General features: G+C 65.2%; 104 protein-coding genes and 1 pseudogene (1 of these 105 running past the window's edge). 53 read left to right on the top strand and 52 right to left on the bottom strand.

Annotation, left to right across the window (positions count from 1 at the left end; genetic code table 11):
• The 3 genes and pseudogenes from CH249_RS28370 to CH249_RS10465 form a co-directional block, all read left to right on the top strand.
• Positions 1–151, top strand: a pseudogene (locus CH249_RS28370) (acyl-ACP desaturase); the annotation flags it as partial.
• Positions 152–212: 61 nt separating this feature from the next.
• A complete protein-coding gene (locus tag CH249_RS10460) occupies positions 213–917 on the top strand; it encodes a M50 family metallopeptidase (RefSeq protein WP_032396733.1) in 705 nt (234 codons plus the stop codon).
• Positions 918–937: 20 nt separating this feature from the next.
• Positions 938–1,900: an SMI1/KNR4 family protein gene (locus CH249_RS10465; RefSeq protein WP_094683382.1), complete on the top strand. Its 963-nt coding sequence runs from the start codon at positions 938–940 to the stop codon at positions 1,898–1,900.
• Positions 1,901–2,050: 150 nt separating this feature from the next.
• On the opposite strand, the gene CH249_RS10470 is transcribed toward CH249_RS10465, so the two are convergent.
• The gene (locus tag CH249_RS10470; protein WP_179273293.1) at positions 2,051–2,521 is read right to left on the bottom strand and encodes a YdeI/OmpD-associated family protein; all 471 of its coding nucleotides are present in this window, start codon (positions 2,519–2,521) and stop codon (positions 2,051–2,053) included.
• Between the two features lie 119 nt (positions 2,522–2,640).
• On the opposite strand from CH249_RS10470, the gene CH249_RS10475 reads away from it, so the two are divergent.
• Positions 2,641–3,243, top strand: a complete 603-nt coding sequence (locus CH249_RS10475) for a YdeI family protein (RefSeq protein WP_094683384.1) — start codon at positions 2,641–2,643, stop codon at positions 3,241–3,243.
• 58 nt (positions 3,244–3,301) lie between these two features.
• Here CH249_RS10475 and CH249_RS10480 read toward each other — a convergent pair whose 3' ends face one another.
• The gene (locus CH249_RS10480; RefSeq protein WP_094683385.1) at positions 3,302–4,705 is read right to left on the bottom strand and encodes a GntP family permease; all 1,404 of its coding nucleotides are present in this window, start codon (positions 4,703–4,705) and stop codon (positions 3,302–3,304) included.
• A 228-nt stretch (positions 4,706–4,933) separates the two neighbouring features.
• On the opposite strand from CH249_RS10480, the gene CH249_RS10485 reads away from it, so the two are divergent.
• From CH249_RS10485 to fabG, 5 genes are all read left to right on the top strand, one after another.
• A complete protein-coding gene (locus CH249_RS10485) occupies positions 4,934–5,800 on the top strand; it encodes a lysophospholipid acyltransferase family protein (protein WP_230596977.1) in 867 nt (288 codons plus the stop codon).
• A 96-nt stretch (positions 5,801–5,896) separates the two neighbouring features.
• Positions 5,897–6,892, top strand: a complete 996-nt coding sequence (locus CH249_RS10490; RefSeq protein ID WP_094630605.1) for an ATP-binding cassette domain-containing protein — start codon at positions 5,897–5,899, stop codon at positions 6,890–6,892.
• Positions 6,889–7,644 (top strand): ABC transporter permease, encoded by a 756-nt coding sequence (locus CH249_RS10495; RefSeq protein ID WP_094683386.1) that lies wholly within the window; start codon positions 6,889–6,891, stop codon positions 7,642–7,644. Before CH249_RS10490 ends, CH249_RS10495 begins: the two co-directional genes overlap by 4 nt.
• A 15-nt stretch (positions 7,645–7,659) precedes the next feature.
• Positions 7,660–8,397 (top strand): 1-acyl-sn-glycerol-3-phosphate acyltransferase, encoded by a 738-nt coding sequence (locus CH249_RS10500; protein WP_032396726.1) that lies wholly within the window; start codon positions 7,660–7,662, stop codon positions 8,395–8,397.
• Positions 8,398–8,464: 67 nt separating this feature from the next.
• Complete coding sequence (fabG, locus tag CH249_RS10505; protein ID WP_094683387.1) at positions 8,465–9,223, top strand: 3-oxoacyl-ACP reductase FabG; 759 nt, start codon at positions 8,465–8,467, stop codon at positions 9,221–9,223.
• Positions 9,224–9,300: 77 nt separating this feature from the next.
• Here the strand turns inward: fabG and CH249_RS10510 are convergent, their stop codons facing one another.
• The 5 genes from CH249_RS10510 to CH249_RS10530 all read right to left on the bottom strand — a co-directional run bounded on the left by CH249_RS10510 (position 9,301) and on the right by CH249_RS10530 (position 14,049).
• A complete protein-coding gene (locus tag CH249_RS10510) occupies positions 9,301–10,194 on the bottom strand; it encodes a glucose 1-dehydrogenase (RefSeq protein ID WP_094683511.1) in 894 nt (297 codons plus the stop codon).
• 137 nt (positions 10,195–10,331) lie between these two features.
• On the bottom strand, positions 10,332–11,126 hold the full coding sequence (locus CH249_RS10515) for an SDR family NAD(P)-dependent oxidoreductase (RefSeq protein WP_094683388.1): 795 nt from the start codon (positions 11,124–11,126) through the stop codon (positions 10,332–10,334).
• 115 nt (positions 11,127–11,241) lie between these two features.
• Positions 11,242–12,090, bottom strand: a complete 849-nt coding sequence (locus CH249_RS10520; RefSeq protein ID WP_306436643.1) for a 3-hydroxybutyryl-CoA dehydrogenase — start codon at positions 12,088–12,090, stop codon at positions 11,242–11,244.
• A 5-nt stretch (positions 12,091–12,095) separates the two neighbouring features.
• Entirely contained in the window at positions 12,096–13,253 is a 1,158-nt protein-coding gene (locus CH249_RS10525) for an acyl-CoA dehydrogenase (RefSeq protein WP_094683512.1), read from the bottom strand.
• Positions 13,254–13,401: 148 nt separating this feature from the next.
• The gene (locus CH249_RS10530; RefSeq protein ID WP_094683390.1) at positions 13,402–14,049 is read right to left on the bottom strand and encodes a TetR family transcriptional regulator; all 648 of its coding nucleotides are present in this window, start codon (positions 14,047–14,049) and stop codon (positions 13,402–13,404) included.
• A 116-nt stretch (positions 14,050–14,165) separates the two neighbouring features.
• On the opposite strand from CH249_RS10530, the gene CH249_RS10535 reads away from it, so the two are divergent.
• The 3 genes from CH249_RS10535 to CH249_RS10545 all read left to right on the top strand — a co-directional run bounded on the left by CH249_RS10535 (position 14,166) and on the right by CH249_RS10545 (position 17,773).
• Complete coding sequence (locus CH249_RS10535; RefSeq protein WP_032397267.1) at positions 14,166–14,510, top strand: helix-turn-helix transcriptional regulator; 345 nt, start codon at positions 14,166–14,168, stop codon at positions 14,508–14,510.
• Between the two features lie 108 nt (positions 14,511–14,618).
• The gene (locus tag CH249_RS10540) at positions 14,619–16,316 is read left to right on the top strand and encodes a SulP family inorganic anion transporter (protein ID WP_094683391.1); all 1,698 of its coding nucleotides are present in this window, start codon (positions 14,619–14,621) and stop codon (positions 16,314–16,316) included.
• 38 nt (positions 16,317–16,354) lie between these two features.
• A complete protein-coding gene (locus CH249_RS10545; RefSeq protein WP_094683513.1) occupies positions 16,355–17,773 on the top strand; it encodes a xylulokinase in 1,419 nt (472 codons plus the stop codon).
• A 62-nt stretch (positions 17,774–17,835) separates the two neighbouring features.
• On the opposite strand, the gene CH249_RS10550 is transcribed toward CH249_RS10545, so the two are convergent.
• From CH249_RS10550 to CH249_RS10580, 7 genes are read right to left on the bottom strand one after another with little or no spacing between them, the layout of a single operon-like run.
• Positions 17,836–18,909, bottom strand: a complete 1,074-nt coding sequence (locus CH249_RS10550; protein ID WP_045197380.1) for an SDR family oxidoreductase — start codon at positions 18,907–18,909, stop codon at positions 17,836–17,838.
• 49 nt (positions 18,910–18,958) lie between these two features.
• A complete protein-coding gene (locus tag CH249_RS10555) occupies positions 18,959–19,696 on the bottom strand; it encodes a sulfite exporter TauE/SafE family protein (protein WP_094683392.1) in 738 nt (245 codons plus the stop codon).
• Positions 19,696–20,691: an ABC transporter ATP-binding protein gene (locus CH249_RS10560; RefSeq protein WP_032396717.1), complete on the bottom strand. Its 996-nt coding sequence runs from the start codon at positions 20,689–20,691 to the stop codon at positions 19,696–19,698. The genes CH249_RS10555 and CH249_RS10560 overlap by 1 nt, the downstream gene beginning before the upstream one ends.
• Positions 20,684–21,703 (bottom strand): ABC transporter ATP-binding protein, encoded by a 1,020-nt coding sequence (locus CH249_RS10565; RefSeq protein WP_094683393.1) that lies wholly within the window; start codon positions 21,701–21,703, stop codon positions 20,684–20,686. Before CH249_RS10565 ends, CH249_RS10560 begins: the two co-directional genes overlap by 8 nt.
• Positions 21,700–22,686, bottom strand: coding sequence for an ABC transporter permease (locus tag CH249_RS10570; protein WP_032396715.1), 987 nt, complete (start codon positions 22,684–22,686; stop codon positions 21,700–21,702). The genes CH249_RS10565 and CH249_RS10570 overlap by 4 nt, the downstream gene beginning before the upstream one ends.
• Positions 22,687–22,695: 9 nt before the next feature.
• Positions 22,696–23,625 (bottom strand): ABC transporter permease, encoded by a 930-nt coding sequence (locus CH249_RS10575; protein ID WP_032396714.1) that lies wholly within the window; start codon positions 23,623–23,625, stop codon positions 22,696–22,698.
• Position 23,626: 1 nt separating this feature from the next.
• The gene (locus CH249_RS10580; protein WP_045200564.1) at positions 23,627–25,204 is read right to left on the bottom strand and encodes an ABC transporter substrate-binding protein; all 1,578 of its coding nucleotides are present in this window, start codon (positions 25,202–25,204) and stop codon (positions 23,627–23,629) included.
• A 339-nt stretch (positions 25,205–25,543) separates the two neighbouring features.
• Between CH249_RS10580 and CH249_RS10585 the strand changes: the two genes are divergently transcribed.
• Together CH249_RS10585 and CH249_RS10590 are read left to right on the top strand one after the other, a co-directional pair.
• Complete coding sequence (locus CH249_RS10585; protein WP_082073834.1) at positions 25,544–26,539, top strand: 2-hydroxyacid dehydrogenase; 996 nt, start codon at positions 25,544–25,546, stop codon at positions 26,537–26,539.
• Positions 26,536–26,931: a universal stress protein gene (locus tag CH249_RS10590; protein ID WP_094646094.1), complete on the top strand. Its 396-nt coding sequence runs from the start codon at positions 26,536–26,538 to the stop codon at positions 26,929–26,931. The genes CH249_RS10585 and CH249_RS10590 overlap by 4 nt, the downstream gene beginning before the upstream one ends.
• 176 nt (positions 26,932–27,107) lie before the next feature.
• On the opposite strand, the gene CH249_RS10595 is transcribed toward CH249_RS10590, so the two are convergent.
• Positions 27,108–28,001: a LysR substrate-binding domain-containing protein gene (locus tag CH249_RS10595; RefSeq protein WP_032396712.1), complete on the bottom strand. Its 894-nt coding sequence runs from the start codon at positions 27,999–28,001 to the stop codon at positions 27,108–27,110.
• Between the two features lie 172 nt (positions 28,002–28,173).
• Here CH249_RS10595 and CH249_RS10600 point away from each other — a divergent pair, with 172 nt between their 5' ends.
• Positions 28,174–29,682 (top strand): SulP family inorganic anion transporter, encoded by a 1,509-nt coding sequence (locus CH249_RS10600; protein ID WP_256981073.1) that lies wholly within the window; start codon positions 28,174–28,176, stop codon positions 29,680–29,682.
• A gap of 34 nt (positions 29,683–29,716) precedes the next feature.
• Positions 29,717–30,124 (top strand): MerR family transcriptional regulator, encoded by a 408-nt coding sequence (locus tag CH249_RS10605; protein WP_094646092.1) that lies wholly within the window; start codon positions 29,717–29,719, stop codon positions 30,122–30,124.
• 8 nt (positions 30,125–30,132) lie between these two features.
• On the opposite strand, the gene CH249_RS10610 is transcribed toward CH249_RS10605, so the two are convergent.
• Together CH249_RS10610 and CH249_RS10615 are read right to left on the bottom strand one after the other, a co-directional pair.
• Positions 30,133–31,389 (bottom strand): lipase family protein, encoded by a 1,257-nt coding sequence (locus CH249_RS10610; RefSeq protein WP_094630594.1) that lies wholly within the window; start codon positions 31,387–31,389, stop codon positions 30,133–30,135.
• 214 nt (positions 31,390–31,603) lie between these two features.
• Positions 31,604–33,313 carry a ribonuclease J gene (locus tag CH249_RS10615; protein ID WP_256988260.1) on the bottom strand — a complete coding sequence of 570 codons (1,710 nt, stop codon included), beginning with the start codon at positions 33,311–33,313 and terminating at the stop codon, positions 31,604–31,606.
• A gap of 141 nt (positions 33,314–33,454) precedes the next feature.
• Between CH249_RS10615 and CH249_RS10620 the strand changes: the two genes are divergently transcribed.
• From CH249_RS10620 to CH249_RS10635, 4 genes are all read left to right on the top strand, one after another.
• Positions 33,455–34,003, top strand: a complete 549-nt coding sequence (locus CH249_RS10620; protein WP_094646090.1) for a dihydrofolate reductase family protein — start codon at positions 33,455–33,457, stop codon at positions 34,001–34,003.
• 103 nt (positions 34,004–34,106) lie between these two features.
• Complete coding sequence (locus CH249_RS10625; RefSeq protein ID WP_094683395.1) at positions 34,107–35,597, top strand: NAD(P)/FAD-dependent oxidoreductase; 1,491 nt, start codon at positions 34,107–34,109, stop codon at positions 35,595–35,597.
• A complete protein-coding gene (locus CH249_RS10630; protein WP_094646088.1) occupies positions 35,594–36,439 on the top strand; it encodes an SDR family NAD(P)-dependent oxidoreductase in 846 nt (281 codons plus the stop codon). Before CH249_RS10625 ends, CH249_RS10630 begins: the two co-directional genes overlap by 4 nt.
• Positions 36,436–37,101, top strand: a complete 666-nt coding sequence (locus CH249_RS10635; RefSeq protein ID WP_094646087.1) for a TetR/AcrR family transcriptional regulator — start codon at positions 36,436–36,438, stop codon at positions 37,099–37,101. The genes CH249_RS10630 and CH249_RS10635 overlap by 4 nt, the downstream gene beginning before the upstream one ends.
• A 2-nt stretch (positions 37,102–37,103) precedes the next feature.
• Here the strand turns inward: CH249_RS10635 and CH249_RS10640 are convergent, their stop codons facing one another.
• Positions 37,104–38,030 (bottom strand): alpha/beta hydrolase, encoded by a 927-nt coding sequence (locus CH249_RS10640; RefSeq protein WP_094646086.1) that lies wholly within the window; start codon positions 38,028–38,030, stop codon positions 37,104–37,106.
• An 83-nt stretch (positions 38,031–38,113) separates the two neighbouring features.
• Here CH249_RS10640 and CH249_RS10645 point away from each other — a divergent pair, with 83 nt between their 5' ends.
• Positions 38,114–38,662: a TetR/AcrR family transcriptional regulator gene (locus CH249_RS10645; protein ID WP_094630589.1), complete on the top strand. Its 549-nt coding sequence runs from the start codon at positions 38,114–38,116 to the stop codon at positions 38,660–38,662.
• A gap of 1 nt (position 38,663) precedes the next feature.
• Here CH249_RS10645 and CH249_RS10650 read toward each other — a convergent pair whose 3' ends face one another.
• The 4 genes from CH249_RS10650 to CH249_RS10665 all read right to left on the bottom strand — a co-directional run bounded on the left by CH249_RS10650 (position 38,664) and on the right by CH249_RS10665 (position 43,508).
• Entirely contained in the window at positions 38,664–39,578 is a 915-nt protein-coding gene (locus CH249_RS10650) for a GGDEF domain-containing protein (protein ID WP_143544424.1), read from the bottom strand.
• Between the two features lie 104 nt (positions 39,579–39,682).
• A complete protein-coding gene (locus tag CH249_RS10655; protein WP_094646084.1) occupies positions 39,683–40,951 on the bottom strand; it encodes a glucarate dehydratase family protein in 1,269 nt (422 codons plus the stop codon).
• Positions 40,951–41,877 (bottom strand): 5-dehydro-4-deoxyglucarate dehydratase, encoded by a 927-nt coding sequence (locus CH249_RS10660; protein WP_045197355.1) that lies wholly within the window; start codon positions 41,875–41,877, stop codon positions 40,951–40,953. The genes CH249_RS10655 and CH249_RS10660 overlap by 1 nt, the downstream gene beginning before the upstream one ends.
• Before the next feature lie 32 nt (positions 41,878–41,909).
• The gene (locus CH249_RS10665) at positions 41,910–43,508 is read right to left on the bottom strand and encodes an aldehyde dehydrogenase (NADP(+)) (RefSeq protein WP_094646083.1); all 1,599 of its coding nucleotides are present in this window, start codon (positions 43,506–43,508) and stop codon (positions 41,910–41,912) included.
• 342 nt (positions 43,509–43,850) lie between these two features.
• Between CH249_RS10665 and CH249_RS10670 the strand changes: the two genes are divergently transcribed.
• From CH249_RS10670 to CH249_RS10695, 6 genes are all read left to right on the top strand, one after another.
• Positions 43,851–45,194 (top strand): MFS transporter, encoded by a 1,344-nt coding sequence (locus tag CH249_RS10670; RefSeq protein WP_094646411.1) that lies wholly within the window; start codon positions 43,851–43,853, stop codon positions 45,192–45,194.
• A gap of 32 nt (positions 45,195–45,226) precedes the next feature.
• Positions 45,227–46,573, top strand: coding sequence for an enolase C-terminal domain-like protein (locus tag CH249_RS10675; RefSeq protein ID WP_094646082.1), 1,347 nt, complete (start codon positions 45,227–45,229; stop codon positions 46,571–46,573).
• The gene (locus CH249_RS10680) at positions 46,570–47,523 is read left to right on the top strand and encodes a 2-hydroxyacid dehydrogenase (protein ID WP_094646410.1); all 954 of its coding nucleotides are present in this window, start codon (positions 46,570–46,572) and stop codon (positions 47,521–47,523) included. The genes CH249_RS10675 and CH249_RS10680 overlap by 4 nt, the downstream gene beginning before the upstream one ends.
• Positions 47,524–47,595: 72 nt before the next feature.
• Positions 47,596–48,795 carry a mandelate racemase/muconate lactonizing enzyme family protein gene (locus CH249_RS10685; RefSeq protein WP_094646081.1) on the top strand — a complete coding sequence of 400 codons (1,200 nt, stop codon included), beginning with the start codon at positions 47,596–47,598 and terminating at the stop codon, positions 48,793–48,795.
• Positions 48,796–48,945: 150 nt separating this feature from the next.
• Entirely contained in the window at positions 48,946–50,259 is a 1,314-nt protein-coding gene (locus CH249_RS10690; protein ID WP_094683396.1) for a TrkH family potassium uptake protein, read from the top strand.
• Positions 50,252–50,917, top strand: a complete 666-nt coding sequence (locus tag CH249_RS10695) for a TrkA family potassium uptake protein (protein WP_032396689.1) — start codon at positions 50,252–50,254, stop codon at positions 50,915–50,917. Before CH249_RS10690 ends, CH249_RS10695 begins: the two co-directional genes overlap by 8 nt.
• Here the strand turns inward: CH249_RS10695 and CH249_RS10700 are convergent.
• Complete coding sequence (locus CH249_RS10700) at positions 50,901–52,376, bottom strand: mannitol dehydrogenase family protein (RefSeq protein WP_094683397.1); 1,476 nt, start codon at positions 52,374–52,376, stop codon at positions 50,901–50,903. The two genes, CH249_RS10695 and CH249_RS10700, sit on opposite strands and share 17 nt — an antisense overlap.
• The gene (locus CH249_RS10705) at positions 52,373–53,395 is read right to left on the bottom strand and encodes an NAD(P)-dependent alcohol dehydrogenase (protein ID WP_045197342.1); all 1,023 of its coding nucleotides are present in this window, start codon (positions 53,393–53,395) and stop codon (positions 52,373–52,375) included. Before CH249_RS10705 ends, CH249_RS10700 begins: the two co-directional genes overlap by 4 nt.
• A gap of 117 nt (positions 53,396–53,512) precedes the next feature.
• Between CH249_RS10705 and CH249_RS10710 the strand changes: the two genes are divergently transcribed.
• From CH249_RS10710 to CH249_RS10730, 5 genes are read left to right on the top strand one after another with little or no spacing between them, the layout of a single operon-like run.
• Positions 53,513–54,544 (top strand): sugar-binding transcriptional regulator, encoded by a 1,032-nt coding sequence (locus CH249_RS10710; RefSeq protein WP_045197341.1) that lies wholly within the window; start codon positions 53,513–53,515, stop codon positions 54,542–54,544.
• 14 nt (positions 54,545–54,558) lie between these two features.
• On the top strand, positions 54,559–55,893 hold the full coding sequence (locus tag CH249_RS10715) for a sugar ABC transporter substrate-binding protein (protein WP_032396685.1): 1,335 nt from the start codon (positions 54,559–54,561) through the stop codon (positions 55,891–55,893).
• Positions 55,890–56,840 (top strand): carbohydrate ABC transporter permease, encoded by a 951-nt coding sequence (locus tag CH249_RS10720; RefSeq protein WP_045197339.1) that lies wholly within the window; start codon positions 55,890–55,892, stop codon positions 56,838–56,840. Before CH249_RS10715 ends, CH249_RS10720 begins: the two co-directional genes overlap by 4 nt.
• Positions 56,840–57,724 carry a carbohydrate ABC transporter permease gene (locus tag CH249_RS10725; protein ID WP_094630571.1) on the top strand — a complete coding sequence of 295 codons (885 nt, stop codon included), beginning with the start codon at positions 56,840–56,842 and terminating at the stop codon, positions 57,722–57,724. The genes CH249_RS10720 and CH249_RS10725 overlap by 1 nt, the downstream gene beginning before the upstream one ends.
• 11 nt (positions 57,725–57,735) lie before the next feature.
• A complete protein-coding gene (locus CH249_RS10730) occupies positions 57,736–58,842 on the top strand; it encodes an ABC transporter ATP-binding protein (RefSeq protein ID WP_032396682.1) in 1,107 nt (368 codons plus the stop codon).
• On the opposite strand, the gene CH249_RS10735 is transcribed toward CH249_RS10730, so the two are convergent.
• The gene (locus CH249_RS10735; RefSeq protein WP_218828437.1) at positions 58,839–59,339 is read right to left on the bottom strand and encodes a DUF3995 domain-containing protein; all 501 of its coding nucleotides are present in this window, start codon (positions 59,337–59,339) and stop codon (positions 58,839–58,841) included. The genes CH249_RS10730 and CH249_RS10735 overlap by 4 nt on opposite strands.
• Positions 59,340–59,389: 50 nt before the next feature.
• Between CH249_RS10735 and CH249_RS10740 the strand changes: the two genes are divergently transcribed.
• Positions 59,390–61,105: an AMP-binding protein gene (locus CH249_RS10740; RefSeq protein WP_373453552.1), complete on the top strand. Its 1,716-nt coding sequence runs from the start codon at positions 59,390–59,392 to the stop codon at positions 61,103–61,105.
• A 68-nt stretch (positions 61,106–61,173) separates the two neighbouring features.
• On the opposite strand, the gene CH249_RS10745 is transcribed toward CH249_RS10740, so the two are convergent.
• The 3 genes from CH249_RS10745 to CH249_RS10755 all read right to left on the bottom strand — a co-directional run bounded on the left by CH249_RS10745 (position 61,174) and on the right by CH249_RS10755 (position 64,350).
• Entirely contained in the window at positions 61,174–61,959 is a 786-nt protein-coding gene (locus tag CH249_RS10745) for an alpha/beta fold hydrolase (RefSeq protein WP_094683516.1), read from the bottom strand.
• Positions 61,960–62,054: 95 nt separating this feature from the next.
• Positions 62,055–63,671: an ABC-F family ATP-binding cassette domain-containing protein gene (locus CH249_RS10750; RefSeq protein ID WP_094683398.1), complete on the bottom strand. Its 1,617-nt coding sequence runs from the start codon at positions 63,669–63,671 to the stop codon at positions 62,055–62,057.
• Between the two features lie 133 nt (positions 63,672–63,804).
• A complete protein-coding gene (locus tag CH249_RS10755) occupies positions 63,805–64,350 on the bottom strand; it encodes a hypothetical protein (protein WP_094646074.1) in 546 nt (181 codons plus the stop codon).
• 90 nt (positions 64,351–64,440) lie between these two features.
• Here CH249_RS10755 and CH249_RS10760 point away from each other — a divergent pair, with 90 nt between their 5' ends.
• The 3 genes from CH249_RS10760 to CH249_RS10770 all read left to right on the top strand — a co-directional run bounded on the left by CH249_RS10760 (position 64,441) and on the right by CH249_RS10770 (position 68,818).
• Complete coding sequence (locus tag CH249_RS10760) at positions 64,441–66,270, top strand: penicillin-binding transpeptidase domain-containing protein (protein ID WP_094683399.1); 1,830 nt, start codon at positions 64,441–64,443, stop codon at positions 66,268–66,270.
• A gap of 95 nt (positions 66,271–66,365) precedes the next feature.
• Positions 66,366–68,027, top strand: coding sequence for an NTF2-like N-terminal transpeptidase domain-containing protein (locus CH249_RS10765; protein ID WP_179273297.1), 1,662 nt, complete (start codon positions 66,366–66,368; stop codon positions 68,025–68,027).
• Positions 68,028–68,071: 44 nt separating this feature from the next.
• Positions 68,072–68,818: a sulfite exporter TauE/SafE family protein gene (locus CH249_RS10770; protein ID WP_094683400.1), complete on the top strand. Its 747-nt coding sequence runs from the start codon at positions 68,072–68,074 to the stop codon at positions 68,816–68,818.
• Between the two features lie 75 nt (positions 68,819–68,893).
• Here the strand turns inward: CH249_RS10770 and CH249_RS10775 are convergent, their stop codons facing one another.
• From CH249_RS10775 to CH249_RS10835, 13 genes are all read right to left on the bottom strand, one after another.
• Positions 68,894–70,306, bottom strand: coding sequence for an FAD-dependent oxidoreductase (locus CH249_RS10775; protein WP_179273296.1), 1,413 nt, complete (start codon positions 70,304–70,306; stop codon positions 68,894–68,896).
• Entirely contained in the window at positions 70,207–71,262 is a 1,056-nt protein-coding gene (locus CH249_RS10780; protein ID WP_094683402.1) for an ArsO family NAD(P)H-dependent flavin-containing monooxygenase, read from the bottom strand. Before CH249_RS10780 ends, CH249_RS10775 begins: the two co-directional genes overlap by 100 nt.
• 5 nt (positions 71,263–71,267) lie before the next feature.
• Positions 71,268–71,684 (bottom strand): low molecular weight phosphatase family protein, encoded by a 417-nt coding sequence (locus CH249_RS10785; protein ID WP_094683403.1) that lies wholly within the window; start codon positions 71,682–71,684, stop codon positions 71,268–71,270.
• Positions 71,681–72,103 (bottom strand): arsenate reductase ArsC, encoded by a 423-nt coding sequence (locus tag CH249_RS10790; protein ID WP_094646068.1) that lies wholly within the window; start codon positions 72,101–72,103, stop codon positions 71,681–71,683. The genes CH249_RS10785 and CH249_RS10790 overlap by 4 nt, the downstream gene beginning before the upstream one ends.
• Positions 72,103–73,191, bottom strand: coding sequence for an ACR3 family arsenite efflux transporter (gene arsB / locus CH249_RS10795; RefSeq protein ID WP_094683404.1), 1,089 nt, complete (start codon positions 73,189–73,191; stop codon positions 72,103–72,105). The genes CH249_RS10790 and arsB overlap by 1 nt, the downstream gene beginning before the upstream one ends.
• Positions 73,188–73,550: a helix-turn-helix transcriptional regulator gene (locus CH249_RS10800; RefSeq protein WP_094683405.1), complete on the bottom strand. Its 363-nt coding sequence runs from the start codon at positions 73,548–73,550 to the stop codon at positions 73,188–73,190. The genes arsB and CH249_RS10800 overlap by 4 nt, the downstream gene beginning before the upstream one ends.
• Positions 73,551–73,581: 31 nt before the next feature.
• Positions 73,582–74,766 carry an APC family permease gene (locus CH249_RS10805; RefSeq protein WP_094683518.1) on the bottom strand — a complete coding sequence of 395 codons (1,185 nt, stop codon included), beginning with the start codon at positions 74,764–74,766 and terminating at the stop codon, positions 73,582–73,584.
• Positions 74,767–74,881: 115 nt separating this feature from the next.
• The gene (locus tag CH249_RS10810) at positions 74,882–75,979 is read right to left on the bottom strand and encodes a serine hydrolase (protein WP_218828436.1); all 1,098 of its coding nucleotides are present in this window, start codon (positions 75,977–75,979) and stop codon (positions 74,882–74,884) included.
• A gap of 43 nt (positions 75,980–76,022) precedes the next feature.
• The gene (gene nhaA / locus CH249_RS10815) at positions 76,023–77,339 is read right to left on the bottom strand and encodes a Na+/H+ antiporter NhaA (RefSeq protein ID WP_094683407.1); all 1,317 of its coding nucleotides are present in this window, start codon (positions 77,337–77,339) and stop codon (positions 76,023–76,025) included.
• Positions 77,340–77,489: 150 nt separating this feature from the next.
• Entirely contained in the window at positions 77,490–77,873 is a 384-nt protein-coding gene (locus tag CH249_RS10820) for a DUF3054 domain-containing protein (RefSeq protein WP_176459091.1), read from the bottom strand.
• A 147-nt stretch (positions 77,874–78,020) separates the two neighbouring features.
• Positions 78,021–78,572, bottom strand: coding sequence for a YceI family protein (locus CH249_RS10825; protein WP_045197294.1), 552 nt, complete (start codon positions 78,570–78,572; stop codon positions 78,021–78,023).
• Positions 78,573–78,678: 106 nt separating this feature from the next.
• Complete coding sequence (locus CH249_RS10830) at positions 78,679–79,809, bottom strand: YbhN family protein (RefSeq protein WP_179273292.1); 1,131 nt, start codon at positions 79,807–79,809, stop codon at positions 78,679–78,681.
• A 9-nt stretch (positions 79,810–79,818) separates the two neighbouring features.
• Entirely contained in the window at positions 79,819–81,294 is a 1,476-nt protein-coding gene (locus CH249_RS10835) for an adenylate/guanylate cyclase domain-containing protein (RefSeq protein ID WP_045200526.1), read from the bottom strand.
• Positions 81,295–81,436: 142 nt separating this feature from the next.
• Here CH249_RS10835 and CH249_RS10840 point away from each other — a divergent pair, with 142 nt between their 5' ends.
• Genes CH249_RS10840 through CH249_RS10855 form a run of 4 tightly spaced genes read left to right on the top strand, consistent with a single transcriptional unit; the run spans position 81,437 to position 84,716 of the window.
• A complete protein-coding gene (locus CH249_RS10840; protein WP_052683830.1) occupies positions 81,437–82,645 on the top strand; it encodes an AI-2E family transporter in 1,209 nt (402 codons plus the stop codon).
• Positions 82,632–83,801, top strand: coding sequence for a MacS family sensor histidine kinase (gene macS, locus CH249_RS10845; protein WP_094646063.1), 1,170 nt, complete (start codon positions 82,632–82,634; stop codon positions 83,799–83,801). The genes CH249_RS10840 and macS overlap by 14 nt, the downstream gene beginning before the upstream one ends.
• Entirely contained in the window at positions 83,798–84,457 is a 660-nt protein-coding gene (locus CH249_RS10850; RefSeq protein ID WP_094683520.1) for a response regulator transcription factor, read from the top strand. Before macS ends, CH249_RS10850 begins: the two co-directional genes overlap by 4 nt.
• Positions 84,458–84,494: 37 nt before the next feature.
• On the top strand, positions 84,495–84,716 hold the full coding sequence (locus CH249_RS10855) for a hypothetical protein (protein ID WP_032396663.1): 222 nt from the start codon (positions 84,495–84,497) through the stop codon (positions 84,714–84,716).
• Between the two features lie 2 nt (positions 84,717–84,718).
• Here CH249_RS10855 and CH249_RS10860 read toward each other — a convergent pair whose 3' ends face one another.
• On the bottom strand, positions 84,719–85,108 hold the full coding sequence (locus tag CH249_RS10860; RefSeq protein WP_032396662.1) for a hypothetical protein: 390 nt from the start codon (positions 85,106–85,108) through the stop codon (positions 84,719–84,721).
• 109 nt (positions 85,109–85,217) lie between these two features.
• Between CH249_RS10860 and CH249_RS10865 the strand changes: the two genes are divergently transcribed.
• From CH249_RS10865 to CH249_RS10875, 3 genes are all read left to right on the top strand, one after another.
• Positions 85,218–86,330: a glycosyltransferase gene (locus CH249_RS10865; RefSeq protein WP_094683408.1), complete on the top strand. Its 1,113-nt coding sequence runs from the start codon at positions 85,218–85,220 to the stop codon at positions 86,328–86,330.
• 21 nt (positions 86,331–86,351) lie between these two features.
• A complete protein-coding gene (locus CH249_RS10870) occupies positions 86,352–87,002 on the top strand; it encodes a DUF1707 domain-containing protein (protein WP_094646061.1) in 651 nt (216 codons plus the stop codon).
• Positions 87,003–87,077: 75 nt separating this feature from the next.
• Positions 87,078–88,979 carry a DUF2339 domain-containing protein gene (locus CH249_RS10875; protein WP_179273291.1) on the top strand — a complete coding sequence of 634 codons (1,902 nt, stop codon included), beginning with the start codon at positions 87,078–87,080 and terminating at the stop codon, positions 88,977–88,979.
• Positions 88,980–89,137: 158 nt separating this feature from the next.
• Here the strand turns inward: CH249_RS10875 and CH249_RS10880 are convergent, their stop codons facing one another.
• The 4 genes from CH249_RS10880 to trmB form a co-directional block, all read right to left on the bottom strand.
• A complete protein-coding gene (locus CH249_RS10880; protein ID WP_094683409.1) occupies positions 89,138–91,291 on the bottom strand; it encodes an MMPL family transporter in 2,154 nt (717 codons plus the stop codon).
• 87 nt (positions 91,292–91,378) lie between these two features.
• Positions 91,379–94,504 (bottom strand): MMPL family transporter, encoded by a 3,126-nt coding sequence (locus CH249_RS10885; protein ID WP_094683410.1) that lies wholly within the window; start codon positions 94,502–94,504, stop codon positions 91,379–91,381.
• On the bottom strand, positions 94,505–95,191 hold the full coding sequence (locus tag CH249_RS10890) for an NYN domain-containing protein (RefSeq protein ID WP_230596976.1): 687 nt from the start codon (positions 95,189–95,191) through the stop codon (positions 94,505–94,507). It abuts the gene before it with no gap.
• A 14-nt stretch (positions 95,192–95,205) separates the two neighbouring features.
• Positions 95,206–95,964, bottom strand: coding sequence for a tRNA (guanosine(46)-N7)-methyltransferase TrmB (trmB, locus tag CH249_RS10895; protein ID WP_094630552.1), 759 nt, complete (start codon positions 95,962–95,964; stop codon positions 95,206–95,208).
• A gap of 211 nt (positions 95,965–96,175) precedes the next feature.
• On the opposite strand from trmB, the gene CH249_RS10900 reads away from it, so the two are divergent.
• The 4 genes from CH249_RS10900 (at position 96,176) to CH249_RS10915 (ending at position 101,220) form a co-directional block, all read left to right on the top strand.
• A complete protein-coding gene (locus CH249_RS10900) occupies positions 96,176–97,204 on the top strand; it encodes a hypothetical protein (RefSeq protein ID WP_094730840.1) in 1,029 nt (342 codons plus the stop codon).
• Positions 97,201–98,736 (top strand): hypothetical protein, encoded by a 1,536-nt coding sequence (locus tag CH249_RS10905; RefSeq protein WP_094683412.1) that lies wholly within the window; start codon positions 97,201–97,203, stop codon positions 98,734–98,736. Before CH249_RS10900 ends, CH249_RS10905 begins: the two co-directional genes overlap by 4 nt.
• A gap of 38 nt (positions 98,737–98,774) precedes the next feature.
• Positions 98,775–99,080, top strand: a complete 306-nt coding sequence (locus tag CH249_RS10910) for a DUF6802 family protein (RefSeq protein ID WP_094683413.1) — start codon at positions 98,775–98,777, stop codon at positions 99,078–99,080.
• Between the two features lie 310 nt (positions 99,081–99,390).
• Positions 99,391–101,220 (top strand): phosphoenolpyruvate carboxykinase (GTP), encoded by a 1,830-nt coding sequence (locus tag CH249_RS10915; RefSeq protein ID WP_032396654.1) that lies wholly within the window; start codon positions 99,391–99,393, stop codon positions 101,218–101,220.
• A 66-nt stretch (positions 101,221–101,286) separates the two neighbouring features.
• Here CH249_RS10915 and CH249_RS10920 read toward each other — a convergent pair whose 3' ends face one another.
• Together CH249_RS10920 and CH249_RS10925 are read right to left on the bottom strand one after the other, a co-directional pair.
• A complete protein-coding gene (locus tag CH249_RS10920) occupies positions 101,287–102,165 on the bottom strand; it encodes an ROK family protein (RefSeq protein ID WP_094646055.1) in 879 nt (292 codons plus the stop codon).
• Between the two features lie 9 nt (positions 102,166–102,174).
• A complete protein-coding gene (locus tag CH249_RS10925; protein ID WP_230596926.1) occupies positions 102,175–102,945 on the bottom strand; it encodes a class I SAM-dependent methyltransferase in 771 nt (256 codons plus the stop codon).
• Between the two features lie 82 nt (positions 102,946–103,027).
• Here CH249_RS10925 and CH249_RS10930 point away from each other — a divergent pair, with 82 nt between their 5' ends.
• Positions 103,028–104,248 (top strand): glycosyltransferase family 4 protein, encoded by a 1,221-nt coding sequence (locus CH249_RS10930; RefSeq protein WP_094646405.1) that lies wholly within the window; start codon positions 103,028–103,030, stop codon positions 104,246–104,248.
• On the opposite strand, the gene CH249_RS10935 is transcribed toward CH249_RS10930, so the two are convergent.
• Positions 104,195–105,931 carry a hypothetical protein gene (locus tag CH249_RS10935; RefSeq protein ID WP_373453550.1) on the bottom strand — a complete coding sequence of 579 codons (1,737 nt, stop codon included), beginning with the start codon at positions 105,929–105,931 and terminating at the stop codon, positions 104,195–104,197. The two genes, CH249_RS10930 and CH249_RS10935, sit on opposite strands and share 54 nt — an antisense overlap.
• A gap of 25 nt (positions 105,932–105,956) precedes the next feature.
• Between CH249_RS10935 and CH249_RS10940 the strand changes: the two genes are divergently transcribed.
• Positions 105,957–107,171, top strand: coding sequence for a polysaccharide biosynthesis protein (locus tag CH249_RS10940; RefSeq protein ID WP_179272786.1), 1,215 nt, complete (start codon positions 105,957–105,959; stop codon positions 107,169–107,171).
• Here the strand turns inward: CH249_RS10940 and CH249_RS10945 are convergent.
• Positions 107,152–108,228 carry a substrate-binding domain-containing protein gene (locus tag CH249_RS10945; RefSeq protein ID WP_094630546.1) on the bottom strand — a complete coding sequence of 359 codons (1,077 nt, stop codon included), beginning with the start codon at positions 108,226–108,228 and terminating at the stop codon, positions 107,152–107,154. The genes CH249_RS10940 and CH249_RS10945 overlap by 20 nt on opposite strands.
• Positions 108,229–108,321: 93 nt before the next feature.
• Here CH249_RS10945 and CH249_RS10950 point away from each other — a divergent pair, with 93 nt between their 5' ends.
• The 3 genes from CH249_RS10950 to CH249_RS10960 all read left to right on the top strand — a co-directional run bounded on the left by CH249_RS10950 (position 108,322) and on the right by CH249_RS10960 (position 112,087).
• Positions 108,322–108,759, top strand: a complete 438-nt coding sequence (locus CH249_RS10950) for a MarR family winged helix-turn-helix transcriptional regulator (protein WP_094630545.1) — start codon at positions 108,322–108,324, stop codon at positions 108,757–108,759.
• A 170-nt stretch (positions 108,760–108,929) separates the two neighbouring features.
• Positions 108,930–110,372: a cytosine permease gene (locus CH249_RS10955; RefSeq protein WP_094683415.1), complete on the top strand. Its 1,443-nt coding sequence runs from the start codon at positions 108,930–108,932 to the stop codon at positions 110,370–110,372.
• The gene (locus CH249_RS10960; RefSeq protein ID WP_094630543.1) at positions 110,369–112,087 is read left to right on the top strand and encodes a nitrilase-related carbon-nitrogen hydrolase; all 1,719 of its coding nucleotides are present in this window, start codon (positions 110,369–110,371) and stop codon (positions 112,085–112,087) included. The genes CH249_RS10955 and CH249_RS10960 overlap by 4 nt, the downstream gene beginning before the upstream one ends.
• A gap of 72 nt (positions 112,088–112,159) precedes the next feature.
• Here the strand turns inward: CH249_RS10960 and CH249_RS10965 are convergent, their stop codons facing one another.
• A complete protein-coding gene (locus CH249_RS10965; RefSeq protein WP_094630542.1) occupies positions 112,160–113,284 on the bottom strand; it encodes a DUF3068 domain-containing protein in 1,125 nt (374 codons plus the stop codon).
• Between the two features lie 166 nt (positions 113,285–113,450).
• Between CH249_RS10965 and CH249_RS10970 the strand changes: the two genes are divergently transcribed.
• Positions 113,451–114,596, top strand: a complete 1,146-nt coding sequence (locus tag CH249_RS10970; RefSeq protein WP_179273290.1) for an acyltransferase — start codon at positions 113,451–113,453, stop codon at positions 114,594–114,596.
• Here the strand turns inward: CH249_RS10970 and CH249_RS10975 are convergent.
• A protein-coding gene (locus CH249_RS10975; protein ID WP_094683416.1) for an alpha-(1->3)-arabinofuranosyltransferase crosses the window boundary here: on the bottom strand, positions 114,574–115,343 show its final stretch. Its footprint extends 3,478 nt past the window's final position; 770 of the gene's 4,248 nt are visible here — the last part of the coding sequence; its start codon lies off the right edge, out of view; its stop codon occupies positions 114,574–114,576. The two genes, CH249_RS10970 and CH249_RS10975, sit on opposite strands and share 23 nt — an antisense overlap.

A 115,343-nucleotide genomic window follows, 5' to 3' on the forward strand; every position in this document is an offset into this window, starting at 1 on the left:
GCGCAACGACTTCACCGGCCGCGGCGAGAACAAGCGCGAGGAACTCGCCGCGTTCCTCGAAGACCTCGAGCGTCAGGCCACCAAGTTCGAGGAGATGCGTGATCGCTCCTTCGCCCGCGAACGTGCGAAGGCCGAGTCGCGCGCGTCCTGACCGTCCGATGTGAGCGGAACTTCGTAGTCTGCTACGAAGTTCCATTCACATAGGGTGTGGTGTGAACGAATTCTGGGACCGCATCTCCGCGGTGAGTCCTGATCCACCGGTATGGATCGTCCAAGTTGCTGCTGTGATTGCACTCGTCATCGTCGTGTTGCCGCAGACGTGGCGGATCGCGCGCAACGTGGTGACCATCGCGCACGAGGGTGCGCACCTGTTCGTTGCGCTGATCACCGGTCGTCAGCTTATGGGCCTGCGCTTGCATTCGGACACCTCGGGCGTCGCGATCTCGAAGGGCAAGCCCACCGGGCTCGGCGTCATCGCCATGACTTTCGCCGGCTATGTCGGGCCGTCGCTACTCGGTCTCGGTGCCGCGTTCGTGCTCGGGACTCAGCATGCGTCCGCGGTGCTGTGGATCGGTATCGTCTCGATCGCGTTGATGCTGTTGATGATTCGCAACATCTACGGATTGCTCTCCCTGGTCACCGTCGGGGCCGCCCTGTTCGTCGTGTCCTGGTGGGGCACCGGAGAGCAACAGGTCGCTGCGGCGTACTTCATCACGTTCTTCCTGCTGATCGCCGGTCCGCGTCCCGTGCTCGAACTGCAGAAATCGCGCAGCGCAGGACGGGCTCGGGACTCCGACGCCGATCAACTCGCCCGACTGACCTTCCTGCCCGGCATCGTGTGGGTCGGGCTGTTCCTGCTCGTCACCGTCGGATCACTGGCATTGGGCGCGTGGCGAATTCTGATGCCGGTGCAGTGATGCTCGTCTAGGTTCGAGTCGTGAACCTCACCGACATATGGACGGCGTACATGGCGACGCTCCGCGAGCACGCGCCGATCACCGCTGCGTCGATTCGCCCCCCAAGGTCTGTGAGTGAGCGCGAGGCCGCTGAACGCGCGACGACGCCGTGGACGGAGGAGTTGCGCGAGTTCTACTGGTTGCACGACGGGCAGCACGAAACCTACGGCGAGGAGTATGTGCCGGCCGGATCCGTATTGCCGGACTTCACTCTGTACTCGCTCGACCGAGCGGTGGATCGGCACAGGTTCAGTCTCGAAAATCCGCATCCGATCGACGATCTGGGTGAGGACTGGCCGGCCGAAGTCCTTGCCCAGGAGGCAGGTGAGACGGCGGAGATGTTCGTCCCGGCGTATGTTCCGTTCGCCGAAGACGGTTCGGGCGGAACACTTTACATCGACACACGCCCGGGTGCCCGGCGAGGTTGTATTCGCAGCTTCTCATACGATTCCGCTGACCAGGGTGCGCCATGGTTCGACTCGTTGGCCGAATTCATTGCAGCGTTGCACCGCAGCGTCGAGACGGGATCGGCGATCTACGACGACGTGACGCCCTCGTTCGTGGACGGCGTGCTCGAATGGGGCGACCCCGCGTTCTCGGAGGGGTCGATGGCCTACGCCACTACTCTTCCCGTCGTTCGAGTACCATTCCCGCTCATCGATTTTCGGCCATCCCAGCTGTCGGACGACGACGATCTGATCGATCTGGACTACGTGCGCCGCACCGTCATCGATGCCGCTCGGAGGCTGCACCCGAGTGCCGTGGTCGAGGACGCCCGAGCGGTCTATCGTCAGGTGCCGCGCCTGCGGGGTGCGAACATGAATTGGTGGGTGTGGATGGATGGAGCGGAAACGGTCTTCACAGCAATCGTCACCGGAGAGGGACACGACGTCATCGTCCTCGAGCTTCCGCCAGGGGGATGCGTGCTCGAGGCCGACGAGTGAACTGAACAGCACGGGCATTTGCTTGCGCGTCCTCCGCACCTGTGTAGGACGGTCAGGGTCCGCAATCGGCACGAAACGGCGGTCGCACGTGCTCGACCATCCGCCTGCTGTATCGACTGCGGTGGACCCGAATCCACAGCTGGGACCCGTCTACGAACTGTCGGTCAGCAGCTTCACAAGTCGGGCGACTCGGGCCGCTCGGGTCTGCTCGCGCGCCGCGTTGTCGATCGGCATCAACAACTGACGTCGCTCGCTCGGCCGCTTCCGCTCCCAGGCCGCTGTGCACTGCGCGTTCCTCATCGCCTCCTCGAGGTCCTTCGGAACCGGCACCAGATCGGGGTCGGCCGGCTCGAATTCGCACGAGACCAGATCACCGGGGCGAATGCCCAACCGGCGTTGAAGACCTGCACCGATGTAGACGAAGGACCCGGGCATCACATTCGAATCTGCCTTGTTGAGACCGAGATTGAGACTCGAGCCCTCGATCGAACCGTCGATCCGGCGAGTCGGCCACCGTTCCGCCGCCTCGACCAAACGAGTCGGTACACGAATGATCGTGTACGTGTTCTTACCCCACGTCATCGGCTCGAGCACTCCGTCGAACCGGATGCGGTCACTCACCGATGCCTCGCGCCGTCGACACAACACCGAAGGGAATGTCGCCCACGATCGCAGCATAATCGAGTGCAAAGTCTTCGAGCCGGTGACGGACCTTGGAGGCAGTGAGGGAAGGGGTACGCATGGCCGTCATGGACGACGCACCGAGAGTGCATGCCGAGACACGTGCGCAGTGGCGGACATGGCTGACCGAACATCACGCGACGGTGCAATCTGCGTGGCTGGTGTCGTGGAAGAAGGCCACCGGAAAGCCGGCGATCAGCTACGACGACGCCGTGTCGGAAGCCCTTGCGGTGGGGTGGGTCGACAGTCGACCCCGCAAGCTCGACGACGAGCGAACCATGTTGTATTTCTCGCCCCGGAAACCCGCGAGCGCGTGGTCCCGTCCGAACAAGATTCGCGTCGAAGCCCTCCGTGAAGCAGGTTTGATGCTCCCGGCGGGGGAGCGCGCCGTCGAGGCTGCCGTGGCCAACGGATCGTGGACCGTACTCGACGAGGTCGAGGATCTGATCGTTCCCGACGACCTTGCGGCCGCATTCTCCGAATGCGTTGATGCGGAGAACAATTGGAACCGATTCCCTCCGTCCGCGCGTCGCGGCATTCTGGAGTGGATCGCCACAGCCAAGCGGCCGGAGACCCGCGCCGCTCGAGTGCACGAGACTGCTCGGCTCGCATCGATCGGCGAGCGCGCAGCTCGTTGGCAACCCAAGCGCGATCGACAGTGACGGAGCGCGCCACCGATGACTGGGCCGAGTGTCGATCATCGGGTCACGTCTCGCCCCGCTAGAACACCACCCACAGCAGCGACGCGAGTGCGAAGATCGCCAATCCGAGCGTGGTTTCCATGACGGTCCAGGTCTTGAGGGTCGTCTTCTCGTCCATGCCGAAGAAGCGGCTGACGAGCCAGAAGCCGGAGTCGTTGACGTGAGAGAGGACGGTTGCTCCGGCGGCCAGTGCGAACACCAACAGTGCGATCTTGAAGTTGCTCAGATCCAGCTCGGCCACCTGCACCGAGATCAGCCCGGCGGTGGTGGTCAATGCCACGGTCGCCGAACCCTGCGCGACGCGTAGTGCGGTGGCGATCAGGAAGGCCTGCAGCAGAATCGGCAACCCGATGTCGGACAACGAGGCGGTGAGGGATTGCCCGATGCCACTGGCGCGCAGTACTCCACCGAACATGCCGCCGGCGCCGGTGATCAGGATGATCGAGCAGATGGGTCCGAGAGCCTGGTCCATGTACTTGGCACCGTCGGCTACGGGGAAGCGTCCCGGCGCGAGGATGAACAGGGCCAGCAGCAGGGTGATGAGCAGTGCTATCGGGGTCTGACCGATGAGCGTCAGCGCCGCGGCCCAGGTCTCGTCCCCGGTCAGTACGCCCGAAGTGGTCAGTGTGTTGACCACGGTATTGAGCGAGATCAGCACCAGCGGCGTCAGCAGGATGAACAGCACCGCACCGAACTTCGGGGCGGGGTCTCGGAGGCCGGCCATTTCCTTGTCGTGTTCGTCGGTGTCGGCTGCGCCGTCGGAGAAGAGGTCGGCGGGCAGGGTGTGGAACCGCTTACCGAGCTGCGTGCCGACGAGGTAGGAGCCGACGAACCAGGAGACGACGGCGACGGGGACGCCGACCAGCAGTACCGATCCGATGTCGCCGCCGAGAAGTTCGGTGGCTGCGACGGGACCGGGGTGCGGGGGAACGATGGCGTGCATCGCGGCGAAAGCGCCTGCCGTCGGGAGGGCGTACAGCAGCACGGATCCGCCGAACCGTCTGGCGACGGTGAAGATGATCGGCAGGAAGACGACCAGGCCGGCGTCGAAGAAGATGGGGAAGCCGAAGATCAGTGCGGCGACACCCAGGGCGAGCGGGGCGCGCTTGGCCCCGAATCGGTTGATCAGGGTGTCGGCCAATACCTGTGCGCCACCGGTGATTTCGAGCAGTCTGCCGACCATCACACCCAAGGCGACGAGCAGGGCAACAGATCCGAGTGTGGAACTGAAGCCCGAGAGCAGGGCCGACGGCACTTCCGCCAGCGGAATTCCCGCCGCGACAGCGGTGACCGCGCTGACCAGGACGAGTGAGACGAAGGCGTGCAACTTCACCTTCATGATGAGGAACAGCAAGATTGCTACAGCTGCGGCTGCGATCAGCAGCAAAACAGTCGTTCCGTATGCCGGTTCGATCGGATCCATGGGGGTTACCTCGTTCGTTCGGCTCGAATTTCGACCATATCGGACAGTCTGCAAGCCGCGTGGGGTTACGAGCTCCGGTCGTCGGTCGACTCGGTTGCTGTGGAGTACGGTGCGAGTATGAGTGATGGGGATCACGTAACGGGTGGGGACGGCGCCGGAGACTCGACGGGGGAACCGACGAAGGAACAGCTGCGCGAGCAAGCGCAGCGGTACGCCGCCGCTGCGCGGATGAAGATGAAGGAGCGACGGGCGAACTCGTCCGGTGGTCTCGGAGCCGTTGTTGCCGAACGTGCAGGCGGCTGGGACCTCGACGACCAGAACACCGTCGCGATGGACCGTCAGCAGCGGCTGTGGAACGGGGTGATGGATCGGTACTTCCGAATGGAGATCGACGGTTGGGAGACCATCCCCGAGTCGCCGGTGCTGGTCGTGGGGGTGCACTCGGGTGCGCCGTTCGTGTGGGACGCGTGGACGGTCGGCGCGCAATGGTGGCGACACTTCGGCGAGAAGCGGATTCTGCACGGCACTGCGCACGATGCACTGATGGCGTTCCCGTTGATCGGCAAAGTCTTTCGATCCATGGGCGTGCTGCCCGCGGCACCGGACTCGATGTCGACGGCGTTGGCCGAGGGCCGGGACGTCATCGTGTGGCCGGGTGGTGAGGTCGATTCGTTGCGGCCCTGGAGCAAGCGAGACGAGGCGACGCTGGGCGGCCGAACCGGCTTCATCAAGCTCGCCATCCGGACGGGTGTACCCATCGTGCCGGTGGCGACCGTGGGTGGGGCCGACGCGATGCCGGTGCTCATCCGTGGTGACAAGCTGGCGAAGGTGCTCAAGCTGGACAAGATCGCACGGTTGAAGGTGTTCCCGATCGCGATCTCTCTTCCGTGGATCATCGCGCCCGCCGCGCTGCCGCAGATTCCGTTGCCCGCGAAGATTCGTACGCGTTTCATGCCGCCGGTGGAACTGGACCACGATCCGGCTCGGTGCGAGGACGAGGCGTACGTCGACGCCAAGTACGACGAGGTACGTGCGAGCATCCAGTCCGGGATGGACGCCCTCGCCAGCAAGCGAAAGTTTCCCGTGTTCGGTTGATTTCTCGTCGGCCCGGCAACACGGACCGAACCTGACCGCGATCGTTTCTAGCGTCTCCGTCGTAGGGATTCACCGCTACGACGAGGGGCGTCACACATGATCGAAACATCGGGACTGACCAAGACTTTCCGGCAAGGCAAGAAGACCGTGGAGGCGGTGCGCGGCATCGATCTGGCGATCGGTGAGGGAGAACTGGTGGCGCTGCTCGGACCCAACGGGGCCGGCAAGTCGACCACGCTGCGCATGCTGACCACCCTGTTGTCACCGACTTCGGGCTCGGCGCGAATCGCCGGATTCGACGTGACGAAGGATCGAGATCGCGTCCGGCGCAGCCTCGGCTACGTGGGGCAGGGCAACGGCGCGGGCCACAATCAACGCGTCCGCGACGAGCTCGTCGTGCAGGGCCTGTGCTACGGCATGACACGTCCCCGATCACGCAGTCGCGCAGACGAATTGATCGAGGCGCTCGAGCTCGGCGAGCTCGCTGCCCGTACGGTCTCGACCCTCTCCGGCGGGCAGCGTCGCCGGCTCGACATCGCACTGGGGCTGGTGCATCGACCGCCCCTGTTGTTCCTCGACGAGCCGACCACCGGAATGGATCCGCAGAGCCGAGCGAACCTGTGGGACCACATTCTCCGGCTCAGACGCGAGATGGGTACCACTATCGTGCTCACCACGCACTATCTCGACGAGGCCGATTCCATGGCCGAGCGGGTGATCGTCGTCGACCGTGGCACCGTCATCGCCGATGACACCGCCACGGCGCTCAAGTCCGAACTGGCAGGCGATCTGGTGGTCCTCACCGTGTCCGACGCGTCGGCGCTGGTTGCGTTGATCGGCGGTGTGGCCGGAGTCAGAGACGTGACGGTTGCGGGTTCGCGGTTGAACATCCGAGTCGAGCGCGCCGAGGTGGTTCTGCCGCAGATAGTGCGTCTGAGCCAATCCCACGGTATCGAAGTACTGACCGCCGACATGACGCGTCCGACCCTCGACGACGTGTTCCTCGGTCTCACCGGGCGCAGCCTTCGCGAGAGCGCTGCGGCGGCCACGCCTTCACTCGAAAGCGCCGGCACGGCAGGAGAACTCCGATGAACGTACTCTCCGGAAGCACGTTGGTGATGAGCCGCGAACTGCGGCCGATGGTTCGCGATCCGTTCACCGTCATCTTCAGTCTCGTCCAACCGCTGATTCTCCTGGCATTGTTCGGCCCGCTGCTCACCGATGTTCCCGGTCTCGGGGCCGGAAGTGTGTGGGACTGGTTCGTTCCCGGTGTGCTTGCGATGATCACCATCTTCGGAACGTCCATGACGGGCTCGAATCTGTTGGCCGAATTGCAGCAGGGGTCTCACGAACGAATGTTGGTGACACCGTTGCCGCGATCGGCGCTGCTGGTCGGGCGCGCGTTCAAGGAAATGGTGCCGCTGGCCGCTCAGGCCGTGCTGATCGTTCTGGTGGCATTGCCGCTCGGCCTGTCCGTGAATCCGATCGGTGCCGCCGTCGGAATCGTGCTGCTCGGTGTGTTCGGCGTCGGACTCGGCGCACTGTCCTATGCATTGGCTTTGGCTGTGCGCGGACAGGATTGGGTGTTCTGGTCCATCCAGCAGACGCTGATGTTCCCGCTGCTCATACTGTCGGGCACGATGCTGCCGCTGACGGCCGCACCGGGGTGGATGCAGTTCCTGGTCGACATCAACCCTCTCGGATATCTCGTGGACGCCGAACGTGCTCTGTTCGCCGGCGACTTCGCGAGTTCGACGGTGCCGGCAGGTGTCGTCGCGGCCGCGGCCACTGCGGTGGTCGGACTTGCCGTCGGGATCCGGGCTATGGGTTCGAAGCGGGTGTGAGGCTAAGCTCGCGTCATGGATCGGCCTGCGGTAATTCTCGAAAACGATGTGACCGTGTACGACTTCTACCTGCGTCACCAGCAGAATCGTCAGGTCGCGAGGTTGGCCTATGCCACCCTTGCCCGACGCTTCCGCCCGCGGGTGTCGTATCCCGACGGTGCCCGTGAGGAGCTGCGTCGTCTCGTCTACGACAACACGCGTCTGCTCATCGCGGTCAATCATCTGACCGAGAACGATCCGTACACGCTCGCAGCGGCGGCATGGTCGTCGCCGCTGCGTCCGGTCATCGGCCGCACTCGGGTACTGGCCAAGGACGAGCTGTTCCAGGAACCCAAGCAGCGCAAGCGAATCGACATGATGGGTGGAATCCCTGTCTTCCGCGGCAAGAATCACGGAATGCGCGCGGTCAGCGCTGCGGGCAGCCGCATGATGGATGTCAGCGCCGAGCGCATGAAGCGGGGCGACGACCTCGCAGTGTTCCCGGAGGGGACCTGCAACCTCGAGGATCCGACGACGGTGCAGCACGTCGGCAGCGGTATCGGACACATCGCGATGCGGGCGCGCAAGCTCGGGGTCGAGCCGGTGCTGATCTGCATCGGTCTGAGCTACGGCCCCGGTGCGCCGAGAGTGAAGCGGGCGAGCGTCTACATCGATTCACCCATCACCGAACTGCCCGAGAAGCCGATCGACATCACGCGGGTGGTGGCGCAAGGAATGCAGAAGGCGCTCGACGGTGCGGTGGCTGCGTACTGACTGCGCCGGCGGGGTTGGTAGAAACAGATGACAGGTAATTCGATTCGGCGTTCGTCAGGAGATATTCGTGAGTGATCAGATCAAGACGGCCGTAGTCACCGGTAGTGCGCGTGGAATCGGCGCTGCGGTGGCGAAGCGGCTGGCCAAGGATGGTTTCGGAGTCGCCGTGGTGGACCTCGACGAGGCCGCGTGCAGCGACACCGTCGGCGCGATCCAGGCTGCCGGTGGGCAGGCAGTGGCCATCGGTGCCAATGTCGCCGACGAAGAATCGGTCCAGACTGCGGTCGATCGCATCGCGAGCGAGTTCGGTGCGCCGACCGTACTGATCAACAACGCAGGCATCACCCGCGACAACCTGCTGTTCAAGATGACGGTGCAGGACTGGGATTCCGTTCTCGGCGTACACCTGCGTGGATCGTTCCTGATGACCCGCGCGGTCCAGAAGCACATGATCGACGCCAAATGGGGTCGCATCGTCAACCTGTCGAGCACGTCCGCCCTCGGCAACCGCGGCCAGGCCAACTACTCCGCCGCCAAGGCCGGAATGCAGGGCTTCACCAAGACCCTCGCCATCGAACTCGGCAAGTTCGGTGTCACTGCCAACGCCATCGCCCCCGGGTTCATCGAGACGGAGATGACGGCGGCCACCGCAGAACGTGTCGGCATGTCGTTCGAGGACTTCAAAGCTGCTGCGGCGTCACAGATTCCGGTCAATCGCGTCGGTCACCCCGATGACATCGCGCACCTGGCATCGTTCTTCGTCAGCGAGGGCGCCGGCTTCATCTCGGGTCAGGTCGTCTACGCCGCCGGTGGGCCGAAGGACTGACCTCTCCAGATGCGTGAATGGACCATTCACGAGCCCAGACGGGTGTGAATGGTCCATTCACGCAGAACGGATGTCGACTACGGCGTCGGCATGCCACCGTTGACGTTCAATGTCTCGCCGGAGACGTAGCCCGATTCGGCCGACGACAGGTAGACGTAGGCACCGGCGATCTCGGCGGGTTGCCCGGCGCGTCCCAGCGGTGTTTCCTTGCCGAAGTCCGGCAGTGCCGAGGTCGGCTGCCCGCCGGCGGCCTGCAGCGGTGTCCAGAACGGTCCCGGAGCGACGACATTGACGCGAATTCCCTTGGGTGCCAACTGCTGCGCGAGCGCCTTGCTGATGGTGTTGATGGCCATCTTCGTGGTCGCGTAATCCACCAGACCGGGTGAGGGTGTGTACGCCTGGATCGAACTGGTGTTGACGATGGTGGAGCCGGCGGGCATGTGCGGCACCGCTTCCTGGATGATCCAGAACAGTGCGTAGACGTTGGTTTTGAACGTCTGGTCGAATTGCTCGGACGTCAGGTCGGCCAGGTCTTCGACGAACTGCTGCTTACCGGCCACGTTGATCAGCAGGTCGAGCCCACCGAGCTCGTCGACGGTGGTGCGCACGATTCCGCGCGCGGCCTGTTCGTCGGTGATGTCTGCCGGTGCCAGGACCGCGGTTCGGCCGGCGTCGCGGATCGACTGCGCAACTTCCTGCGCGTCCTTTTCCTCCGACGGCAGGTAGTTGAGCACCACGTCGGCACCCTCGCGTGCGACGGCAATCGCTGCTGCACGTCCGATTCCGGAATCGGCACCGGTGATCAGGGCCTTGCGGCCGGTCAGTCGGCCGGATCCACGGTACGTCTGCTCACCGTGGTCGGCGAGGGGCCGAAGATCTGCCGCGAGACCGGGCGGATCCTGGTGCTGTTCCGGGAAGCCGTCCTGACGGTACTGCGTGACGGGGTTGGTGAAGGTGTACTGATCGCTCACTGGGGAATCGTCCTTCGAGTGCAACGTACTGCGTGAGGAACCTCTGCTCGATTCCGTGTGCTCGACGCATGCCCCGATGCGGTCGGCCACAAACTGTGACCGACCGGACAGGATTCGGAGGGTGAGCGTGTCCGGTCTCAGGGCAGGATCGAGTCGACGTAGCCGCCGTCGACGCGCAGTGCGCCGCCTGTGGTTGCGGAAGCTTGTTCCGAGCTCAGATACACGATCATGTTGCCGATTTCCTTCGGGTCGATCAGGCGTCCGATGAGCGATTGGGGCCGGTGTTCCTTCATGAATTGCACCTGTGCCTCGTCCCAGGGCAGTTCGTCGCCGACGAGTTCGCCGACGAACTTCTCGACACCCTCGGTGTGGGTGGGTCCGACGATGACGGAATTGACCGTAACACCGGTTCCTGCAGCAGCTTTCGCGAATCCACGGGTCACCGCGAGCAGAGCGGTCTTGGTCATTCCGTAATGGATCATCTCCTCGGGAATGACGACCGCGGAATCGCTGCAGATGTTCTGAATTCGGCCCCAGCCTGCCTCGGTCATCGCAGGCAGATACGTGCGGATGAGTCGAATGGCCGAGAGCACATTGACCTCGAAATAACGTCGCCATTCGTCGTCGTCGATGTCGAGGGCGGGTTTGGCTCCGAAGATGCCGAGGTTGTTCACCAGAATGTCGACGACGGGGACCTTCTCGACCAGCGTCTCCACCCCGTCGGCCGTCGCCAGATCGGCAGGCACGACGATCACCCGCGCACCGGGCACGTCCTTCAGCAACTGTTCCTCGGCCGAATCGAGCGCCGACGCGCTGCGGCCGTTGAGGACGACGCGTGCACCCGCGCGGGCCAATTCGGTGGCAATGGCCAGACCGATGCCTTGGCTGGAGCCGGAGATCAATGCGGTCCGGCCGTCGAGATCGATGTTCATGAAGCCTCCCAGTGTCGTGGAACGACTCCAGTGTGCGCCTTTCGGAAGACGTGAATGGTCCATTCACCGGCCCTGACGGGGGTGAATGGACCATTCACGCAGACGCGGGGGCCTACTACGAATACGTGTAGAAACCCTTACCGGTTTTGCGACCCAGCATTCCGGCGTCCACCATGCGCTGCAGCAGCGGCGGCGGAGCGTAGTGCGGCTCGCGGAATTCCGCGTAGAGCGACTCGGCGACCGCGAGGGTGACGTCGAGGCCGACGGTGTCCGTCAGGCGCAACGGGCCCATGGGGTGCGCACAACCGTTGACCATGCCCTCGTCGATGTCCTCGGCACTGGCGAAGCCGGACTCGAGCATGCGGATGGCCGAGACCATGTACGGGATGAGCAACGCGTTGACGATGAATCCGGCGCGATCGCCTGCGCGAATCGTCTTCTTGCCCAGCGTGTTGCCGGCGTACTCCGTCACCGCGGACACTGTCTCTTCGCTGGTGAGCAGGCTGACGACGATCTCCACCAACGGCAGTACCGGCACCGGGTTGAAGAAGTGCACTCCGACGACCTTGTCGGGACGCTTGGTCGCGTTGGCCATCTTGATGACCGGGATCGACGAGGTGTTGGTCGCCAGGATTCCCTCGGGCTTGACGATGGAATCGAGCTTGCCGAACAGATCGAGCTTGAGCGATTCGATCTCCGGTGCCGCCTCCACCACGAGGTCGCGGTCGGCGAAGTCGTTTATGTCGAGTGTCAACGTGATTGCGGCCCGGGCCTTCTCGGCTGCGTCGGCTTCGATGCGACCGGATTTGACGGCGCGGGCGAAGGACTTGTCGAGGCGGGCTTCGGCGGCGTCGGCCGTCGCCTGGCTCGTCTCCAGAATCAGTACCGAACTGCCGGAGCGAGCGCACATCTCGGCGATGCCGGCTCCCATGGTGCCGCCGCCGATGACGCCTACGAGGTCGATGTCGCTCATTTGAGCAGCGCCCGCGACATGACGACACGCTGAATCTGGTTGGTGCCCTCGTAGATCTGGGTGATCTTGGCGTCGCGCATCATGCGCTCGACCGGGAAGTCGGTGGTGTAACCGGCGCCGCCGAAGAGCTGCACGGCGTCGGTGGTGACCTCCATGGCCACGTCCGAGGCGAAGCACTTCGCTGCCGCGGAGATGAACCCGAGGTTCTTCTCGCCGCGCTCGGCGCGGGCTGCGGAGCTGTAGACCATCAGTCGAGCCGCTTCGACCTTCATCGCCATGTCGGCGAGCATGAACTGCACTGCCTGGAAGCTCGAGATCGAGGTACCGAACTGCTTGCGGTCCTTGGTGTATGCGATGGCTGCGTCGAGGGCGCCCTGTGCCAGGCCGACGGCCTGCGCGCCGATGGTGGGCCGAGTGTGGTCGAGCGTTTCCAGCGCGGTCTTGAAGCCGGTACCTGGCTCGCCGATGATGCGATCGCCGGGAATCCTGCAGTTCTCGAAGTACAGCTCGGCGGTGGGTGAGCCCTTGATGCCGAGCTTCTTCTCCTTGGGTCCGACGACGAATCCCTCGTCGTCTTTGTGCACGATGAACGACGAGATGCCGTTGGCACCCTTGTCGGGATCGGTCACGGCCATCACGGTGTACCACTCGGACTTGCCGCCGTTGGTGATCCAACACTTGGAGCCGTTGAGGATCCAGTCGTCACCGTCGGCCTTGGCGCGGGTGCGCATGCTGGCCGCGTCGGATCCCGCTTCGCGCTCGGACAGGGCGTACGACGCCATCGCGCCGCCGGCCAGGGACGGCAGAACCTGCTTCTTGAGTTCCTCGGAGCCCTTGAGGATCAGCCCCATCGTGCCGAGCTTGTTGACCGCGGGGATCAGTGAGGACGAGCCGCAGACGCGGGCGACCTCTTCGATGACGATGCAGGCGGCGACGGAATCGGCACCCTGGCCGTCGTATTCCTCGGGAACGTGGATGGCGTTGAAGCCCGAGGCGTTCAGCGCTTTGAGTGCTTCCTCGGGGAAGCGGGAGTCCTCGTCGACCTCTTTGGCGTACGGAGCGATCTCCTTCTCCGAGAGGGCCCGAATGGCCGCGCGCAGTTCGTCGTGCTCTTCGGGCGATTGATACAGATCGAAGTCGGGATTTCCGGCCATGTCGGCCACGCTCCTCGGTGTGTCGGGGGTAGCACTGCCCGGAGGGGGCACTCAGTGCCAAGGATTGCCCCAGTGTACGTCTGAATACGGACCTGTTCAAGGCCGGGTCTTCGGCATCCGGCACTCAGTGCCATTCGGTCCGGATCGATCAGGCGCTTGTGTGATCGGCCAACGCGTCGATGACTTTGGTGACGGACGTGCCTCGGGGGAACGACGCGACGACGATCTCACCGGAGAACTGCGCGCGTACCTGCGCGAGTGCCGAACGCAGATCCTCGACCGACGTCGGCAGGCCGTCGCGAATCATCCGACGAAGGATGTAGTTGTGCGTTGCGGTCACCGTGGCCGAGAACTGCAGGATCTCCAGGTGCGGGTGATCGGGCAGAACGCGCTGCAGATATTCGACGAAGAGTCTGTCGTAGCGAAACACGGTGACGATTTCTCGGTCACGCAGAGCGGGGATCTTGTGGACCACCTGGTAACGCAGGCGCGACATGTCCCGCCACTCGGAAAACCGCTCGTACACCAACTGCGCGGCATCGCACACGGCCCGCCACGGATCGCCCTCGTTCGATTCGAGAAACGCACCGGCCTGCTCCAGCAGAATTTCGTGGTCGGCGAAGACGACGTCTTCCTTGGCGCGGAACTGGCGAAAGAATGTCCGACGCGAGATTCCGGCGGCACCGGCTATGTCGTCCACCGTCGTCGACTCGTAGCCCTTGACGGAGAACAGGTCGAGGGCCGCGGTGGCCACGGTGAGCCTGAAGTCGGTGGATTCTTCGGGTTCTCCGCTCATGGGAGAGAAGGTAGCCGAGTTTCGGGACGAGCAGGGAGAACGTTCTCTTCCGTGCGTTGGTTGCTAGTGTTCGCAAGTAGCCTGCTGCGCGGCGGCGGGTGCCACGGGAGGACTTCATGGCCACGGAATCGAGCCGGCCGCTGTACAGAATGAAAGCCGACTTCTTCAAGACATTGGCGCATCCTGCGCGCATTCGGGTACTGGAGTTGCTGAGCGAGCGCGAGCATGCCGTCTCCGAGCTGCTTCCGGAAATCGGCATCGAGCCGGCCAATCTGTCTCAGCAGTTGTCCATCCTGCGGCGCGCCGGTCTCATCGAAGGCACTCGGGAAGGCCTGTCGGTGTCCTACACGCTGACGTCGCCCAAGGTGGCCGACCTGTTGCTCGTTGCGCGGGAGATACTCACGGGAGTGGTGGCCAACCAGGCCGAGTTGCTGGAGGGCGAGTCCGGGGCACGCACCTGACCCGACGGTTTCGGATGGTTTGGCTCACGTTGCTGTTCACCTGATTCATTACTTGCTAAACTTAGCAATCAGCAGGACCAGGATCGATGAGTTCTCAGAGAGCGTCACATGTCCGAACCGACGAAATCCGACCGTAAGACCGACGCCTCCAGGGCTCTGACGGCCCTCTTGCCCAGATGGAGCGAGTGGAAACCCGCCTTCCGCGCGCCCGGTGCGGATCTGCTGGCGGGTCTGATCGTGGCCCTGGTCGCGCTGCCTTTGGCGCTCGGCTTCGGCGTCAGTACCGGGCTGGGGGCCGCGGCCGGCCTGACCACGGCGATCATCGCGGGAGTCGTCGCCGCGGTGTTCGGCGGATCCCGGTTCCAGGTGTCCGGACCGACCGGTGCCATGACGGTGGTGCTCGTCCCGATCGTCGCCGAGTACGGTCCGACCGGCGTACTCGCCGTCGGGCTGATGGCCGGGGTCATCCTGCTCGTGCTCGCCGCGGCCGGCGTCGGTCGAGCCGTCCGGTACATGCCGGCACCCGTCATCGAAGGGTTCACCGCAGGCATCGCCGTCGTCATTGCGCTGCAACAGGTTCCGTCGGCCCTCGGTATCACCGACGCCGAGGGTGAGAAGGTGTGGCAATCGGCGTTCGACGCGGTGCGCTCGTTCGTCTCGCACGCGAGCGTCCTGACACCCGCCGTGGCCGTCACCGTCGCGATCGTCATGCTCGTCGGAGGCCGACTGGCTCCGAAGATCCCGTTCTCTCTGGTCGCGGTCGCCGGAGCAACGGTCGTCACCCGATTGTTCGACCTCGACATCGCCCGCATCGGCACCATCCCGTCGTCGCTGTCCGCTCCGAACCTGAGCTTCTTCCACCTCGGTGACGTGACGGCGTTGTTGGCTCCGGCGCTGGCCGTCGCAGCGCTGGCGGCTCTGGAATCGCTGCTGTCCGCGACCGCGGCGGACTCGATGGGCGTCGGTGCCCGGCACAACCCGGACCGTGAACTGTTCGGGCAAGGCCTGGCGAATATCGCCGCGCCGTTGTTCGGCGGGATCCCGGCCACCGGTGCCATCGCCCGCACCGCCGTCAACGTCCGATCCGGAGCGCGCACCAGGCTCGCCGCGCTCACTCACGCCGTGATTCTCGCCGCGATCATGTACTCCGCCGCGGGATTGGTGGCCGACATTCCACTCGCGGCTCTGGCCGGGGTGCTCCTGGCGACGACGGTACGCATGGTCGAAACTGCCTCCATCCGAGCAATTTCCCGCGCCGGTCGTGGGGACACCGTGGTGATGGCGTCGACCTTTCTCGTCACGGTCGTCTTCGACCTGGTGACGGCCGTGGCGGTCGGCGTCGGGTTCGCTGCGGTGCTCGCACTGCGCGCGGTCGCGCGATCGGCCACGGTCGAGCAGGTGCCTCTGAATGCACTCGACGCGGTCTCGGAGGAAGAAGGCAATCTGCTTCGCGAACACATCGTCGCCTACCGAATCGACGGCGCGTTGTTCTTCGGAGCCGCGCACAGCTTTCTGCTCGAGCTCGCCGACGTGTCGGACGTGAAAGTGGTGATCCTGCGCATGTCACGAGTGACCACGATCGATGCCACAGGAGCCATCGTGCTCAAGGACACGATCACCGAACTCGAACACCGCCACATCACCGTCCTGATCTCCGCGGCCAAACCCGAACACCTGCGACCGCTGACTGCGCTGGGTGTGTTCACCACCAAGGACGACGAGGCGCGCCGTGTTTTCGAGACCACCCCGCAGGCCATCGCCTATGCACGCACCGTGGTGACCGAGGTAGCCGAACACCGCGGGTAGGGTCCAAGTCACACTTGCGTAGGAAAGGACCGCTCATCGTGGCTCTCGTTGCAGGAATCGACTCCTCCACTCAATCGTGCAAGGTATTCGTTCGTGATGCCGAATCGGGAGAGTTGGTGCGCCAGGGGCGAGCCTCCCATCCCGACGGCACCGAGATCGACCCGCAGCGCTGGAAGGATGCGCTCGACGAGGCGGTGGCGGCAGCAGGCGGACTCGACGATGTGGACGCAGTATCGGTCGGTGCGCAGCAACACGGCATGGTGTGTCTCGACGAGACGGGAACTGTGGTCCGTAACGCTCTGCTGTGGAACGACACTCGGTCGGCGCAGGCCGCAACCGACTTGGTGTCGGAGTTGGGGAAGGAGACCGGCGTCGACGGCGGGCAGGCGTGGGCCGACGCCGTCGGAGTGGTTCCGTTGGCCTCGATCACCGTCGCCAAGCTGCGATGGCTCGCCGACCACGAGCCGGAGAACGCCGATCGCACTGCGGCCGTGTGTCTTCCGCACGATTGGCTCAGCTGGCAGCTCGGCGGCGCATCCGGGCTCGATTCCGTGGCCACGGATCGGGGCGACGCCAGCGGCACCGGGTACTTCTCCGCCGCCTCGAACGAATATCGAACCGATCTGTTGCAGTTGGGTTTTCGTGGGCGCAACCCGCAGCTTCCGCGGGTCGCGGCACCGAACGAGACCATCGGCCGACTCCGCAGCGGTGCACTGATCGGACCGGGTACCGGAGACAACGCCGCCGCGGCCCTCGCCCTCGATGCCCAGCCCGGTGACGTGGTGGTCTCGGTGGGCACTTCCGGTGTCGTATCGGCCGTGACATCGATTGCGGCAGCCGATGGTTCGGGTCTGGTCGCGGGATTCGCCGACGCCACCGGCCGGCAGTTGCCGTTGGTGTGCACCCTCAACGCTGCCCGGGTGCTCGATGCGACGGCGCGTCTATTGGGCGTCGACCACGACGAACTGTCTCGGTTGGCGCTGTCGACGACCAGCGATGGCCTGGTGTTGGTGCCGTACCTCGAGGGTGAGCGCACCCCCAACCGTCCCGATGCATCCGGCGCGATTCACGGCCTGCGACTGAACAATTCGACGCCCGGCCACCTGGCGCGCGCAGCAATCGAGGGACTGCTGTGCGGTTTGGCCGACGGTATCGACCACCTGCGTGCGCAGGGTGTGGAGACGAAACGGGTGCTACTCATCGGCGGAGGCGCGAAGTCCGCAGCGTTGCGGGTATTGGCTCCGGCGATTCTCGGGGTTCCGGTGACCGTGCCCGAGCCGGGTGAATACGTCGCCGACGGTGCCGCGCGTCAGGCCGCGTGGACGTTGGCCGGCACCACTGAGCCGCCGACCTGGGCCCAGGCACCGTCGCAGACCTACGAGGCCGACCCGACCCCGGCGGTGCGGGAGCGCTACGCCGAGGTGCGGGATCTGACCGAGGGCACCACCCCCATGTGAGCGAAACTTCGTAGCCCACTACGAAGTTCCACACACGTGCGGCGGAGCCGCTCTGGCGCTCTCTAGGGAATCAGGCGCGCGTCGCGGTAGCGCTGGATCACCGAGGCGATGGCATCCGGGGTGGATCGGAAGCCCAGGAACCCTGCCTTCTTGGACTTGTTCATGTCGGTCAGGCATTCCATGTCGCGGCCGAGGTCACCGTCGGTGTGCCACCACGACGCCAACCGGGTGACGTCGCTTTCGGCCAGATCGTGCTTGTCGGCGATGCGCTTCCACGCGGCGGCCGCGTCGGACATGCGGGGTTCGAGGGGGCGCGGCTCGGTGTCGAAGCCCTCGGGCTCGACGCCGAAGTGCGCGGCGAACTGCGGCCACAGCCAGCGCCAGCGGAAGACGTCACCGTTGGCGATGTTGAACGCCTCGTTGTGTCCGTTGTCGTCGGTTGCGGCCCACACCATCTGCTCGGCGAGCAGGTCGGCATCGGTGAGGTCGGTCAGCCCGTTCCACTGTGTCTCGGAGCCGGGGAAGACGAACTTCTCGCCGAGTTCCTTGCAGATCGACGCGTACACGGACAGCGTGAGCATCATGTTCATCGCGTTGCCGACGGCGAAGCCGGAGATGGTGTGGGCGCGGTGCACACTCCAGCCGAATCCGAACTTCTCGGCACCGGCGAACAGTTCGTCCTCCTGCGCGTAGTAGAAGTTGGGGGTGTCGAGTCGATCCTCGGTCTCGTGGAACGGGGTCTCGGCCATCACGGACTCGCCGTAGGCGTCGAACGGTCCGAGGTAGTGCTTGAGTCCGGTCATCAACGCGACGTGCTTCACCGAGTCGAGGGGGCCGAGCACATTCAGCACATTGCGCAGAGTTGCCGAGTTGACCTCGATGTTCTCCTGCTCCGAGTCCTTCTTCATCCAGGCGGTGAAGAACACGACCTCGGGGCGGACGTCCTTCAGTGCCTCCTCGAGCGAGGCCGGGTCGAGCAGATCGGCCGCCACGGGGACGACGCCGTCGATGGGGACACTGCCGCTGCGGCTCAGTCCGTAGGTGGTCCAGCCTGCATCGAGTGCGGCGCGGCACAGGGCCTGCCCGGAAATACCGGTGGCACCGACGATCAGCGCGCGCGTGTTGTTCGTAGTCATTCGGACCGACTACCCAATGGAGCCTATGCGACACGTGACGCGTCGAGTCTCACAACAGGGTGAGAACTTGCTGGGCGACGAGCACGAGCGCGCCGACGGCGGAGACAGTGATCGCGATGATCCGCAGGCGTCGACGATCGAGAACTCGATTGACCACCCGCGACAGCAGAAAGCCGAGAACAGTCGCCGGGGCCAGGAACACGAACAGCGTGGCGGTGTGGGCATCCACTGCTCCGGCCACTGCCAGCACCGCCAGCGAGATGAGTGAGCCGACGAGGAAGAAGCAGCTCATGGTGCTGCGCAGTTCGGCTCCGGTGTTGCGTTGCCACACCAGCGCCATCGGCGGCCCGCCGATGGAGGTGGCCGTTCCCAGAATTCCCGACGCGGCCCCGGCCACCATCAGATTTCGTCTGTGCGGCAGGGGGACCCAGCCGAACGACGTCAGTGCGACGCCGCCCAGCACCACCAGCGCCAGCAGAATCGCCAGTCCGCGTTCGGGCAGCAGGACGAGCAGCAAAGCACCCACCGCCGAACCGGGGAGGCGACCGGCGAGCGCCCACCCGGCACCCGAGAGGTCGAGGGCAGTGCGATCGCGAACCAGAACGAGCACACTGACGACGACGGCGAGCATGATCAGGGTTGCCGGGATGAGGCCGGGGTCGACGATCGCCACGATCGGTGCGGCGAGCATGCCCATGCCGAATCCGATCGACGCCTGCATCGCCGATGCGAAGAAGATGGCCAGGGCGACGACGACGAAGCCGGTGATGCTCAGGTGTGTTGCCATCACGTCCCGGCAGCGACGAGGCCGAGGTTGCCTGCTGCGAGCGGGTAATGGCATTCGGCGATGTGATCGGCCTCGTCGGCGTCGAGCGCCACCGGGGGTGCCTCACTGGCGCACAAGTCGGTCGCCTTCCAGCAGCGCGTGCGGAATCGGCATCCCGACGGCGGGTTCAGCGGCGACGGTACCTCGCCCTTCAGCAGGATCTTCGTCCCGCGCGTCGACGCGTCGAGTGTGGGTGCGGCCGACATCAATGCCGCTGTGTACGGGTGAGCCGGACGGTCGAACACTGCTTCGGTGGCCCCGGATTCGACGATGCGGCCGAGGTACATCACCGCGACGCGGTCGGCGACGTGTCGGACAACCGACAGATCGTGCGAGATGAACACGTACGAGATGCCGAGTTGCTTCTGCAGGTCGTTGAGCAGGTTGAGCACCTGCGCCTGTACCGAGAGGTCGAGTGCGGAGACCGGCTCGTCGCAGATGATCACGTCGGGGTTCAGTGCCAGAGCGCGCGCGATGCCGAGGCGTTGGCGTTGACCGCCGGAGAATTCCTGCGGGAAGCGGTTCTCGTCGCTCGGCCGAAGACCCACCAGATGCAGCAGCTCACGTACGCGCGCGGAGCGGTCGCGTCGAGTCCTGTACAGGCTCTTGTGGGTTCGCCACGGCTCGCCGATGATGTCCCCGGCGGTCATTCGTGAGTTGAGCGAACCGTACGGGTCCTGGAAGACCATCTGTACCCGCCGACGCCACGCGAGCAGTTCCTTGCCGCGCAGCGCGAACGGATCCGTGCCGTCGAACGCGACGGTGCCCGAGTCGGGTCGTTCGAGCATCATCAGGGTGCGCGCGAGAGTGGACTTGCCGCAGCCGGATTCGCCGACGAGGCCGAGGGTTTCACCGCGTCGCAGGTCCAGGTCGATGGCGTCGAGGGCGCGGAGCTTGCCGCGGCCGACGTCGAAGGTCTTGTTCAGGCCGCGGACGGTCAACAGTTGCTCAGACATGGGTGGATACCTCGTTCGGGAAGTGGCATGCCGACATCCGGCCGCTGCCGACGGATTCGAGCGGTGGACGAGTACTGATGCAGATCTCGCGGGCCAACGGGCAGCGGGCCTGATAGACGCACCCGTCGGGAATGGAGTGCAGGTCCGGTGGGGTGCCGCCGATCGACTTCAGATCCTCACCGCGGACTGCGTGGACGGGTACCGAGTCCAGTAGGCCCTTGGTGTACGGGTGTCGCGGTGCGCCGAACACCTCGGACACCGGTCCGGTCTCGACGACGTTGCCCGCGTACATGATCGCGACTCGGTCGGCCTCCTCGGCCACCAGGGCGAGATCGTGGGTGATGAGTACGACGGCCATGTCGTGTTCGGTGCGTAGTTCCTTGAGCAACGCCATGATCTGGGCCTGCACCGTCACGTCGAGGGCGGTGGTCGGTTCGTCGGCGAGCAGTACCGACGGACTCAGGGCGACGGCCATCGCGATCAGCAGGCGTTGACGCATGCCGCCGGAGAACTGGTGGGGATAGGAGTCGGCACGGGATTCGGGCTCGGGGATACCCACGCGGGCCATCAGCGCGATGGCCTCTGCTCGTGCCTGCTTGCCGGACATACCGCGATGGATCCGAAACGGTTCGGCCAGTTGGGTTCCCACGGTGTAGACCGGATTGAGGGCGGTCAGTGCGTCCTGGAAGACGATGGCCAGTTCGGTGGCCGCGACCGTGCGTCGCACCTTGGTCTTGGCCGTCACCAGGTCGATCTCGCCCATCTCGACCGAACCGCCGGTGATGTCTGCGATCGGTTCGAGCAACCCGACGATGGCCTGTGCCGTCATGGACTTGCCGCAGCCGGATTCACCCAGCAGGGCGAGGGTTTCGCCGCGGCGGGCGGTGAAGGTGACGTCGTCCACGGCGCGGATGACGCCGGACGGGGTCCGCAGATCGACGGTCAGTCCACGCACGTCCAGGGCCACGCTGCCGGTATCGGCGCGTCGAGGTGCGGTTGCCGGTGCGCTCATGAGACGACCTTTCGTACGGGGAGCAGGCGAGATCGCTTGGAGCGGGGCACATTGAGTCGCCAGCGCTGCGCTGGATCGGTGGCGATGCGCGCCCACGCGGCGAGCACGGTGGCCGAGACGGTGGTCAGCACGATGGCCAGACCGGGGAAGAACGAGAGCCACCACGCGGTCTGCAGGTAGGTGCGGCCCTGCGAGACCATCAGGCCCCACGAGACGTCCGGCGGCTGAATGCCGATGCCGAGGAAGCTCAGTGACGACTCGGCGAGAATGACGAAGCAGAAGTCCAGGGTCGCGACGGTGAGCAGGGTCGGTAGCAGGATGGGGGCCACGTGGCGTCTGATCACCGATCCGCTCTTCGCGCCGAATGTTCGTGCGGCATCGACGAACAACCGACTCTGCAGCTCGGCCGACTCCGCGCGGGCGGTGCGTAGGTAGATCGGGATGCGGGTGACCGTCAGGACCAGAACGATGTTGGCGGCGCTGGGGGAGAAGACGTAGAGCACGACGACCGCCATCAGCAGGGACGGGAAGCTCAGGATCACGTCGGCAACGCGCATCGCCGCGGTCTCGCGCCAGCCTCGATGGAAGCCGGCCCACATACCGATGAACGAGCCGATGATCGCCGAGAGGATGACGGCCGGAACGGCAACCGAGAGTGTGGTTCTACTGGCCACGATCAACCGGGCGAGCATGCTGCGGCCCAGTGGATCGGTGCCGAGGATGTTCATCCACCCGGTGTCGAGGGTGAACGGTGGCAGGTTGGAGCGGTCGAGGTCCTGATCGGTTGCCGAGTCGCCGACCAGCATCGGGCCGAAGACCGCGGTGAGGAAGACCAGCACCAGGATCGCGGCGGCGACGGTGGCGACCCTGTCGCGTAGCAGCAGCTTCCACAGCGGGGCCGACGCCTTGCGGGCTTCCACCGGACTCTGGGGTGGAACATCCTCGGGCTCGGACGTTTTCGGTGCTTCGAAGTCGAGTGACATCAGTTTCTCCTAGACCTTCACCTTGTCGCGAACCCGGGCGTCGAGCAGTGCGTAGCAGGCGTCGATGACGATGTTGAGCACGAAGATGGACACCGCCGTCAACAGCACGGCCGCCTGGAGAACCGCGAAGTCGCGCTGCAGGATGGCGTCGATCATCAGTTTTCCGATGCCCGGCCAGCCGAAGATGGCCTCGACGACCACCGCTCCGTTGACGAGACCCACCATCAGGTCGCCTGCGACCGTGAGCGCCGGTGCGGCTGCGTTACGCAGGGCGTGGTGGGTGACGACCCGGAGATCGCCTGCCCCTTTGCTTCTCGCGAGTCGCACGTACGGTGCCGACAGTGCCGAGACCATTGCGCCGCGCACCACCTGGGTGAGGACTCCGAGGGGACGAATGAGCAGAGTCGCGATCGGCAGTATCCAGGAGAGCATTCCGTTGTCGACACCGGAGGTGGGCAGCCAGCCGAACAGGATGGCGAAGACGTAGACGCCCATGATGGCGAACCAGAAATCGGGAATGCTGGCTGCGGTCATCGACAGCAGGCTCGAGATGCGATCGGCCAGCGAGTTGGGCCGGTACGCGGCCCAGCAGCCGATGATCACGGCACCGAGGATCGCGAGGAACATCGTCGCGAACGCCAGCTGCAGTGTCGCCGGGAATGCGCGCAGTGCCATCGCCGACGCGTCCTCGCCGGTACGGAGCGACTGCCCGAAGTCGAGTTGCACGACGCCCTTGAAGTAGTCCAGCAGCTGCGTCAGCACCGGCTGATCGAATCCGTTGGTGGCGCGGAACGCCTCGCGCTGGGCCTGAGTTGCCGACTCGGGTAGGTACAGGCTGGTGGGGTCGCCGGTGAGCCGAGCGAGGAAGAACACGCCGAGCAGGACGACGAACAGCGGAACGAGGCTGGTGTAGATCCGTCTGCGGAGAAATCTGAACATGTCAGGGCCTCTCGGTATCGGCGCGAGTCATCGCGGCGAGATGCATTTCGTCGACCGTGGCCGAGTTGGGGGTGTAGTCGACCGAGGACGCCTTGGCGAGCACACCGTTCATGTGCGCGATGTAGGCCATCTGCATGATGTCCTTCGGTTCGTCGGCGAACACCTGCGCGTACGCGTCCTGCCTGTCTTCTCCGGTCAGTGCGCCCGCCGCGGCGATCTCTCTGTCGAATTCCGCTGTGCCGTAAGCGCTCTGGAATCCGTCGCTGGTGAAGTACTGGTCGACGGTGAAGGCCGAGTCGCCCGCCTGGTTACCGTGCTGAATCACCAGCAGGTATGGCCCGACGTCCGGAAACGGACGTTCCTGGTATTCGGCAGTGCCGGCGGCGTCCATCATTTCGATCTTGACGTTCATGCCGATCTTGGACAGCGAGTTCTGGATCACCTCGACTGTTTCGTTGATCTTGGGGAACTGTCCGGTGCGCCCGATGAGTCGAATCTCGGTGTCCACGGGTACGCCGTCGGCGCGGGCCTCGTCGATCAGCGTGCGGGCCCGGTCCATGTCGTAGGGCCACGGCGTCAAGTCCTCGTTGAATCCCACGACGCCCTCGGAGATGAGTTGTGCTGCAGGCGAGCCGAGTCCGCGGAACAGTGCTTTGACGATGCCGCCGCGGTTGATCGCGTAGTTGATCGCCTGCCGCACCCGCATGTCGTCCAGCGGCGGCTGCGCTGCCTGGATGCGGAGCGCCGTGGTCTCGTTGTTGGGGTAAGCGACTCCCAGGTCACCTGCCCCGTCCTCCGGGCCGACCGATGTCGCGATCTCGGCCTCGCCGTTGGTCACCATCGAGGCGCGGACGCTTCCCTCGCTGCGCCATTGATATTCGGCCCTGGCGTATTCGGGCTTCGGACCCCAGTAGGTCTCGTTGCGTACGAGCGAGAGCTTCTGTCCGTAGTCCCAGCGTTCGATCGCGAACGGTCCCGTTCCGATCGGTTCACGCACGCGCTCGGTGTAGCTGGCTGTGCGTGGGACCATCTCGACGAACGACAGACGTAGCGGCAGGATGGGGTCGGGTTCCGGGGACTGCACAGTCAGTGTCATCGGATCGACCGCGTTCACCACCAGGTTCGCGTCACCGAACACATAACCTTCGACGTTGCAGCCCAGTTCCGAATTGACCGTGCGGTCGATGGAGAACGCGGCGTCCTCGGCTTCGAAGGGACTGCCGTCGCTGAAGGTCACGCCGGGGTGGATCGCGAACGTCCACTCCGTGTCCGAGGTCTGTTCCCACGAGTCGGCGAGCTTGGGCTCGAGATCGCCGGTGCTGGGGTTGCGTTCCATGAGGGGCTCGGTGATGTTCGAGCGGGTGACGACCCCGACCGACGTGAGCGAGACATCGCACGCCTCGAGGGTCGGCGGTTCCTGCGGCAGAACGATGCGCAGGGTGTCGGCGCGAGCGGCTCCACCGTTGTTGGAGTTGGCGACGGTGCAGCCGCTCACGATCAATGAAAGTGACAGTGCGCCAACGGCTGATGCGATGACGCGATGGTTCCGTCCCTGCTGCACGAAGAGTGCAGGGCTCATGGTGGCCTCCAGTGGGAAAAAGGATCCGCGTCTGCATGTCGCAGCCGAATCTGTGACGGTAGACACACGGTAGGAGCGTGCGATCTTCATCGTCAACCGGACGAAAACCGGTTTTCGAGCAGTTTCGTGGGTCACACCGGACGCTTCGATGGGGTTTGGGTCACAGGCATGGGCGACTGACCAGGCCCGATGCAGGTCGGGGTGGTCGAGGCGGCATCGGCAATGGGTCGTTCATGCCGTTTGGGTATCGGTCCATGTTATTTCCGTGTTGGACAGGTATCCGAGAAGCGGCATACCGTACAGGAAACGCGCACGTTCCACCATCTCGCGAGGAGAACAATGGTCACCGTCAGCTCAGAGAAAACCTCTGTGTCGCAGCAGGATTCGCAACAGGGCGGTCGAGTGCTCCGAGTGGGACCACTCAAACCGTCGTTGATGGACACCTTGGTTTCCGAGTACGACGCGCTGGTTCTTCCCGAGGGCGACGAGCGCGAGGACTTTCTGGCCGCACACGGCAGTTCGATCACCGCGGTCGTCACCTCCGGCCGGACCGGAGTCGATGCTGCGCTGATGGACCGGTTGCCCCAGCTCGGAGCCGTCGTCAACTTCGGTGTCGGCTACGACACCACCGACGTCGACGCCGCAGCCGAACGCGGAATCGCCGTGAGCAACACCCCCGACGTGCTGACCGATTGCGTGGCGGACCTGGCTGTCGGCTTGCTGATCGATACCGTGCGCGGGCTCTCGTCCGCCGAGCGATTCGTGCGTGCCGGCCGCTGGCCCGCCGAGGGCAACACGCCACTGACGCGTCAGGTCACCGGCACGCGCGTCGGAATCATCGGACTCGGCCGCATCGGTTCGGCAATTGCCGATCGGCTCAGAGGGTTTCGCTGCGAGATCTCGTACCACAATCGTAACGAGATCGACGGTTCGCCGTATGTCTACGCTGCCGGCCCGAGAGCGCTCGCAGAGAACGTCGACGTGCTGATCATCGCCGCGTCCGGCGGCTCGGGAACTGCGCATCTGGTCGACCGAGCTGTGCTCGAAGCGCTGGGGCCGCAGGGGTATTTGATCAACGTGGCGCGCGGAAGCGTCGTCGACGAGGAAGCGCTGATCGAGTTGCTTGCAGCGGGGCAGCTCGCCGGTGCCGGCCTGGACGTCTTTGCCCACGAACCGAACGTGCCCGACGCTCTGGTGGCGATGGACAACGTGGTGCTGCTGCCGCACGTGGGTAGCGCAACGGTGGAGACCCGCGCCGCGATGGAAGCGCTCACGCTCGAGAACCTCGATCGCTTCCTGGCCGACGGCACCCTCGTCACACCGGTGACGAAGTGACCGTCGTCGTCGGCTACTCGCCGACCATCGAAGGAAAAGGCACACTGCCCTTCGCATTTCGTGAGGCACTCATGCGCGAAACGGACTTGCTCATCGTGGCCGAGAACGACAGCGCAGGCGAGGCGGACTTCGCTGCCACCGTCGAATCGGCTCGCGAGGAGGCGTCGGCGCTCGGTGTCACGACGAAGATTCACGACAACGAAGCAGGCCGCTCGCATGCCGACAATCTGATCGACCTCTCGTTCGACGAGCAGGCTCAGCTCGTCGTCATCGGCATCCGGCGTCGATCACCCGTCGGAAAATTGTTCATGGGCAGCATCTCTCAGCGTGTCCTGCTCGAGGCCCACTGCCCGGTGACGGCCGTCAAGCCGCCGGTGGGGTTGCCGCGCTGAATGCGCGTCATCGGCGGGTCCTGCCGTGTCGAATCACATCGATCACGCAAACGGGGACCTCACACCGCTTTTATCGACTGCGCGCCCCCGCTATTAGCTGATCGGGGGCGCGCAGTCGGTGAAAAGGGCGCTCACTTGCGGTTTCGGGCACGCTCGGCAACTCGATCAGCGGCGCATCACGACCACTCCCGCGTCGGCAGTACATCGGTCATGAAACGGTGCAGCGCCGGGTTGTCGTTGTCCGGCCGCCAGGCTGCGTCGAGCTCGACAGGCCGTTCCTTGACGGTCCGAACCGGCCGAAACACAACACCTTTCGGACGCATGGTCGACGCGGACTCCGGCACCAGTGCCAATCCGATGCCCGAGCGGACGAGGACCAGCATGGTGTGGACCTGGGTCACGTACTGCACGTAGCGCGGGGTGACGCCGACGATGGTGAACGTGCTGATCAGCAGTTCGTGGAAGTACCGCGCATCGACGGGTGAGTACATGATGATCGGCTGCTCGTCGAAGTCCTCCACCGTCAGTTCGGCCTTCTCGGCAAGAGGGTGGTCGTGGGGCATGGCGGCGATCAACGACTCGTGCAGCACCGGCCGCGATGCGATACCCGGCCGCTTGAGTGGTGGCCTGGCCAATCCGAGATCCAGATCGCCGACGGCCAAGGATTCCATCTGCACCGACGAGACCATCTCGCGCAGAACAAGTTTCACGTCGGGAAGTTTGTCGCGTGCGGCGTCGAGCAACTGCGGCAGCACCGCGTGCGCCGATGCGCCGGTGAATCCGACGACCACGGTCCCCAGGTCTCCGGTGGGCACACGTCGCACCGTCAGCAATGCGCCCTCGGCGAGGTCGAGGATGCGTCGAGCCTCGGGAAGGAACGCCAGGCCCGCGGCGGTCAGGGTGACCGACCGGCTCGTGCGGTCGATGAGCTGCACTCCCACTTCGCTCTCGAGCTGTTGAATCTGCCTGCTCAGCGGCGGTTGTGTCATGTGCAGCCGCTCGGCAGCCCGGCCGAAGTGCAACTCCTCGGCGACAGCGATGAAGCAGGACAGCCTGTTGAGCGAGAACATCCATTCATTCCTTGCATCGCGCTGGGGAGTTTCGGCGTGTTTCTCGTATGAATCTAGCGCACCTCGTCGAAACCCCGACGATTGACAACCTTCTCTCCGGTAAGAGTAGAGTTGCCGCCGGAGCGGACGCCGAACCTGTCGCAGTCCCTCGCACCCATCGAACGGAGTTGTCGTGTCTCGAGCTGCCCAGGTGCCTGCCACCGCCGTCGAAGACGTCTCGGTGCTGGGTGCGTTGCGCTCACCGAGGCGACTGAAAACCGAGGTTCTCGCTGGGCTGGTGGTGGCGCTGGCGTTGATCCCGGAGGCCATTTCGTTCTCGATCATCGCCGGTGTCGATCCGCGCGTCGGGCTGTTCGCGTCGTTCACGATGGCCGTCACCATCTCCATCGTCGGTGGCCGACCGGCGATGATCTCTGCGGCCACCGGGGCGATCGCCCTGGTTGTCGCCCCGGTGGCCCGTGAATACGGCCTCGACTACCTCATCGCCGCGGTGATCCTCGGCGGCGTCCTGCAGATCGTGTTGAGCGTCCTCGGTGTCGCCAAACTCATGCGGTTCATCCCGCGCAGCGTCATGGTCGGATTCGTCAACGCGCTGGCGATCCTGATCTTCACCTCGCAGGTGCCGTACCTGATCGGGGTGCCGTGGTTGGTGTACCCGATGGTCGCGGTCGGACTGCTCGTCATGTTCTTCCTACCGAAGCTCACCTCCGTCGTGCCTGCACCTCTGATCGCGATCGTGATACTCACCGCCGTCACTCTCGTCTTCGCGCTGGCCGTCCCGGACGTGGGCGACGAGGGCGAGCTGCCGTCCTCGCTGCCGTCGTTCCTGATACCGGACGTGCCGTTCACGTTCGACACGCTGTCGATCATCGCGCCGTTCGCACTGGCCATCGCCCTTGTCGGTCTGCTCGAATCGCTGATGACGGCCAAGCTCGTCGACGACATCACCGATTCGCACTCCGACAAGACTCGTGAGGGATGGGGTCAGGGTGTGGCGAATCTGGTCACCGGGTTCACCGGCGGTATGGGCGGCTGCGCGATGATCGGCCAGACCATGATCAACGTCAAGGTCTCCGGTGCTCGAACCCGTATCTCGACGTTCCTCGCCGGCACCTTCCTGCTGATCCTGGTGGTCGGGCTCGGTGACATCGTCGCGCTCATTCCGATGGCCGCGCTGGTCGCCGTGATGATCATGGTGTCGGTCGGCACCTTCGACTGGCACAGCATTCACCCGAAGACGTTGCGGCGCATGCCCAAGAGCGAAACTCTCGTCATGGTTGTCACGGTCGCTGTCACCGTGGTCACCCACAACCTGGCCTACGGCGTCGTCGTCGGTGTCGTCACCGCGATGGTGCTGTTCGCCAGGAGGGTTGCGCACCTGACCGAGGTGGTCGATGTGGCTCATCCGGACGAGGACACGCGCGTCTACGCGGTGAAGGGCGAGCTGTTCTTCGCGTCGAGCAACGATCTGATCTATCAGTTCGACTACGTCGGAGATCCGAAGAACGTCGTCATCGACATGTCCGAGTCGCACATCTGGGACGCCTCGACCGTGGCGACTCTCGACGCCATCACCACCAAGTACGCGGCGAAGGGCAAGACGGTGGAGATCGTCGGTATGAACGCGCCATCGGTCGAGCGGCACGATCGTCTCAGTGGAAACCTGGGCGGCGAGCACTGACTAGGGTGGACGCTCGGGCGAGGAGAGGCGGCTTATGGCAGACGACGGCACACACATGCAGATCGGACAGGTGGCTCAACGCACCGAGCTGTCCATCCGCACGGTTCGTCATTACGACGACGTCGGCCTGGTCACCCCCTCTGCCCGCTCGGCCGGTGGTTTTCGGCTGTACACCGAGACCGACGTCGAGCGTCTGCTCGTAATCCGCCGGATGAAGCCGCTCGACTTCACCCTGGCCGAGATGAAACAGCTCCTGGAATCCCTCGACATCCTCGGAGACGAGAACGCGGCCGACGACGCGAGGTCGTCGGCCGCGGCCTTCGTTCGTGAATGTCATACCAAGGCCGAGGACAGCTGCCGCACGCTGCGGCGGCAGCTCGCCTACGCAGAGGAACTGACCGAGGTGCTGTCGACTCGCGGAGCAGTAGTGCGGAGCGAGTAGGTTCGGCCCTAGCGGCCGAAGCTACTGCATCCGGGTCGAACCGGAATTCCCGCGAGGCGGTCGTCCAACCACGCGAACGCAGCGGGAGCTCCGGTGCCGGCCACGATGCTGTGTTCACCCAGGTATTCCTCGAGGCGGACGTCGGCTCCGCGTGAACACCACTTGTCGAACACGGCCTCCGGACCTTCCTTCGGAATCCAGAACTCCTGCTGTCCGTGATATATGAACACCGGTGCCGTCGGAGTTCCGCCGTCTCCCAATCGATTTTGATCAGCAACCGCGAGCGCCAGCGGTGAATTGAACGCATCGGGAGTGATGGACAGTGACTCGATACGGATCGGAGCAACGATTCCGAACGGAGCGATCCCGACGATGCACAGGTCCTTCGACGCCTGTGCGAGCCGCCACCCGTCGTCGTTGTAGAGCGAGAGCATCTCGGGGTACTCGCGCGCAACGCCCATCGCTGCCGCGAGGAACACCGCAGACGCTGCGTTGCCGTTCATGGACTGACGGAGCAGCGCGAAGTCGGTGGGCGTTCCGCCGAACGCTGCGCCGACGATGTTCAGTTCGGGGGCGTAGGCCGGAGCCTCCTGCACGGCCCAGCCCGATGCGATCGCCCCGCCCGAGTAGCCCGTAATACCCAGGGGCGCAGTCGGATCGAGGCCGATCGCGGCGGTCGTGACCGCTCCGCGCAGACCGTCGAGTACGGCATGTGCCGCCATCGGTCCGACGGCGTATGCATGGCGCGGCCCCTGATGGTCGGTGACGACGACGGCGTAGCCCCGCGCCAGAAGCAGTTGCACGGGTGCCAATTCCGGAGCGATGCCGCGTTGCATGGTCCACGATGGCTCGCACGTGGCACCGAGCGAATCGATGGCCATGTTGTAGGCGACAACAGGGCGCGGACCGGGCGAGGTCCAGGGCGCGGTCGGGACGATGACGCTGGTGACGATGGCAGCGGGGCGGTCCTTCGCGTCGGTCGAGGCGACCAGCAGTTGAGTGGTGGTGACCGGGGTGGCAAGTGGTCCGACGGTGACGCTGCGGGTCCGTAGAACTGTTCCGGGAGTAGCTGTTTCGTATCCGGGCGGCGGAACGACCCACGGATCGTCGAGCGGTGTCGCGGCGATCGATTCGGCGGTGCGCGGTGGATTCTGGAAATCGCCGAGTGGATCGGCAGCCGCCGACCATTGCCCGCCCGACACCACCAGTGACACGGCAGCGACCACCGCCGCATACCGACGGCCGAACTTCGCGTACTTCCCCATCGAGACCCCCCGGTCGACGTTCCGGATCGTTACCGGAGCTATTCACACGACTCTAGGGGCAGGAACCATCCACAGGGGCCGAACGCACAATTTGCTCGGATCGGGCGAGGGGACCGGCGACCCGGCACGACAGGCCGACCCTGGCTTACCGGGCAGAAGCCGTTCCACGCGCGGCTTCTTGTGGTCACTCACCTCGTCACCGAGAAGACGTGCTCTAGCCGTCGACGACGACCGGAACGATGAGGGGCTGACGGCCCAGGGTCTGCTTGGCCCAGCGCGCCGACTCCTGCACGATGCGCTTTTCGATGTGCTCGCGGGAGGCCACGTTCACGTCGCTCTCGCGGGTGAGGGTCTTGCCGATCGCCTTGGCCAACGAGTCGAAAGCGTTGGCCTCGTGCGCGAATCCGCGTCCGATGAAGTCGACGTCGTCGACCAGCAGGCCGGTATCGGGATCGACGATGGCGATGACGGTCAGGACGCCCTCGTTGGCGAGCAGCCGGCGCTCGGCCAACGAATCCTCGGTCACCCCACCGACGGCACTGCCGTCGACGTAGATCAGTTCGATGGGGACACTTCCGGTGATCTGTGCGACGCCGTCGAACAGGTCGATGACGCTTCCGTTCTCGGCGATCAGCACACGATCACGCGGTACGCCGGTCCTGATCGCGAGATCGGCATTGGCGCGCAGGTGTCGCGCTTCACCGTGGACGGGAAGCACATTGGCGGGTTCGAGGATGTTGTAGCAGTAGACGAGCTCGCCCGCGCTGGCGTGGCCGGAGACGTGCACCTTGGCATTTCCCTTGTGCACCACGCGTGCACCCTTCTCGACGAGACCGTTGATGACGCGGTAGATCGCGTTCTCGTTACCGGGGATCAAGCTGCTGGCCATCAGTACGGTGTCGCCGTCGCCCACCTTGATCTGGTGTTCGCCCGACGCCATCCGCGAGAGCGCGGCGAGGGGCTCGCCCTGCGATCCGGTGCAGATCAGCGTGATCTTGTGCGCCGGAAGCCGGTTGAGCTTCGGCAGATCGACCACGAGCCCGTCGGGTACGTCGAGGTAGCTCAGATCGGTCGCGATCTTCATGTTGCGCACCATCGATCGCCCCACGAACGCGACCTTGCGGCCCTGCGCATGCGCGGCGTCGAGTACCTGCTGAATGCGGTGGACGTGACTGGCGAAGCTCGAGACGATCACGCGTCCCGACGTTTCGCGGAACACCTTCTCGATGGCCGGGACCAGATCGCGTTCCGAGACCATGAACCCGGGAACCTCGGCGTTGGTCGAGTCGACGAGGAGAAGATCGAGCCCTTCCTCGCCGAGGCGCGCGAAGCCACGCAGGTCGGTGATTCGACCGTCGAGCGGGAACTGATCCATCTTGAAGTCGCCGGTGTGCAGCACCAGGCCTGCGTCGGTACGGATGGCGATGGCGAGGCCGTCGGGGATCGAATGGTTGACGGCGACGAACTCGAGCTCGAACGGACCTTCCTGACGCGTCTGCCCCGCTTCGACCTCGATCAGCGTCGTCGAGACCTTGAACTCGTCGAACTTGGCGGCCAGGAAATGCAGCGTCAGCCGCGACGCGATGACGGGAATGTCACCGCGCTCGCGCAGCAGGTAGGGGACGCCGCCGATGTGGTCCTCGTGCCCGTGCGTCAGGACGATCGCCACGACGTCGTCGAGGCGATCGCGGATGCAACTCCAGTCGGGCAGGATGACGTCGACGCCGGGCTGGTGCTCCTCGGGGAACAACACACCACAGTCGACGATGAGCAGTTTTCCGTCGAACTCGAACACGGTCATGTTCCGGCCGATCTCGCCCAGACCGCCGGTTGCGATCACGCGAAGGTGCCCGGCCTGGAGTGCGGAAGAGGCTCGCTTTCTCGGAGCGGCGGGGGATTTCCGGTTACGTGGTGATCGCGACATGCGTCCAACGCTACGGGTGGGTCTCGACCTGCGTCGACCCCGGTCCGCACACCAACGGTTGCGCACGCGCGGAGGCGCAGTCTTCGACCATTTTCGGGCGATCGTGATTCGGACGTGCGGTTGGGGTGGTAGACGTCGAGCATGCGCTCACTGGTGATCACACAGAACATCACTGTCGACGGAGTCATCGAGGCGACCGACGACTGGTTCGCTCGGGCAGGCGGGGACCCCGAGCTCGACGCGGCGCTGGCCGCGCAGAGAGACGAGTCGGATGGATTCTTGGTGGGGCGCTCGACCTTCGAGAGTATGCGCGACTACTGGGGTCCGAAAACCGATGACACAACCGGTGTGACCGATCACCTGAACCGCGTCGCGAAGTACGTCGTGTCCTCGACGCTGACAGACCCCGGGTGGGTGAACTCGACCGTGCTGTCCGGCCGACTGATCGACGAGGTCACGAGGATCAAGAATTCGAGCGGATCGGACATCGTCTGCACGGGGAGTATCACCCTGTGTCGGGAGTTGATCGCGTTGGACCTCGTGGACGAATACCGGTTGTTCCAGTTCCCTTACGTGCGCGGGCACGGCGAACGATTGTTCGACGGAACTCCGTCGCAGTGGTTGCGCCTCCTGGAGTGCAGAGCATTTCCGTCGGGGGCGTCCTTGGTGCGGTACGCGACCCGTCGTTGACCTCTGGCGGGTCGACTCGATTCCATTGCGGAATCACGCGTCATCACTTTAAAGTGATGACGCGCGTCATCGGATGCCGCGCCCGTGGGAGGGGTCAGTCGATATGCAGATGCACAGTGTGGTCATCATCGGCAGCGGCTTCGGTGGCCAGTGCGCAGCCAAAGCTCTGCTCGATCGCGGGATCGACGACTTCGTCATTCTCGAGAGGCGTCCTTTCCTCGGCGGCACGTGGAAGCAGAACCGCTACCCGGGCGCAGCCGTCGACGTGCAGAGTCCGCTGTACTCGATCGCCTCCGAGCCGTTCGAGTGGTCGCGCATGTTCGCCGAACGCGAGGAACTGGAGCGATACACCGACCACGTGCTCGAATCGAACGGTCTGCCGGCTCGTACGCATGTCGACACCGACGTCCGGAAGATCGAATGGGCGGGAGACCACTGGACCATCACCACCTCGCGGGGTGACTACGCGGCGAAGTTCGTCGTCAACGCGTCGGGACCACTCAGTACACCCGTCGTACCGCCGTTCCCCGGGCGAGAGAAGTTCCAGGGCACCCAGTTCCACACCAACGACTGGCACACCGAGTACGACCACGCCGGCAAGAGAGTGGCGATCGTAGGCAGCGGTGCCAGCGCCGCACAGGTGATCCCCGCGATCCAACCCGACGTGGAGCAGCTGCACGTCTTTCAGCGCACCCCGCACTGGGTGATGCCGCGCCACGATCGTGAATTCACGGCGATCCAGCGAAAGCTGTTGCGCATCGAACCGATTCGAAGGGCGGTTCGCGCCGGCATCTACTGGACCCTCGAGACCCGCATCATCGGGTTCAAGTACTCGCGGCGAATGCTCAAAGCCGTAGCCCAGCGAACTGCTCTGAAACACATCGAGTCTCAGGTTCCGGACACCGAACTTCGGACCAAGGTCACCCCGGACTTCACCATCGGTTGCAAACGAGTGCTGCTGTCCAACACGCTCTATCCGGCACTCGGGAAATCGAACGTCACTCTGCACGACAGGAACGACGGTATCGCCGAGATCACCGAAACCGGAATCGTCACCACCACCGGCGAACACGTCGACGTCGATCTCCTCGTGTGGTCCACCGGATACGACGCCACCGACGGCGTCATCTCGTACCCGGTGATCGGCCGCGACGGCCGGGCCCTGTCCGAGGTCTGGGATCCGTACCCGCGCGCCTACCTCGGCACCACGATTCCCGGCTTTCCCAATCTCTTCGTCGTCACCGGACCGAACACCGGTATCGGCCACACCTCCGCCATCTTCCTCATCGAGGCGCAGATGGAGTACATCGTGCGGGCGATCGACGCCGTCAGGCACAGTGGGGCACTGGCGATCGAGGTCACTGCAGATGCAGAACAGGCCTACACCGACAAGATTCACCGCGAGATGGAGGGCACCGTCTGGAAGGACGGCGGCTGCCACAGCTGGTATCAATCCAAATCCGGGCACGTCGTGGCGATGTTCCCCGGCTTCAGCTTCACCTTCCGCCGGTGGGCCAAGCGATTTCGTCCGCAGGAACACCACATTCACTTCTCGCCCACCGAGGCGACCGCGAAAAACGAGGTGTCGGCATGAAGGATCACTCGGGCCAGGTAGCGCTGATCACGGGAGCAGCAGGCGGCATCGGTTCCGCCGTTGCGTCGGCGCTGCATCGACGCGGTGCGTCGATCGTCCTCGTCGACATGAAATCGACCGACCTCGAATCGGTGGCGGCGAAACTTGGCAACCAGCGCGTGGCGATCGCCTACGCCGACGTCACCGTGCGGGAGCAGCTCGACGCGGCCGTCGCCACCGCGATCGAGACCTTCGGCACGCTTGACATCGTTATGGCCAACGCCGGAATCTCCAGCGGTGCACAGGCATCGACCATACGGTCCGTCGAAGACGGAGTTTTCGAGCGCGTCATCGGCGTCAACCTGATCGGCGTGTGGAACACGGTGCGTGCCGCCCTCCCACACATCGTCGAGTCAGGCGGCTACGTATTGATCACCTCGTCCACGTACGCGTACCTCAACGGCCTGGCGAATGCACCGTACGCGGCATCGAAGGCAGCGGTCGAACAGCTCGGGCGTGCTCTGCGCGCGGAACTTGCGGGCACGAAAGCGACAGCGGGAGTGCTGTATCCGGGATGGGTCGCGACGCCGATCGCCGAGGTCGCATTCGGCGGCGACGACGTCGCGACAGCCATGATCGACCGCGCCTTCCCCACGCCGCTACTCCGCCCGATCACCCCGGACAAGCTCGCCCGGGTGGCCGTTCGAGGGATCGGACGAAGAGCTGCGCGCATTGCCGTACCTGGTCGCTGGATTCCGATCTCGATACTGCGCGGCATCGTGAACCCGATCATGGACGCCGCGATGGAGCGGGACGCCGAATTGATCCGTCTGACTGCCGAACTGGATGCCCGACGGTCATGAGCGCAGTGTCCGATGCTCCCGGGCGGGCCTACGGCGGTGAGAGTGCCGTCGACCGCGACGACCGAAGGCGGCGGCAACTGCTGGATGCCGGACTGCGGGTGTTCGGCAGCGTCGGATACCGAGCGGCCACCGTGCGCGGACTGTGCCGCGAGGCCAAGATCGCCGACCGGCACTTCTATCAGTACTTCGACAGGACCGAGGATCTCCTGCTCGCGGTCTACGCCGAATGCATTGCACACCTCACTGATTCGGTGTCCGACACGATGGCGGAGATCGATTCCGACGGCGACCTCAGGGCCGCCGCCGAACAGTTGCTCGATCCCTTCTTTCGGGTCGTCGAGGACCCGCACCTGGCCCGGGTGGTGTGGATGGAGGTGCTCGGGGTCAGTCCGCGCGTCGAGCAGACGTATCTGACGGTGATGCAGCAGTTCGGGACGCTGTTGCTCGGCTACCTCCGCACGTTCGCGGGCGACGTGGAGTCGGGGCCCGATGTGGATATCGACCTGCTCGCCACCGCCGCGATCGGCGGAATCAGCCACACCGCGATGACCTGGTACCAGAGCGGTTACGCCGCGGAACGGCGCATCGTCGTCGCCACCATCGCGACCATGCTCGCCAACATCGTCGCGCCGTTGACGAACGCCGACCCTGCCGAGCAGTAGCTCTACTGCGCCGGCACAACCCTTTTCAGGAACGCGAGCTGCTCGTCGACGATGACCGGAAACAGCGGTTGCACATAGGGATCGAAGTGTCCGCCCTTGTGGATGTGCACGGTGGCGTCGGGAATTCTCGCTGCGACCTTCACGGTGACGTACGCCGGTGTGACCACGTCGTCGGACATGATCTGCAACAGCACCGGGCATCTGATGGACGACGCGGTGCGGCCGGGTGAGTACAGCCCGATGCGCAGGAGTATCCGTGCGGCAACGTTTTCCGGGTAGTCGCCCTCGCTCAGGCCGGATTCGAGGAGGAGTCGGTCGCGTCCGGGAACGGCGTCGGGTGAGGTCATGACAGCCAGATCACCGGGATTGCCGACCGAGTCCACGTATCGGGGTGATCGTCCGCGCAAAGCGCGGATCCGGTCGATCACCGCTGACGGGGCCAGCTGGAGAGTGCGCCGAAGCCCGGTCGCGCGCACGGCCGCGATTCCGTCCACGTGTGGGATCTGGGCGATGACGGCCGCGAAGTTCTCGCCTGCGCCGGCCCGAGTGAGCACGTGTCCGCCTGCGAAGGAAGTACCCCAACCGACGATGCGATCCGAGTCGACGCCCTCGAGTGTTCGTGCGTAGGCGACGGCGTTGCGCCAGTCGACGAGTTGCTTGCCGATGTCGAGCAGCTGTCGCGGCTCCCCGTCGCTGTCACCGAAGTGCCGGTAGTCGAAGACGAGAACGGTGTAACCGGCGCGGGCGAAGACCTCTGCGTAGGCGAAGAGGCGAATGACGCGTGGGGTGCCGAAGCCGTGGGCCATGACGACGGCAGGGGTATCCCCGCTGGATTCGGCGGGTCGGTACACCGCGACGGCGCAACGGACCCCTTCCGAGTCGAACCATTCGTCGGTTCGGGTGTATCCGGTCTGGTTGTCGGCACTCATGTCGGTCGTCCCTTTTTCGGATTCTTGATCGGCATTCAAGAAGCTAGCAGCCTCTTGAATGCCGATCAAGATAGGATCGCGGAATGCCGCGCAACCGTCGACCCGTCGATCGCGCCGAGAAGCGTTCCGAGATCGTGAACGCAGCTCGGTCGCTGTTCGTCGACGACGGTTACGAGCACACCCCGATGGGGCGGATCGCCACCGCTGCCGGAGTGACGACCAATACGATCTATTGGTACTTCGGTGACAAGGACGAGCTACTGGTCGGCGTGCTGGACCAGATCCATGCCGACGCGCTGAGCCGGTTCGTTGCCCTCGCCGACAAGTCGGTGACCGAGCAGGTTCTCTGGGTCGTGGACGAGCTGGAGAAATATCACCGACTGGTCGACACGGTCCACTCGCGCACCTCGGTATCGGCCTGTATAGACAAGTGGCACAACGACTTCCATGCGCTGTGGGAGCAGTGGATCGCCGTCGAACTGCGCAACGACGGGGTCGCCGACACCGACATCGAGCCGGCGACCCGCATGATCGTCTTCGTCATCGAGGCCATGTTGACACACCCGCAGGACGAGGCATCGAAACGGACGATGATCGATCTGCTGTTCCGCAAGGTCGGTGCTTCGAGCTGACCTAGTCGTGGACGGTCGTGCGATTTCGGCCGAGGTTCTTCGATTCGTACAGCGCCCGATCGGCTCGGCCGAGAGTGGTGCGGGCGGACTCGGTGCCCTGCCTACCCGCCACTCCCACCGAGATCGTCAGATCCGACGGCAGCTCGGCCCGGACGCAGTCGACGGCGGTGCTCAACTCGGCGACCGAGCCCGACGTGCACAGCACCGTGAACTCGTCGCCGCCGGAGCGGCTGAGCAGGTACTGCCGAGGCAGGCACGTGCGGAGAGCGGACGAGACGAGCTCGAGTGCGTGATCGCCTGCCGCGTGCCCGAAGTCGTCGTTGATCACCTTGAACCGATCGATGTCCACGACAGCGATCGCATCGATTCTCGAACTGCCTCTGGTGCCGGGCCGCGCATCCAGTTCACGGCTGAGCCGTCGCTGATTCGAGAGCCCGGTGAGGTGGTCGATCTCGGAGTTCGACGCCACGCTCTGTACCCACGCCGCAGAAATGGCGATCGCGATCAACACGAGCTCGGCGTTGATCACCAGCGCAGGATCGATCTCTCCCACCACGATGCCCAGATACGCGATGTAGAGCGCATTGAGCACGGTCGTCCGACGTGCGACGCGATGAGGAAGCACGATGAAGGCGGGCGTCACCAGCAGCAGTTGCAGAAAGATTCCGGACAGTGCGACGGTGTGCCCGCCCGCTGCGGTGCAGAACAGCGCGATACTGGTCAGTCCCGACAGGTGCATCATCAGATACAGGCGACGGGAGAGCACCGGTGCCGCGGCGATCATGTACACGCCCAGTCCGCACCACGACACCGCAAGGGCGAGCAGGATCGGAGCGGCCAGAGGACCTTCTGTCGCGATCGAGGTGACACCGACAAGGCCGCTGACCAGACAGTTGACGCCGGACGTACGAGCCACCGAGGCAGGGGAATACTGCCAGCCACTGTTCACAGGACGAACCTCTCGCACAGATCCCCACGACCTCGGGCGAGTTTAGCGCTGTGCGGGTGCAGGGACTCGCTTTACCAGCGCGGGCAGGTGTTCTGGAAGCTCGGATCGATGCTCTGCATGTATCCGGTGTCGTCGCGATCCCGGATTCCGCAATCGAGGTACTGCTGATGCAGCGCCGCCAGAGCATCCTCGTCGATCTCGATGCCCAGACCCGGGGCCGTGGGAACGGCCACTGCCCCGTCGACGAAGTTCAGGACACCCGGAACGATGACATCCTCGTCCTTCCACGGCCAGTGAGTGTCGCAGGCGTAGGTGAGGTTGGGCGTTGCCGCAGCGAGGTGCACCATCGCGGCCAGGCTGATGCCGAGGTGGCTGTTGGAGTGCATCGACAAGCCCATCTCGAAGGTCTCGCAGATTCCGGCGAGCAGCCTCGAACGCTGCAGACCTCCCCAGTAGTGGTGGTCGGACAGCACCACCTGAACCGAGTCCTTCTGTACGGCCGGCTTCAGGTGATCGAATGCGACGACGCACATGTTGGTAGCCAGTGGCATCTTCGCCTCCCGCGCGACTTCTGCCATACCCTCCAGCCCCGGAGTCGGGTCTTCCAGATATTGGACGATGCCGTCGAGTTCGGCCGCGACGCGGATGGACGTGTCGACCGTCCACGCCGCGTTGGGGTCGAGCCGAAGCGGCAGCTCGGGGAACGCTTCCCGTAGTGCCTTGATTCCGGCTATCTCCTCATCGGGCGGAAAGACACCACCCTTGACCTTGATGGCCTCGAAGCCGTACTTGTCGATCATCTTTCGGGCCTGCCGTACCAGACCGGCCGGGTCGACTGCCTCGCCCCACTCGTCCGGCTGTCCACCGGGATGCGCTGCCCACTTGTAGAACAGATACGCACTGAACGGAACCGAATCGCGAACCTTCCCGCCGAGCAGATCCGACACCGGCCGACCGAGCACTTTCCCCTGCACGTCCAGGCAGGCGATCTCGAACGGTGAGAACACTCGGTCGGTGGTGCTGGCCGTGGTGATCATTCCTGCCACGCCGTCTCCGCCGGTGATCGACAGCGTCCCCAGTACGGTGTCGACAGCGTCTCGAACGGCGTTGAGTGCGAACACATCCAGGCCGGTGATGGCCTGCGCGGCCGCGTCGAGTCGGGCGAGATGCGCAGTGTCGGCGTAGGTCTCACCGAGGCCGACGACACCGGCATCGGTGTCGAGCTGAATGATCGCGCGCAGTGCGTAGGGCTGGTGCACGCCGACGGTGTTGAGCAACGGAGGATCGACGAAGGCGATCGGGGTGATCCGAGCGCCGGTGATCAGGACCGGATCCTGCATCAGTGCACCGCGAGCTCGTCGGCCAACACGGCCCGGCCGGCGGCGACGATCGCGGTCAGTTCCTCGAGGTGCGGGGCACTGATGTCCACCAGTGGCGGACGAACCGGGCCTGCCTCGATCCCTTCCATCGTCACGCCCGCCTTGATGAGAGAGACGGCGTAGCCGGGAACCTTGTCGCGCAGGCGAACCAGCGGGTGGAAGAACTCGCGAAGCAGTGCGGCAGTGAGCTCGTCGTTGCCGCTGTCGAGCGAACGATAGAACGCCAGGGCCAGTTCGGGTGCGAACGCGAACGTCGCGGACGAGTACAGCGTGACCCCGATCGCGCGGTACGCCTGCTGCGAGACCTCCGCGGTGGGCAGACCGTTGAAGAACTGGAAAGACTTGCCCGACGGTTCCAGCGCGTCCAGCACCGCGCGGACGATGCGGCCGACCTGATCGAGATCTCCCGTGCCGTCCTTGAATCCGACGACAGTAGGCAGCTGCGCCACTTCGACTGCCGAGTCCTCGGTGAAGCGGGCGTTGCCGCGGTTGTAGACGATCAGCGGCAGATCCGATGCACCGGCAACGGCCTTGGTGTAATTGACCAGACCGGCCTGCGGCATCGTCACCAGGTAGGGCGGGAGCAGCAGAATGCCGTCAGCACCGTTCGACTTCGCGCTCGCCGCGAATGCCTTTGCCTGGGCGACGGATCCGCCTGCACCGGCGTAGACCGGCACGCGACCCGCGACGACGTCGACTGCGGTGCGCACGATCTTGCCGAACTCCTCGGTTTCGAGGGCGTGGAATTCGCCGGTGCCGCAGGCGATGAACACTCCACCGGGTCCGGCGTCGACCCCCTTCGCGATATGAGCGGCCAGCAGGTCGTAATCGACCTCGCCGGAAGCGGTGAACGGGGTGACGGGGAAGAACAGGACGCCGTCGAGCATGGGGATCTCCTCGAGAATGTGGGTGGGGTGGATCAGTCTTGGGTGAGCCGGCCGTCGATGCGGCGGAAGATCCCGTCGGGATTGCCGTCGGCAATTGCGCTGGGCAGCAACGAAGTCGGTACGTCCTGGTAGGAAACAGGACGCAGGAAGCGTTCGATGGCGAGCGATCCGACCGATGTCGTGCGGGAGTTGGACGTGGCGGGGAAGGGGCCGCCGTGCACCATCGCGTGGCCGACCTCGACGCCGGTGGGCCATCCGTCGAACAGGATGCGCCCGGCCTTGAGTTCGAGAACCGACAGGAGCTTGCCTGCCTCGGCATGATCGGACTCGTCGGCGTGCACGGTCGCGGTCAGCTGGCCTTCGAGCAGCGCGGCGACGTCCCGGACCTGCTGTGCATCGGTGCAGCGAACGATGAGGCTCGACGCGCCGAAGACCTCGGCCTGCGCGGCCTCGGAGGTGAGGAACGTGTCGGCGTCGGTGTCGAACAGTGCTGCGCGGCAGGCATTCGGAGCGTCCGTTTCGGTACCACGGGCGATCTCGGTGACCGAACCGGACAGCGTGGCGACACCGTCCGCGTAACTCGACGCGATGTTCGGGGTCAACATCGTGGTGGGGGTCGATTCCTGCACCGCCGTGGTGGCCGCGTCGGTGAAGGACTGCAGGCCCGGGCCGTCGACGGCGATCACGAGGCCGGGGTTGGTGCAGAACTGCCCCGAGCCCATCGTGAGCGATGCGACGAAGGCGCGGCCGAGTTCGGCCCCGCGGGAGGCGAGCGCGCCGTCCATGACGAACACCGGGTTGATGGAACTCATCTCCGCGTACACCGGGATGGGCTCGCGACGACCGGCCGCCGCGGCCACGAGGGCCGTTCCACCCGAACGGGATCCGGTGAATCCGACGGCCTTGATGCGCGGATCGGTCACCAGAGCGGTACCGAGTCCGCGGCCGGAGCCGAACAGGAGTGAGAATGTGCCCGAGGGCATTCCGGTGGAGGCCACAGCGTCGGCGATTGCTCGACCGACCAGCTCGGACGTTCCGGGATGGGCATCGTGTGCCTTGACCACTACCGGGCATCCAGCCGCTAGGGCAGAAGCGGTGTCGCCGCCGGCGACGGAGAAGGCGAGCGGGAAGTTGCTGGCCCCGAACACTGCAACCGGGCCCAACGGAATCTGCCGCTGGCGGATGTCGGGGCGGGGCAGTGGCGTGCGCTCGGGCAGTGCCGGATCGATGCGGGCACCGTTCCAACTACCCTCGCGCAGAACGGAAGCGAACAGGCGTAGCTGTCCGGTGGTGCGGCCGACCTCGCCGGTGATGCGGGCCAACGGGAGTCCTGACTCGGCAACGGTGCGCTCGATCAGAGTGTCGCCGAGAGCGGCGATGTTGTCGGCGATGGTCTCGAGGAACTGAGCTCGAGTCTCCGAGGACGTGGCCCGGTAGTCGGCGAACGCTTCGGCCGCTGCGGCACAGGCCCTCTCGACGTCGGCATTGTCTCCGTGCCCGTATGCGGGTTCGAGATCCTCGCCGGTGCTGGGGTCGACTCCGTGAATCTGCGTGCCGGCACCGAAGACCGGGACGCCGGCGATGATCATCCGGCCGGTGAGGTGGGTGGACTGTGTCGTCGACGCTGTCATGGGGTGACTCCTAGGGCTGTGGTGCGGTACGTGCGCTGACACCAGGGCGTGACCTGGCTCATAGATCACCACGCTAGAAGGCTGATCGATACATGTCCAAGTCGAAAAAAGTCGTATTTGATTCAGTCTCGGTATCGATGTTGCTGCCAGGCCCGATGAGCACCGGCTGGAGTTGCCGATACCTCTACTGCATCGGTCGATGCGCAGATGGTCTTGGACATGCATCGATCCTCGGTCCTACTGTTTCATGTGAGCCCAATCACTGGGTCGATCCATGCCTGTGCCGGTCACACTCGCGCACTGGTCGCGGGAAACCGCTCGAGCTACAGAACGGAGCGATCGATGCCGATCACTCTCCCGCCGACACCGGCCGTCGACTCTGCCGTTGCGAAGATATTTCGTCGAGTCGTCCCGTTGTTCATCATCATGCTGATCTGCAATCAGCTGAACCGATCGAATATCGGATACGCCCGTGAGTACCTGGAAGCCGACGTCGGTATCGGTGCTGCGGCATACGGATTCGGAGCAGGCGTCTTCTTCATCGCGTACGCGCTCTTCGAGCTTCCGAGCAACGTGATGATGGAGAAGTTCGGTGCCAAGATCTGGCTGACCCGCATCATGGTCAGTTGGGGCACCATCTCGTTCGCCATGGCCTTCGTCAACGGTCCCGAGATGTTCTACATCCTGCGGTTCCTGCTCGGCGCGGCCGAGGCCGGATTCTTCCCGGCCATCATCTTCTACTTCGCCAAGTGGTTGCCCAACAGCCACCGCGGCCGTGCCACAGCACTGTTCGTCGCCGGATCCTCGGTTGCCGCTGCGATCTCCGGCCCACTGTCGGGTCCGCTGCTCTCGCTCGACGGCCTCTTCGGAGCCCGCGGCTGGCAGTACCTGTTCGGCATCGAAGGTCTGCTGTCCGTGGTGGTCGGCATCATCGCCTATTTCCTCATCGACTCGCACGTCAAGGACGCGAAGTGGCTGACCGATGACGAGAAGCACGATCTGAACGCTGCCATCGCCGTCGAGGAAGCAGAGAAGGCGCGTACCTCCGGCATGGGCGACGGCCGGTCGCGCTGGAAGATGTTGCTCGATCCCAAGCTGCTGCTCTTCATCTGGATCTACTTCGCGATCCAGCTGTCGATCTACGCCAACACTTTCTGGCTCCCGTCCATCGTCCGGCGCATCGACGGAACCAACGACATCACCGTCGGCCTACTGTCGTCGCTGCCGTGGATCTGCGCCGTGTTCGCCATGTACTACATGTCCAAGATCGGCGACCGCACCGGAAACCGTCGACCACTGTTGATCATCGCGCTGCTCACCGCGGCTGTGGGTACGTTGGCGGCCGCAGTGGCGTCACCGTGGATTGCGCTGATCTTCCTGTGCATCGCAGCCATGGGATTCAAGAGCGCCAGCCCACTGTTCTGGTCGTTCCCGCAGTCGACTCTGCATCCGATGGTGCTCGCGGCCGCTATCGCCGTCATCAACTCGGTAGGCAACCTCGGCGGCTTCGTCGCACCGTTCGGCTTCGGATTGATCCAGGAAGCAACAGGTTCGGTGACCTGGGGTCTCTATGCGCTGGCCGGCGCGTCTGCTCTCGCCGCGCTGTCCGTTCTGCTCATCAAGAAGCCGCGCGGGGTGGTGGCCGAGACCGAGGGCCGGGACGCGCCCGTCACCCTGACCAAATAGCATTCGACATCACCGGCCGAGAGGGTCCGATCATGAACTCCAAGAACAGCACCCCCGTCGTGAGCGAGATGCGCGTCATACCCATCGCGGGCCACGACGACATGCTGCTCAATCTCAGCGGTGCGCATGCACCGTACTTCACTCGCAATCTGGTGGTGCTCACCGACTCGGACGGGCGCACCGGCGTCGGCGAAGTGCCGGGAGGAGAGGCGATTCGGCAGACTCTCGAGGATGCGCGCGTGCTGGTCGAGGGCAAGGGCGTCGGCCACTACAACGCGATTCTCGCCGAGATGCGTCGCGCGTTCGCCGATCGGGATTCCGGTGGCCGCGGGGCGCAGACGTTCGATCTGCGGATTGCGATCCATGCGGTGACCGCAGTGGAATCGGCGCTGTTGGATCTGCTCGGACAGCACCTCGGTGTCAGTGTCGCAGCACTTTTGGGGGACGGGCAGCAGCGCGAGAAGGTGCAGGCTCTGGGCTACCTGTTCTTCGTCGCCGACCGGAACAAGACCGACCTCGCCTACCGCGGCGCCGCCGACGAGGCCGCCGGAGCCGACGACTGGATGCGTATCCGGCACGAGGAGGCCATGGATCCCGAGTCGATCGTGCGCCTCGCCGAGGCCGCGCAGGCGCGGTACGGATTCCAGGACTTCAAGCTCAAGGGTGGAGCGCTGCCGGCGGCCGAGGAAGCCGCTGCGGTACGTGCATTGGCCGAACGCTTCCCGGAAGCGCGAATCACGTTGGATCCCAACGGCGGGTGGTTGCTGAAGGATGCGATCGAGACCTGCCGCGGACTGCGCGATGTGCTCGCCTACGCCGAGGATCCCGTGGGACCCGAGGGCGGCTTCTCCGGACGTGAGGTGATGACGGAGTTCAAGCGCGCCACCGGGCTACAGACAGCGACCAACATGATCGCCACCGACTGGCGCGAGATGGGCCACACCATCCGGTCCGGTGCCGTGGACATTCCGTTGGCCGACCCGCACTTCTGGACGATGGCTGGTTCTGTCCGCGTAGCGCAGCTGTGCGATGCGTGGGGTCTGACGTGGGGTTCGCACTCCAACAACCACTTCGACGTTTCACTGGCCATGTTCACCCACGTCGCCGCGGCCGCTCCCGGGACGATCACTGCCATCGATACGCACTGGATCTGGCAGGACGGGCAACGAGTCACCAAGGAGCCATTCACCATCGAGTACGGCTACCTCACCGTCCCCGACAAGCCCGGCCTCGGAGTGGAACTCGACTTCGAACGGATCGACGCGGCACACGAGCTGTACCAGAAGGAGGGGCTCGGTGCCCGCGACGACGCCATCGGCATGCAGTACCTGATCGAGGGATGGACGTTCGACAGCAAGCGACCGGCTCTGGTGCGATGAAGATCGTCGTCGGCGATCGGAATGTGCTGCCGCATCGTGAGCAGTTCGAGGCCGGGCTACCCATCGGCACCGAGGTCGTCTGGTGTGTTCCGTTCGACGAGAGTCGCGTCGTCGAGGAGCTTGTCGATGCGGACGTGTACGTCGGCGGCAAGTTCAGTGCGGCCATGGGTGCCGCCGCGCCGAGGCTGCGGATGGTGCACGTTGCCGGCGCGGGAACGGACAATGTCGACCGCTCCGGATTGGGGCGCGATGTGCAGGTGTGCAACACCTTTCACCACGAGCAGTCGATCGCCGAGTACGTCGTATCGGCGACGGTGATGCTGCGGCGACAGTTCCTGCAGCAGGACCGCGCACTCCGCTCGGGAGTGTTCGCCACCTCGGTCTACGACCCGAGAATCGCGCAACCTCTCTCGCTGAGCGGTGCTCGTATCGGATTCGTCGGTTTCGGGCACATCGGTAGGCGGACGTGGCAGTTGTTCCGGACCTACGGGGCGGTGGGGGCAGCGGTCACCGGTAGTGGACACGCACCGGACGAGGGTCTCGAGTGGCACTCCACGACAGATGATCTGGGGAAGCTGGCCGACTTCGCGGATGTCCTCGTGGTCTCTGCACCGCTGAACGAGCACACCCGCGGCATGATCGGTGCCGACGAACTGGGAAGGCTCGGCACCGACGGGGTACTCGTCAATGTCGGTCGTGGTCCCCTGGTGCAGGAACAGTCGCTGTTCGACGCGTTGTCACGCAAACGGATTGCCGCGGCCGCGATCGATGTCTGGTACCGCTACCCGGGTCCCGACGGGGTGGGAGAGCCGAGCTCGTTGCCTTTCCGCGATCTCGACAACGTGCTGATGACACCCCACTCGTCGGGCGTCACGCATCATACGTTCGTGGGCCGGGTCGGAGATATCGCGTCGAACATCGATGCACTGGCGGCATCGATCCGCCGGTAAACGGTGTTGGACGTGTATTGCGGGTCGAAATAGGCTGTGAAGCAACGTAATCGACGATTTCAGGAGTTGCAGATGACCGTAGACGTCGACAAGCCCACCAGCGGACTCTCTGCCCCGAATGCAGCGATCACGGCGCTGGCCCCCGGAGCCGCGAGCATCGACCGCATCGCGGAGGTGACGCTGTCCTCGATCGTGCTACCACTGAAGAATCCGATCAGCGACGCCAAGGTGCTCACCGGTCGGCAGAAGGCGATGACCGAGGTGGTCTTCCTGTTCGCCGAGATTCGTACCGAACAGGGGCATGAGGGAATCGGTTTCGGATACTCCAAGCGCGCCGGCGGACCCGCCCAGTTCGCGCATGCCCAGGAGATCGCCCCGGTTCTCATCGGAGAGGACCCGAACGACATCGGCAAGATCTGGACCAAGCTGGTGTGGGCCGGAGCCTCGGTGGGCCGCAGTGGCGTTGCCACGCAGGCGATCGCCGCGATCGACATCGCACTGTGGGATCTCAAAGCCAAGCGCGCCGGGTTGCCGCTGGCCAAGCTGATCGGGTCGTCACGAGATTCGGTGCAGACGTACAACACCTCGGGCGGGTTCCTGCACACTCCCATCGAGGAGGTCATGGAGAACGCTGCCACGTCGCTGGCGAACGGCATCGGGGGTATCAAACTGAAGGTGGGACAGCCGGATTGGCGTACCGACATCGCCCGCGTCACTGCGGTGCGTGAGTTTCTCGGCGACGATGTTCCGCTGATGGTCGACGCCAACCAGCAGTGGGATCGGCCGACAGCGCAACGTATGGGGCGAATCCTGGAGCAGTTCGACCTCGTCTGGATCGAGGAGCCCCTCGATGCCTACGACGCCGAAGGGCATGCGCAACTCGCCCGCAGCCTCGACACCTCGGTCGCGACGGGCGAGATGCTGGCCAGCGTCGGCGAGCACGTCCGCCTCATCGAGGCCGGTTCGGTGGACATCCTGCAGCCCGACGCACCCCGCATCGGCGGAATCACTCAGTTCCTCAAACTGGCCTCGCTGGCCGAGCACCACAACCTGCAACTGGCACCGCACTTCGCGATGGAGATCCACCTGCACCTCGCGGCGGTGTACCCCCTGCAGACCTGGGTGGAGCACTTCGACTGGCTCGACCCACTGTTCGACGAGCACCTCGAGACCCGGGACGGACGCATGCATCTGTCCGCACGCCCGGGTCTGGGCTTCACGCTCAGCGAGCAGGGTCGTTCGTGGACCGTCGCGAAGGCAGTGGTGCGCTGACGCGCAGGTGAGCGGAAACTCGACCCCTGCTACGAAGTTTCGTGCACGTGCCGCGAAGCGGCTCGTCCCACCGGTACTGTCTCCTGGGTGACAGACGCTCACCAGGCATCGCGTTGGTCCGCGATCTTCCGGCCCACGCCGGTCCGGGTCATGGCCACGGGATTCGCGCTCGCCATCGCGTTGGGTGCGGGTGTGCTGATGCTGCCGGCGGCCACCGTCCCCGGCAGCGAGACCGGTTTTCTGCAGGCGTTGTTCACGTCCACCTCGGCTGTCAGTCTGACGGGTCTGATCGTGGTGGACACCCCGGTGTACTGGTCGGGTTTCGGGCAGGGCGTGATCCTGGGTCTGATCCAGATCGGTGGTTTCGGGATCATGACGATCGCGTCCCTGGTCGGTCTGGTTCTGGCCGACCGAATAGGACTTCGCGGCAGGCTCAATGCAGCCGCAGAGGTTCGTACATCGGGGCTGGGCGACGTTCGTAGCGTCGTTGTCGGTGTGTTCCGTACCAGTCTGATCATCGAGAGTGTCGTCGCGATCGCCCTGGCGGCGCGCTTCGTCATCGGGTACGACGAGCCTCTCGGTCGCGCACTGTGGCTGGGGACCTTTCACGCGGTCTCCGCGTTCAACAATGCCGGCTTCGCCCTGTTCAGCGACAACATGATCGGGTTCGCCACCGATCCGTGGATCTGTGTCCCGTTGTTGATCGCGGTCGTGTTGGGCGGCATCGGATTTCCGGTTCTCTTCGAGATCGCCCGCCGGGTTCGCTCGCGTGCTCTGGGGCGTCGGACCGGCCGGCGTTGGTCGCTGCACACTCGCATGACGCTGACCGTCACCGGGATTCTGTTGATTCTCGGACCGGCAGTCGTGCTGCTCTTCGAGTGGTCCAGAACCCTGGGCGAATTCGGGCTCCGGGACAAGATGCTGGTCGCGACGTTCCAGGGCGTCATGCCCCGCACCGCAGGGTTCAACAGTGTCGACTACGCCGACGTCGACAACGCGACCTTGCTCGTCACCGACGTCCTGATGTTCATCGGCGGTGGCAGCGGCGGCACAGCGGGCGGCATCAAGGTCACCACGTTCGCCCTCCTGCTGTTCGTCATCCTCGCCGAGATCCGCGGTGATCGTGAGGTGACGGTGTTCGATCGTCGGATCGACGCGCGAGTGCAGCGACAGGCACTGACCGTCGCGCTGATCGGGGTCGCATTGGTCATGCTGCCGGTCGTCGCATTGCTCGCCGGCACGAACTTCGACCTCGACGTCCTGCTGTTCGAGGTCGTGTCGGCGTTCGCGACGGTAGGCCTGTCCACCGGAATCACCGCACAATTGCCCGGCTGGGGTCAGGTGATTCTGATCGCCTTGATGTATCTGGGTCGTATCGGTTCCATCACCCTGGTCAGCGCTCTGGCCGCCCGCGACCGCGGCCGGCGCTACACGCTCCCCACGGAAAGGCCGTTCATTGGCTAGGAAACCATCCTCCGACGTCGTTGTCGTTCTCGGTCTCGGCCGCTTCGGTAAGTCGCTCGCCCTGGAACTGATGGACCAGGGGGTCGAGGTGCTCGGCGTCGACAGTGACGACGCCGTTGTACAACGCGTGGCAGACCGTTTGACTCACGCTGTGGTGGCCGATACCACCGACGAGGAGTCTCTTCGGCAGTTGTCGGTGCACGAATACGACCGTGCCGTCGTGGGCATCGGGTCCAATCTCGAAGCCAGCCTGCTCACCGCATCGGCACTGGTGAATCTGTCGCTGCCGACCATCTGGGCCAAAGCGCTCAGCAACGCGCACGCCAAGATTCTCACCCAGATCGGCGTGCACCACGTGGTCAGGCCCGAGCACGACATGGGCAAGCGCGTCGCCCACCTGGTCCGCGGCCGAATGATGGACTACATCGAATTCGACGACGGTTTCGCCATGATCAAGACCTCTCCGCCCGCTTCCATCATCGGAAAGAAATTGGGCGAGAGCGGGATACGAACCAAGCACCGTGTCACCGTCGTCGCGGTCAAGCGTCAGGGCGAAGGATTCACCTACGCCACGGCAGACACGGTGATCGGCGCAGGCGATACCGTCATCGTCTCCGGTCAGGTCCGAGACGCCGAGCGATTCAGTGAGTCGACCTGAGTGATTCCAGTGTCGCTCGCGCGCCCTGCTCCTGCAGAGACGACAGTTGTTTCGTGTACTCGGCGACGAAGCGCTCGTTGTCGATCAGATCCCCGAACACTGCGCGGTTCGCGATGAAGGCCGTGGGGTTCTCGCGCTGACTCTGCGCGATCGGCACCAGTGAATCCTTCAACTGGTCGACGATCTCGATGGGCTCGCCGGACTCGTCGACGGCCTCGGCGTAGCGAGCCCAACTGGCCACCACTGCGGTGGAGCGGGCGATCTCACCGCCGGTCTCGAGATTCTTGCGGATGACAGGCAAGAGCCACTTGGGAATTCGGTCCGAGGACTCGGCACACAGGCGCGCGACGGTATCGCGGATCTCGGGATTGGAGAACCGCTCGATCAGCGTCCTCTTGTAGTCGGTCAGATCGATGCCGGGGACCGGCTGCAGCGTCGGGGTTGCCTCCTCGTCCATGTAGGCGAGCAGGAACTCCGAGAACAGCGAATCCTGGCACACGTCGTGGACGAGGCGATAGCCACTGAGGTAACCGAAGTACGCGAGCGCCTGATGACTGGCATTGAGCAACCGCAGCTTCATCAGCTCGTAGGGGGTGACGTCCTCGACCACCTGCACGCCCACGTCTTCCAGCGGCGGACGGCCGAGGGTGAAGTTGTCCTCGAGCACCCACTGCGTGAACGGCTCGCCCGCGACGGGCCACTGGTCGTCGATGGCGTACCGCAGCGAAAGCTGTTCGGTCACTTCCGGTGTCGTGACCGGTGTGATGCGATCTACCATCGAATTGGGGAACGCGCCTTCTGCCTGGATCCAGTCGGCCAACGCCGGATCCTTCAGTCGCGCGAACGTCGTGAACGTCGACTGCGCCATATGGCCGTTGCCCTCGATGTTGTCGCAGGACATGATGGTGAAGGGCGTCATGCCGCGTTCCTTGCGTCGAGCCAACGCCTCGGTGACGAGCCCGAATGTCGTTGCGGGTACAGCGCCCTCGGCAAGATCGGCGACGATCGCCGGATTCTCCGCGTCGAACTCGCCCGTCGTTGCGGAGAAGTTGTAGCCACCCTCGGTGATGGTGAGCGAGACGATCTTGGTCGTTTCGGCGGCCATCTTCTCGATCACGGCCTCGGCGTCGTCCGGCGCGAACAGGTACTCGACGATGGAACCGATGACTCGGGTGTCCCACGTGCCGTCGGAATGCTTGAGCGCCAACGTGTACAGGCAGTCCTGAGCGTGCATGACGTCGTTCATTCGCCGGTCGCCGGGCAGTACCCCGACGCCGCAGATTCCCCAGTCCATCGCCTGCCCCTGCTGGAGCAGACGATCGACGTACATCGCCTGGTGCGCTCGATGGAAGCCGCCGACGCCGAAATGCACGATGCCCACCGTCACCTCGGACCGGTCGTACGTCGGGACGGCGACGTCCTCGATGAAGTCGGCGAGGTTCTGCGAGTTCAACTTCATGCGTTGGTCTCCTTCGAAAGTCCTGGAATCACTACGGCTTTGATGCTTCCGGGTTGACGGTCGGCGTTCAGTGCATCCTCGACGCCGTCGAGTCCGAACCGCGCCGTCACCATCGCGTCGAGATCAACCATGCCCGACGCCACCAGCGCGCGTGCGATCGGCCATGTGTTGGCGTAGCGAAAGACGCCGGTGAGCAGCAGTTCTCGGTTCTGGATCCGCGAGATCGGCAGCGGATAATCCGACCCGCCCATGCCGACGAGGACGACCGTGCCTGCGGGTCGGACAGCGTGGATGCCGTCGACCACGGCTCGGGCCGCACCGGAGGCGTCGACGAAGGCGTCGACCGTCAGTGCGCGCACGTCCTCGGCGGCTGGGTCGAGTACGCGCGTCGCGCCGAATCTCTCGGCGTTGGCGCGGCGGGAAGCGTCGATATCGGTGACGATCACCTCGGTGGCACCGAATGCGCGCGCGACCTGCGCGGTGACGAGCCCGACGGGACCCGCGCCCGCGATGAGCACGCTCGAGCCTGCGGAGATGCGTGCCTTCTGGGCCGATGCGATGCCGACCGACAGTGGCTCGAAAAGGGCTGCGGCCTCGTCGGAGATGTCGTCGGGGACGTCGTGGGCGAAGGTCGACTGGATCAGCACGTACTCCGCGAGCGCGCCGTCGATGGGCGGCGTCGCGAAGAACTCCATGGCCGGGCACAGGTTGTAGCGGCCTGCCCGGGACGGTGCGCTGGTGGGATCGGGGCGCTGCGGCTCGATGGACACGCGCTGCCCGACGCGGGTGTCGGAGACCTCGGAGCCCACGGCCACGATGACGCCCGCTGCTTCGTGCCCGAGTACGAGCGGACCGTCGACGACGTAGTCGCCGATGTGCCCTTCGCGGTAGTAGTGCGCGTCGGAACCGCACACTCCGACTGCCGTGACCTGCACGAGGACCTCGTCGTGCGCGGGCGTGGGGACGGGCCGTTCTTCGAGTCGTATCTCCTGCACTCCGGTCAGGACGCTGGCCTGCATGGATTGTGGCACGGGTCGCTGGTGGCGAGGGGGTGTTGTGTAGATCACACCTTAATGTTAGCTTAGTGAGCAGATGAACACGAGTTGAGCATCTGCTCATATTTCAGGGAGGCGGACATGGACGGATCGACGTCCGGCACCGGGGGAGCGAAGCCTTCGCGGTCCGGAGAGGATCTACGCCTGGCTCTGCGCGCCGCAACCATGTACCACCTCGAAGGCGCGACTCAGGCCGAGATCGCCGTAAAGCTCGGCGTCTCGCGCCCGACAGCAGGCCGGCTCGTTGCACGGGCTCGCACCCAGGGTCTGGTGACGATCGAGATCAACGTTCCCGACGATCTCCAGGGCACCGTCCACGCCGAACTCGAACGGGAACTCGAGGCGCAGTTCGGATTGACCGAGGTGCTCGTCGTATCGGACGTCATCGACGGCACCGATGCCGGCTACGGGTCCCTGGGTCGCGCGGCGGCGACGTTGCTCTCGCGTCGCCTCAAGGATCAGGACGTTCTCGGCTTCACCTGGGGACCCGAGACGGTGGCGGTTGCGAGCTCTTTGAAGACGCGATCCACCAAATGTGCTGCGGTGGTGCAACTCGACGGTTCCATCACCTCGGCCGACTACCAGACCGGCGTCGAATACACGCTCGGGCGGTGTGCTGCGTACCTGCAGGCGACACCCATCAGGCTCAATGCGCCGCTGTACGCAGATCAGGCGACGGTTGTTGCGTTGGAGCAGGATTCGGTGATCTCACGCGCCCTCAAGGCCGGGACCGATGCCGATGTGATGATGTACGGCATCGGTCCCGTTTCCACGTCCACCACGTTGTTCGAGGGCAGCTTCATCGACCTCGAGGTGCTCGACGAACTGCGTCGACTCGGTGCGGTCGGTGAGATCGGCGGCCGGTTCTACGACGCCGAAGGCAACGACACCGGAGGATCGCTTCCCGGCCGAACCGTCTCGGTGGGACTCGACGCCATCAGGGCCTGCGATCGGGCTGTGCTCGTCACCGGCGGACAGCGCAAACACGAAGCGTTGCTCGGTGCTCTGCGGGGTGGCCTGGCCTCGATCCTGGTCACCGATATCGAAAGTGCACGTTGGCTTGTTGCGCAAGCTCCAGCAACGGCGACCTCCAATGGAAAGGTATTTCAGTGAGGGTATTACCGAAAGTGGTTGTCGCGGGCTCGCTCGCGACGACCTTGGTTCTGTCCGGATGTGCCGGTGCCGGCTCGTTCGGTGGTGACGGTGACGGTACGACGATCACCGTTGCGATCGTCTCGAATTCGCAGATGTCCGACGCCATCTCGCTTGCTCCGGAGTTCGAGGCGGAAAACCCTGGCATCAACCTGAAGTTCGTGTCGCTGTCGGAGAACGAGGCCCGTGCCAAGATCACGGCCTCGGTCGCGACCGGTGGCGGCGAGTTCGACGTGGTGATGATCAGCAACTTCGAGACCCCGCAGTGGGCCGAGAACGGTTGGCTGACCAACCTTTCCGAGTACGCGGACGCCACGCCGGGGTACGACGAGGACGACTTCATCCCGACGTTGAAGGAGTCGCTGTCGTACGAGGGCAGCATGTACTCCGTGCCGTTCTACGGTGAGTCGTCGTTCCTGATGTACCGCAAGGATCTCATGGAGGCCGCAGGCATCACGATGCCGGAGGAGCCGACGTGGCAGCAGGTGGCCGATGCCGCCGCGGCACTCGACAGCCCCGGCCTCTCCGGAATCTGCCTGCGCGGCAAGCCCGGTTGGGGTGAGGTGCTCGCGCCGCTCAACACCGTCATCAACGCGTTCGGCGGCCGCTGGTACGACGAGAACTGGAACGCTCAGTTGAACAGTCCCGAGGTACGAGAAGCCGTGCAGTTCTACGTCGACACCGTGCGTGAGCACGGTCAGGCCGGCGCGGCCACCAGTGGCTTCAGCGAGTGCGGAACGCAACTCTCGCAGGGCAACACCGCAATGTGGTACGACGCCACCTCGGCCGTCTCGGTACTCGAGGACCCGTCGTCGAGCAATGTCGTCGGGCAGATCGGTTACGCCAAGGCCCCGTCGGCGGCCAAGGGCGACAACGGTTGGTTGTACTCCTGGGCCCTCGGAATCCCCAAGACCAGCGAGGCTCCCGACGACGCGTGGAAGTTCGTCTCGTGGATGACCAGCAAGGAGTACCTGAACAAGGTCGGTAACGAACTCGGTTGGGAGCGGGTGCCTCCCGGTAGTCGCCTGTCGACCTACGAGATTCCCGAGTACGCGGAGGCGTCGGCGGCCTACGGTCAGCTGACCCTCGACTCCATCGACAGTGCCGACCCGAACAACCCCACCGTGGATCCGGTTCCGTACACCGGAGTCCAATTCCTGACCATTCCGGAGTTCCAGGACCTCGGTACCCGGGTCAGTCAACAGATCAGTGCCGCAGTCGCCGGGCAGATCAGTGTCGACGACGCTCTCGATCAAGCGCAGCAATACGCCGAAGTGGTCGGCAGGACCTACCAGGAGGACCAGGGATGACCACCACCGAAGAACGGACGGCTCCGGCCGGACCGGAGAAGTTCGTACCGAGACCGAGGACGATCTCCAAGGCCGAGGGGTGGCGTCGGCGCGGACCGCTGTTGCCCGCCTTGGTGTTCGCCATCATCGTCACCCAGATTCCGTTCCTGTTCACGCTGTACTACTCGACGCAGTCCTGGAACCTCGTTCGTCCCGGTTCGCGTGAGTTCAACGGTCTGAACAACTACATCGACGTCTTCCGCGACAGTCAGTTCCGCGAGGTCGCGATGAACACCGTGATCATGATCGTCGGAACGGTGATCATCTCGGTGGTGCTCGGTCTGGCCCTGGCGTTGCTGCTCGATCGAAAGTTCATCGGGCGCAGCCTTATTCGCACGCTGCTGATCACCCCGTTCCTCGTCACCCCGGTCGCCGGTGCGCTGATCTGGAAGACGACGATGTTCGATCCCGTCTTCGGTCTGATCAATTTCGCGCTGAGCCCGTTCGGGGTCGGCGAGATCGACTGGGTCTCGCGGTTCCCGCTGGCCGCGGTCATGACGAACCTGGTGTGGCAGTGGACGCCGTTCATGATGCTGCTCATCCTCGCCGGGCTGCAGTCCATGCCCAAGGACATCGCCGAGGCCGCACGCGTCGACGGGGCGGGCCCGTTCAAACTCTTCCGCGAGTTGACGTTGCCGCACCTGCGCCGGTTCATCGAACTGGGCACGGTTCTCGGTGCCATCTACCTCGTCAACACCTTCGACGCCGTCTACATGATGACCTCCGGTGGACCGGGAGTCGCGTCGGCCAACCTGCCGTTCTACATCTACCAACGGGCCTTCCTCGGATTCGACATCGGTCAGGCCGCGGCCATGGGTGTCGTCACCGTGGTGGCGACCATCATCCTCAGCACTCTGGCGCTGAGACTGATCTTCAAGAGCTTCAGCGCAAACGAGGAGGCGGCGTGATGAGCACGGCAACCACGAGCAAGAACAAGGCCGTCACACAGACCTCCGACGGCCAGGAGATCCGCAAGAAGAGCAAGTGGGGCCCGGGCACGGTCTGGTCGTTCGTCGCCTGGGTGGCCGGCATCGCCTTCTTCTTCCCGGTGCTCTGGATGGTCATCACCGGCTTCAAGCAGGAGGCCGACGCCTACTCCAACCCGCCGAAGCTGATCTTCACCCCCACCCTCGATCAGTACCGAGGTGTCCTCGAGAGCGGCATTGGCACCACCCTGCTGAACTCGGCGTTCGCGACGATCGTGTCGACGATTCTGGTTCTGCTGCTGGGTGTTCCAGCGGCGTTTGCGCTGTCGCTGCGGCCGGTCAAGAAGACCCAGGACGTGCTGTTCTTCTTCATCTCCACCAAGATGCTGCCCGTCGTGGCCGTCATCGTTCCGCTGTACGTCATCGTCGGTGACATCGGCATGCTCGACAACATCTGGGCCCTGGTGGTCCTCTACACCGCGATGAATCTTCCGATCGCCGTATGGATGATGCGTTCGTTCTTCATGGAGGTGCCGGCCGAACTGCTCGAGGCCGCCAGCATGGACGGTGCGTCGCTGTGGACCTCGGTACGCGAGGTGATCCTGCCGCTCGTCTCTCCCGGTATCGCGGCGACGTCGTTGATCTGCGTGATCTTCTCGTGGAACGAGTTCTTCTTCGCCGTCAACCTCACTGCCGTTCAGGCCCAGACGATTCCGGTGTACCTCGTCGGATTCATCACCGGCCAGGGCCTGTACTGGGCCCAGCTGTCCGCCGCTGCGACGTTCGCAGCACTCCCCGTCGTCCTTGCCGGATGGTTCGCGCAGAACAAGCTCGTGCGCGGTCTGTCCTTCGGCGCCATCAAATAGGAGAAAGTCTCATGGCTGCAATCAAGTACAAGAAGGCATCCTGCGTCTACGAAGGTGCCGATTCGCTCGCCGTCGATTCCCTCGACCTCGAGATCGAGGACGGCGAGTTCGTCGTCCTGGTCGGACCGTCCGGCTCCGGCAAGTCCACCGCCCTGCGCATGCTCGCCGGTCTCGAGGAGATCGACGGTGGCGCAATCGAAATCGGCGGCAAGAACATGGTGGGCGTTCCGTCCAAGGACCGCGACATCGCCATGGTCTTCCAGAACTACGCGCTCTACCCCAACAAGACCGTCGGGGAGAACATGGGCTTCGCGCTCAAGATGCGCGGAGTGAGCCTCGAGAAGCGTCAGGCACGCGTCGCGGAAGCGGCCCGTCTGCTCGATCTCACCGAGTACCTCGACCGCAAGCCCGGCAAGCTCTCGGGCGGCCAGCGTCAGCGAGTTGCCATGGGCCGCGCCATCGTTCGCGAACCGCAGGTGTTCTGCATGGACGAGCCGCTGTCCAACCTCGACGCCAAGCTACGGGTGCAGACGCGTACGCAGATCGCGGCGCTGCAGCGCAGACTCGGCACCACGACGGTCTACGTCACCCACGATCAGGTCGAGGCCATGACGATGGGCGATCGCGTCGCCGTCCTGCGCGGCGGCAAACTGCAGCAGTTCGCCTCTCCCACAGACCTGTACGACAACCCCGTCAATGCGTTCGTCGCAGGATTCATCGGCTCCCCGGCAATGAACCTGATGACGGTACCCATCGGCTCGGGCGGCGTGCAGATCGGCAAGTTCCTGCTCCCGCTCGAGCGCGACGAACTGACCAAGCTCGCGAGCCTGGGAATCGACGAGGTCACCATCGGAATGCGGCCCGAGAATCTCGGCATCGTGCACGGTGGCGGTGAAGGATTCGAAGGAAAGGTCGATCTCATCGAGGAGTTGGGCAGCGAGTCCTACGTCTACGCACACCTCGACGACCCGAAGGTCAAGGGGCTCGACGGGGGACCGGTGTCGTTGGTGGCGCGTTCGGCAGTACGTGCCCCGGCAAGGATCGGCGAGAGCATCGGCCTGACACGCCTCGACGGTGCGATCCACCTCTTCCACCCCGAGACGGGGGAGCGCATCTAACGCGGCTGGTACGCGGTCTTTCGCGCGAGGATCAGTGCCGTCAGAAGCGCGGCACCCCAGAGCAGGAAGATGCCGTCGAAGAACAAGTGCCCGTATTTGACACTTCGATTCTCGTCCGATGCGATCAAGCCGATCACCGCGCCGACGAACGACGCCCCGCCCCAGAGGATCAACAGCACCGAGCCGGGCCAGGAGATGCCGAGGATCAACGACGGCACCCTGGTCCGGTTCTGTGCTGCCAGGCGCGGCCGGTTCATGTACGCCACGGCCGGAAGAATCGCCGCGCCGAGTTTGACCAGCGCGAGCACCAGCAGTGCCGTTCGCGCTGCCGCCGGGTCGCTGTCGACCCACTCCGTGGCGAAGGCACCGACGGTATCGAGCATCCACCGTCCACCTGCGGCCCAATAGCCGGAAAATGCTGCGTGGACTGTCCCCAGTGCACCTGCGATCGCGAAGTATCCGATGGCCACGGTGGTCGAGGCCAGCCGAGTTGCCACCCCCGTTCAGGGGTAGCGAGCAATTGATCATCTCACCTACCGTGACGGTGATGGGCATCACACGCGCAGGAGGAAACATGGCCGAATCGGCATACACGGCATTCAGGAACGCTCGCGATCTACTGCTCGACGCCTACGGCGAGTACGACCGCGCCGTCGACACTTTCGAGTGGCCGTCGTTCGGTGAGACGTTCAACTGGGCGATCGATTGGTTCGACGCGATCGCACGAGGCAACGACGGCACCGCGCTGTGGATAGTCGAGGAGGACGGCAGCGAGGCCAAGTACAGCTTCGACGACATCGCTCGTCGCTCCGACCAGGTTGCCCGGTGGCTCGAACAGCAGGGAATCGGCCGCGGTGACTCGGTGATCCTGATGCTCGGCAATCAGGTGGAGTTGTGGGAAGCGATGCTCGCGGTCATGAAGCTGGGCGCTGTGTTGATGCCGACCACCACGGCCATCGGATCCTCGGACCTGACCGACCGCGTGGTACGCGGCAATGCGCGAGCAGTGATCGTGAACCCCTCGGACACCGGCAAATTCGAAGACGTCCCCGGCGACTACCTGCGTATCGCCACCTCCGCCTCCGACGGTTGGGTCGACTATTCCGGGGCCCGTGATGTCGAAGCTCTATCGTTCGAGTCGGTGACCGCTCCCACCGACCGACTGCTGATGTACTTCACCTCCGGCACCACCAGCAAGCCCAAACTCGTCGAGCACACTCAGATCTCCTATCCCGTAGGGCATCTGAGCACCATGTACTTCCTCGGGCTGCGCCCGGGAGACGTGCACCTGAACATCAGCTCCCCGGGGTGGGCCAAGCACGCGTGGAGTTGCTTCTTCGCCCCGTGGATCGCCGAGGCGACCATCTTCATCTACAACTACGGCAAGTTCGACGCGAAAGCACTGCTCGAGCAGATCCGGCGCGCCGAGGTGACGACGTTCTGCGCACCACCGACCGTGTGGCGCATGCTGATTCAGGCCGATCTCGCCGGCGGCGGCGGCTCGCTCCGCGAGGCGATCGGAGCCGGTGAACCGCTCAATCCCGAGGTGATCTCGCGGGTCCAGCAGGAGTGGGGCCTGAGTATCCGCGACGGGTTCGGGCAGACGGAAACCACTGCACTGGTGGCCAACACGCCCGGTGCGGTACTCAAGTCCGGCTCCATGGGTAGGCCGTTGCCGGGCGTCCCGGTGGTGATCGTCGACCCCACCACCGGCGAACTCGCCGACGAGGGCGAGATCTGCCTCGACCTGGCCCAGCACCCGTTCAACCTGATGACCGGCTACCTCGGTGACCCCGAACGCAATGCCGCCGTCATGGCCGACGGTTACTACCACACCGGCGACGTCGCATCACGGGACTCCGAGGGGTACATCACCTACGTCGGCCGCACCGATGACGTGTTCAAGGCCTCGGATTACAAGATCTCCCCGTTCGAGCTCGAAAGCGTACTCATCGAACACCCCGCCGTTGCCGAGGCAGCAGTGGTGCCCGCCCCCGACGAGACGCGACTGGCCGTTCCCAAGGCATACGTGGCATTGGCGTCGGGCTGGGAACCCAACGAGGACACCGCATTCGAGATCTTGAAATACGCACGCGAGCACCTGGCTCCGTTCCTGCGCGTGCGTCGCATCGAATTCTTCGAGCTACCGAAAACGATCTCCGGCAAGATCCGCCGTGTGGAATTGCGCGCTCGTGAGGATGCGGCCGTGGGTCCGCTGGAGACCGAGTGGCGCGACGACCAGTTTCCTGCGCTGAAGAGGTGATGTGACTGTCCACAATTTGCCTGCGGAGACGGGATCCCGATTCTCGAGGCGAATTGTGGACGCTCAGGTCACCTGCCCCAGAACCGTTCGAGGACGCCGAGCACTTCTGCGGAGGCCGCCATCGTCGTCGCATGATCGAATCCGCGGATGACATGCAATTCGGAGTTCGGTACCAACGCTGCGGCAGCGCGCGTGTCGTCGAGCCGGGTGCCGTCCTGCGAGCCGACGTAGAACAGCGACGGCCGGGTGAAGTGCTGCAGCGTCTCGTCCGGTAGTCCGGGATCGGCGTCATTGGCTCGGATGTACGCGGCCATTGCCTGAGCGTCGTTGGCGGAGAACACCGCTCGCGTACCGGGATCGATCGGGAACATGCGGTGGTTGTTCCACGCCTCGAGGAACCCGTCCATGCCACTGTGCTCCAACACATCCGCGCATCCCGGGAAGAACAGGCGATCGAACGCTCCGGCCTGAGCGCCATGACTACCGCCGCCCACGGCCAGTGATCGCACTCGTTCGGGCCTCGCCGCGGTCAACGCCAAGCCCGCCCGGGCCCCGAACGAATAGCCGAGATAGTCGACGGTGTCGACACCCACTGCGTCGAGCACCGCAGTCAGATCGCCGACGATGATGCTCATCGCATACGCGTCGGGAGTATGGGGCTTGTCGCTGCGGCCGTGCCCGCGACTGTCGATCAGAATCAACTGCCGACTGCCGCGCAGCGCCTTCACATACCCGAACGTCCGCCAGATCGTGTGCGTCAGAAAACTGCCGTGCACCATCAACAGGGGTGGGCCTGACCCCACCACCGTGTACGCAATCCGTGTCCCATCGTCTGCATTCGAGGCGTACTCCACCCCGCGATTCTTGCCCACTGCGCCTGTGGGTCGCTCCGCAGGCTCCACTCCGGTCCACTCAATGTGACATTGACCCCCGAAAAGGCCACTGAACGTCACATTGACTCCTCACGGGTGGGCGCTTCTCTGGTGGGCGCTTCTTCGGGTGACTCGACGGTCGGGGTGAGGTCGATGGTGCGGGTCGGGCCGATGGCGTCGAGGAACGGTCGATCGTGGCTTGCGACGATCAGTGCACCTTCGAATGTCTCGAGTGCGTCGATGAGGTGTTGTCGGCTGGTGATGTCGAGGTTGTTGGTTGGCTCGTCGAGCATCAGTAGTTTCGGAGCGGGCTCTGCCAGCAGAATTCGTGCCAGTGCGGCGCGCAGTCGCTCTCCTCCGGAGAGGGTCGCGACGACGGCGTCGGCGTCGGATCCGCGGAACAGGAAGCGCGCGAGTTGGCCTCGGATTCGTTCGGCGGTGGCCTGTAGCGCGACGTCTGCGACGTTGTCGGCGACGGTGCGAGTCTCGTCGAAGATGTCGAGTCGCTGCGGTAGGTACTTCCACGGAACCTCGGCTCCGGTGGCGTCCAGAGCCCGTAGCAGTGTGGTCTTGCCGCTGCCGTTCGGCCCGACCAGAGCGATGCGTTCGGGACCGACGACAGTGAGCTCCTCGTGGGTCAGAACGACCTGTCCGGGATGAACTCTCGTTGCCGGGAGGTCGACGCGTATCTCGCGGTCGTCACGCACGAGCTCCTCGGCGGCCGAGAGCGACGATCTGGCGTCGTCGACGCGATCGGTGTGGGTACCGCGTAGCTTTCCGGCCGATTCCTGTGCGGCGCGTTTTCGCGCACCCATGATGATCTTGGGTTCGCGCTTCTGCTCTTCCATCTTCTTGCCGTACCGCAGACGGCGGTCGAGTTTGATTCGGGTGTCGATCAATTCGCGTTCCTGCTTGCGGACGTCGTTCTTCGCGTCGCGGACCGTTGCCCGCGCCGCCTCCTGTTCGGCGTCGATCACCGAGCGATAGTGCCGGTAGTTGCCGCCGAACATGCGCAGCCGCGAGACTCCACTGCGCTCTGCCCGCACCTCGGCGATGGAGTCGACGCGTTCGAGCAGTTCGAGGTCGTGAGTGCACACGATCAGCACACCCGAATACCCGTCGACCGCTGTGTACAACCGTTGTCGCGCAAACCGATCGAGGTTGTTGGTCGGTTCGTCCAGCAGTAGTACGTCGGGCTCGGCCAGTAGCTCCGCGGTGAGAGCGAGCAGCGTGGCCTCGCCGCCCGACAGGGTGCCGATTCGGCGATCCAGGTCGTGGAGGGACTCGACGACGCTGCCGAGGCCGAGCTTGTCCAGCAACGCCAGAGCGCGTTCCTCGATGTCCCAGGCCGACCCGACGACTGCGAAGTCTTCCTCGTCGGCGGAACCGGATTCGATGCGATGCAATGCTTCTCGCACCGAATCGATGGCCAGTACCCGATCCACGGGTAGATCGGGGTCCAGTGTGATGTCCTGTCGCAGGTAGCCCAAGACGCCCGGCATCGTGATGGAACCTCGTTGCGGTACCAATTCCCCGGCGAGCAACCTCAGTAAGGTCGACTTCCCCGCGCCGTTGGAACCGACGAGACCTGTTGTGCCGCTGGTAAAGATGGCCGACAAGGCGTCGAACACGGGGTCGCCGTCGGGCCAGGAGAACGTCAGGTTCGAGACAGAAAGGGAGGATGAGTGAGGCATGGGCGCTCCAAAGGTGTGCATGCGGACGATCTGCAGGCGTCTAGGACCTTTGGAAGAGCAATGGCCTCTCCGAATCTGTGGGCAGCAGGGCAGGACCCACGCTAACCCCGAACCCCGCGAGCGCGCAATCGAATTAGATCGTCGGACCCTTCTTGCGTAGATCGTCGACCGTCTCCATGGCGCCGCGGAGCTCGTCCAACCACTCCTGGGTGTGTTCTCCGACCAGCTTGACGGCCCACGCGAGGGCGTCCGCGCGGGAGCGAGCGACGCCGGCGTCGACGAGGGTGTCCAGGACGCGACGCTCGGGCTGACGCAGGCGGGTCATGACCGGTACCGCGAGGTGGGTGAACAGGACCACGTCGGATCCGGTCCTCACACCCCAGGCGACCTTGCGTCCGTATCGCTTCTCGGCCTCGGCGGCGATCTGCATGCGGTCGCCGCGGGTCGTTTCTCGGAACCGTGCGATGCGACCCTCGTTGGTGGCCGGTGAAGTGTCCGGCTCTGCAGGCAATGTTCCGACGACGACGATCTCCTCTCGGTCGACCTCGACCGAGGCGGCACCGTCGAACCAGGTGTCCGGGAGTCGGCCACCGAACCAGTCGGCGGCGTCGGTGGCGTCCGGAATGTCTGCGTGCTGCCAGCCGCCGGGGCGGCCGAACGAGCGTCCGTTGGGTTTCATGAGAACTCCTTCGGTTGTGTTGTAAGACTGATTACATAATTACACCTCCTTCGAGATCGTGCCACCAGTGTTTCGCGTACGCACTGGGGCATGATCGACCCCGTGCGCACTTCGAGAAGACCCACGACTCTGGCCGCGATCGTGTCCGTACTGGCATTGGTGCTCGCCGCCTGCGGTCAGAGTGGGCCCGATCAGCCGCAGACTGTCGCCGAGCAGTTCGCCGCCGCGGTCAACAGTGCGAACATCGACCAGGCGGCTGCGTTGACCACCGATCCGGCCGGCGCGACGGCAGCCCTCACCGAGCTGTACGACGGGCTTTCGGCAGGCGGAACGGTGACGGCAACTCCCGATTTCGAGGCCACCGACGCCAACGCCGATACCGGCACGTTCACGTTGAATGCCGGTTGGCGCTTCTCGACGACCACCGACGGCACCGCCGAACCCGACGGCGAGCCGAAGGAATGGAACTACACGACCTCGGCGACCGCGGCGGAGACCGAGCAGGGTTGGAAGATCACGTGGGATCCGGCGATGTTGGTGCCGGGCCTGACGGCCGACTCGTCGGTGCGCTTCACACCGACCGACGCGCTCGTCGCGCCGCGCATCTTCGACGGCAACGGCGTCGAGCTGATGTCGCAGCAGGTGGTCACCCTGGTCAACGTCGATGCGACGGCCGATCCCGTGGCTGTCGCGAACCTCGTCGGATCCGTCGTCCCGGGTATCACCGCCGAGTACGTCACCTCGACTGTGGCTGCAGCGCAGGGGAATTCGGCCACCATCGTATTGCTTCGTCAGGCGGACATCGACCCCATCGGTGCTCAGCTCGCGACCGTTCCCGGAGTCACCCTGGCCCCGCAGACGCGGTTGCTCGCCACCGACCGCAACCTGGTGTCGCCGGTCCTCAACGACCTCACGACGCTGTGGGAGCAGGAGCAGGCGGCCAATCGTGGATGGGCTGTACAGGCTGTTGCAGCGGACGGCACCGTCACTCCGCTGGCGGGACGCGATGCCGGAACCGGCGACGATATTGCGACCACCCTGGATTCGGCACTGCAACTCAAAGCCGAGAATGCCCTTGCGTCGCTGCCGCAGCAGGCGGCCATCGTCGCGCTTCGGCCGTCGACGGGGGCGGTTCTGGCAGTGGCGCAGAATGCCGCCGCCGATGCCGAGGGCCCGATCGCGCTGACCGGCCTGTACCCGCCGGGGTCGACGTTCAAGACGGTGACCACCTCGGCTGCACTGCAGTCCGGTGCCGTCACCCCCGATACCGTGCTGCCGTGCCCGGCGACGGAGAACATCGAAGGCAGGCAGATCCCGAACGACGACAACTTCGATCTCGGCGACGTGCCGCTCCACACCGCCTTCGCCAAGTCCTGCAACACGACGATGGGCCGCCTCGGTGTGGCACTCCCGCCGAACGGACTGACCGACGCGGCCGCGCAGTACGGCCTCGGCGTCGACTACGTCACCCCCGGTCTGACGACCGTCACCGGCTCGGTCCCGTCGGCCGACACCCCGGCGCAGCGCGTGGAGTCCGCCATCGGTCAGGGGCAGGTGACCGCGTCGCCGTTCGGAATGGCGCTGGTCGCGTCGTCGATCGCGAACAACGGATTGCTGCCGCCGACGGTCGTCGTCGGAGAGCCGGGCGTGGGCAACATGCAGCCGGCAGCGGTGAACCTGCAGGTCACCGAGCAGATCAAGACCATGATGCGCGAGACGATCACCGGCGGCACAGCGACGGCTCTCAATGACATCCCCGGGTTGCTCGGCAAGACCGGCACCGCGGAGTTCGGTGCCAACAACGAAGGCGCCCACGGTTGGTTCGTCGGGATCTCGGGCGATCTCGCGTTCGCGGTGTTCGTGAACGACGCGGGCAGTTCGGGCCCGGCCATCGAGGCTGCGGGTCGTTTTCTGCGGTGAATCGGCTGCGGCCGAGTCTCAATCGTGACCGGCTCGTATGAATCCCGTGCTTGTTACTCGTGTGACTACAGTGAATATTGTGACTCATGAGTTCTATGAGTCGTGCCCGTCGTGGCCCGCGCAAGGTCCGCGGTCGCTACCTCGTCGCCGTTGCAGCATCGGCGACGTTGACGGTCTCGGCAGTGTTCTGGATGGTCGATCGCCCGCCGAGCGAGGCCGAGGTGCTGGTCTCGAAGTTCGTCGACGCCCTGGACAACCGCGATGTCGCGGCCGCTGCCGCGATGACGACCTACCCGAACGCCGCGACGGCCGCGCTGAACCAGATGTTCGACGGCTTGTCGGCCGGTGGCACGTCCACCGGTGACTTCGACCTGACCCAGTACATGGACCTCTCGGACGAGAGTGGATTCTTCACCCTGGCGACCGCCTGGAACTTCGGTGAGGGCAAGGACTGGAAGTACAGCGCACAGGGCTCGACCAAGAAGCTCAGCGTGGGTTGGCGCATCGCGTGGGATCCGGCCACCCTCGTCCCCGACCTCACCTCGGGCGGATCGGTCCGCTACACCCGGACCGACGCCGCCCCGCCGCTGATCTTCGACGCCGCGAACAACGTGCTGATGAGCGAGCGCACCATCAACGCCATCTCCCTCGACCCGGCGCAGATGAGCGATCCGGCCACGTCCACGGCGCAACTAGCGGATGTCATCGACGTCGTCGCCCCGCTCATCACCTCCGAATCGATGCTGGCCGAACTGAATTCGGCCGGCGGCGCACCGATCACCGCCGTGACCTTGCGTGACGACGACTTCGCCGTCCTCGAAGACGACCTGCGCGCCGTGCCGGGCGTCGTGGTCTCGCCGCAACCCAAACTGATCGTCGACGATCGTCGGATCACCTCTCCCGTGCTGGATTCGCTGCGCGCCGCATGGCAGGAAGGACGCGACGCCACCGCAGGCTGGGCCGTCGACACCTACACCGTCGACGGAACGGGCGAACGCCGCGTCGGATTCCAAGGACCGGGCGGGCCGGACCTGCACGCGACACTCGATCCGCGCATCCAGTTGGCAGCCGAGAATGCGGTCGTCATGGCGGGATCGTCGGCGTCGATCGTCGCCGTGTCCACCTCGACCGGCGCGATTCTCGCTGCGGCACAGAACAGTTACGCCAACGAGCAGGGCGACGTGGTGTTCGGGGGCTCCTACCCGGCAGGAACCGCGTCTGAGCTCGTGCGGGCCGTGCAGTCCGATCGCGGCGACGACAGTGCCGAAGACGCAGCTGCCGGCTTGGGACTCGGTATCAACTACTCGATGCCGGGACTCGACGCCCACACAGGATCTCCCGCCGCCAGCCGCAGTGCGATCGACGGCATCAGGACCGTGTCCACTGCCTCCGGTGACGAGGCGACCGTGACTCCGTTCGGACTCGCGCAGATGGCAGCCGCGATCTCTCGGGGCAGCGCTCCGACTCCGACGATCGTCGCGGGGCAGACCGCAGTCGCCGATCGAGAGTCCAAGGCAATGGGGTCGGATGCGGTAAACCGGTTGCGCGGCATACTCGCCGACTCGTCGAGCAGTAGCGGTCTCGACACGTTCGACGGTGTGCAGGGATTCGCCGGGGACAGTGGCGACGACCGCTTCGTCCTCGCCACCAGTGGTGACGTCGCATTCGCGGTGTACATCGAGGACGCGGACGGTGGAGACCAGGCAGTGCGGATGACGAGCCGGTTGCTGCAGGAGATGGCGAACCCCGTCGAATGAGCCTGAGGTTCAGGCCAGATAGTTAGGCGCGGTAGTTTCATTTGGTGACTGTGCTCGATTTCGGACTTCTGGTGGTGGCCGGGTTCTTCGCCGGGCTCATCGGGTTCGTCACCGGGCTCGCATCGCTCGTGTCCTACCCTGCTCTGCTCGCAGTGGGTTTGCCTGCGGTATCGGCGAACGTGACGAACACTGTTGCGTTGGTCGCGGCCGGTGTCGGAGCGACGGTGAGCTCCTCGGCCGAGCTGGCCAAGGACGGTAAGCAGTTGGTTCGCTACGCGATCTACTCGGCGCTGGGCGGCATCACGGGTGCGATTCTGCTGCTCAACACGCCGGACGGTTCGTTCGAGGTGGTCGTGCCGTTCCTGGTCGCTATGGCAGCCATCGCGCTACTGCTGCAGCCGAGTATCCGAAAGCTGTCCGGAGGCAGGCAGTTTCCGACGCTCTATCCGCTGGCGCTGTTCGCGGTCGCGATCTACGGCGGCTACTTCGGGGCCGGGGCCGGGGTCATCTTCCTCGCGCTGGCATTGATCTGCACGGCGGATACGTTCTGGCGCGCAAGCGTTCTGAAGAGCTTCTTCCTCGGTATCGCGAACCTGATTGCCGCGATCATTTTTTCGTTCTCCGGTCAGGTGAACTGGTGGGCTGCGCTCGCGCTGGCGATCGGTTGCTTCGCCGGCGGTGCCTGCGGGCCACCGACGGTCAAGGTGATCTCGCCGATCATTCTGCGTATTGCGGTCGGGATTCTGGGGCTCGGTCTCGCCGGGTGGCTGGGCTACCAGGCCTTCGGCTGAAGCCGTAGGTGAGCTGACCGTCCACAATTCCGGCCGGGCGGTGCGATCCCGCTTCCGAAGCGAAACAGTGGACAGTCAGGTCAGTTGTGCCTCGGCTTCTCGGGGCACGCTGCAGCAACCGCCGGTCGACGGGGCGTCGGGCTCGTCGAACAGGCCCGCGCCGCCGCAGACGCCGGTGTCGGGCAGCGACAGCTCGACCTTTCGTGCGCCCTCGTGGTCGCCGGCGAGTTCGGCCGCGATGCTGCGAACCTGCTCGTATCCGGTCATCGCGAGGAACGTCGGCGCGCGGCCGTAGCTCTTCATGCCCACCAGATACAGGCCCGGCTCGGGCTGGGTGAGTTCCTCGACGCCGTGCGGTGACACCGATCCACACGAATGCAGGTTCGGATCCACCAACTCGGCGACGAACTTCGGTGCCTGCAGGGTGGGGTCGAGGTCGAGACGAACCTCGGACAGCCAGGACAGATCCGGGCGGAACCCGGTCAGTGCGACGACGCGGTCGACGTTCTCGATGCGCGATCCGGTGTCACCGATCAGAGCGAGCCGATCACCCTTCACTGCAACCGTTTCGGTGCGGAAGCCCGAGACCACGGTGAGGAATCCGTCGTCGACCGCCTTCTTGGCGCGCTGACCGAGAGCGCCGCGAGCGGCCAGTTCGTCCGCGTCCCCGCCGCCGAAGACCTCCGCGGTCACGCCTCGACGCACGGCCCAGGTGAGCGTCGTACCGGGCTCTTCCGCGGCGAGTTCGGCGAAGGTGATGATCGCGGTCAGCGCGGAATGGCCGCTGCCGGCGATGACGATGTGCTTGCCTGCGAACGTGGATCGAGTGGCCGGGTCGGTCAGATCGGGGACCCGGTAGTCGATTCTGTCGGCGGAGAACTTCTCGCCGATGGCCGCAAGCCCCTCGCTACCCAGTGGATTCGGTGATCCCCAGGTGCCCGACGCATCGACGACCGCGCGGGCGAGAACGCGTTCCTCGCTGCCGTCGGAATGCCGGATGTGCACCGACAGCGGCTCGGTGTCGCGGCCGGCGTCGACGACGCGGTCGCGGCCGCGGCGGGCTACGCCGACCACCTCGGAGTCGACCCGGACGGCATCGCCGAGAACGGCGGCCAGGGGCGCGAGGTACTGCTCCACCCATTCGCGTCCGGTGGCGTAGGTGTCGCCGTCCGGCGCGGTCCAGCCGGTGGATTCGAGCAGCCGGGCGGCCGCGGGGTCGACGACCTCGGACCACGGGGAGAACAGTCGAACGTGATTCCACTCGGACACTGCCGATCCGGCAGACGGTCCGCGTTCGAGAACGACTACCTGGGAACCGGTTTCGGTCAGATGCGCCGCGGCGGCGAGACCGATGGGCCCTGCGCCGACCACCACTACGGGGTACGTGTTCATGACGGATCCACCTTTCTGCTGTTGACGATGGTGTCCACGGCTGCACGCGCTGTGCGGCCGACACCGATGAGCGTTGCCGACGCCGGGCCGGTCCAGTCGCCGTAGCCGAGAAGAACCACGTTCGGTTCGTCTTGAACATGGTTGCCGTCCAACACGATTCCCGACCCGTCGGCGTGCAGGTGCAGTGGCCGCAGGTGACGGAGAGCAGGGCGGAACCCGGTGCACCAGACGATCGCATCCAGCCGCTCTGTGGTGTGCCCGTCGGTGACACCGTCGGAGGTGAGCGCGGTGAACATCGGCCTGGCATGCAGAACTCCACGATCGCGAGCCTCTCGCACCGGCGGGACCATCACGATGTCTCCCAGACCGGCGACCCCGCCGGAATCCGCCTCGCCCGCAGAAAGAGCGCGAGCTCGATCGCTGGCGACATCGAACAACACTCGGCCGTCCACATCATCGGGGAGAAACCTCGGCTCGCGGTTGGTGAACCACGTGGTGTCGGCGACAGTGGAGATCTCGGCCAGAATCTGCGCAGCCGAGTTCCCTCCACCGACGATGCCCACGCGCTTGCCTGCGAAGGAATCGGGCACGCGGTAGTCAGCGGCATGCAGCTGGGTCCCGCCGAACTCGCGGATGCCCGGGTAGCTCGGCCAGAACGGTCGCGACCACGTTCCGGTGGCATTGACGATCGTTGTGGCGCAGTAGGAGTCACCGTCGGTATCGACTCGATAGCCGTCGGTCGTACGATGCACCGACTTCACCTCGACGGGCCTGCGCACCGGCAACTCGTACTTCTTCTCGTATGCCCGCAGGTAGTCCACGACGTGCGATGCCGGAGGGAACCCGCTCGGCCAGCGTGGCATCGGCCAACCGGGGAGTCTCGAGTACTCGGCAGGCGAGAACAGGTGCAGCGACGGCCAGTAGTCCTGCCAGCAGCCTCCCGCATGCGTCTGGTCGTCGAGGATGACGAAGTCCAGCCCGGCTCGTCGCAGGTAGTAACCGGCGGCCAGTCCTGCCTGACCGCCGCCGATCACCACCACCTCCGAATTCATTCGAGTCAACCGTCGGTGCCGCGCAATCGGGACGCGAGTTCCTCGACTCGAGCGGCGATCTCGTCGCGCACCAGACGCATCCGTTCGATTCCGTCGATACCGCGTTCGGACGGCTCGTCGGTGTTCCAGTTCTCGAACGTCGGACCGTCGACGGGATCGACCTTCGCCTCACTCCCGAGGGTGATCACGTAGTCGATGCGAGACAACAACTTCGGGTCGATCGGCTTCGGCTGTTCACCGGCCAGGTCGACGCCGACTTCGAGGAGCGCCTCGGCCGAGAGTGCATTGACCGTTCCGCTCGGCTTCGTTCCCGCCGAGTGCACCTCCACTGCATCGCCGACGGCCTTGCGCATCAGACCGGCCGCCATCTGAGACTTGCCGCCGTTCTTGACGCAGACGAACAGCACGCTCGGTGTCGTCATGACACCGAACTCTGCTTGGCCGGAACCAGTTCGGCGATCAGGTCTTCGATGCGGCTCCTGATCTCGTCGCGAATCGGCCGGACCGCCTCGACGCCTTTGCCTGCCGGGTCGGCCAGTGCCCAATCGCGGTAGCTCACTCCGGGGAACACCGGGCACGCGTCACCGCAGCCCATAGTGATCACGACGTCGGATGTCTCGACGGCTTCCGGGGTCAGAATCTTCGGGGACTGGGACGAGATGTCGATGCCGACCTCGGCCATGGCCTCGACCGCTGCGGAGTTGACGGTGTCCGCGGGAGCGCTTCCGGCGGAACGCACTTCGACGGCGTCGCCGGCGAGATGAGTCAGAAATCCGGCGGCCATCTGAGATCGGCCGGCGTTGTGAACACAGACGAACAGAACGCTGGGGGTGGCGGACATCAGAATTCCTTCGGGGACGTGGTCGTGGACACGGCGGGGGAGAAGCGTTTGCGCAGTGCGAGCGAGACGTAGACGAGGCCGACCAGCACTGGTACCTCGATGAGTGGTCCGACGACTCCGGCGAGGGCTTGCCCGGATGTCGCCCCGTAGGTCGCGATGGCGACGGCGATCGCCAGCTCGAAGTTGTTGCCTGCTGCGGTGAACGCGAGGGTGGTCGTGCGTTCGTAGCCCAGACCCATCGCGGCACCGAGGGCGTAGCCGCCGCCCCACATCACCGCGAAGTACACGAGCAGTGGCAGCGCGATACGCACCACGTCGAACGGCTGTGACGTGATCTGATCACCCTGCAGCGCAAAGAGAACGACGATGGTGAACAGCAGGCCGTAGAGCGCCCACGGGGCGATCCTGGGGATGAACTTCTCCTCGTACCATTCGCGGCCCTTGGCGCGTTCGCCGAAGAAGCGAGACGCGAATCCCGCTATCAACGGGATTCCGAGGAAGATGAGGACCGACTTGGCGATCTGCCACGGCGACGCCTCGATGGTCGTCTGGTCCAGGCCCAGCCAGCCGGGCAGAACCGAGAGGTAGAACCATCCGAGGACCGCGAACATGAACACCTGGAACACCGAGTTGATCGCGACCAGAACCGCGGCGGCTTCTCGGTCGCCGCAGGCGAGGTCGTTCCAGATGATGACCATCGCGATGCATCGAGCGAGGCCGACGATGATCAGGCCGGTTCGGTATTCGGGCAGGTCGGGAAGGAAAAGCCATGCGAGAGCGAACATCAGGGCCGGACCGAGGACCCAGTTGAGCACCAACGAGCCGACCAGCAGGCGCTTGTCTCCGGTGACGGTATCGAGGCGGTCGTAGCGAACCTTGGCCAGTACCGGGTACATCATGATCAGCAGTCCGATGGCGATCGGAAGTGACACCCCGTCGATCGAGATGGCCGACAGCGTGTCGTTCAGCCCGGGGATCATGCGTCCCAGGAGCAGACCCACGACCATGGCCACGCCGATCCACACGGGCAGGAACCGGTCGAGGGTGGAGAGCTTGCCGACCACGGCAGTATCGGTTTTCGTGCTCATGCCATGACCTCCGTGGACTCTGCAGCGTTCAGTACTGCGGAAAGTTGCTGCAGGGCAGCGGGAATCACCGAGTAGTACACCCAGGTTCCGCGCCGTTCGCAGTCGAGCAGCCCGGCTTCGCGCAACACCTTGAGGTGGTGGGAGATGGTGGGTTGGGAGAGGTCGAATGCGGGGGAGATGTCGCAGACACATGCTTCGCCGCCTGCATGGCTGGCGACGAGGCTGAGCAGTCGCAGTCGGACGGGATCTCCCAGTGCCTTGAACATGCGGGCGAGATCTCCGGCCCAGTCCGCGGTGAGGGGCTCACGGACCAGCGGCGAGCAGCATTCGCCGTCGACGGGAAGGTCCTGATTCGACATCCGTCTATATTGACGTCTACCGAATCAGGCGTCAAGTGAACAGTTGCCGAACCCGAAGGAGGCGGTACCCGACACCGAGCGCGACCACGACGGTTCCGACGACGATGGACGGCACCGGCAACGTGGCGATCAGCACCACGCATCCGATGCTGCCGATGACCTGGAGGGGGCGTGGGTAGCGGCGATGCTCGGCATCCTGGGTGAACGCGCTCAGATTGGCCACCAGGTAGTAGAGCAAGACCCCGAACGACGAGAAGCCGATGGCGTCACGCAGATCCACTGTCAGGACCAGCACGGAGACGATCACAGCCAGGGTGATCTCGGCGCGATGTGGCACCGAGTACCGCGGGTGGACTGCGGCCAGATACGACGGCAGGTCGCGATGGCGGGCCATCGCCAGGGAGGTGCGGCCGATGCCGGCGATCAACGCGAGCAATGCCCCCAGCGCAGCCAGGCCGGCACCGATCCGCATCACCGGCGACGCCCACGAATGTCCCGACGCCACCGCGAGATCGACCAATGGGGCAGACGACGAGGCCAGGAGTTCGGGGCCGAGAACCGTCAACAAGGTCACCGCAACGAGCGTGTACACCAGCAATGCGATACCGAGCGCGGAGACGATGGCGCGTGGGATGGTCCGTTCGGGTCGGACGACCTCCTCGCCGAGGGTCGCGATGCGCGCATAGCCCGCAAAGGCGAAGAACAGCAGTCCCGCCGACTGCAGAATGCCGTACCACCCGTTCTCGGTGAGCGACCCGAGTCCGTCGACGGCGGGAACGGACGAGCCGGTGAGGCCGAGGACCACTGCGATGACGAGGACGGTGAGGACGGCGGTGACCAAGATCTTCGTCAGCACGGCCGTGCGGGTGATGCCGAAGTAGTTCACCGTGGTGAGCGCTGTGATGGCAAGTATCGCAACGAGTTCGGTATAACCGGCAGGTGCGACATAGGCTGCGAACACCAAAGCCATGGCCGCCGAACTCGCGGTCTTACCGATTACGAACGTCCACCCGGCCGCAAAGCCCGGCCACTCGCCGAGCCGCTCACGGCCGTAAACGTACGTGCCGCCCGACGTCGGATACTGCGCGGCCAGCTGGGCCGAGGAGGTGGCGTTGCAGAATGCGACGACCGCAGCGACGGCCAAACCGATGAGCAGGCCCGCCCCTGCGACGGCCGATGCGGGAGCGAACGACGCGAACACCCCGGCCCCGACCATCGAACCGACACCGATGACGACGGCGTCGACGAGACCGAGGCGACGGGCCAGCGGCTGTGTCACGCCCGAACCCGGTTCTTGCTCACGGCGACAACTGTAGGCGCTGCGAATCGACTCAGCGCAGTTCCTGGAACTCCGACAGCAGCGCGAAGGAGGCCTCGCACAATTCGGTCTGCGTCAGCAGGATGCCGATGGTCCCGTCCGGGTCGACGAAGAAGTCGGTGCCCTGCCCGCCGGACCAGCCGTACCGACCGAGATGGTCACCGTCGGTGACGACCGAGACGCCGAATCCCCACCCCGTTCCCGGCCAGAAGCCGGGGTAGAAACTCTCGTCGGTCTTGATCGACGCAGGCACCTGGTCGTGTGTCATGAGCTCCAGGTGCTCGGTCGACACCGACGTCTCGATCGCACGAAGGAAGCGGTGAAAATCGGTCACCGTCGACACCAGCTCGCCGTGACTGACGTCGACAGTGGGCGGTCCCGCGTAGGGCCCGCCTGCGGCGGGTTCGGTTTCGATCAAGGACCCGTTCTCCAACCGGTAGGCCGCCGTGAGGCGGTGGCATCGGTCGGTCGGTACCCACAGCCCGGTGTCGGGCATCTCGAGTGGCGTGAACAGGTCGTCGCGGAGGTGGTCCTGCAGAGACCGGCCGACGATGCGAGAGACGAGGATGCCGAGGATCGCGAAGCCGTGGTGGTAGCGCCACCCGGTACCGGGCTGGAACGCCAGAGGAAGTTCCGCCATGCGTGCCAACCACTCGTCCGCGCCGAGCGGAGACGGCGCGGGGCCTGCTTCGGTGCCGTTGTCCCTCATGGCCCGGGCCAGCGGGGTGTCTCCCATCTGAATTCCGTACCCACTGGTGTTGGTCAGCAAGTGCCGCAACGTGATCGGTCCCTCTCGAGCGACGGTGTCGTCGAGTGCAGCGTCGGGGCGGGTGAGCACCGGCAGGCCGGCGAGTTCGGGAAGCCAGGGCACGACATCGTCGTCCAGCGTCAGTCGGCCCGCCTCCACGAGGCGCAGGGCGGCCACGCTGGTGACGATCTTGGTCATCGACTGAATCCGGACGATGGCGTCGACTGCCATCGGTGGGCCGCCGACCGCCGATGACCCGACCGCGACGGGTTCTGCATCAGGGCCACCCAGTAACGCTGTTGCCCCCGGCATCAGCCCGTCCTCGATGTGCCGGGTCAACAGCTCTCGCACGGTTCCGCTCACGGAACTCATCGTGTCACCGGAGCGGTCGGGATTCCAACGGTCGCTACTTCCGGTTCTGGTACACGTCCGGGATGCCGTCGTGGTCGTCGTCGCGGGTTTCTTCGATGTGGAAGTCCCGGTAGGCCTTGTTGCGGCTGCGCAGGATCACAGCGGCCAACGATGCCGCGATGATCGAACCGGTCAGCACACCGACCTTGACGTGGTCGTCGCGCTCGGTTCCTTCGCCGAAGGCAAGGTCGCCGATCAGCAGCGAGACGGTGAATCCGATACCCGCGAGCATCGAGACGCCCAGGACGTCGAGCCATTTCAGTCCGGCATCCAGTGTGGCCCGAGTGAACCGCGAGACGAGGTAGGTGGTGCCGAAGATGCCGACGGCCTTGCCGATGACGAGGCCGGCGATGATGCCGATGGCGATCGGATCGGTCAGCGCGCTGGCCAGGCCGGAGAATCCGCCGACGGTCACACCGGCCGCACAGAATGCGAACAGGGGAACCGCGATGCCCGCGGAGATGGGCCGAATCTTGTGCTCGAAGTGCTCGGCGAGTCCGGGGCCTGCCTCGGGGCCACCGTTGGCCTTGCTGCGCATCACCGGAACCGCGAAGCCGAGGAGGACACCCGCGACGGTGGCGTGGACACCCGACTCGTGCATCAGTACCCACGTCACGACAGCCAGTGGGATGAGAATCCACCACGAGCGGACGCGCATCTGTACGGCCACGGCGAACAGCGCGAGCGGAATCAGCGTCAGGCCGAGCGCGACGAAGTTGATGTCGTCGGTGTAGAAGATTGCGATGACGCTGACGGCCAGCAGGTCGTCGACCACGGCCAGAGTCAGCAGAAAGGTTCGCAACGCAGTCGGCAGATGGGTGCTGATCACGGCGAGAACGGCGACGGCGAACGCGATGTCGGTTGCCGTCGGGATGGCCCAGCCGAGCAGAGCTCCGTCTCCGGTGCCGAGGTTGATCAGGACGAAAATGACTGCAGGAACTGCCATTCCGCCGACCGCCGCAGCCACCGGTAACGCGGCGCGTGCCGGATCGCGCAGGTCGCCCGCGACGAATTCTCGCTTGAGCTCGAGTCCGACGACGAAGAAGAAGATGGCCAGCAGCCCGTCCGCGGCCCACGTCGAGAGCGTCAGATCGAGATGGAGCGCCGAGGGGCCGACCCGGGTGCTCATCAGCGAGTCGTATGCCGCGGACCAGGGCGAGTTGGCCCAGATCAGTGCGACGAGGGTGGCGACGAGAAGCAGTGCTCCGCCGACGGTCTCCTTGCGAAGGATCTGCGCGACGCGGTCGGCCTCGGACCAGGAGCCGCGGGAGAACAGCGGCAATCGTGTGGGTGGAGTCGATGAATCTGTCACGGTGAGAACGCCTTTCGGTAGCTTCGTCGAGCTGCGAACCGACCGAATGTCAGGCAGTGGGTACGCAGCACAGAGTTGTTGCCGACCAGACTTCCCGGCGCACCGTGGATCATCCTATCGCGCCGAGGCCGTTCTCGACGAACTCTGCAGTCAACGAACGCTCGGCACGAACTTCGCCAGCGCTCGCCAACCCAGCAGCAGAACTGCAGTGGACAGCGTTGCGACGACGATGAACGATCCGGCTGTTCCCTGCCCGGTCACCGCACGCAACACCATGCCCACCGCGACCGTCATCACCCACACGACGATGCCCGTCGGGACGATGAGGAAAGCGTCGAACTTGTTGCGGTACAAGGCGAACGCGATGATCCAGCCGATGGCGGCACCGACGACGAACGGCCAGGCGGTGTGGAACAGGCCGGACAGTGCGGTGGCCTCGGCGTGACTGCGCCGACCGATCGCGGCGAACAGCACGACCATGAGCAGGTCGATGACGGCAGCAACTACTGGGGAACGAAACTTCACGCGCACCACTGTAGACACCGACAGCGAACGGCCCGCACCGACGAATGCGGTGCGGGCCGTTCGGGGGACCACCCGGTGCGGATCGATGTGGGTGTCAGTCGCGTGGACTGCAACGAAGTCGCATTGATCCGGAAGAGGGGGCGAAGCGAGGCGGACTTACGCCTGCAGTCCGGCCTCGATTTCGAGGTTCAGCGTGATCTTGTCGCCGACGACAGCGCCACCGCCTTCGAGGGGCATGTCGATGCTGATGCCGAAGTCCTTGCGGTTGATGACGGTGCTGGCCTCGAAGCCGGCGACCGGTCCGTTGCCCATGCCTGCGTTGACGCCGTTGAACTCGAGCTTGAGATCGATGGAGTTGGTGACGCCGTGGAGGGTGAAGTCGCCCGTGACGACGAAGTCTCCGCCGTCGGCCTTGACCGAGGTGGACTTGAACGTCGCGGTGGGGAACTTCTCGACCTCGAAGAAGTCGGCGGTCTTGAGGTGGCCGTCGCGCTGCTCGTTGTCGGTGGTGATGGACGCGACGTCGATTTCGGCGTCGACCGACGGCGTGCCGTCCTCGGCAACGGTGATGGTGCCGCTGAAGTTCTGGAAACGGCCACGGACCTTGCTGACCACCAGGTGGCGGACGGTGAATCCAACGGTGGAGTGCGCCGGGTCGATGACCCAGGTGCCTGCGGTGAGCTCGGGAAGTGCGATCGCGGTGGTCATGGGGACTCCTAAGGGTTGAAGTTTCAATGCTGATAGTACACAAGCGGACCAGGGTCCGTATATATTCCGAGTGAACAGAAGGTGACGGACAACACAGCTCGTGACGCTACGCGGGCTCCGGATCGCCCTTGGCGTCGCGGATGTCCTCGGTACGTCGCAGCTCGGCGGTCTCCTGCCGCTCGAGTGCGATGTCGAACTCGAGATCGGCGTGCTGGTGCTTGCGGAACAGCACGAGAAACACGATCCACCCGACGATGGCGACGAGGATGAAACTCACGCCGCGGTACACCAGGGCCGAGGCGACGGCCTGCGATGCACTGATCGAGGCAGCGCTGGTGAGGAACGCGATGAGGGTGGCGTCGACGACGACGAGGCCACCGGGTGCGAGGGGAACGGATCCGACGGCTTTGCCCGCCGCGAAAGCGATGAGCAAACCGGACAGTCGCGGATCTGCGCCGACGGCGAAGCACGCGAACGCCAAGCAGGCGACGTCGCCCAGTCGATGCACGGCCGACCACGAGAGGGTGAGCGCGCCGTCGCGTTTGCCGAGCTGAACGGACTGGATCTGGCCGATGATCTTGTCGATCCCCTCGGCACCCGCGTCGAGCTCGTGGTTGCGGAACGCGTTGTATCTCCGCAGTCCCCAGCGCGCGACGGTCTTGATCGACTCGGGGTGATCGGAGATGTAGCGAACGGCGGCGACGATGGCGATGACGCCTGCGATCGGAAGCACCACGGTGAACGTGTTGAACGAGCTGCCGACCACCAGTCCGCCCGCAACGCCGAGCACGGCCAGTCCTGCCGCGGCGATGACGCCGGAGATCGCCAACTGCCAGGACGCAACGACCGGGCTCGCTCCCCAGCGGCGTGTCTCGCGATAGGTGAACGCCGTGGAGAACACCTGGCCTGCGGGCAGGGTGAGCGCCATCGCGGTACTGCCGTAGATGACCGCCACGGACTTGCGCTGACGCACCTTCACTCCGCCTGCGTCGAGCAACTGCTTCTGCACCCTGCCGAAAGCGCTCAGCGACACCGCTTGAGCGACTATGCAGGCCGCCAGCCAACCCCAGTGGATCTCGCGGACGGCTGTCCAGGATTCGTGCAGCCGCGGCCACAGGTAGATCGCCTCGCCGACCAGGAGCGCCACCAGGGCGATTCCGGCGATCCACTTGACCCACCGCAGTCGGTTTCGCGGACGCCGCACTGCGGGTCCGCGGGTGGAGCTGGGGTCGGGCACCTTGTCAGACTAACTGTCGCGCGAGGAGGAATCGGGATAGTCCACCGGCCAGGCCAGGTGGGTGGCCCGTCGTCGACCACGCAGTTGCACCTGGTCTCCCAGCTCCCACTGTTCCTGTTCCTCGTCGTCGGCGAAGTACAGGGCCGAGGTCGACGCCAGGACGCGTCCGGGACGCAGTTTGGCGAGCTCGGTGAGTCGCGAGGCCTCGTTGACCGGGTCTCCGATGACCGTGTACTCGAAGCGCTCCGACGCACCGATGTTTCCGGCGACGGCAAGACCCGCGGATACACCGATACCGATGTCGAGGCCGGTGATCTCGTCGAGCGCGAATCTGAGTTCGCGCGCGGCGGCGAGCGCGGCGGTCGGGGCGTCGGGACGATCGAGTGGGGCACCGAAGATCGCGAGGGCCGCGTCGCCCATGAATTTGTTGACGAAGCCGTGATGACGTCCCACGACGTCGACGACCACTCGGAAGAACTCGTTGAGCAGCACCACGACCTCGCCCGGTGGGCGCTCGGAGGCGGTGGCCGTGGAGCCGACCATGTCGACGAACAGCACTGCGACGAATCGTGTCTCGCCGCCGAGTTCGGTTCCGAACTGCAATGCCCGACGCGCCACGTCCTCACCGACGTGTTGGCCGAACAGCTCTCGTAGGACGCGTCGTTCGGCCGATTCCTCCATCATTCGGTTGAAGCCCACCTGCAGGCGTCCGATCTCGGAGCCGTCGAACACGTCGACCTCGACGTCGGTCTCGCCGCGCTGAACGCGCTCGATGGCGCGGTGCAGCTGGCTGATCGGGTCGGAGATCTGGCTCGCGGTGAGCATGGAGAGCACGAACGCCTGCACGATCGCCAGCACGCTGAGCAGGATGATGGCCACCGCGAGCGCGTTGGGAGAGAACACCAGATCGGTGGTGATCTGCGTGGCGCACAGCAGGATGATGCCGATGACGGGCATCAAGGTGCCCAGTCCCCACGTCATGGCCATGCGGGTGCCGACGCCGGGCGTCATGGTGCGGTCGAATCGGCCCTCGCTCAACGCCAGTGCTGCGACCGGTCGCAGGATCCGTTCGCCGAGCATGTACGTGAATCCGAACGTCACGGTGGCGGCCATACCGACGGTGACGATGACGGCGATGGACAGCGACGGCATCTCCGCGATGGTCAGCAGCACGAAGATGATGCCGCCGATGATCCAGAGGATGAGGTGCACGATCGCCTGACGCAACGGCGCGTGCAGCGTCGTCATCTGTTCCTTGCGGGTGGGTGGGCCGCCGCGGAGCTGCCACCTGATCACCGACCGCAGGAGGAAGTACGCATAGATCAGGCTGACGACCAGGGCCACCAGTAGGTACGCCCCGAAGATGTACACGTTGCGCACGCGGTCGGCGACGATCGATTGCGATTCGGGGATGGGCAGGCCGTATCGCACGAAGGCGAACACGAGGACCGCGCCGAAGACGTTGGCGATGAGCATCGAGAGCATATAGAGCGGCCAGCGACTCTTCAGGGTGAGCGAGACCGCTCGGAAAGATGCCAGCACGGGTTAAATTTAGCGGGTGAGCACCGACGAGTTGCGGGCGCAAGGTACGGGGGCGTCCCCGGGCCCCACTTCGGCTGCGGATTCGGTGCATCCGCTGGTGCGGGTCGGCGCGGAATGGACGTGGCGACTGCTTGTCCTGTTTGCCGGATTCATCACGTTCTGCCTGGTGGTGGCCAAGCTCAGCACCGTCGTCATTCCGTTGGGCCTGGCGCTCCTGGCGTCGGCGATGCTCGTTCCCGTCGTCGATTGGATGCACCGACGCGGAGTGCCACGTGCCGTCGCGGTGATCGTCGTGATCATCGCCAGCATCGGTGTCGTCGCCGGGATCATGACCTTCATCGTCGAGCAGTTCATCGAAGGCCTGCCGCAGGTGGGTGACCAGTTCACCCAGTCCATCAACGGCATCGAAGAATGGCTCAGCAACGGTCCCTTGCACATCAGCGAGGATCAGATCAGGCAGGCCACCGACAGCCTCGTCAAGGTCATTCAGGACAATCAGGAAGCCGTCACGAGCGGAGCCCTGACGACCGCGGCGGTGATCGGTGAAATTCTCACCGGCGCACTGCTGACACTGTTCACCCTCATCTTCTTCCTGTACGGCGGCGATCAGATCTGGCAGTTCGTCACCCGACTGGCGCCGACCGCGGCCCGCAGAAGAATCCGCACCGCCGGCATCCAGGGCTTCGGGTCCCTGGTGGGATACGTCAGGGCGACGGTTGCCGTCGCGGCCGCCGATGCCGTCGGCATCGGTGCCGGTCTGGCCATTCTCGGTGTGCCACTGGCTCTTCCATTGGCCTCGTTGGTGTTCATCGGAGCATTCATCCCCATCATCGGTGCGGTGCTGACCGGATTCGTCGCGGTGTTCATCGCACTGGTCACCAAGGGCCTGATCACCGCGGTGATCACCCTCGGCATAGTGGTGGCCGTCATGCAGCTCGAAGGCCATGTGCTGCAACCACTCCTGCTGGGCCGCGCCGTGCGACTGCACCCGTTGGCGGTGGTCCTGTCCATCACCGTCGGCATTCTGCTCGCGGGCATCGTCGGAGGCCTGCTGGCGGTGCCGATCGTCGCCGTCCTCAACACCGCCGTGCGGTCGCTGCTCGCCGACGACCCGGACGAGGTCTACGAGGAACTCGAGGTGCCCGACCCGCTGTATTCCGCCGAGCCGAGCAATCCGGATACTCCGCCCGGAAGCGACGTGCCTGAGCGGCTTGCCAAGGGAGAGTTGACGACCCCGGATACCGAGGCTGCCGATACCGAGACAGCAGGTCCGAAGACCGATGCGGACGGCTGACCGGGTACGGACCACGCTCACCTCGTCCGATCCCGACACCCCGCTCTGGCGGGCCTCGCAGGCTTTCCGGCTGATCACACTGGTCTACGCGATCAGTTATCAGGCCGCGACCGTGGACAATTACACCAACCCGCGGCTGAGCTGGTTCCTCGTCGCTCTGATGGCCGTGTGGTCCGGGGCATCGGCGCTGATGCTCGCACGCGCATCACTGCCACGCTGGCAGGTGGTGCTCGCCGATCAGGTCATCGTCATCGCGCTGATGGCATCGACGAGGTTGGTGGCCGATTACGAGTGGTACAGCACCCGCCAAACTCTGCCGACCACGCTGTGGGCCACCAACGCCGTCATCTCTGCCGCAATCCTGTTGGGCCCCAAGGGCGGAATTGCATCGGGGGTGGCGATGTCGGTGGTCAGCGCACTCGTCCGCGACCGCTTCGACTCCGATCTCTGGTCCGATGCCACCGCCCCGGTCCTGCTCTCGGCCGGACTGGCACTGGGACTGGCGTCGAACACCGCCAGGCGCGCCCACGAAGAATTGCGCCGCGCAGCACTATCGGCCGCGATCACCGAGGAGCGAGAGCGGCTGGCCCGGCAGGTGCACGACGGAGTGCTGCAGGTCCTGGCCCTGGTACGACGGCGTGGTCTCGAAATAGGCGGGCCGGCAGCCGAACTCGCCGAGCTGGCCGGCGAGCAGGAAGTGGCTCTGCGTGTGCTGATCTCGGAACAGGCAGCTCCTCGGGACGACCACACCGGCTCGATCGTCGACGTCAGGGCGCTGCTGCGAACTCAGGCGGGCACATCGATCTCGGTCTCGACGCCCGCCGATCCCGTGCTGGTCGAATCCGACGTCGCCGAGGAACTCGCCGCCGTCGTGGCCACCGCACTGTCCAACGTCGAACTCCACGCGGGAGCCGATGCGAAGGCCTACGTGTTGCTCGAGGACGTCGACGGGGAATTGATCGTCAGTATCCGCGACGACGGCCGCGGAATCCCTGCCGGACGGCTCGCCGCCGCCGAGGCCGAAGGTCGGATGGGCGTCTCGAAATCGATCCTCGGCCGCGTCGAATCTCTCGGCGGTACTGCGATACTCGACACCGACGAGGGTGAGGGAACCGAATGGGAGATCCGCATTCCGCGAGCGAAGGGACCGGAATGACAGAGGAAGCGAATGCCGACATCGCGGTGATGGTCGTCGACGACCACCCGATGTGGCGCGACGGTGTCGCCCGGGATCTCGAGGCCGCCGGATTCCGGGTAGTCGCCACCGCGGACTGCGTTGCCGCTGCGGGGCGCCGCGCCCGAGCGACCACACCCGATGTGGTGCTGATGGACATGCATCTGCCCGACGGCAACGGAGCCGATGCCACCGTCGCCGTCCTGGACGCCTCGCCCGAGACCAAGATCCTGGTGCTCTCGGCCTCCGCCGAACGCAGCGACGTGCTCGACGCGATCAAGGCGGGTGCGACCGGTTACCTGGTCAAGAGCGCATCGGCCGAAGAACTGTTCGACGCGGTCCGTGCCACGTCGGCAGGGCAGGCGGTGTTCACTCCCGGCCTCGCGGGCCTGGTACTCGGAGAGTTCCGGCGGATGTCGTCCTCGCCCGAGCCCGCATCCGACACTCGCCCGACGCTGACCGACCGCGAGACCGAAGTACTGCGCCTGGTCGCAAAAGGATTGAGCGCCAAGCAGATTGCGACCCGACTGACGCTCAGCCATCGCACCGTCGAGAATCACGTCCAGGCGACCTTGCGAAAACTGCAGCTGGCCAACCGCGTCGAACTGACCCGATACGTCATCGAAAAAGGGCTGTGAGGGTTTGCGTCGGTAGCCGAGGGGCACTCTGCATTCCATGACCGACAACGAAAATGCAGTGGACACCACCGTCGACCCGGCGAAGCACTCGAAGGGGGTCGACGCCGATCTCGATCAGACCGGTGCCGAGCGCGACGAGGCTATCGACGAGTTCGACGGCCACCTGGACGGGTCGGGCGAGGAGTCCTCGCTACCGACGCCCGAGCCGACCGACGTGGCCGACAAGTCCGAGGAGAAGACCGTCACACGGTCCGAGTAGCGCTACGGACTGCACAACCTGCCGAGCGCGAACTTGGCGATCGGGACGTACGGCAGAACCAGTGGCAGTGGGCCGTCGATCGTCAGCCACGCCCTGGTCCCGTTGGGTCGTGAGACGACGCCGTGCGTCAGGTCGACCCCGATGGCCTGATTCTGGAACCAGGCCGACCATGCCCACGTCCACGATCGCTCGTCGACCGAATGCACCCGGAAGTCGATCGGCAGCCCGAGCGGCCCCAGCACTCGGCCGGTGGTGTCGGCGTCCAGGCGCTCACCGCGGTACTCGACGCCGATGATCTGTGGAGCCCAGGTCTTCCAGGCCGTCGGTTCCATGTAGCGTTCCCAGACCTCGGGGGCGGGGGCGTTACCGGTCGATTGCAGTGTCACTCGCATCTGCCTCACCTACCCGTTGGTAGCGATCCCCACACAGAATTACGTGAGGGTTCGGCCACTGTCCATCATCGCGCCGTCGGGCGGACTCTCGGCTGGGGAGACTGGTCGGGTGCGCATCGTGCAGGTGGCCAACTTCTACGGACCGAGGTCCGGCGGCTTGCGGACGGCCGTCGACCAGCTCGGATCGGGGTACGTGGCCGGCGGCCACGAGGTGACTCTGATCGTGCCGGGCGATCGACGGAGTGAGACGCTGCTCCCGTCGGGAGTGGTGCGCATCGAGGTGCCGGCACCGCGCATTCCGCTCACCGGTGGGTATCGGGTGGCCGACCCGCGCCGAGTGTCCTCGATCGCGGCCGGATTGCGGCCCGACGTGATCGAGGTATCGGACCGACTGACACTGCGCGGCATGGGGGCCTGGGCCGCGCGCCGAGACGTGCGCAGCGTGATGATCTCTCACGAACGTCTGGACCGTCTGCTCGCGCAGACGATGCCGATGCGCTGTGCTCGCCCCATCGCGGACCTGGCCAATCGGCGTACGGCCGAGCAGTACGACGCCGTCGTGTGCACCACGGAGTTCGCGCAGCAGGAATTCGAGCGCATCGGAGTGCGCAACGTGCACCGAGTGCCGCTCGGCGTGGACCTCGACCTTTTCCATCCGCGGCGTCGGCACGTGGGCAACCGGTCGGCCTGGTTGGGCGACGCCGATCGCCTGCTGGTGCACTGCGGCCGGCTGTCGGTGGAGAAGCACGTCGAGAGAAGTATCGATTCGCTTGCTGCGCTGTGTGATTCGGGAATGCGGGCGCGGCTGATCATCGCCGGCGACGGCCCCCGCCGAGCCGGCCTCGAACGACGTGCCCGCGGCCTACCCGTCGACTTCCTCGGCTTCGTCGACGGCAGAGCGGCCGTCGCAGCCCTGCTGGCCTCCGCGGACATCGCTCTCGCACCGGGACCGCACGAGACGTTCGGCCTCGCTGCGTTGGAATCGCTCGCCGCGGGCACCCCCGTCGTCGTCTCCGAGACCTCGGCGTTGGCGCAGATCGTCACCCCACACTGCGGCGGATCCTCCGAGAACACCGCAGACGGATTCGCCGCCGAGATCGAACGAGTACTCGAACTACCGGTCGACGGCCGCCGCACCGCCGCCAGGTTGCGCGCCGAACAGTTCGGATGGCCGGCGTCGGTGTCCGGAATGCTCTCCGTTCTCGGCGGTCGCGCAGCCTGAGATCTTCGCTACCCTGAACCCATGGAGGCGAGGGATCTGAGAGTGTCCGATGCCGAACGCGAACACGTCGGGCAGCTTCTGCAGCGCGCGGTGGGCCAGGGCATGTTGTCGCTCGGTGAGTTCACCGAGCGAATGGACACCGCATTGGCGTCGAAGACCCGCGGTGAACTGAACTCGGTACTCGCCGACCTGCCCGGGATGCAGATCGCCGAGGAACATCGCCCGGCACCGAAGCCCTTTCCCGCGCCCACCTCGCAACCGACGGCGCGCCGCGTCGTTCACGAGCATTGGGGACACGGCAGCGGCGCGTCGGACACACTGCGCGGCACCATGTCCACCATCACCCGCAAGGGACCGTGGAACGTGCCGCCGAGCATGCGCGTCTCCACCCGCATGTCGACGGTGACACTCGACTTCACCCAGGCGGTCATGTCCACGCAGGTGGTCGAGATTCACGTCGACGACTACTGCAGCACCGTGACACTGATCGTGCCCACCGAAGCGACAGTCGATCTCAACCGCGTCGAGACGGTGGCGGGTAGCGCCACCAACAAGGTCCGCACCGGGCCTCCGTACGGGCCGCTGCATCTCGTGGTCTCGGGCAAGGTTCGCTTGGGTTCGGTGACCGCCAAGCATCCCTTCGGTAGCTCGATCCGTCGTATGTTCGGCTAGCGAGGCGCTTCTACTCGAGCAATCCGAGTAGCACTACTCACGCTTTCCGGCCGCCACGGTCGCAGGATCTAACCCATGACTTCTCCCCAGAGCTCCGGGCTGGATCCGCAACTCGTCGCGCGACTGTCCAGCCGCTTCGATTCATTGGGCGACCACATGCGCCAGGTGGCCGTCGACCTGCAGAACCTGCAGTCCCAGCTCGGTGCCACAACGGCTCCCGCTCCCACGCGGCAGGCGTCGGCACCGGCAGCTCCTGCCGTTGCGCCTCCGGTGGCGTCACCACCGCTGCCTCCGCAGCCCTACGGTCAGCCGTTCGGCCACATCGTCCGTCAGCCGGTGGGGCAGCAGGCAGCTCGGCCCCAGCCCACCATGACCTACCCCGCACCACCCAGTGGACCGGTCGTCGCGCCTCGCCCGCCGGCTCCGCCGCGCGAACCGTGGTGGCAGCGTGACGGTGTCATCAGTCGTCTGCTGGCTGTCGCAGGCGCAGGCGTCACCCTCGTCGGTGTCGTGATGCTGCTCGTCCTCGCCGCACAGGCCGGGTGGTTCGGCCCTACGCTGCGGGTCGCCGCGGGCGCAGTGTTCTCACTCGCGCTGATCGGTGCAGGTGTCCGAGTGTTCGGCCGCTCCGGCGGACGCATCGGCGGAATAGCCCTCGCCGCCACCGGCATCGCGGGCCTGTACCTCGATGTACTCGCGACGTCCGTCCTGTACGGCTGGCTCGATCCCGTACTCGGGCTGATCACCGCATTCGGAATTGCCGCAGCCGGAACGGCACTCGCAGTGCAGTGGACGTCGCAGCCGATGGCGGTGCTGATTCTCGCCGGTGTCGCGGTGTGTGGACCGGTGCTGACCGACGGCCTCACCCTGACCCTGATCGCATTCCTCATCGCCACGTACGTCGCCAGCTTTCCGGCTCAGATCGGCCGCAATTGGCCACTCCTGCAGGTCGTTCGGACCGTACCCCTCGTCGGTGCGGTGCTGGCTGCCATCGCGAGTGTCGATCTGTCCGGATCCACCGGCGACCTCTGGCTGCTCCTGGCCGTCGTGTCGGTGGCCGTCTTCGGGATCGGAACCTCACTGGAGTTGCTGCGCCGCAACGTCTCCGATGTGGTCGCCACCGTCATGATCGCTCTCGCGTCTGTGCCGGTGCTGGTCTCTGCCGACGTTTTCGATCGCGCCGCGACCGTCTCTGTCCAACTGGTTCTTGCTGCTGCAGCCGTGGCGATCGTAATTCTGGTGAGGTGGTTGCCAGGGCACGCTCGCATCGCCGTCGCGGTGATCGGAGCGCTGGCGACGCTGCAGGCCGCAGTCGAGTCGACGACCCTCGAGATTCGCCCGGTGGTGCTGTTCGCCGTCGCGTCGGCACTGATCGCGGTGGCCCACAGCACCCGCTCGACACTCGCATACTCGATCGGCAGCGGATTCGGCGTGATCGGCGCACTGATGTTCGTCTCGGTCAGTCCGCCGCAGGCGCTGCTGGACTCCGATCACGCAGTGGGCAGCGTCGGTATCGCCCTGGGCGGAATCCTGCTCGCTGCAACGGCATTCGCCTTCGCATACGTGCTGGCCGAACTGAAACCGGTCGACGACGGACTGCGGACCCTGGGCATCGTCTCCGGCGTACTCGCGCTGTACGGCCTGACGGCGGCAACGGTGACCCTCGGCATCGGAATCGGTGGCGAAACAACGGGATTCACTGCAGGCCACACCGCGGCGACCATCGAGTGGATGATCGCAGCCTTCGCACTCCTGGCATTCGGGTTGCGCAGTGTCACCCACGCGCATCTGGCACTGCTGGCCGGACTGTCCTTGACCGCGGCGGCCATCGCAAAACTGTTCCTGTTCGACCTCGTCGCCCTGGACGGACTGTTCCGAGTCATCGCCTTCATCGCAGTGGGACTACTGCTGCTGATCGCGGGCACCCGTTACGCGAAGGTGTTCGCGGACCGAGAGAGTGCGGCAGTGTCTTCCTGACCTCCCCACACCGCGTGAATGGACCATTGCATACGTCTGAGGAGTGCAGTGGTCCATTCACGCGTCCGACCCGAGCCCGGCCACACCGCATCAATGGACCATCGCATACGTCTCGGCGGTGCAGTGGTCCATTGACGCGTTGTGGGGGCGGCGGCGCGTCAGTCGTCTTTCGGAGCCGTTTCGCCCAGTCCGAGTCTGCGTTGCATGCGCTTCATGCCCGCCGGTGCCCACCAGCTCGCGTCGCCGAGCAGTTTCATCGTCGCGGGCACCAGGAACATGCGAATGACGGTGGCGTCGATGATGAGGGCAGCGATCATGCCGTACGCGATGTACTTCATCATCACCAGATCCGAGAACGCGAACGCTCCGGTGACGACGATGAGGATCAATGCTGCCGCGGTGATGATGCGACCGGTGTGCGAAGTGCCGATGTGAATGGCTTCGCTTGTGCTGGAGCCATTTTCGCGTGCCTCGACCATGCGGGAGAGTAGGAACACCTCGTAGTCGGTGGACAGCCCGAACACGATGGCGGCAATCAACAGCAGAATCATCGCCATGATCGGCCCGGGCGTGAAATTCAGCCACGCCGCGCCGTGGCCGTCGATGAAGATCCACGTCAGAATGCCCATCGTGGCACCGAGCCCGAGGGTCGTCATCAGCACCGCCTTGATCGGCAACACCAAGGATCCGAACGTCAGGAACATCAGTACGGTCACGACGATGACGACCAGCACCGCCATCAGGGGTAGACGATCGACCAGCGCATCGATCGAATCCCGTTCGATCGCAGGCGTTCCCGTCACCTCCATCGAGGTGCCCTCGGGAGTGTCGATGCTGCGCAGGAACTCGATGGCGGGCGCTGCGTCGTTGCGATCGATCAGTCCGGCCTTGAAGACGATGATTCCGTCCTTGCTGGCACCGACCGGGGTGAACTGCTCGACCAGGCCCGGCGCGTTGTTCGCCTGGGTGGTGATGGCGGCCAGGTTCGACCCCTGGGCGTTCTGGATGACCAATTCGATCGGCTCGGTGCGCTGGCCGGGGAACAGTTCGTCGAACCGTTCCTGCGCCACCCGCGTCGGATTGTCCGGTGGCAGATACGTCTCGTTGATGCCACCGAACGCGAGGTTCCCGATCGGAAGCGTCAACGCCAGCAGTCCGAGCACGATCGTGACGACCACCTTGATGGGGTTGCGCATCACCCAGGTGGTGAGCTTGCCCCACATCCCGTTCTCGATTTCCTCCGACGACTTGGTCTTACGCATGAACGCCAGGCCGAGGGCATCGACGCGTGGGCCGAGAATCGACAGAATGGCCGGCAGGATGGTGATCGCGTTCAGTGCCGCGAGAGCGACCGTCGCGATCGAACCCAGGGCGACCGACCGCAGGAACCCGTGCGGAAACAGCAAGAGACCCCCGAGGCAGGCGACGATGATCGTCGCCGAGAACGCCACCGTCCGACCGGCCGTCATGACCGATCGACGGACGGCATCAGGCGTCGACCGGCCGTCGCCCAGTTCCTCTCGGAAACGCGACACGATGAACAGTCCGTAATCGATCGCCAAGCCGAGTCCGACCAGCGACACCACCGGTGCAACGAAGGTGTTCACGTCGGTGACGTGGGTGAACAGCTTCACGATGCCGTTGGCGCCGACGACGGTCAGCGCGCCGACGATGAGCGGAAGCGCAGCGGCCACGACGCCGCCGAACACGAAGAACAGCAGCACTGCCACCGCCGGGATGGCAAGGATTTCCATGCGGTGGATGTCGTCGGTCATCGTCGACTGCAGGGCGGCCGCCACGGCCTGTTGGCCGGCGACCTGTACGTCGACGCCGTCGATGTAGAACGCGCTCTGGACGGCCTGGAAGTTCTCGGTCAGCTCGGTGTCGTCGGTACCGACGATGGCGATGCTCGCGATGGCATGCTGCTTGTCGGTGGTTCCGAGCGCCGCCAGCACCGGGGCCTCGGCAGTCCGGAAGTAGCTGGCGTTGATCTTCGCGATGCGGTCCGGGTGATCGGACACCAGCGAATCGAGACTGCCGACGACCGCAGCGTCGAACGCCGGGTCGTCGATGGTCGACCCCTCCGGCGCGGTGTACAGGACGATCACATCGCCCTCGGTGTTACGGCCGAACGTCGCCTCGGCAAGGTTGTTCGCAGCCGCGGATTGCGACGTCGGATCGTCGAAGCCGCTCTGGCTCAAGTGGTCGGTGAGATCCCAGCCGTACGCGGCCAGGATCGACAGTCCGGCCACCATGACACCGAGAACGGTGTACCGGAGTCGGTGGACGAACTTTCCCCATCGAACGAACACGTGTGTGTAACTCCCCCTGGATGCACGCGACTACCGTCGCCACGTGAGTGAACCTCGGCTCAGGGAGGTTAGCCGATCACACGAGCGTCAGCGTGAACGGTTGCGCTCGCGTGCGAGCAATTCGCTGACGCTGAGCACCTGTCCGTTCTCGCCGCCGCGATGACGACCGCTGTCGCCACCCTCGGTGGTCGGTGCGGATCGGCGGCCCGACGGCTTCTCGGACCGTGGCTCGCTCGACGCGGATCCGTTGCTGCCGTTGCGTTCGGTACCGGTCTGCTCGGTGCCGTTGCGATCGGACCCGTTGGTGCCGTTTCGGTCGGTGCCGTTTCGTTCGGACCCGTTGCTGTGGCCGTTGCGATCGGAACCGTTCTGCGGGGAGCCGGTCTCGTCGCGACCGCCGTGGTTCGAAGCGCTGTGGTTCGATCCGTTGTGATCGGACCCGTTGGCGGTCGAACCGTTGCGCGGTGTGCTCGGGGGTGGTGATGCGCTGGGTGCTCGCAGGTCGGCGAGCCAGCTCTCGATGGAACGGGAATCCGGTTCCTCGGCGCGAGGCGCGCGTGCGGCCCGGGTTCGGCTCAGCGGCGCTACGGGTGGACGCGGTGCGCTCGGTGCGCGGGGCGGCTCCGCCGACGGGGGAGCTGCCACCGGGTTGACCGGCGGTGCGGGCCGGACGACCTCCGCTGCCTGGGTCGGTTCCGGTTCGACGGTCGGCCGCGGCGCAACCGGCCGGCTCGGGGCAGGCCTGGGAGCCGGTCGTTCCTGCGGAGCGGCCTGGGTCCGAGGGGGAGTCGGGGTAGGTCGAGCAGCCGGTGCCGCAGGCGTGGCGGGAGCCGCACGGGTCGGCTCGGGTGGGGTGGCCGGACGCCCTGTCACACTGCGTCGGGATTCTTCCTTCGCCGCGTGGGTCGCTCGGATCGGGCCCCCGCCGTGCGGTGCGACCACGGGAATGGGTTCGGTGAGCGGCTCGCTGCGGCGCGGTGCCGGACGCATCGGCGGCGCGACCGTACTCGACGGTGCACCGCCCGCGAGAGCGAGCTCGGGCACGTCCGCCATGGGGAGCAGTTCGTCCTCGAGGATGGTCTCGCCGAGTCCGAGCTTCTGCTGAATCCGCTTCATCCACTGCGGGGCCCACCAGCAGTCGTCACCGAGCAGTTTCATCGTGGCGGGCACGAGGAACATGCGGATGAGGGTGGCGTCGATGATGAGGGCCGCGATCATGCCGTAGGCGATGTACTTCATCATCACCAGATCGGAGAACGCGAACGCCCCGGTCACGACGATGAGGATCAGGGCCGCTGCGGTGATGATGCGTCCGGTATGCGAGGTTCCGATACGGATGGCTTCGCTTGTGCTCGCGCCCTTCTCGCGCGCTTCGACCATACGAGAGAGCAGGAACACCTCGTAGTCCGTGGACAAGCCGAACACGATCGAGATGATCAGCACCAGAACCGGAGCCATGATCGGCCCGGGAGTGAAGTTCATCAGCCCCGCACCGTTGCCGTCGATGAATATCCACGTCAGGATGCCCATGGTGGCCCCGAGACCGAGGACGGTCATGAGCACCGCCTTGATCGGCAGCACCAACGATCCGAACGTCAGGAACATCAGCAGGGTCACGATGAACACCACGAGCACGGCCATCAGCGGAAGTTTGTCGATGAGCGCACTGATGGAGTCCTGCTCGATGGCGGGGGTGCCGCCGACCAGAACGGACGCTCCGTCCGGCACGTCGATGCTGCGCAGGAAGTCGATGGCGGGCTTGGAGTCGTTGCGATCGACCAGTCCTGCCTTGAAGACGATGATCCCGTCCTTGCTGGCACCGACCGGAGAGAACTGCTCGACCAGGCCGGGAGCATTGTTCGCTTGATTGGTGATCGCGGCGAGGTTGGCACCTTGCGCGTTGCTGATCACCAGCTTGATGGGTTCGGTCCGTTGGCCGGGGAAGAGCGAATCGAACTCGCCCTGCGCTTCGCGGGTGACGTTGTCGGGCGGTAGGTAGGTCTCGTTGATGCCGCCGAACTTGATGTTGCCGACCGGCAGCGTCAGGAGCACCAGGCCGAGCACGATCGGGACGGTGACCTTGACGGGGTTGCGCATCACCCAACGAGTGAGACGGCCCCACATGCCGTTCTCGATCTCCTCGCTGGACTTGGTCTTGCGCATGAACTTCAGACCGAGGGCGTCGACGCGGGGTCCCAGGATGGCGAGCATCGCTGGCAGGATCGTGATGGCCGTCAGAGCTGCGAGAGCCACTGTTGCGATGGAGCCGTAGGCCACCGACTTGAGGAAGCCCTGCGGGAACAGCAGCAGACCACCGAGGGACGCGACGATCATCGTCGCGGAGAACACCACGGTGCGACCGGCCGTCATGACGGTGCGGCGCACGGCCTGTGGCGTCGAATAGCCGTCGCCCAGTTCTTCTCGGAATCTCGAAACGATGAACAATCCGTAGTCGATGGCCAGCCCGAGGCCGACGAGTGAGACCACGGGTGCGACGAATGAGTTGACCTCGGTGAAGTTGGTGAACACCTTCACGATGCCGTTGGCGCCGACGACTGTCAGGCCACCGATGATCAGCGGGAGGGCAGCCGCGACGACGCCACCGAAGATGAAGAACAGCAGTACGGCCACTGCCGGGATGGCCAGCAATTCCATCCGGTGGATGTCGCCTGCCATCGTCGACTGCAACGCGCCTGCGACGGCCTGCAAGCCGGTCACCTGCACGTTCACACCGTCGATGTAGAAGACGTCCTTGACGGCCTGGAAGTTGTTGGTCAGCTCGGTGTCGTTGGCACCGGCGATCGCAATGCTGGCAATCGCGTGTTGCTTGTCGGTGGTACCGAGGGCGGCGAGGTTCGGGGCAGTTGCCGTGCGGAAGTAGCTGCCGTTGACCTTCTCGATCTCGTTCGGGTGGTCGGCGGCGAGCGAATCGAGGTTGGCGACGATCTTGGATTGGAACTCGGGATCGTCGATCGTCGAGCCCTCGGGTGCGGTGTAGAGGACGATGACGTCACCCTGCTTGTCGCGACCGAACGTCGTGTCCGCCAGACGGGCAGCCTGGGCCGATTCCGACGTCGGATCGTCCCAACCGCTCTGACTGAGATGGCTGTTGAGATCGAGACCGTAGGCAGCGAAGCCCAGCAGTCCGGCCACCATGACACCGATAACGGTGTACCGCAGGCGGTAGACGATGTCTCCCCATCTGGCGAACACTTAAGAAACTCCTTGGCGCCCGACGAGCAGGGCGGACAGCGGTCGGAAGGGCTGCAGCCACGCACCTTCGTCGGGAAGCGAATCGAGACTCACCCGTGGCAGTGGCTCACGGAAGACGCCCGGAATGTCCTCGAGGTCGAGGAACTCCAGGATGTCCGACGTGACAGCCCAGCTTGCGTGCTCCCGGAAGCCCAGCACCTGCACGGGCACTCCGGTTGCTGCGATGGCCTCCAGTGGACCCTTGAACGCCTGACCGTCGGCGGACGCGACCATGACACCGGCGAGGCCGCCGTCACGGTTGCGGAAGTCGATGTGGTCGAGCATGTCTGCGTCGACGTCACTGTCTTCGTCGACCTTGGGCTTGGCGAACACCGCGAAACCCACGTTACGCAATGCTTCGACCCAGGGTCGGACGACATCTGCGCTGCCGGGGGCGATGTTGGTGAACACCGTGGCCTCGGGTTCGAGCGTCGCGGTGCCGGAGGTGGAGAGCTCGGCAGTGCGGCTGAGCAGCCATCGGCCCAGGGCATCGAAGCGCGGACGGTACGCAGCGGTGGGTCGGCCACCGAGAATTGCGCCGAGTCCCATGTCCAGGTTCGGGGCGTCCCACACCAGCAGGACGCGTTTGCTGTGGCGCGATTCACCGAGTGCGCCGAGTTCTGAGGGGTCGACCACGGTGTCGGGCATGTCCGTACTGACGCTCATGCTGTCTTCTTTCCCCAGATCAATTCCGTCACCGAGCTACCGACCAGCTGTGCCTTGCCCTCGAACTTGGTCACCGGTCGCTCGTGTGTCATGGGCGACTCCCAATCGAGAACGGTCAGACCGGGCTCGGCGTTCCCGGCCTCGGCAATCCACTCAGCGTATTCGGCATGATCGGTTGCCACGTGCAGAACGCCGCCGGGCTTCAACCGATCCGCGATCATCGCGAACGTCGGACCCTGCAGCAGGCGACGCTTGTGGTGTCGAACCTTGGGCCACGGGTCGGGGAAGAAGACGCGGACGCCGGTCAACGATTCCGAGGTCAGCATGTTCTCGAGCACGTCCATCGCGTCACCGCGCAGCAACCGAACGTTCTCGATGCCTTCGCGTTCGATCTGCTGCAGTGTCTGGGCCAGGCCGGGCCGGTAGACCTCGACGGCCATCAGGTTGACGTGCGGCTCGGCCGAGGCCATCGCCGTGGTCGCGGTGCCTGTACCCGAGCCGATCTCGAGAATCGCCGGTCCGCTGCGGCCGAACCAGGCGTCGATGTCGATCTGCTCGTCGGCGACGTCGCGGCCGATGCGCGGCCACAGGTTGTCCCAGGTGGTCTGCTGCGCTTCGGTCAGCGCTCCGCGCCGAGAGCGGAAACTCGTCACGCGGGGGTACAGCCGTGAGCCCCGTTCCTGGGTCTTCACGGCATTGTCCTCGGTGTCGACAGAGGGGTCCTGGGGCTCGTTCACCGGTCCATTGTCGCGCATCGACGGGGCGTGTGACAGGTGGGTCTCGAGTTGAAGTTGAGACTTACCGTCCCACCGCTGATCAGCGGTGGGACGAGCCCGGCTAATTACAACGATGCAATTCCCGACGGTCGGCTCGTGAGCGCCCACATGTGCCAGAATCGGTGCCGCAGCAGGGGGCTGTGCGTCGCCTCTCGACGTGGGCGGCGGGTCGTCGGTGGGGGAATCGATCATGGATGTCGCCGAGGTCGGTCTTGGCCTGTTGCGTGACCGCGTTGCGTCGAGCGACGCACGCGAGTCCGTCGACACCGTCGTCCACGATCGCCTACGGCCGATGACCGCACGGGTGACCGGCCGCTCCGGCGTCGGGAAATCCGCGGTGCTCGCCGTTCTCGACGTGGCGCCGCTCGATGCCGACGGCCTCGATGTCCGATGGCACGAGGGCAGAGCGGACAGCAGCGAGGGCGAGGTGCTCGTCCACGTGATCGCGGGTGCGGTGTCGCCGGTCGACACTGCACTGCTGAGTTCTCGGCCGAGCGATCCTCCGGACGGGACCGTCGTCGTGCTGACCAAGGCGGACACACTCGACGATCCCGCAGCCGCGGCCGCAGCGGCGTCGGAGCAGCTGGGGCGGACGGTTCTGCCGTTGATGGGAACCACCGCGGCGGGATTGCGGGGAGTGGGCCGAGCCGGCGCACCTCTGGACATGTCCGACGTGCGCGCCGTCGCAGCGGCCGATCTGCGTCCGACCGACCTGATGACCGTCGATCGGTTTCGCGCCGCCGACCTCGCGGTGTCGACGTCTCGGAGAGAAGCGCTGATCGAATGCATCGAACTTCGAGGTCTCGCCCTGCTCGTCGACCTGCTGCGGCAACCAACGGCTGTGTCCGACGGTGATGCCGTACGGATACTCGCCGATGCCACCGGTGCCGACGCCGTCATCGCCGCGGTCTCCACCGCCGTCTCGGCGGCCGCGGCGGCTCGCGATGTCGAGCTGCATCGCAGACTGCACCGGATCTCCGCCCGGAACCGGCGGGCTCGTGCCGCCGTCGAGTCGTACCTGGCCTCGGACGAGGCGGTAGCTGCCGAGATGCGCCACGCGGCTCTCCGTCTCGGGGTGCCGATCGAGACCGGTTCGGAGGAGGTCGCGCTGGAACAGGCGGTGCTGTGGAAACAGCGTGCGGCTGCTGCCGGGGACCCCGACGTGCGTCGCGCGGCACTCGCGCTGTGCCGAGGGCACGTACGAATGCTGCGCCGATGACGCCGCTGTCGGAAGACCTGAAAAGCGTTCTCCGACGCTGGAATTCGGGTGCACTAGACGAGATCGAACGGGCAAGGGTCAGTCGACCCGCCGGGGTTCATCTCACCGGGACCCCCGGATCGGGCAAGTCCGAACTGCGCCGGGAGCTGTCCCGACTCGGTGGTTCCATCATCGGCTTCACGGACTCGATGGCCGATGCCGCGGTCGTGATGATCGTCGTCGACGCGTCGGCTCCGGTGGGCCGCGTCGAGGTCGAGCAATGGCGAGCAGTCCTCGAATCCACGCCTGTCCTGTTCCTGGTGAACAAGATCGACGTGCATCGAGACTGGCGTGAGGTGGTCTCCGCCGACAGAGATCTCGTGGCCGAGTGTGTCCCACGGGCGGTGGAGTGCACGTTCCACCCGATCTCGGTTCGGTCGGCGCGGACGGGCCGAGACAGCGGTGACGCCGCGATGTCCGCGGAGTCGGGTCTCGGAGCGGTGGCGGACCGGCTCGGCGCGCTGCTGCTGCAGGCCACAGCTATCGGATCTCAGCGCAAATACGTTGCGGCAGTGCAGGACTGCGCAGCCGGAGCCAAATCGTCGATCGTGGCGAGAGCGCGCGCGGTGACCGGGGGAGGTGACACGGCCGAACTCCGTGCGCGGCGAGCCGAGCTCGTCGGCGAACGGGACAATCTCGGTGGCGACCGACGGGCATTGCTGCACAATCGAATTCAACGGGTGCGGGTGGAGTCCCTCCATGCTGCCGCCGAAGATTTTCGCGCCCTGCTCGCCGAGTTCAAGCGCACGATCGACGGGTCGGGGCGTGCCGAACTCACTCACCTTCCCGTACATGTCGCCGAGTCCGCGCGCGGAGCCCGCAATCGGGCCGACGCGGCGCTCACAGCGCGATTGCGGGCAGTGGAGACCGATCTCGGGGTCACGCCGGCGCAGGCGGAATCGAATGTCGAGGACTCCCCGCTCGACATCGGGGAGCCGTCCCGGCGGCGGGGGATCGAGGATGCGGTCATGATCGTCGTCGGTGCGTCGGCGGGGGTAGGACTCGGGCGGCTGGTGGTGTCGCCGATGGCGCTGGTGCCGGCCTGGGCAGTCGCCAACACCGTGATTGCACTCGTCCTCGGAGGTGCGCTCGCCTGGTGGATCACGCGGTCACGGGCGCTGGTGGCCGATCGGGCCCGCCTGCGCGGCTGGACACAGGAAAGCCTGGCCCGGGTGAGATCGTCGGTGGAGCAGCACGTGCTCTCGCGGATTCTCGATGCCGAGTCGATGCTCGCGTCCGCCGTCGCGACTGCGGATCGCGATGCTGTGGCCCGCATCGACGTCGCACTCGCCGAGGTGGACGCCGAGCTTCGTCGGCTTGCCGACCATCGATCGGCACTACTGTCTGCCTGCGATCGCGATCTGTCTGCACTCGAGCGGGGGTTGGAGCGATTCCGCGGGCTCGATCGCGGTGTGTTCGTAGCCCGTGAACCCGTCCATTTCTCTGCGGAGCAGGTGGAACCGTTCGACGAGCCGGTGCGTCGGAGTCAGTAGGTGCAGTATCGGTTCGTTGAGCGAGGTGAGGAGCGTCGATGATCGCGGTGGATGGCTTCGCAGCAGGTGGGTTCCTCGCGGAGGAGGCCGAACCTCACGACGTCGGGGATTCGGGTGAGCCCAGGGTCTCGACGGACCTGTTCGATCTCGACGGAGACGGTCACTTCGAGACCACCGTACGCCGTACCGACGCCGGGATGACCGTGGCGACCGACGTCGACGGCGATGGTGTGACCGACAAGTTCACATCGTTCGGACGTGACGGGCAGTACCGATCCTGGGAAATTTTTCGAGAAGCGAACGGTATCGGCCGGGGTGAAATGACCGAATCGGGCGAGCTGTAGTCGGTCCGTCCCGAGTGGACGTCGGTGCTGGTAGACGCCTTCTTGCGCGGATCTTTCCCTATCTGAATCGGTCCTGTGACTAATCGGACAACACCCTGTTTCCGGATTTACGTCGCTCGGCGTTAACCTGAGTACCAGGACACCCGGCGCTCGACGCTCGGCTTGCTGTACCCGTTACGATGGTGTACTGCGGCTCGAACGGTCGAGCAGCGCCCCGCCGAGAGGGGAAAACCGAGATCTGCTCGCGCATGTTTGCCCAACAGTGATCGTGCGAGTACTTCCCGGTTCCGGCTCACCCCAGGAGAGTTAGATGACCTCAGCCACCATTCCCGGTTTGAGCGGCACCGACAACGTGCCGACTCGACACAAAGAACTGCTCGCCTGGGTTGCCCAGGTAGCCGAACTGACCGAACCGGAATCCGTGGTGTTCGCTGACGGATCCGACGCCGAATGGGAGCGCCTGACCACCAAGCTGGTCGAGGCAGGCACCTTCACTCGTCTCAACGACGAGAAGAAGCCCAACTCGTTCCTCGGCAACTCCGATCCGTCGGACGTCGCTCGCGTCGAGTCGCGTACGTACATCTGTTCCAAGGAGGAGATCGACGCCGGTCCCACCAACAACTGGATGGACCCCGCCGAGATGCGGACGCTGATGTCCGATCTCTACCGCGGCTGCATGCGCGGACGCACCATGTACGTGGTGCCGTTCTGCATGGGCCCTCTCGACGCGGCCGACCCCAAGCTGGGCGTCGAGCTCACCGACTCGGAGTACGTCGTCGTCTCGATGCGCGTGATGACCCGCATGGGCCAGGCCGCACTCGACAAGATCGGTGACGACGGGTTCTACGTCAAGGCGCTGCACTCGCTCGGCGCTCCGCTCGCCGAGGGCCAGGCGGATGTGCCGTGGCCGTGCAACGACACCAAATACATCACGCATTTCCCCGAGGATCGCGAGATCTGGAGCTACGGATCCGGCTACGGCGGCAACGCCCTGCTCGGCAAGAAGTGCTACTCGCTGCGCATCGCTTCGGCCATGGCCCACGACGAGGGCTGGCTCGCCGAGCACATGCTGATCCTCAAGCTGATCTCCCCTGAGGACAAGGCGTACTACATCGCAGCGGCGTTCCCGTCCGCGTGCGGCAAGACCAACCTGGCGATGATCCAGCCCACCATCCCGGGCTGGCGTGCCGAGACCATCGGTGACGACATCGCGTGGATGCGTTTCGGTGAGGACGGCCGCCTCTACGCCGTCAATCCCGAATACGGCTTCTTCGGTGTGGCACCGGGTACCAACTGGGATTCCAACCCCAACGCGATGAAGACCATCGATCAGGGCAACTCGGTGTTCACCAACGTCGGCATGACCGACGACGGCGACGTATGGTGGGAGGGCCTCGAAGGCAAGCCCGATCACCTGATCGACTGGAAGGGCAACGACTGGACCCCCGAGTCCGGAACCGATGCCGCGCACCCGAACTCGCGCTACTGCGTGCCGATGGCGCAGTGCCCGTCGATGGCTCCCGAGTGGGACGACCCCAAGGGTGTCCCGATCTCGGCGATCCTGTTCGGTGGACGCCGCAAGACCACCGTTCCGTTGGTGACCGAGGCTCGCGACTGGCAGCACGGCGTGTTCATGGGAGCCACCGTCGGCTCCGAGCAGACCGCTGCCGCCGAGGGCACCGTCGGAACCGTCCGACGCGACCCGATGGCCATGCTGCCGTTCCTCGGCTACAACGTGGGCGACTACTTCCAGCACTGGATCGACCTGGGCAAGAATGCCGACGAGTCCAAGCTGCCGAAGGTGTTCTACGTCAACTGGTTCCGTCGCGGCGAGGACAAGCGCTTCCTGTGGCCCGGATTCGGTGAGAACTCGCGCGTGCTCAAGTGGATCGTCGAGCGCATCGAGCACAAGGCCGCCGGCATCGAGACGCCGATCGGTGTCGTCCCCACCGCCGAGGCACTCGACATCGACGGACTCGACACCACCGTCGAGGACGTGGCCGAGGCACTCGCGGTGAACTCCGACGAGTGGAAGGCCGAAATCCCGCTGATCCAGGAGTGGTTCGACTTCGTCGGCGAGAAACTGCCCACCGGAATTCAGGACGAATTCGACGCCCTCAAGCAGCGCCTGGGCGCGTAGTATTCACGACACAGAACGGGACTCACCGAGGGGTGGGTCCCGTTCTGGCTGTGTGGATATGGACGCTCAGGCAGTGAGCGCGGCCGCCCCGGCCAGGGTGCCTAGTCCACCCAACGCAGCAGGCACCACCTGCAGGCCATCGAGGAACTTCAGGCGTGCGTGCAGCGCGATCGACTCCTGAATCGGATTCCACAGCGGCGGGCCGGCTTGGGCGAAGCCACCACCGATCACCACCATGCGAACGTCCACCAGGGCGACGGCCGACGCGATCGCCTGGCCCAGCGCCACCCCGGCGCGCTGCAACGAGGTGATGGCGATCGGCTCCCCGGCGGCGGCATCGGCGGCCAATTCGGTTCCGCTGCTGCCGGTCCAACCCAGCTCACGCGCCCACCGCACCGCCGAAGGCCCACTCGCGACGGTTTCCACGCAGCCGATTCCGCCGCACGCGCAGGGCGTCGTCGAACCGGGAACGACGATGTGGCCGATGTGGCCCGCGTTGCCGCTGGCACCGGCGACGATCTTCCCGCCCAGCACCAGCCCACCGCCGATCCCGGTCGACACCACCAGACTCAGCACATCCGGCACACCTACGGCCGCACCGTAGCGGTGCTCGCCGAGTGCCGCTGCGCTGCCGTCCATCGCGAGGCGGATGTCGGCCTCGGGGAAGACCACGGCGATGTGATCGCGCAGGCCGAAACCGTTCTTCCACTCGTCGATGTTGATCGGTGCGACCGACCCGGTCTCGAGGTTCACCGGACCGGAGCAGGCGACGCCGATGCGGTCGATGTGCTGTCCGGGAGCCATCTTCCGAAGCAACGACGCGCACGCCTTCCACACCCCGGACTCGGGAGTCGGCACCGTCACCGGATTCTGTGGCCGCCCGTCGTCGCCGACGAGTGCCGCTGTCATCTTGGTGCCGCCGATGTCGAGCGCGAGTGCCGTCATCGGTCCAGATTATGTGTTCGGTGTCAGGACGAGGACGAGGTTGCTGCCCAGGAACTCTCGGAGAACGGGTACTCGCATCATCCACCAGGCCCAGCGGGGATGGTAGCGCGGGAATGCGGCCAGCAGTGTTGCGTTGGGTGTGCTTCGCGCCCAACGTAAACCGTCTGCCGCGCTGATGTCGAACAGTGATTCGCCGAATCGATTCTTCGGTTCGTGACCGGTGGTGCGGGCATAGCGGCGGGCTGCGTATTCGCCGCCGAGGTAGTGCCAGGGTCGGGTCTCGTGGCCGCCGAACGGACCGAACCAGATGGTGTACGAGAGCACGGTCAACCCGCCGGGCTTGGTGACTCGCAGCATTTCCTCGGCCATGGTCCACGGCTCGCGGACGTGTTCGGCGACGTTGGACGAGAAGCAGATGTCGACGCTGTCGTCACGAAACGGCAGCGCCATCCCGGAGCCGCGTACCGAGCCCGGTATCTGCAGTCCCGCTGCGTGCATCTCGGACGCGTCGGGCTCGACGGGCAGGTAGCGCGCGCAGCTCGCACCGAAGACCTCGGCGAAGTATCCGGGTCCACCGCCCACGTCCAGTACGGTCGCCGCGGACATGTCGGTGCCGGTCAGGCCCCTATACAGATCGCCGATCAGCTCCACGGAATCGCGAGCGAGCGCGCCGTAGAAGATGTCGGGAGCACTCTGCTCGTGCCCGAAGTCCTTCAGCAGACTCACCGAGCGGCGCAGTGTCGCGCGAGAGGCGAACAGACGTGTCACGGCGGAAGTCACGAAAACGAACCCTAGCGGTTACTGTGGCAGCGGTAATCGACTGCGGTCGAGACGAGCATGCGGAAATTGGGTGAAGCGAGCTGTGCGCGAGGTTCTGTTGCTGTGCTGGCGCGATACCGGGCACCCGCAGGGCGGCGGCAGCGAGCGTTACCTCGAGCAGGTGGGCGCGGGTCTGGCTCGACGCGGCGTCCGCGTCACGCTGAGGACTGCGTCGTACCCCGGAGCTCCCGCCGAGGAAATCGTCGACGGCATCCGCATCAGTCGCGGCGGTGGACGCCTGTCGGTGTATCCCCGCGCACTGGCCGCCATCGCAGCCGGACGGCTCGGTTTCGGCCCGCTCAAGGGCATCGCACCCGACGCGGTGATCGACACCCAGAACGGCATTCCCTTCTTCTCACGGGCAGCGCTCGGCGTTCCGGTGACGTTGCTGGTGCACCACTGCCACCGCGAGCAGTGGCCGGTCGCGGGGCCGATGATGGCCAAGCTCGGCTGGTGGCTCGAATCGACGGTGTCGCCGAGGGTCCACCGCCGCAATCAGTACCTGACGGTGTCGTTGCCGTCCGCGGACGAACTGGTCGCACTGGGTGTCGACCGCGAGCGCATCGCCGTGGTGCGCAACGGAGCCGACGAGATTCCGCAGTCGGTGCCCGAGGGTGACGAGAGCACCCGCACCGCCCATCCGTCGCTGACCGTTCTGTCCCGCTTGGTTCCGCACAAGCAGATCGAGGACGCACTCGACGTCGTCGCCGCGCTGCGCGGTCGTATCCCCGACATCCACCTCGACGTCATCGGTGGCGGCTGGTGGGAACAGAACCTCCGCGACTACGTCGGAGAACTGGGCATCGAGCAGTACGTCACCTTCCACGGACACGTCGACGAGGACCGCAAGCACGCCCTGCTCGGTCGCTCCTGGGTGCACATCATGCCCTCCCGCAAGGAGGGCTGGGGCCTCGCGGTCGTCGAGGCAGCCCAGCACGGCGTGCCGACCGTCGGCTACCGAAGTTCCAAGGGGCTCACCGATTCCATCATCGACGGCGTCACCGGTGTTCTGGTGGGCGGGCTTTCCGATGCCGAGGGGGACCGGGACGTCTCCGGCCTGACCGCTGCCGTGTCGGAGCTGCTGCAGGACACCGAAGCCCGAACTCGCCTGGGCGAGAAGGCCCGAGTGCGCGCGGCCGAATTCTCCTGGGAGCAGTGCGCGCAGGGTGTCTACTCGGTGCTCGACGCGACGACGCGCGGCACGTGGTCGTCAGGTCTGGTGGGTGCGCAGCACTCGGATTCGGCCCAGCAGTCCTACCGCTAGACCCCCGAGAAGCAGCACTGCCCAGGCGAGGTGGGCAACGACGACGGCCGCTGCCGGCCGGCTCTCGGTCGGCACGGGATCGGGTACCCGGTAGAGCGTGAGTTGGTCGTCGGAATACACGACGTCCAGTGCATCCAGTGTTTGCTCGGACCGCCCGAGTTCGCCGGGGGTGGTGTTCTCCACCAGTACCCAGCCGACGCCCAGCTCTGCGATCACGTTCGTGGGTTCACCTGCGAGCAGGGCATTCTGGACCTCGGTCGCGCGCGCCCCCTCGCCCCGCACCGTGCCGCCCGCGACGATGAGCTCGCCGGTCTGCAGTACGTCCAGTGGCAGCATGCGCGGCGCGGGATCGAGAACGGGAGCGCTCCCGCTGTAGGGAAAGCGGCGGAACATCCCGGCCGGTAGTACCGCGACATCGCCGTCGCTGCCCTGCAATTCGGCTGCGACCGCCTGCCAGGACGCCGGATACGCCACGGGTCGCATCGAGTTCCCGACGCCCCAGCCCAGGTCGGGCAATGCGATCAGCAGGGCCGAGATTGCAACGGCGCTGCCGAATCGGGTGCGCTGGACCGCGGTCAGTGCGGTTGGTTGCACCGGATTCGGTCGATGCCGGGGAGTGAAAGCGGCCGCCGCGGCCAACACGTAGATCGGCACGGCCAGCGCCACCCATTTCTGGGAGTCGCGGAGCAGGCCGGCACCGGGCACCGTCTCGCCGAGCGCCCTGGCCGCTGCCAGACCGGGTCCCGTCGCTGCCAGCGCAGGGGCTGCGATGGCAAGCACGGCAACAACACCGAGCCCTACGATCACCGGATTTCTTCGACGCCTGAGCAACGGACGCACACCGAACGCGACAACGGTCAGCAGTAGCGCCGTACCCGCGAACGCGAAAAGACCTGTGCGAGAAGCGGGTACAGCATCGGAATTCCATATTCCACCGAGACCGGCGAGGCTGCCGAGGGTGCCCAGACCCGGCTCGGCCCGCGCTGCGAACGCCGCCCAACCCGCCGGATCCGCCTGCTCGACGCCACCGCCGGACACCGCCGTCGCCACCAGCCACGGCGCCGACGCCACCGCCGCCAGCCCGACGGCGCCGACCACGCGCAGGCCGCGTCGAACACCCCCGGGGAGGGCGAGGACCACCAGGGCGATGGTTGCGGCGAGCAACGCGCCGGTGGGGGTGAGCCCGGCCGCGGCGAGACAGGCTGCGAGCGCCCACCAGGAACGGCCCTCTCTGACCGCGAGCGCAGCGACCACGGTCCACGGAAGGGCGGCGTATCCGACGAGCAGGCTCCAGTGTCCCTGCAGCAGCCGCTCGGCGACGTACGGATTCCACACGGCCACCGTCGATGCCACGAGCAGTGCGGGTAGTGGGGCTGTCGGCAGAACTGTTCGTGCCATGATCGCGGCACCCCACCCGGTCAGCCACAGGGCCAGCAGCAGAATGGTCTTGACGACCAGGCCACCGTCGAACACTGTCGACAGCGTGGCGATAACGGCGTCCTGCGGTACTGCCCTCGCGGCCGCGTCGGCGATTCCCCAGGCGGAGTCGGTGAAGTAGGAACGGGGAGTGCTGACGGCGTCGCGCAGCAGGAGATGGCCGGGGCCGAGCAGCGGGCCGACAATCACGACCGCGAGCAGCAGACTGTACAGCGGCGGTGTCCACCTCGACCTCGACCACGCCATGATCGGCACCCTATACCGTGGGCTCATGTCTTTCCGTGCCTCGTCCGAGGCAGAGCACACCGCGGGTGCGTCGGTCGCCGGGATGGGGATGGTGACGGCCGGTTCGATGTTCGCGAACGTTGCGGCGTACCTGCTGCAGGTTCTGGCGAGCCGGATGCTCGGCGTCGAGGGCTACGGAGAATTCGCGAGTCTGCTTGCTGCGCAATTGGTTCTCGCGGTTCCGGCGTTGGCGTTGCAATCCGTCGTCGCGCGTGAGGTGGTGCGCGGGCGCAGTTCTCGTGAACTACGCACGGTGGGGTATCGGTGCGCGGCGGTGGTGGGGGTGCTCGCTCTGGCACTGTCACCCGCACTGTCCGCGGCCATGGACGTCTCGATGGCGGCGACCGTGTCGGCGGTCATCGCTGCGCCGGTGCTGGTGCTGTTGGCCGCCGAACAGGGTTTGCTGCAGGGACGGGGGCGTTTCGGAGCCCTGAGCATCGTGTTGGCCGCCGCCGGGTTCGGCAAGGTGGCTCCGGCCGTGCTGGTGTTGGTGCTCGGCGGTGGTCCTGGTTCGGTTCTTCTCGCCACGGCCGCGGGCATCGGCGTTGTGGCCCTCGGTGCGCGATGGACGGCCGGGGTGCCGGTGAACTCGGTGTCGGAAACCAAGGTCACCGTGCTGGCCGTACTGCAGGCGTCGCAGGTGCAGTTGGTGTTGATCGCGATGTCCGCGTTGGATCTGGTGCTGGCACGCACGCTGCTCAGCTCCAACGAGGCCGGGCTGTACGCCGTCGGGGCCGTTGCGTCCAAAGCGGCGTTCTGGTTGCCGCAGGCCGTCGGGGTGGTGCTGTACCCACGGATGGCGAACCCTCTGCATTCTGCTGCCGCGGTGCGGTCGGCGCTGGCCGTCGTCGCAGGGCTCGGTACGGTTCTGGTGATCGGCGGTGCACTGGCGTCTCCACTGTTGCCGTTGGTGGTGGGCGATACGTATTCCGGTGTGCAGAACTACGTCTGGCTGTTCGTGCTGCAGGGTGCGTGTCTGGCCGTGCTGCAGAGCGCGTTGTTGTGGGCCATCGCAGGTGAGCGCACCCACCTCGCCGTCGTTGCCTGGATCGCCCTGGCCGCAGAGGTGTTGCTGTTGCTGTTCGTGGCGTCGACTCTCGCGCAATTCGTCACCGTCGCTGCAGCCACTGCCGCGGTGACGATGGTGGTGGTGTGCGGACTCGCCCTGTGGGGAAAGGACATCAGTCGGCGACGGGCCTGATCTCGCTGAGGATCTCGAAGTCGACCTCGCCGGCCAGCGCCAGGTAGATCGGTTGCGCCACATGGCCGTTGGACAGCGAGAGCCGCCCGCGGGCCCCGGTGAACGACACCGAATCGGAGATCGATTCGATGACGCCGACATCGACGGTGCCTGCCCTGTTCACCAGTGCTCCCAGCAGTTTGATGCCTTCGTAGCAGGATTGACCCAGAGCACCGACGATCGGCGCATCGACCCCGAACGCCCGGGCGAAACGAGCGGAGAACCCCAAACTGTCCTCGGTGGCCAGTGTTTCGAAGTATCCCGACGCCACGTAGAGCCCGTGTGTACTGTCGCCGCCGGCCGCGATCAACATGTTCTCGTCCATCAACGGACTGAGCCGAACACATCGCGCGTCGAGCCCTGCCGCAGCGAACTGCTGATGGAAGTACACGGCGTCGTCGCCAAGGAGGAGAACGACGGCACCGTCGGCTCCGGACCGTTCCAACGCGGCAACGGAGGTGGCGAAGTCGGTGCTGCCCACCGGCCGGAATTCGGCATGCACCACGCTCGCCCCGAGCTCCCGGAGGCGGGAGGCAGCGATGGCTGCGCTCTTGCGTGGCCAGACATAGTCGTTTCCGACGATCGCCCAGCGCCTGCGTCCGAATTCGCGGACCAGGAAGTCGAGGGCAGGGACGAGTTGGTTGGTGGGAGTCTCACCGGTGATGAACAGGCCCGGATAGCGATCGCCGCCCTCGTACAGGGACGTGTAGACGTAGGGAATTCGATTCACCGTCACCGGAATCACGGCTCGTCGCACCGCCGAGGTGTGCATCCCCGCAACCGCATCGAGAGCACCTGCGTCCAGAAGAGTCGCCACCTGACGGGCCACGGCAGCGGGGTCGCGACCACCGTCGATCGAGATCAGCTCGACGCGCAGACCGAGTACGCCGTCCGCGGCGTTGAGTTCGTCCCTGGCCAACTGCGCCGACAGTTCACTCGACGGCCCGACCAGGCCGAACGGCCCGGACATCGGAAAGATCAAACCGACGCGAAACGTGCCGACCCGATCGCTGTTCATCGTGCTGTCCGTCCGATCCGTGTCGATTCGCTCTAGAATCGCTGAGGGAGACTGTAGCGCCGTGGCAGGGTAAGAGCAGAGGGGCATGATCGCGTGAATCACGACGAGGCTGGTTCGGCGGCTCGTTTGCTCACGGTGGTCGAGCGTGCCGTCTCGGATCGGCTGCGCGGTGCGCTCGTACCGTGGGAACTCGATCTCGAAGAGTGGCGAGTGCTGTCGTTGCTGTCCGACGGCGAGGGCCACACGATGGCCGAAACCGCAGAGTTCGCCTTGCTCGCGCCCCCGACTCTGACCAAAGCCGTCAATCGGCTGGTCTCCAACAATCTCGTGCACCGTCGCACCGGCACGGTCGATCGTCGTCAGGTGCTCATACGACTGACCGCGCGCGGGCGGGCCAAGTACGACGAGGCTGCCCCGGTCATGGAAGCCGTTGCAGCGGCCGTGTTCGCGTCCGAGTCGGACCGTGAGCAATTGCAATCCTTGCTGCGCTCGCTCGAGGCCACTGCGAAGGCGTCCTCGCTCGCTCACTGAGCGGCTTACTGTTCCGGCTGTCGCCCCTCTGTGTGCTGCCCCTGTGCGTGGTCGTGAACTTTCGTGATCTCCAATTAACATGTTTCACGTTGCAATAGTGTCCACGGAAAGTATTGTTCCGATGCAGCGCAATCAGCGCTCTTGCCGCGAACCGAAGTGGACACACGTTCATGAACATGAAGAAGTACTTCGAGGGGCCTGCAACCAGCCTCGACGACCAGATCGAAAGCTATGCAACCTCTCGTGTGCCCGACGATCAACGCTGGCGACGGCCGGCGATCCTGCTGGTCCTCACCGGCAACGTCACCGCGATGTTCTGGTTCGCCCTCGGTGGCCAGATCGGCTTCCTGGTGGGGTGGCCGATGTTCTTGATCCCCGTCGCCTACATGGTGATCGGCGCGACGCTCGTCGGCAGCCTGATCATGCGGATCGCCAGCCAGGAGGGCCTGTCGCTCCCTCTGCTCACTCGCGGGCTCGGGTTCGGCACCAAAGGCTCGGCCGTGGCATCGCTCGTCTACGCCGTGAACTACGTCTTCTACTTCATCTTCGAGGGCAGCATCGTCTCGCACGGCCTCAGTGAACTGGCCGGAATCGACATCAACTCTGCCTGGGCCACAGTCGTATTCGCACTGGTAGCCCTGGTTGCGCTGTTCTTCTCCTGGCGCGGGATGCACTCGATGAACATTCTGCAGCGATTCGGTATGCCGATCTTCCTCATTCTGTTCGCCATCGGTATGTACATGCTCGCCAGCGGATACGTTCTGGTGGGTCCCGGTCAGTGGGAGGCCACCGGCGGGCTCACCGCCACCGCGATGTGGCAGGCATTCAGTCTCGCCAACGGGCAGGTCGTGTTCCAGGCGCTCATCGCCACCGATTACGGACGGTTCGTCAAGAAGAGCGTCAGCTACGTCGGCACCGCAGGACTGATGCTCGCCGAGCTGCTGATGATCGTCGTCGTGATGATTCTCGGCGTCTTCCTCGGCTTCACCATGTTGCGTCACTTCACCGGAAGTACTGCGACACCCGAACTTTCGGCCACCGATCCGGGACTCTACTTCGCTGTCGTGATGGGACTGCTCGGAGTGATCTTCGCCGTCGTGACCCAGGTTCGCATCAACGTGATGAACCTGTACTCCGGCTCCCTCGCCCTGTCCAATGCCTGGGACGTGCTCTCGCCTCGCAAGGTCGGACGCCAATGGTGGATGGTGGCGCTGCTCGTCGTCGGCGTGCTCTGCTACCCGGTCAACATCCTGCAGTACACCGACAAGTTCCTGGCCGTCACCGGGATCATGACCAACACCTGGATCTTCATTCTGCTCGCCGATTACTTCGTCTGCAGGCGGATGCTCGGCCTCGCTCCGCGAAACGACATCGAGTTTCGCGAAGGACGAGTCCGTAATTGGAACCCCTGCGGAATCTTCGCCATGGCAGCAGGCGTGGCCGTGGGCGGCATCGGTGTGTTCGGTCTGTACCCGTCCTACTACGCCTCGTTCATCGCGATGATCCTCGGACCGATCATCTACATCCCGCTCACCGTGGCAACACGAGGGAAGTACTACGAACCGCCGGTCTCAGCCGAAGCTCCGGCAACCGAAAGGACTGTAGCGTCATGACATTCACCGCAGCGGCCGTCCAGTTCGAGCCCACGTTGTTCGCCAAGGACGCGAACATCGCTGCCCTGGCGGACCTGGTCGACAAGGCCGCCGCCGACGGGGCCGAGCTGATCACCACACCCGAAATGGCCACCACCGGTTACTGTTTCCACGATCCCGAGGAAGCAGCGACCGTCGTCGAGCAGATTCCGGGGCCCACCACCGATACGTTCGTCGAGATTGCCGCCAGGCGTGACTGCTACATCGTGCTGGGCATGCCCGAGGTCGATCCGACGAGTGGATTGTTCTACAACAGTGCAGTTCTCGTCGGACCGGAGGGAATCGTCGGAACCCATCGCAAGACCCACCCGTACATCGCCGAACCCAAATGGGCGGCACCGGGAAACCTGGGCCATCAGGTGTTCGAGACCCGTCTCGGCCGAATCGCGATGCTGATCTGCATGGATCTGCACTTCGTCGAGACTGCTCGGGTGGTCGCCCTGCAAGGGGCAGACGTGATCTGCCACATCAGCAACTGGCTCGCAGAACGAACTCCGGCACCGTATTGGATCAGCCGAGCCTTCGAGAACAACTGCTACGTCATCGAGAGCAATCGATGGGGACTCGAACGGACGGTCCAATTCAGTGGCGGCACATGCATCATCGAGCCCGACGGCACAGTCACCGGTCGAATCGACGTCGGCAACGGCATCGTCGCAGGCGAGATCGACGTTCGACGCACCCGCGAGTTGGGTCCGACGCGTCGACCGGACCTGTACCGCGAGCTGCAGACGAACACGTACAGCTGGAACCCTCTCGACTTCTTCACCCTGTACGGCCACTCGCCGCTGCCCGCGGGTGGCACGTCTGCTGTGAGCGTGGTGCAGTGCACGCCGAGTGCCTCGATCGAGAGCAACCTTGCCGAGATCGAGGCCAGGGTCCGACAAGTAGCCGGTGCAACCGATCTCGTCGTATTCCCTGAGCTGTCGATCACCGGTCCCGTCTCCGCGGATCGACCACCCAGCGACGTCGCCGAAGCCCTCGACGGACCCTCGCTCACTCGGATCGCCGACCTCGCGGTCCGGCACGGCCTGTCCATCGTCGTCGGTATCGCAGAGCGTGACACCGACGACGATCGGGTGTACAACGCCGCCGTCCTGCTCGGAACCGACGGGGTCCGCACTTCCTACCGACAGATACACCTGTCCACGGAGCACACTCCGCTTTTCGACGCCGGCGACACCTGGACGGTGGTCGATCTTCCTCTGGGACGAGTCGGGCTTCTCATCGGCAACGATGCGCTGCTGCCGGAATCGGGGCGAGTACTCGCATTGCGTGGTTGCGATCTGATCGCCTGCCCGTCCGCACTGGCAGGAACGTTCGTGGGATCACACCCGGGAACCGAGATTCCTCTTGCCGCCGAGGTTCTCACCGGGCCCGATGCGACCCACTGGCACCACATGCGCGTGCGTGCCGGCGAGAACAACGTCTACTTCGCGTTCGCCAACGCAGTGGACCCGGGTCGCGGAATCGTCGGACACAGCGGCGTGTTCGGACCGGATACGTTTGCCTTCCCCCGAACCGAGGCCATCGTCGACGGGCCCGAACCCGGCCACGCGACGAGTGTCGTCGACACCACCAATCTCGGCGGGCCCTATCCGACCAATGTCGTGCGACGCAAAGACCTCGTCCTGATGCGTCAACCCCACCACTACGGGATTCTGTCGACCGCGTGAGAAAACACCGATGGCGTGGTCATGTGTTCTCACATGACCACGCCATCGGGTTGTTTCGGTTGCTCCGGGCACTTACTCCTTGGACAGGTTCGTCCTCGGGATTTCCTCGGTGCGGTCGGTAGTCCAGTCGCGGTTCGTCGCGGTTCCGCCGCCGGGGGTCGGTCGCGGAGTGTTGTCCGCTCGGGCCGGCTGACGATGTCCGCCGTTTGCGCCGCCACGCAGGAGCAAGAACACTCCGGCGATCAGCGAGATGACACCGAGAATTCCGGCGATGATCGGGACGGTGCGGCCGAAGAGCGAGATCCGGTCCTGGCCGTCCTTTGCCTGCTGGATCTGGTATTCGACCGTGTTCTCGTCGAACGTGATCGGAGCATTGAGGACGTCGACCTCGGGCCGGCCTGCTTCACGTGCGTAGTACTGGTGAATCTGCTCTTCGCCCTTGACGACGACGCCGGTCTCGGGTTCGACCCACAGGGTGCGGGTGTTCTCGTACCAGCGAGTCATCGTCACCGGAGCGGCTCCACCCTCGACACCCCAGGTGTCGGCGGGCAGGGTCACCTTGTTGGTCGGCAGGTTGACCACGGTCGACAGGTCGACCGGGCCGACGGTCTGCTGGTACTGGTACACCGGCGTTCCGTTGATCTCGGTTGCCTCGACGAAGTCGATGTCCTTCGATGCGCGGGCGTTGACGTCGAAGTACGGGTAGCTCTTCTGCTCCGCGTTGAACGGGAACTTGTACTGCAGTCCGGTGTGGGCCACCTCGTCGGCCGGCGCGTTGCCTGCCACCTGGATGGTGCCGATCGGGTTCTCGACGGGCATCGACGTCTTGCGGTCGATGGTGACGCGATCGACGCTCGCCGTCAGCAGCCCGGTATCGGCCTGCTTGTCGCTGCGTCGCAGGGTCTGGCCTGCCTGCAGCGTCATGATGTCGGCGTCGGAGGGATCCTCGACGGTGACGAATCGCTGCGAGACGAGAGGAACGTTCTGGTCGACGACTGCGCGACCGGCCGCGAGCGAGCTCGCATTCAGGACGCTGCCCTCACCGGTGGAGACGGTGGTGACTTCGAGGTCCAACGGCGTCTTCTCGAGCGCCGAGATGGTGTACGTGGGAATGAGGATGGCGGCGACCACCAGAAACGCGCCCAAGCCGATGAGTACGAGGGCAAGTATCCGGCTCGGCCCTGAGCGCTCCGCCATGCTGAATCTCCTTAGTTGACCGCTTCATGGAAGACACCGCGGTCGGGAAAGACGTCAGCCCCGACCCGATGCCCGATTTGATACGACACGTCGCAGGTGACAGTAACAGCAGACAGTGGCACCGGTCTCGTCTGCGCCGGTTCGACACGGCACACTTGAGACCACCATGAGCACTCGAGTCCACTCGCCCTCCGTCGTTCCGCTGCGCGCGTTCGTCCCTGCGCTCGAGGGAATGCGCGCGCTGGCCGCGATCGGCATCGTCGTCACCCACGTCGCATTCCAGACCGGTGCCGCGAATTCCCCGCTCATGGGGCGTATCTGGGGCAGGTTCGATCTGACCGTTGCCATCTTCTTCGCGCTGTCGGGGTTTCTGCTGTGGCGCCCCCATGCCGCGCAGGCCCGCGGACTCGCGCCTGCTCAGCCGGCTCGTCGCTACTTCTGGTCGCGGGCAGTGCGCATCCTGCCCGCCTACTGGGTCGTCGTCGTGCTGGTGCTGCTGTTTCTGCCGAATGCGGGTGGCGACTACCGGGTGTGGTTGGCCAATCTGTCTCTGACGCAGGTGTTCGTGCCCCTGACGTTGACCGAGGGCATGACGCAGATGTGGTCGCTGTCGGTGGAGGTGGCCTTCTACCTGCTGCTACCGGTGTTCGCCTGGCTGATGGTTGGACTGCGTGGGGCCTCGGCCAAGCACCGGATCTCGGTGCTGCTCGGTGCATCTGCGGTGACGCTGTCCTGGGCCTTCGTCCCGATCACGACCGCGGACGCCATCCATCACGACAACTGGCTGCCCGGGTACTTTCCGTGGTTCGCCGCCGGAATGGTGTTGGCCGAGGTGTCCGTGGGCCCACAGACATGGGTGCATCGGTGGGCTCGGCGCAGATGGGTGATGCCGTCGATCGCGGTCGCGGCTTTCGTGCTGTCGGCGACTCCGCTGGCGGGCCCACAGGGACTGGTACGTCCCGAGCCGTGGCAGTTCGAGCTGAAGATCGTGTTCGGCGCCGTGCTCGCGTTCGCGATGCTCTCGCCACTGGTGTTGGCCGACACCGGTCGTCGGCACCGAGTGTTCGAGCATCCGGTGATGCTCACGCTCGGGCGGTGGTCGTACGGAATCTTCATCTGGCACCTGGCCGTCCTGGCCGTGGTGTTCCCGGTGTTCGGCATCATCCCGTTCTCGGGTGGGATGTGGTTCGTACTGACGGTGACTCTCGCGCTGTCGATTCCGGTGGCCGCGGCCAGCTACGCGCTGGTCGAAGAACCTGCCCGACGACGCTTCGCACCGAAGAAGCCGATCACGGTTTCCGCATCGCACTGATCGCCAACGCGACGATGCCGATCAGCGCGGCCAGCTGCACTCCGTACGATTCGCCCACGTACCCGTCGGTCGATCGCCAAGGCCCGAGCGAGAGCAGCGCCGCGCCCAGCAACGCGAATCCGCCTGCCGCGCCGACCAACACGCGTGAGGAGAGCGCGCGACCGTAACGGCGGTCCAGGAACACCGCGCCGAAACCGATCACGGCCACCGTGATCGCACCGGCAATTCCGGCCAACACGATCGTCGCCCCGAGCAGTGCCACCAGGGCAGCCGAAACGCTCCGCCACGGCCGCGGCGAGGGCCCGAGATCGGGCATACTGCGCGGCCGACGCAGCGCTGCGAACAGCAGCGGGATCAGCAGGAGCAGCCCACCGAAGATGCCGAGCCGATACCAGCGGTCGGTGGCGAAATCCAGCGAAATCGTGCCCGACGCCCCGGCCGGAACGATCCAGGCCTGCTGCCACCCGTCGACCACCACCGGGGACAGTTCGACGCCACCGGGAGTGGTTGCGCGCCAACCACTGTTGTTGCTCTCCGGGATGACCAGCAAGCGGTCCTCGGTCGTGGAGGTCAGCGTCACCTCGCGGTGGTCGGGGCTCCAGGCGGTGGTCCTGGCGGACTGCGGGGCCGATTCCGTCGGCCAGTCGGCCGGAATGGGCATGGTGCGCAACCGAATGCCGTCGACGAAGAACGATGCTCCCGGCTCCACCACCACGTCCTGGTGTCCCTCGGGCAGCGAGACCGGGT

The sequence above is a fragment of the Rhodococcus sp. 05-2255-3B1 genome, from assembly GCF_002258545.1.
Lineage (GTDB): Bacteria > Actinomycetota > Actinomycetes > Mycobacteriales > Mycobacteriaceae > Rhodococcoides.

What these genes read in the sequence shown, in the direction of transcription:
- CH249_RS10780 (WP_094683402.1), bottom strand. Translation starts at nt 71,262, where the DNA reads ATGAATTCGGAGGTGGTGGTGATCGGCGGCGGTCAGGCAGGACTGGCC.
- CH249_RS10555 (WP_094683392.1), bottom strand. Translation starts at nt 19,696, where the DNA reads ATGGCAACACACCTGAGCATCACCGGCTTCGTCGTCGTCGCCCTGGCC.
- CH249_RS10800 (WP_094683405.1), bottom strand. Translation starts at nt 73,550, where the DNA reads ATGTCGAATCAGGACCTTCCCGTCGACGGCGAATGCTGCTCGCCGCTG.
- CH249_RS10515 (WP_094683388.1), bottom strand. Translation starts at nt 11,126, where the DNA reads ATGAACATCGATCTCGACGGCCGGACCGCATTGATCTCCGGCTCCAGC.
- CH249_RS10635 (WP_094646087.1), top strand. Translation starts at nt 36,436, where the DNA reads ATGAGCGCAGTGTCCGATGCTCCCGGGCGGGCCTACGGCGGTGAGAGT.
- CH249_RS10655 (WP_094646084.1), bottom strand. Translation starts at nt 40,951, where the DNA reads ATGCAGGATCCGGTCCTGATCACCGGCGCTCGGATCACCCCGATCGCC.
- CH249_RS10530 (WP_094683390.1), bottom strand. Translation starts at nt 14,049, where the DNA reads ATGAGCGGAGAACCCGAAGAATCCACCGACTTCAGGCTCACCGTGGCC.
- macS (WP_094646063.1), top strand. Translation starts at nt 82,632, where the DNA reads ATGCGGACGGCTGACCGGGTACGGACCACGCTCACCTCGTCCGATCCC.
- CH249_RS10540 (WP_094683391.1), top strand. Translation starts at nt 14,619, where the DNA reads ATGTCCGAACCGACGAAATCCGACCGTAAGACCGACGCCTCCAGGGCT.
- CH249_RS10665 (WP_094646083.1), bottom strand. Translation starts at nt 43,508, where the DNA reads ATGACAGCGTCGACGACACAGTCCACCCACCTCACCGGCCGGATGATC.
- CH249_RS10875 (WP_179273291.1), top strand. Translation starts at nt 87,078, where the DNA reads ATGACTTCTCCCCAGAGCTCCGGGCTGGATCCGCAACTCGTCGCGCGA.
- CH249_RS10485 (WP_230596977.1), top strand. Translation starts at nt 4,934, where the DNA reads ATGAAGATGAAGGAGCGACGGGCGAACTCGTCCGGTGGTCTCGGAGCC.
- CH249_RS10905 (WP_094683412.1), top strand. Translation starts at nt 97,201, where the DNA reads ATGACGCCGCTGTCGGAAGACCTGAAAAGCGTTCTCCGACGCTGGAAT.
- CH249_RS10720 (WP_045197339.1), top strand. Translation starts at nt 55,890, where the DNA reads ATGACCACCACCGAAGAACGGACGGCTCCGGCCGGACCGGAGAAGTTC.
- CH249_RS10580 (WP_045200564.1), bottom strand. Translation starts at nt 25,204, where the DNA reads ATGAGCCCTGCACTCTTCGTGCAGCAGGGACGGAACCATCGCGTCATC.
- CH249_RS10685 (WP_094646081.1), top strand. Translation starts at nt 47,596, where the DNA reads ATGACCGTAGACGTCGACAAGCCCACCAGCGGACTCTCTGCCCCGAAT.
- CH249_RS10920 (WP_094646055.1), bottom strand. Translation starts at nt 102,165, where the DNA reads ATGACGGCACTCGCGCTCGACATCGGCGGCACCAAGATGACAGCGGCA.
- CH249_RS10475 (WP_094683384.1), top strand. Translation starts at nt 2,641, where the DNA reads ATGGCCGTCATGGACGACGCACCGAGAGTGCATGCCGAGACACGTGCG.
- CH249_RS10935 (WP_373453550.1), bottom strand. Translation starts at nt 105,931, where the DNA reads ATGGCGTGGTCGAGGTCGAGGTGGACACCGCCGCTGTACAGTCTGCTG.
- CH249_RS10640 (WP_094646086.1), bottom strand. Translation starts at nt 38,030, where the DNA reads ATGAGTGCCGACAACCAGACCGGATACACCCGAACCGACGAATGGTTC.
- CH249_RS10625 (WP_094683395.1), top strand. Translation starts at nt 34,107, where the DNA reads ATGCAGATGCACAGTGTGGTCATCATCGGCAGCGGCTTCGGTGGCCAG.
- CH249_RS10970 (WP_179273290.1), top strand. Translation starts at nt 113,451, where the DNA reads ATGAGCACTCGAGTCCACTCGCCCTCCGTCGTTCCGCTGCGCGCGTTC.
- CH249_RS10645 (WP_094630589.1), top strand. Translation starts at nt 38,114, where the DNA reads ATGCCGCGCAACCGTCGACCCGTCGATCGCGCCGAGAAGCGTTCCGAG.
- CH249_RS10480 (WP_094683385.1), bottom strand. Translation starts at nt 4,705, where the DNA reads ATGGATCCGATCGAACCGGCATACGGAACGACTGTTTTGCTGCTGATC.
- CH249_RS10490 (WP_094630605.1), top strand. Translation starts at nt 5,897, where the DNA reads ATGATCGAAACATCGGGACTGACCAAGACTTTCCGGCAAGGCAAGAAG.
- CH249_RS10765 (WP_179273297.1), top strand. Translation starts at nt 66,366, where the DNA reads ATGAGTCGTGCCCGTCGTGGCCCGCGCAAGGTCCGCGGTCGCTACCTC.
- CH249_RS10595 (WP_032396712.1), bottom strand. Translation starts at nt 28,001, where the DNA reads ATGTTCTCGCTCAACAGGCTGTCCTGCTTCATCGCTGTCGCCGAGGAG.
- CH249_RS10740 (WP_373453552.1), top strand. Translation starts at nt 59,390, where the DNA reads ATGGGCATCACACGCGCAGGAGGAAACATGGCCGAATCGGCATACACG.
- CH249_RS10620 (WP_094646090.1), top strand. Translation starts at nt 33,455, where the DNA reads ATGCGCTCACTGGTGATCACACAGAACATCACTGTCGACGGAGTCATC.
- arsB (WP_094683404.1), bottom strand. Translation starts at nt 73,191, where the DNA reads ATGAGCACGAAAACCGATACTGCCGTGGTCGGCAAGCTCTCCACCCTC.
- CH249_RS10835 (WP_045200526.1), bottom strand. Translation starts at nt 81,294, where the DNA reads ATGCTCTCGATGCTCATCGCCAACGTCTTCGGCGCGGTCCTCGTGTTC.
- CH249_RS10900 (WP_094730840.1), top strand. Translation starts at nt 96,176, where the DNA reads ATGGATGTCGCCGAGGTCGGTCTTGGCCTGTTGCGTGACCGCGTTGCG.
- CH249_RS10705 (WP_045197342.1), bottom strand. Translation starts at nt 53,395, where the DNA reads ATGCAGGCCAGCGTCCTGACCGGAGTGCAGGAGATACGACTCGAAGAA.
- CH249_RS10955 (WP_094683415.1), top strand. Translation starts at nt 108,930, where the DNA reads ATGAACATGAAGAAGTACTTCGAGGGGCCTGCAACCAGCCTCGACGAC.
- CH249_RS10570 (WP_032396715.1), bottom strand. Translation starts at nt 22,686, where the DNA reads ATGTCACTCGACTTCGAAGCACCGAAAACGTCCGAGCCCGAGGATGTT.
- CH249_RS10915 (WP_032396654.1), top strand. Translation starts at nt 99,391, where the DNA reads ATGACCTCAGCCACCATTCCCGGTTTGAGCGGCACCGACAACGTGCCG.
- CH249_RS10855 (WP_032396663.1), top strand. Translation starts at nt 84,495, where the DNA reads ATGACCGACAACGAAAATGCAGTGGACACCACCGTCGACCCGGCGAAG.
- CH249_RS10760 (WP_094683399.1), top strand. Translation starts at nt 64,441, where the DNA reads ATGATCGACCCCGTGCGCACTTCGAGAAGACCCACGACTCTGGCCGCG.
- CH249_RS10675 (WP_094646082.1), top strand. Translation starts at nt 45,227, where the DNA reads ATGAACTCCAAGAACAGCACCCCCGTCGTGAGCGAGATGCGCGTCATA.
- CH249_RS10700 (WP_094683397.1), bottom strand. Translation starts at nt 52,376, where the DNA reads ATGAAGTTGAACTCGCAGAACCTCGCCGACTTCATCGAGGACGTCGCC.
- CH249_RS10585 (WP_082073834.1), top strand. Translation starts at nt 25,544, where the DNA reads ATGGTCACCGTCAGCTCAGAGAAAACCTCTGTGTCGCAGCAGGATTCG.
- CH249_RS10890 (WP_230596976.1), bottom strand. Translation starts at nt 95,191, where the DNA reads ATGCCCGACACCGTGGTCGACCCCTCAGAACTCGGCGCACTCGGTGAA.
- CH249_RS10945 (WP_094630546.1), bottom strand. Translation starts at nt 108,228, where the DNA reads ATGAACAGCGATCGGGTCGGCACGTTTCGCGTCGGTTTGATCTTTCCG.
- CH249_RS10565 (WP_094683393.1), bottom strand. Translation starts at nt 21,703, where the DNA reads ATGAGCGCACCGGCAACCGCACCTCGACGCGCCGATACCGGCAGCGTG.
- CH249_RS10630 (WP_094646088.1), top strand. Translation starts at nt 35,594, where the DNA reads ATGAAGGATCACTCGGGCCAGGTAGCGCTGATCACGGGAGCAGCAGGC.
- CH249_RS10495 (WP_094683386.1), top strand. Translation starts at nt 6,889, where the DNA reads ATGAACGTACTCTCCGGAAGCACGTTGGTGATGAGCCGCGAACTGCGG.
- CH249_RS10850 (WP_094683520.1), top strand. Translation starts at nt 83,798, where the DNA reads ATGACAGAGGAAGCGAATGCCGACATCGCGGTGATGGTCGTCGACGAC.
- CH249_RS10690 (WP_094683396.1), top strand. Translation starts at nt 48,946, where the DNA reads ATGGCCACGGGATTCGCGCTCGCCATCGCGTTGGGTGCGGGTGTGCTG.
- CH249_RS10750 (WP_094683398.1), bottom strand. Translation starts at nt 63,671, where the DNA reads ATGCCTCACTCATCCTCCCTTTCTGTCTCGAACCTGACGTTCTCCTGG.
- CH249_RS10910 (WP_094683413.1), top strand. Translation starts at nt 98,775, where the DNA reads ATGATCGCGGTGGATGGCTTCGCAGCAGGTGGGTTCCTCGCGGAGGAG.
- CH249_RS10550 (WP_045197380.1), bottom strand. Translation starts at nt 18,909, where the DNA reads ATGACTACGAACAACACGCGCGCGCTGATCGTCGGTGCCACCGGTATT.
- CH249_RS10560 (WP_032396717.1), bottom strand. Translation starts at nt 20,691, where the DNA reads ATGTCTGAGCAACTGTTGACCGTCCGCGGCCTGAACAAGACCTTCGAC.
- CH249_RS10525 (WP_094683512.1), bottom strand. Translation starts at nt 13,253, where the DNA reads ATGGCCGGAAATCCCGACTTCGATCTGTATCAATCGCCCGAAGAGCAC.
- CH249_RS10790 (WP_094646068.1), bottom strand. Translation starts at nt 72,103, where the DNA reads ATGTCCGCCACCCCCAGCGTTCTGTTCGTCTGTGTTCACAACGCCGGC.
- CH249_RS10500 (WP_032396726.1), top strand. Translation starts at nt 7,660, where the DNA reads ATGGATCGGCCTGCGGTAATTCTCGAAAACGATGTGACCGTGTACGAC.
- CH249_RS10870 (WP_094646061.1), top strand. Translation starts at nt 86,352, where the DNA reads ATGGAGGCGAGGGATCTGAGAGTGTCCGATGCCGAACGCGAACACGTC.
- CH249_RS10610 (WP_094630594.1), bottom strand. Translation starts at nt 31,389, where the DNA reads ATGGGGAAGTACGCGAAGTTCGGCCGTCGGTATGCGGCGGTGGTCGCT.
- CH249_RS10785 (WP_094683403.1), bottom strand. Translation starts at nt 71,684, where the DNA reads ATGACGACACCGAGCGTGCTGTTCGTCTGCGTCAAGAACGGCGGCAAG.
- CH249_RS10710 (WP_045197341.1), top strand. Translation starts at nt 53,513, where the DNA reads ATGGACGGATCGACGTCCGGCACCGGGGGAGCGAAGCCTTCGCGGTCC.
- CH249_RS10940 (WP_179272786.1), top strand. Translation starts at nt 105,957, where the DNA reads ATGTCTTTCCGTGCCTCGTCCGAGGCAGAGCACACCGCGGGTGCGTCG.
- CH249_RS10965 (WP_094630542.1), bottom strand. Translation starts at nt 113,284, where the DNA reads ATGGCGGAGCGCTCAGGGCCGAGCCGGATACTTGCCCTCGTACTCATC.
- CH249_RS10860 (WP_032396662.1), bottom strand. Translation starts at nt 85,108, where the DNA reads ATGCGAGTGACACTGCAATCGACCGGTAACGCCCCCGCCCCCGAGGTC.
- CH249_RS10805 (WP_094683518.1), bottom strand. Translation starts at nt 74,766, where the DNA reads ATGGTCGGGGCCGGGGTGTTCGCGTCGTTCGCTCCCGCATCGGCCGTC.
- CH249_RS10725 (WP_094630571.1), top strand. Translation starts at nt 56,840, where the DNA reads ATGAGCACGGCAACCACGAGCAAGAACAAGGCCGTCACACAGACCTCC.
- CH249_RS10605 (WP_094646092.1), top strand. Translation starts at nt 29,717, where the DNA reads ATGGCAGACGACGGCACACACATGCAGATCGGACAGGTGGCTCAACGC.
- CH249_RS10575 (WP_032396714.1), bottom strand. Translation starts at nt 23,625, where the DNA reads ATGTTCAGATTTCTCCGCAGACGGATCTACACCAGCCTCGTTCCGCTG.
- CH249_RS10960 (WP_094630543.1), top strand. Translation starts at nt 110,369, where the DNA reads ATGACATTCACCGCAGCGGCCGTCCAGTTCGAGCCCACGTTGTTCGCC.
- trmB (WP_094630552.1), bottom strand. Translation starts at nt 95,964, where the DNA reads ATGCGCGACAATGGACCGGTGAACGAGCCCCAGGACCCCTCTGTCGAC.
- CH249_RS10755 (WP_094646074.1), bottom strand. Translation starts at nt 64,350, where the DNA reads ATGAAACCCAACGGACGCTCGTTCGGCCGCCCCGGCGGCTGGCAGCAC.
- CH249_RS10535 (WP_032397267.1), top strand. Translation starts at nt 14,166, where the DNA reads ATGGCCACGGAATCGAGCCGGCCGCTGTACAGAATGAAAGCCGACTTC.
- CH249_RS10825 (WP_045197294.1), bottom strand. Translation starts at nt 78,572, where the DNA reads ATGACCACCGCGATCGCACTTCCCGAGCTCACCGCAGGCACCTGGGTC.
- CH249_RS10615 (WP_256988260.1), bottom strand. Translation starts at nt 33,313, where the DNA reads ATGTCGCGATCACCACGTAACCGGAAATCCCCCGCCGCTCCGAGAAAG.
- CH249_RS10660 (WP_045197355.1), bottom strand. Translation starts at nt 41,877, where the DNA reads ATGCTCGACGGCGTCCTGTTCTTCCCCGTCACCCCGTTCACCGCTTCC.
- CH249_RS10680 (WP_094646410.1), top strand. Translation starts at nt 46,570, where the DNA reads ATGAAGATCGTCGTCGGCGATCGGAATGTGCTGCCGCATCGTGAGCAG.
- CH249_RS10670 (WP_094646411.1), top strand. Translation starts at nt 43,851, where the DNA reads ATGCCGATCACTCTCCCGCCGACACCGGCCGTCGACTCTGCCGTTGCG.
- CH249_RS10730 (WP_032396682.1), top strand. Translation starts at nt 57,736, where the DNA reads ATGGCTGCAATCAAGTACAAGAAGGCATCCTGCGTCTACGAAGGTGCC.